Annotated in this window: 91 protein-coding genes, 1 other RNA gene and 2 pseudogenes (2 of these 94 only partly in view); 48 read left to right on the top strand and 46 right to left on the bottom strand. The window is 41.1% G+C overall.

What is annotated here, in order from left to right:
* A protein-coding gene (locus tag NIES592_RS10885) for a tetratricopeptide repeat protein (RefSeq protein WP_062248060.1) crosses the window boundary here: on the top strand, positions 1 to 419 show its 3' end. Its footprint begins 1,183 nt before the window's first position; only the last 419 of its 1,602 coding nucleotides appear in the window; the start codon falls outside the window, past its left edge; it ends in the stop codon at positions 417 to 419.
* A gap of 84 nt (positions 420 to 503) precedes the next feature.
* Positions 504 to 872 carry a hypothetical protein gene (locus NIES592_RS10880; protein WP_073555728.1) on the top strand — a complete coding sequence of 123 codons (369 nt, stop codon included), beginning with the start codon at positions 504 to 506 and terminating at the stop codon, positions 870 to 872.
* A 4-nt stretch (positions 873 to 876) separates the two neighbouring features.
* On the opposite strand, the gene pdxH is transcribed toward NIES592_RS10880, so the two are convergent.
* Positions 877 to 1,521: a pyridoxamine 5'-phosphate oxidase gene (pdxH, locus tag NIES592_RS10875; RefSeq protein WP_073555727.1), complete on the bottom strand. Its 645-nt coding sequence runs from the start codon at positions 1,519 to 1,521 to the stop codon at positions 877 to 879.
* 106 nt (positions 1,522 to 1,627) lie between these two features.
* On the opposite strand from pdxH, the gene NIES592_RS10870 reads away from it, so the two are divergent.
* The 3 genes from NIES592_RS10870 (at position 1,628) to NIES592_RS10860 (ending at position 5,145) form a co-directional block, all read left to right on the top strand.
* Positions 1,628 to 2,677: an AI-2E family transporter gene (locus NIES592_RS10870; protein ID WP_073555726.1), complete on the top strand. Its 1,050-nt coding sequence runs from the start codon at positions 1,628 to 1,630 to the stop codon at positions 2,675 to 2,677.
* Positions 2,678 to 2,817: 140 nt separating this feature from the next.
* Entirely contained in the window at positions 2,818 to 3,651 is an 834-nt protein-coding gene (locus NIES592_RS10865; RefSeq protein ID WP_073555725.1) for a segregation/condensation protein A, read from the top strand.
* A 327-nt stretch (positions 3,652 to 3,978) separates the two neighbouring features.
* Positions 3,979 to 5,145 (top strand): sugar phosphate nucleotidyltransferase, encoded by a 1,167-nt coding sequence (locus NIES592_RS10860; protein ID WP_009756871.1) that lies wholly within the window; start codon positions 3,979 to 3,981, stop codon positions 5,143 to 5,145.
* A gap of 51 nt (positions 5,146 to 5,196) precedes the next feature.
* Here NIES592_RS10860 and speA read toward each other — a convergent pair whose 3' ends face one another.
* On the bottom strand, positions 5,197 to 7,215 hold the full coding sequence (gene speA, locus NIES592_RS10855) for a biosynthetic arginine decarboxylase (protein ID WP_062248070.1): 2,019 nt from the start codon (positions 7,213 to 7,215) through the stop codon (positions 5,197 to 5,199).
* A gap of 197 nt (positions 7,216 to 7,412) precedes the next feature.
* Between speA and ndk the strand changes: the two genes are divergently transcribed.
* The gene (ndk, locus tag NIES592_RS10850; protein ID WP_062248071.1) at positions 7,413 to 7,862 is read left to right on the top strand and encodes a nucleoside-diphosphate kinase; all 450 of its coding nucleotides are present in this window, start codon (positions 7,413 to 7,415) and stop codon (positions 7,860 to 7,862) included.
* Positions 7,863 to 8,046: 184 nt separating this feature from the next.
* Here ndk and NIES592_RS10845 read toward each other — a convergent pair whose 3' ends face one another.
* Positions 8,047 to 8,787 (bottom strand): TerC family protein, encoded by a 741-nt coding sequence (locus NIES592_RS10845; protein WP_062248073.1) that lies wholly within the window; start codon positions 8,785 to 8,787, stop codon positions 8,047 to 8,049.
* A 281-nt stretch (positions 8,788 to 9,068) separates the two neighbouring features.
* Here NIES592_RS10845 and NIES592_RS10840 point away from each other — a divergent pair, with 281 nt between their 5' ends.
* A complete protein-coding gene (locus NIES592_RS10840) occupies positions 9,069 to 9,260 on the top strand; it encodes a hypothetical protein (RefSeq protein WP_143168363.1) in 192 nt (63 codons plus the stop codon).
* Positions 9,261 to 9,655: 395 nt separating this feature from the next.
* Here NIES592_RS10840 and NIES592_RS10835 read toward each other — a convergent pair whose 3' ends face one another.
* Positions 9,656 to 11,341: an NAD(P)H-quinone oxidoreductase subunit 4 gene (locus tag NIES592_RS10835; protein ID WP_073555723.1), complete on the bottom strand. Its 1,686-nt coding sequence runs from the start codon at positions 11,339 to 11,341 to the stop codon at positions 9,656 to 9,658.
* A 377-nt stretch (positions 11,342 to 11,718) separates the two neighbouring features.
* Entirely contained in the window at positions 11,719 to 13,131 is a 1,413-nt protein-coding gene (locus NIES592_RS10830) for a 1-acyl-sn-glycerol-3-phosphate acyltransferase (protein ID WP_062248079.1), read from the bottom strand.
* 651 nt (positions 13,132 to 13,782) lie between these two features.
* Here NIES592_RS10830 and NIES592_RS10825 point away from each other — a divergent pair.
* Both NIES592_RS10825 and hemN read left to right on the top strand, forming a co-directional pair.
* Positions 13,783 to 14,499 carry a biliverdin-producing heme oxygenase gene (locus tag NIES592_RS10825; RefSeq protein ID WP_062248081.1) on the top strand — a complete coding sequence of 239 codons (717 nt, stop codon included), beginning with the start codon at positions 13,783 to 13,785 and terminating at the stop codon, positions 14,497 to 14,499.
* Positions 14,500 to 14,634: 135 nt separating this feature from the next.
* Positions 14,635 to 16,017, top strand: coding sequence for an oxygen-independent coproporphyrinogen III oxidase (gene hemN, locus NIES592_RS10820; protein ID WP_062248083.1), 1,383 nt, complete (start codon positions 14,635 to 14,637; stop codon positions 16,015 to 16,017).
* Between the two features lie 169 nt (positions 16,018 to 16,186).
* Here the strand turns inward: hemN and NIES592_RS10815 are convergent, their stop codons facing one another.
* On the bottom strand, positions 16,187 to 17,938 hold the full coding sequence (locus NIES592_RS10815) for an ABC transporter ATP-binding protein (protein WP_073555741.1): 1,752 nt from the start codon (positions 17,936 to 17,938) through the stop codon (positions 16,187 to 16,189).
* Positions 17,939 to 18,238: 300 nt separating this feature from the next.
* Positions 18,239 to 18,889, bottom strand: coding sequence for a hypothetical protein (locus NIES592_RS10810; protein WP_062248085.1), 651 nt, complete (start codon positions 18,887 to 18,889; stop codon positions 18,239 to 18,241).
* 302 nt (positions 18,890 to 19,191) lie between these two features.
* On the opposite strand from NIES592_RS10810, the gene galE reads away from it, so the two are divergent.
* Complete coding sequence (galE, locus tag NIES592_RS10805) at positions 19,192 to 20,190, top strand: UDP-glucose 4-epimerase GalE (RefSeq protein ID WP_073555722.1); 999 nt, start codon at positions 19,192 to 19,194, stop codon at positions 20,188 to 20,190.
* 217 nt (positions 20,191 to 20,407) lie between these two features.
* Here galE and NIES592_RS10800 read toward each other — a convergent pair whose 3' ends face one another.
* Both NIES592_RS10800 and NIES592_RS10795 read right to left on the bottom strand, forming a co-directional pair.
* Positions 20,408 to 20,998: a hypothetical protein gene (locus tag NIES592_RS10800; RefSeq protein ID WP_073555721.1), complete on the bottom strand. Its 591-nt coding sequence runs from the start codon at positions 20,996 to 20,998 to the stop codon at positions 20,408 to 20,410.
* Positions 20,999 to 21,229: 231 nt separating this feature from the next.
* Entirely contained in the window at positions 21,230 to 22,423 is a 1,194-nt protein-coding gene (locus NIES592_RS10795) for an FtsW/RodA/SpoVE family cell cycle protein (RefSeq protein ID WP_062248090.1), read from the bottom strand.
* Here NIES592_RS10795 and NIES592_RS25575 point away from each other — a divergent pair, their 5' ends adjacent.
* Positions 22,424 to 22,633 carry a hypothetical protein gene (locus NIES592_RS25575; protein ID WP_218600597.1) on the top strand — a complete coding sequence of 70 codons (210 nt, stop codon included), beginning with the start codon at positions 22,424 to 22,426 and terminating at the stop codon, positions 22,631 to 22,633.
* 38 nt (positions 22,634 to 22,671) lie between these two features.
* On the opposite strand, the gene NIES592_RS10790 is transcribed toward NIES592_RS25575, so the two are convergent.
* The 4 genes from NIES592_RS10790 to NIES592_RS10775 all read right to left on the bottom strand — a co-directional run bounded on the left by NIES592_RS10790 (position 22,672) and on the right by NIES592_RS10775 (position 26,392).
* Complete coding sequence (locus tag NIES592_RS10790) at positions 22,672 to 24,123, bottom strand: ATP-binding protein (RefSeq protein WP_062248092.1); 1,452 nt, start codon at positions 24,121 to 24,123, stop codon at positions 22,672 to 22,674.
* Between the two features lie 11 nt (positions 24,124 to 24,134).
* Complete coding sequence (locus NIES592_RS10785) at positions 24,135 to 24,686, bottom strand: heme NO-binding domain-containing protein (RefSeq protein WP_073555720.1); 552 nt, start codon at positions 24,684 to 24,686, stop codon at positions 24,135 to 24,137.
* A gap of 192 nt (positions 24,687 to 24,878) precedes the next feature.
* A complete protein-coding gene (locus tag NIES592_RS10780; RefSeq protein WP_256678111.1) occupies positions 24,879 to 25,625 on the bottom strand; it encodes a TenA family transcriptional regulator in 747 nt (248 codons plus the stop codon).
* The gene (locus tag NIES592_RS10775; protein ID WP_062248096.1) at positions 25,622 to 26,392 is read right to left on the bottom strand and encodes a class I SAM-dependent methyltransferase; all 771 of its coding nucleotides are present in this window, start codon (positions 26,390 to 26,392) and stop codon (positions 25,622 to 25,624) included. Before NIES592_RS10775 ends, NIES592_RS10780 begins: the two co-directional genes overlap by 4 nt.
* Before the next feature lie 754 nt (positions 26,393 to 27,146).
* Here NIES592_RS10775 and NIES592_RS10770 point away from each other — a divergent pair.
* Complete coding sequence (locus NIES592_RS10770; RefSeq protein WP_062248097.1) at positions 27,147 to 28,142, top strand: hypothetical protein; 996 nt, start codon at positions 27,147 to 27,149, stop codon at positions 28,140 to 28,142.
* A gap of 194 nt (positions 28,143 to 28,336) precedes the next feature.
* On the opposite strand, the gene NIES592_RS10765 is transcribed toward NIES592_RS10770, so the two are convergent.
* The 4 genes from NIES592_RS10765 to NIES592_RS10750 form a co-directional block, all read right to left on the bottom strand.
* The gene (locus NIES592_RS10765) at positions 28,337 to 28,540 is read right to left on the bottom strand and encodes a phycobilisome linker polypeptide (protein ID WP_009457010.1); all 204 of its coding nucleotides are present in this window, start codon (positions 28,538 to 28,540) and stop codon (positions 28,337 to 28,339) included.
* 226 nt (positions 28,541 to 28,766) lie between these two features.
* The gene (gene apcB / locus NIES592_RS10760; protein ID WP_009457009.1) at positions 28,767 to 29,252 is read right to left on the bottom strand and encodes an allophycocyanin subunit beta; all 486 of its coding nucleotides are present in this window, start codon (positions 29,250 to 29,252) and stop codon (positions 28,767 to 28,769) included.
* Between the two features lie 65 nt (positions 29,253 to 29,317).
* Complete coding sequence (gene apcA / locus NIES592_RS10755) at positions 29,318 to 29,803, bottom strand: allophycocyanin subunit alpha (RefSeq protein ID WP_062248099.1); 486 nt, start codon at positions 29,801 to 29,803, stop codon at positions 29,318 to 29,320.
* Between the two features lie 483 nt (positions 29,804 to 30,286).
* A complete protein-coding gene (locus NIES592_RS10750) occupies positions 30,287 to 33,700 on the bottom strand; it encodes a phycobilisome rod-core linker polypeptide (protein ID WP_073555719.1) in 3,414 nt (1,137 codons plus the stop codon).
* Between the two features lie 832 nt (positions 33,701 to 34,532).
* Here NIES592_RS10750 and NIES592_RS10745 point away from each other — a divergent pair.
* The 10 genes from NIES592_RS10745 (at position 34,533) to ssrA (ending at position 42,693) form a co-directional block, all read left to right on the top strand.
* Positions 34,533 to 35,720, top strand: a complete 1,188-nt coding sequence (locus NIES592_RS10745; RefSeq protein WP_073555718.1) for a class I SAM-dependent methyltransferase — start codon at positions 34,533 to 34,535, stop codon at positions 35,718 to 35,720.
* A 167-nt stretch (positions 35,721 to 35,887) separates the two neighbouring features.
* Complete coding sequence (locus NIES592_RS10740) at positions 35,888 to 36,346, top strand: ATP synthase subunit I (RefSeq protein WP_026086552.1); 459 nt, start codon at positions 35,888 to 35,890, stop codon at positions 36,344 to 36,346.
* Between the two features lie 98 nt (positions 36,347 to 36,444).
* On the top strand, positions 36,445 to 37,200 hold the full coding sequence (atpB, locus tag NIES592_RS10735) for a F0F1 ATP synthase subunit A (protein WP_009457002.1): 756 nt from the start codon (positions 36,445 to 36,447) through the stop codon (positions 37,198 to 37,200).
* A gap of 116 nt (positions 37,201 to 37,316) precedes the next feature.
* A complete protein-coding gene (gene atpE / locus NIES592_RS10730; protein ID WP_009457001.1) occupies positions 37,317 to 37,562 on the top strand; it encodes an ATP synthase F0 subunit C in 246 nt (81 codons plus the stop codon).
* Between the two features lie 233 nt (positions 37,563 to 37,795).
* Complete coding sequence (locus NIES592_RS10725) at positions 37,796 to 38,227, top strand: F0F1 ATP synthase subunit B' (RefSeq protein ID WP_009457000.1); 432 nt, start codon at positions 37,796 to 37,798, stop codon at positions 38,225 to 38,227.
* Positions 38,228 to 38,383: 156 nt separating this feature from the next.
* Complete coding sequence (locus tag NIES592_RS10720; RefSeq protein WP_062248104.1) at positions 38,384 to 38,935, top strand: F0F1 ATP synthase subunit B; 552 nt, start codon at positions 38,384 to 38,386, stop codon at positions 38,933 to 38,935.
* Positions 38,932 to 39,486 (top strand): ATP synthase F1 subunit delta, encoded by a 555-nt coding sequence (gene atpH, locus NIES592_RS10715; RefSeq protein WP_016866285.1) that lies wholly within the window; start codon positions 38,932 to 38,934, stop codon positions 39,484 to 39,486. Before NIES592_RS10720 ends, atpH begins: the two co-directional genes overlap by 4 nt.
* 107 nt (positions 39,487 to 39,593) lie before the next feature.
* The gene (gene atpA / locus NIES592_RS10710) at positions 39,594 to 41,114 is read left to right on the top strand and encodes a F0F1 ATP synthase subunit alpha (RefSeq protein WP_062248106.1); all 1,521 of its coding nucleotides are present in this window, start codon (positions 39,594 to 39,596) and stop codon (positions 41,112 to 41,114) included.
* A gap of 99 nt (positions 41,115 to 41,213) precedes the next feature.
* On the top strand, positions 41,214 to 42,161 hold the full coding sequence (locus NIES592_RS10705) for a F0F1 ATP synthase subunit gamma (RefSeq protein ID WP_062250693.1): 948 nt from the start codon (positions 41,214 to 41,216) through the stop codon (positions 42,159 to 42,161).
* Between the two features lie 143 nt (positions 42,162 to 42,304).
* Positions 42,305 to 42,693, top strand: a transfer-messenger RNA (tmRNA) gene (gene ssrA, locus NIES592_RS10700).
* Between the two features lie 242 nt (positions 42,694 to 42,935).
* Here ssrA and NIES592_RS10695 read toward each other — a convergent pair.
* The 3 genes from NIES592_RS10695 to petB all read right to left on the bottom strand — a co-directional run bounded on the left by NIES592_RS10695 (position 42,936) and on the right by petB (position 45,399).
* Positions 42,936 to 43,379 carry an ATP-binding protein gene (locus NIES592_RS10695; protein ID WP_062248107.1) on the bottom strand — a complete coding sequence of 148 codons (444 nt, stop codon included), beginning with the start codon at positions 43,377 to 43,379 and terminating at the stop codon, positions 42,936 to 42,938.
* Between the two features lie 618 nt (positions 43,380 to 43,997).
* Positions 43,998 to 44,480, bottom strand: a complete 483-nt coding sequence (petD, locus tag NIES592_RS10690) for a cytochrome b6-f complex subunit IV (protein WP_016866281.1) — start codon at positions 44,478 to 44,480, stop codon at positions 43,998 to 44,000.
* Positions 44,481 to 44,751: 271 nt separating this feature from the next.
* Positions 44,752 to 45,399: a cytochrome b6 gene (gene petB, locus NIES592_RS10685; protein WP_009456992.1), complete on the bottom strand. Its 648-nt coding sequence runs from the start codon at positions 45,397 to 45,399 to the stop codon at positions 44,752 to 44,754.
* A 547-nt stretch (positions 45,400 to 45,946) separates the two neighbouring features.
* Between petB and ctpA the strand changes: the two genes are divergently transcribed.
* The 6 genes from ctpA to accD all read left to right on the top strand — a co-directional run bounded on the left by ctpA (position 45,947) and on the right by accD (position 51,498).
* The gene (gene ctpA / locus NIES592_RS10680) at positions 45,947 to 47,194 is read left to right on the top strand and encodes a carboxyl-terminal processing protease CtpA (protein ID WP_062248110.1); all 1,248 of its coding nucleotides are present in this window, start codon (positions 45,947 to 45,949) and stop codon (positions 47,192 to 47,194) included.
* Between the two features lie 50 nt (positions 47,195 to 47,244).
* A complete protein-coding gene (locus tag NIES592_RS26250) occupies positions 47,245 to 47,394 on the top strand; it encodes an RNA polymerase sigma factor (RefSeq protein WP_084552278.1) in 150 nt (49 codons plus the stop codon).
* A gap of 155 nt (positions 47,395 to 47,549) precedes the next feature.
* Complete coding sequence (leuB, locus tag NIES592_RS10670; RefSeq protein WP_009456990.1) at positions 47,550 to 48,635, top strand: 3-isopropylmalate dehydrogenase; 1,086 nt, start codon at positions 47,550 to 47,552, stop codon at positions 48,633 to 48,635.
* Positions 48,636 to 48,729: 94 nt separating this feature from the next.
* On the top strand, positions 48,730 to 48,990 hold the full coding sequence (locus NIES592_RS10665) for a hypothetical protein (RefSeq protein WP_009456989.1): 261 nt from the start codon (positions 48,730 to 48,732) through the stop codon (positions 48,988 to 48,990).
* A gap of 70 nt (positions 48,991 to 49,060) precedes the next feature.
* Positions 49,061 to 49,882 (top strand): prepilin peptidase, encoded by an 822-nt coding sequence (locus NIES592_RS10660; protein WP_062248112.1) that lies wholly within the window; start codon positions 49,061 to 49,063, stop codon positions 49,880 to 49,882.
* Positions 49,883 to 50,538: 656 nt separating this feature from the next.
* Positions 50,539 to 51,498 (top strand): acetyl-CoA carboxylase, carboxyltransferase subunit beta, encoded by a 960-nt coding sequence (accD, locus tag NIES592_RS10650; RefSeq protein WP_009456986.1) that lies wholly within the window; start codon positions 50,539 to 50,541, stop codon positions 51,496 to 51,498.
* A 124-nt stretch (positions 51,499 to 51,622) separates the two neighbouring features.
* Here the strand turns inward: accD and NIES592_RS10645 are convergent, their stop codons facing one another.
* Positions 51,623 to 53,095 (bottom strand): MFS transporter, encoded by a 1,473-nt coding sequence (locus NIES592_RS10645; protein WP_062248113.1) that lies wholly within the window; start codon positions 53,093 to 53,095, stop codon positions 51,623 to 51,625.
* Positions 53,096 to 53,407: 312 nt separating this feature from the next.
* Here NIES592_RS10645 and NIES592_RS10640 point away from each other — a divergent pair, with 312 nt between their 5' ends.
* The 3 genes from NIES592_RS10640 (at position 53,408) to NIES592_RS10630 (ending at position 56,569) form a co-directional block, all read left to right on the top strand.
* Entirely contained in the window at positions 53,408 to 54,649 is a 1,242-nt protein-coding gene (locus NIES592_RS10640) for an ABC transporter substrate-binding protein (RefSeq protein WP_062248115.1), read from the top strand.
* A 343-nt stretch (positions 54,650 to 54,992) separates the two neighbouring features.
* Entirely contained in the window at positions 54,993 to 55,181 is a 189-nt protein-coding gene (locus tag NIES592_RS10635; protein ID WP_016872169.1) for a DUF4089 domain-containing protein, read from the top strand.
* Positions 55,178 to 56,569 (top strand): AtzE family amidohydrolase, encoded by a 1,392-nt coding sequence (locus tag NIES592_RS10630; protein WP_073555717.1) that lies wholly within the window; start codon positions 55,178 to 55,180, stop codon positions 56,567 to 56,569. Before NIES592_RS10635 ends, NIES592_RS10630 begins: the two co-directional genes overlap by 4 nt.
* 207 nt (positions 56,570 to 56,776) lie before the next feature.
* Here NIES592_RS10630 and NIES592_RS10625 read toward each other — a convergent pair whose 3' ends face one another.
* Positions 56,777 to 57,916, bottom strand: coding sequence for a HEAT repeat domain-containing protein (locus NIES592_RS10625; RefSeq protein WP_073555716.1), 1,140 nt, complete (start codon positions 57,914 to 57,916; stop codon positions 56,777 to 56,779).
* Between the two features lie 704 nt (positions 57,917 to 58,620).
* A complete protein-coding gene (locus NIES592_RS10620) occupies positions 58,621 to 58,869 on the bottom strand; it encodes a hypothetical protein (protein ID WP_071846757.1) in 249 nt (82 codons plus the stop codon).
* Positions 58,870 to 59,559: 690 nt separating this feature from the next.
* Here NIES592_RS10620 and NIES592_RS10615 point away from each other — a divergent pair.
* The 8 genes and pseudogenes from NIES592_RS10615 (at position 59,560) to NIES592_RS10585 (ending at position 69,773) form a co-directional block, all read left to right on the top strand.
* Positions 59,560 to 59,823, top strand: coding sequence for a hypothetical protein (locus tag NIES592_RS10615; RefSeq protein WP_062248121.1), 264 nt, complete (start codon positions 59,560 to 59,562; stop codon positions 59,821 to 59,823).
* Positions 59,824 to 60,136: 313 nt separating this feature from the next.
* Complete coding sequence (locus NIES592_RS10610) at positions 60,137 to 60,574, top strand: DUF6918 family protein (RefSeq protein WP_073555715.1); 438 nt, start codon at positions 60,137 to 60,139, stop codon at positions 60,572 to 60,574.
* A gap of 160 nt (positions 60,575 to 60,734) precedes the next feature.
* On the top strand, positions 60,735 to 62,498 hold the full coding sequence (locus NIES592_RS10605) for a Rieske (2Fe-2S) protein (RefSeq protein WP_073555714.1): 1,764 nt from the start codon (positions 60,735 to 60,737) through the stop codon (positions 62,496 to 62,498).
* Between the two features lie 108 nt (positions 62,499 to 62,606).
* Positions 62,607 to 62,729, top strand: coding sequence for a hypothetical protein (locus NIES592_RS25850; RefSeq protein ID WP_256678110.1), 123 nt, complete (start codon positions 62,607 to 62,609; stop codon positions 62,727 to 62,729).
* 64 nt (positions 62,730 to 62,793) lie between these two features.
* Complete coding sequence (locus NIES592_RS10600) at positions 62,794 to 63,636, top strand: hypothetical protein (RefSeq protein ID WP_073555713.1); 843 nt, start codon at positions 62,794 to 62,796, stop codon at positions 63,634 to 63,636.
* Positions 63,637 to 63,860: 224 nt separating this feature from the next.
* Entirely contained in the window at positions 63,861 to 64,502 is a 642-nt protein-coding gene (locus NIES592_RS10595; protein ID WP_062248128.1) for a hypothetical protein, read from the top strand.
* A 628-nt stretch (positions 64,503 to 65,130) separates the two neighbouring features.
* Entirely contained in the window at positions 65,131 to 66,450 is a 1,320-nt protein-coding gene (locus tag NIES592_RS10590) for an efflux RND transporter periplasmic adaptor subunit (RefSeq protein ID WP_073555712.1), read from the top strand.
* A 159-nt stretch (positions 66,451 to 66,609) separates the two neighbouring features.
* Positions 66,610 to 69,773, top strand: a pseudogene (locus NIES592_RS10585) (efflux RND transporter permease subunit).
* A 125-nt stretch (positions 69,774 to 69,898) separates the two neighbouring features.
* Here NIES592_RS10585 and NIES592_RS10580 read toward each other — a convergent pair.
* From NIES592_RS10580 to tsaB, 8 genes are all read right to left on the bottom strand, one after another.
* On the bottom strand, positions 69,899 to 70,450 hold the full coding sequence (locus NIES592_RS10580) for a (2Fe-2S) ferredoxin domain-containing protein (RefSeq protein WP_062250695.1): 552 nt from the start codon (positions 70,448 to 70,450) through the stop codon (positions 69,899 to 69,901).
* Positions 70,451 to 70,567: 117 nt separating this feature from the next.
* The gene (gene nifT / locus NIES592_RS10575) at positions 70,568 to 70,771 is read right to left on the bottom strand and encodes a putative nitrogen fixation protein NifT (RefSeq protein ID WP_009456970.1); all 204 of its coding nucleotides are present in this window, start codon (positions 70,769 to 70,771) and stop codon (positions 70,568 to 70,570) included.
* 12 nt (positions 70,772 to 70,783) lie between these two features.
* The gene (locus NIES592_RS10570; protein WP_009456969.1) at positions 70,784 to 71,062 is read right to left on the bottom strand and encodes a nitrogen fixation protein NifZ; all 279 of its coding nucleotides are present in this window, start codon (positions 71,060 to 71,062) and stop codon (positions 70,784 to 70,786) included.
* Positions 71,049 to 72,182 carry a homocitrate synthase gene (gene nifV, locus NIES592_RS10565; RefSeq protein WP_062248132.1) on the bottom strand — a complete coding sequence of 378 codons (1,134 nt, stop codon included), beginning with the start codon at positions 72,180 to 72,182 and terminating at the stop codon, positions 71,049 to 71,051. The genes NIES592_RS10570 and nifV overlap by 14 nt, the downstream gene beginning before the upstream one ends.
* Positions 72,183 to 72,607: 425 nt before the next feature.
* Positions 72,608 to 72,808 (bottom strand): DUF2949 domain-containing protein, encoded by a 201-nt coding sequence (locus tag NIES592_RS10560; RefSeq protein WP_009456966.1) that lies wholly within the window; start codon positions 72,806 to 72,808, stop codon positions 72,608 to 72,610.
* Positions 72,809 to 72,854: 46 nt separating this feature from the next.
* Complete coding sequence (locus NIES592_RS10555; RefSeq protein WP_009456965.1) at positions 72,855 to 73,106, bottom strand: Asr1405/Asl0597 family protein; 252 nt, start codon at positions 73,104 to 73,106, stop codon at positions 72,855 to 72,857.
* Positions 73,107 to 73,201: 95 nt separating this feature from the next.
* Positions 73,202 to 73,921 (bottom strand): serine O-acetyltransferase, encoded by a 720-nt coding sequence (cysE, locus tag NIES592_RS10550; RefSeq protein ID WP_062248134.1) that lies wholly within the window; start codon positions 73,919 to 73,921, stop codon positions 73,202 to 73,204.
* Positions 73,922 to 74,604: 683 nt separating this feature from the next.
* A complete protein-coding gene (gene tsaB, locus NIES592_RS10545; protein ID WP_062250697.1) occupies positions 74,605 to 75,249 on the bottom strand; it encodes a tRNA (adenosine(37)-N6)-threonylcarbamoyltransferase complex dimerization subunit type 1 TsaB in 645 nt (214 codons plus the stop codon).
* Positions 75,250 to 75,398: 149 nt separating this feature from the next.
* Between tsaB and NIES592_RS10540 the strand changes: the two genes are divergently transcribed.
* On the top strand, positions 75,399 to 75,683 hold the full coding sequence (locus NIES592_RS10540) for a DUF427 domain-containing protein (RefSeq protein WP_009456962.1): 285 nt from the start codon (positions 75,399 to 75,401) through the stop codon (positions 75,681 to 75,683).
* Between the two features lie 61 nt (positions 75,684 to 75,744).
* On the opposite strand, the gene NIES592_RS10535 is transcribed toward NIES592_RS10540, so the two are convergent.
* A complete protein-coding gene (locus tag NIES592_RS10535) occupies positions 75,745 to 76,506 on the bottom strand; it encodes a PIG-L deacetylase family protein (protein ID WP_073555710.1) in 762 nt (253 codons plus the stop codon).
* A gap of 156 nt (positions 76,507 to 76,662) precedes the next feature.
* The gene (locus NIES592_RS10530) at positions 76,663 to 77,529 is read right to left on the bottom strand and encodes a glycosyltransferase family 2 protein (RefSeq protein WP_073555709.1); all 867 of its coding nucleotides are present in this window, start codon (positions 77,527 to 77,529) and stop codon (positions 76,663 to 76,665) included.
* A gap of 395 nt (positions 77,530 to 77,924) precedes the next feature.
* Between NIES592_RS10530 and NIES592_RS10525 the strand changes: the two genes are divergently transcribed.
* Positions 77,925 to 79,211, top strand: coding sequence for an APC family permease (locus NIES592_RS10525; RefSeq protein WP_073555708.1), 1,287 nt, complete (start codon positions 77,925 to 77,927; stop codon positions 79,209 to 79,211).
* Between the two features lie 166 nt (positions 79,212 to 79,377).
* Here the strand turns inward: NIES592_RS10525 and NIES592_RS10520 are convergent, their stop codons facing one another.
* On the bottom strand, positions 79,378 to 81,747 hold the full coding sequence (locus NIES592_RS10520; RefSeq protein WP_073555707.1) for a methyl-accepting chemotaxis protein: 2,370 nt from the start codon (positions 81,745 to 81,747) through the stop codon (positions 79,378 to 79,380).
* A gap of 981 nt (positions 81,748 to 82,728) precedes the next feature.
* A complete protein-coding gene (locus tag NIES592_RS10515; RefSeq protein WP_073555706.1) occupies positions 82,729 to 85,602 on the bottom strand; it encodes a GAF domain-containing protein in 2,874 nt (957 codons plus the stop codon).
* A 751-nt stretch (positions 85,603 to 86,353) separates the two neighbouring features.
* On the opposite strand from NIES592_RS10515, the gene NIES592_RS10510 reads away from it, so the two are divergent.
* Complete coding sequence (locus tag NIES592_RS10510; protein ID WP_256678109.1) at positions 86,354 to 88,864, top strand: tetratricopeptide repeat protein; 2,511 nt, start codon at positions 86,354 to 86,356, stop codon at positions 88,862 to 88,864.
* Between the two features lie 151 nt (positions 88,865 to 89,015).
* Here the strand turns inward: NIES592_RS10510 and NIES592_RS10505 are convergent, their stop codons facing one another.
* The 4 genes from NIES592_RS10505 to tmk all read right to left on the bottom strand — a co-directional run bounded on the left by NIES592_RS10505 (position 89,016) and on the right by tmk (position 92,326).
* The gene (locus tag NIES592_RS10505) at positions 89,016 to 89,999 is read right to left on the bottom strand and encodes a YegS/Rv2252/BmrU family lipid kinase (protein WP_073555705.1); all 984 of its coding nucleotides are present in this window, start codon (positions 89,997 to 89,999) and stop codon (positions 89,016 to 89,018) included.
* Between the two features lie 396 nt (positions 90,000 to 90,395).
* Positions 90,396 to 90,617, bottom strand: coding sequence for a hypothetical protein (locus NIES592_RS10500; protein ID WP_009456953.1), 222 nt, complete (start codon positions 90,615 to 90,617; stop codon positions 90,396 to 90,398).
* A gap of 128 nt (positions 90,618 to 90,745) precedes the next feature.
* Complete coding sequence (locus NIES592_RS10495; protein ID WP_073555704.1) at positions 90,746 to 91,060, bottom strand: response regulator; 315 nt, start codon at positions 91,058 to 91,060, stop codon at positions 90,746 to 90,748.
* Positions 91,061 to 91,678: 618 nt separating this feature from the next.
* A complete protein-coding gene (gene tmk, locus NIES592_RS10490) occupies positions 91,679 to 92,326 on the bottom strand; it encodes a dTMP kinase (protein ID WP_073555703.1) in 648 nt (215 codons plus the stop codon).
* A gap of 232 nt (positions 92,327 to 92,558) precedes the next feature.
* Here tmk and NIES592_RS10485 point away from each other — a divergent pair, with 232 nt between their 5' ends.
* From NIES592_RS10485 to NIES592_RS10475, 3 genes are all read left to right on the top strand, one after another.
* Positions 92,559 to 96,506: a DUF2157 domain-containing protein gene (locus NIES592_RS10485; RefSeq protein ID WP_073555702.1), complete on the top strand. Its 3,948-nt coding sequence runs from the start codon at positions 92,559 to 92,561 to the stop codon at positions 96,504 to 96,506.
* A 190-nt stretch (positions 96,507 to 96,696) separates the two neighbouring features.
* A complete protein-coding gene (locus NIES592_RS10480; protein ID WP_062248150.1) occupies positions 96,697 to 97,095 on the top strand; it encodes a tetratricopeptide repeat protein in 399 nt (132 codons plus the stop codon).
* 29 nt (positions 97,096 to 97,124) lie between these two features.
* Positions 97,125 to 100,865 (top strand): class I SAM-dependent methyltransferase, encoded by a 3,741-nt coding sequence (locus NIES592_RS10475; RefSeq protein WP_073555739.1) that lies wholly within the window; start codon positions 97,125 to 97,127, stop codon positions 100,863 to 100,865.
* Positions 100,866 to 101,458: 593 nt separating this feature from the next.
* Here NIES592_RS10475 and NIES592_RS10470 read toward each other — a convergent pair.
* Together NIES592_RS10470 and NIES592_RS10465 are read right to left on the bottom strand one after the other, a co-directional pair.
* Positions 101,459 to 103,681: an O-linked N-acetylglucosamine transferase, SPINDLY family protein gene (locus NIES592_RS10470; RefSeq protein ID WP_073555701.1), complete on the bottom strand. Its 2,223-nt coding sequence runs from the start codon at positions 103,679 to 103,681 to the stop codon at positions 101,459 to 101,461.
* Positions 103,682 to 103,832: 151 nt separating this feature from the next.
* Entirely contained in the window at positions 103,833 to 104,363 is a 531-nt protein-coding gene (locus NIES592_RS10465) for a type IV pilin-like G/H family protein (RefSeq protein ID WP_073555700.1), read from the bottom strand.
* Between the two features lie 597 nt (positions 104,364 to 104,960).
* Between NIES592_RS10465 and NIES592_RS10460 the strand changes: the two genes are divergently transcribed.
* From NIES592_RS10460 to NIES592_RS10450, 3 genes are all read left to right on the top strand, one after another.
* Positions 104,961 to 107,711: a cation-translocating P-type ATPase gene (locus tag NIES592_RS10460; RefSeq protein WP_073555699.1), complete on the top strand. Its 2,751-nt coding sequence runs from the start codon at positions 104,961 to 104,963 to the stop codon at positions 107,709 to 107,711.
* A gap of 370 nt (positions 107,712 to 108,081) precedes the next feature.
* The gene (locus tag NIES592_RS10455) at positions 108,082 to 108,999 is read left to right on the top strand and encodes an S-layer homology domain-containing protein (protein ID WP_073555698.1); all 918 of its coding nucleotides are present in this window, start codon (positions 108,082 to 108,084) and stop codon (positions 108,997 to 108,999) included.
* 16 nt (positions 109,000 to 109,015) lie between these two features.
* On the top strand, positions 109,016 to 109,891 hold the full coding sequence (locus tag NIES592_RS10450) for a DUF3267 domain-containing protein (RefSeq protein WP_073555697.1): 876 nt from the start codon (positions 109,016 to 109,018) through the stop codon (positions 109,889 to 109,891).
* A 253-nt stretch (positions 109,892 to 110,144) separates the two neighbouring features.
* On the opposite strand, the gene NIES592_RS10445 is transcribed toward NIES592_RS10450, so the two are convergent.
* The 5 genes and pseudogenes from NIES592_RS10445 to NIES592_RS10425 form a co-directional block, all read right to left on the bottom strand.
* A complete protein-coding gene (locus tag NIES592_RS10445; RefSeq protein ID WP_256678108.1) occupies positions 110,145 to 110,522 on the bottom strand; it encodes a DNA-binding protein in 378 nt (125 codons plus the stop codon).
* 168 nt (positions 110,523 to 110,690) lie between these two features.
* Positions 110,691 to 110,879: pseudogene (locus tag NIES592_RS25845) on the bottom strand (hypothetical protein); the annotation flags it as partial.
* A gap of 228 nt (positions 110,880 to 111,107) precedes the next feature.
* Positions 111,108 to 114,662 (bottom strand): DUF7933 domain-containing protein, encoded by a 3,555-nt coding sequence (locus tag NIES592_RS10435; protein WP_073555696.1) that lies wholly within the window; start codon positions 114,660 to 114,662, stop codon positions 111,108 to 111,110.
* Positions 114,646 to 114,918, bottom strand: coding sequence for a GEVED domain-containing protein (locus NIES592_RS10430; protein ID WP_062248166.1), 273 nt, complete (start codon positions 114,916 to 114,918; stop codon positions 114,646 to 114,648). The genes NIES592_RS10435 and NIES592_RS10430 overlap by 17 nt, the downstream gene beginning before the upstream one ends.
* Positions 114,919 to 115,303: 385 nt before the next feature.
* Positions 115,304 to 115,343, bottom strand: partial view of a transposase gene (locus NIES592_RS10425; RefSeq protein WP_062248168.1) — the 3' portion only. 548 nt of this gene lie beyond the right edge of the window; 40 of the gene's 588 nt are visible here — the last part of the coding sequence; its start codon lies beyond the right edge, outside the window; its stop codon occupies positions 115,304 to 115,306.

Raw genomic sequence — 115,343 nt, 5'->3', positions numbered from 1 at the left:
AACTACTCACAGGAAAAGAAGATTTGATCTTGGCAGCAAAACAGGAAATCCAAAACCTGGAGATAGCAAAAAACTGGGACGCTACTACAGTATTAAACTACCGTTTACTGTATTATCTTGCCTGCTGGTATGCACTAGCTTATCGTTTGGATGATGCCGATGAAACTCAAAAGCGAGCATATCTCTACCTAACCTATAGCCTAACAAGAGACAAAAGCAGAGACTTTTGGGAGTGGGTTGGTAAAGATCCAGACCTAGAAAGCATCCGTGGAAGACTTCCGGAACTCAAATCTGCGCTTTTGAAGAAATTGAATGAAAAGCCGGAACTGCCAACGCTAACTGGCAAAGATTTTAACGAATCTATAGAAGAAGTTCTAGGGGCAGTTAGTTGGGGATCGAGGGAGGTGGGGGGAGTGTGAGGAGGTGGGGAGTGTGAGCAGTGAATAACAACTAAACACTAAACACTAAACAAGAACCAACAATCAACAACCGACAAATTTAAAATGAGCCAAACCGATTTTGAGAGAGCCAAGCAGCGTTTAGCACAAACAAAACAAGATATCATCTGGGCTATCGATGTTTTAGAGGATCCTGCTAAGAACCTGAGCGAGTATAAGCTCACTCCTGAAGAGGTAGTTCAACTAGGCTATCAATTTCAGCGAGAATTAGAGGAGATTCGCAGAAGAATTGAGCAAAGACGAGAATTAAAAATAGATTTAGAGTCATTAACATCTAAATCTCCTTCGCCAAATATTGGTGCGTCTCGGGACATATCATTCTCAAGTCATACAGGCTCAAGAATTACAGGGGAAATACCCCCCTTTGATGATCCTGATGAAGACAATGAAATGGGCAGCAGCCGTTCTTTTTAAAATTTTAGGGTGATAGACGCTGTATTTTCCAATCACCATCATCTAAACGAGTATATAAAATGCGATCGTGCAGGCGGCTAGAACGTCCTTGCCAAAACTCTATTTCTGTAGGGATTACCCGTAAGCCTCCCCAGTGGGGTGGTCGGGGTACATCCTGGTTTTCATACTTAGCTTTTAATTCTTGCAGACGTTGCTCTAGAATTATTCGGCTTTCGATGACTTCGCTTTGATTGGATGCCCACGCACCAAGGCGACTGTTAAAGGGTCGGCTTTGAAAGTATCTATCTGAATCGTTTTCGGATACTTTTTCCACATGCCCACAAATACGGACTTGTCTTTCTAGTTCTGCCCACCAAAAAACAAGGGCTGCTTGGGGATTTTCGGCTAATTCTTGTCCTTTATGACTGTTGTAGTTGGTGAAGAAAACGAAACCCCTTTCATCAAAATCTTTCAGCAACACCATTCTTGCTGAGGGTTTACCATCGGTCGTCGCAGTAGCAACAGTCATGGCATTTGGTTCTAGCAACTGTGCTGTCAGTGCTTCGTCAAACCATTTTTGGAATTGTATAAAAGGATTTGGAGCAACATCAGTTTCATTTAAGTCCTGCAAGGTGTAGTCTTTGCGTAGATCGGCTAAATTTTTGTCCATAGGGTTTTTATCCTGGTAGTTTTGTCAAAAATAATTATGATGATAATCAGCGCTAAGTAACTTTTACCAATCCAGCCAAGGAGTTTTGTAAATAACATTGCATCAAATGCGACGTTGGGCCTCTGTTCAAAATCTATTAATCTATGGTCTAGGCGGTCCAATCATCGCGCTGAATGTTTGGCTGCTGTCTTTACTGTTTACCTATTTCCAGCATCCTATTACAATTTTTAGTATTGCCACAATCCTTGCTTTTTTGCTGAATTATCCAGTCAAGTTTTTTGAGCGCGCCCGTATTTCTCGCGCCCAAGCAGTGATAATTGTATTGCTTTTGACTTTAACTTTGTTGGTAATATTGGGTGTAACGCTCGTACCGATGGTTATTGAACAAACCAACCAATTGTTAGATAAGATTCCCGATTGGTTAATTAGTAGTCAAGATAATTTAGAGCAATTGCAAATTTGGGCAAAGAAGCGGCGCTTGCCTTTAAATTTCAGCGTGATCAATCAACAAATCAATGCCAATATCCAAATTGTGGTACAGCAAATACCTTCTGGTGCTGTAGGATTTGCGGGAACGTTGTTGTCAGGAGTCTTGAATGTTGTTTTGGTGGTAGTATTGGCATTTTACATGCTTTTGTATGGCGATCGCGTTTGGTATGCTTTAGTCAATCTTTTACCACTTCATATCCGTGTGCCTTTCACCACATCCCTCAGGCTAAATTTTCAAAACTTTTTTCTGATTCAATTTTTGTTAGGTTTGTTCATGGTGGTGAGTCTGACTCCCATTTTTTTGATTCTGAAAGTCCCTTTTGCGCTTGTGTTTGCCATCTTTATCGGTGTATCCGAACTGATTCCCTTTGTGGGAGCAACTCTAGGTATTGGTACTGTGACAATTTTACTACTACTACAAAATTGGTGGTTGGCAATTCAAGTAGCGATCGCAGCGATCGTCATGCAGCAAGTAAAAGACAATTTGTTAGGGCCAAAATTACTTGGAGATTTTATTGGCATCAATCCCATCTGGATTTTTGTGTCAATTTTAATGGGATTTGAGATTGCTGGTTTTTTAGGATCACTATTGGCAGTGCCAATTGCTGGGACAATTAAAGGTACTTTGGATGCGATGAATAGCACTAAAATTAGAAAAAATGATTAAATGATAATTCTTATATTTTTCGTTCTTTGTTGATGGTTGTTTGTTGGTTGGAATAACTATACCTTAGTACTGCTGTGCTAACCTACTCACCAACAACCAACAACTACCAACCGACAAGCAACAACCAACAACTAACATTAATGAACCCTTCTGAGTTACTAGCAACAATTGAAAATCTCATACATCAGGCTGAAAAAGGAGAAATAGACCCTTGGGATGTGCAGGTGATTGAGGTAATAGACCGCTATATAGAATTAATGGCGCCACAAACAACCCAAAAAGGCTATGAAGCCGACTTGTCTCAATCTGGACAAGCTTTTTTATCTGCATCAATGCTGGTGTTGTTCAAAGCAAATACCTTGATGCAATTGCAATCAGCTGCTGATGAACAGGCAGCTTTAGCAGATGATAACCTCTTGGAGGAGATGGAAGAAGGGGGACTTTACCAAGCTCATCGCCTGCAATTTGAGCGTCATATCCGTCGTCGTCCAGCAGCAATGCCGCCACCAAAGCGTCGTGTAACTCTGCAAGAGCTGATAGAGCAATTGCAGGTTATGGCAGAGCAATTAAAACTGGTAGAAAAAGTCAATAAGCCGTCACGTCCTCGGCGTCAGCCCAGTCTGCAAACAATGCGAGCCGCATTAGAACTGGCTCATCAGGAAAATCTTACTGAAGTGGCTGGGGAACTCGAGCAGGTTTTGTACCGTTGGTCAACAGAACTTAGTTTGGAACAAAATTGGTTGAATTTGGAACAATTAGTGGAGTTATGGACACAAACCAAACAATCACAGCAGCATGAAACAGGTCACAATTCGCCAAACGGCCATAAAGTTAGTGTTTTTTGGGCGTTACTATTACTCTCGGCTCAATCTAAAGTGGAGTTATTCCAAGAGGAGTTTTACCAAGACATAAAAATAAGATTGCTTACAGGCGAAGGAAATAATAGCAGACAATTGGAAAAGTTAATGAAATAAGCAATATTTGATTTAGAAATATCAATTATTTCTAGAATTAATGCTTCAGCTCACCCCAAAATCCGGGTAAATTGAAAGGATAAGCGATCGCTAGTTGTTTATGAAAAAAGTTTCTACTCAAGAAACGCCTCCCCCGTTCCACAAGAACAGGGCAGGCAGTTTGAACGCACTACGCGAACACATGTCATCTTGCTATGCATATGGTTATACCATGTCCGACAATTCCCGTATTCCGTGGTTTTAAGGATGACTTGGAGCAAAAACAAACCGATGATTAAGTATCACTCACTGAAAGTTAACTGGCTTGTGGTTGAGGAATAAGTATATATGAAGGCAATGATTCTGGCAGCGGGCAAGGGAACTCGGGTACGTCCGATTACGTACACTATGCCCAAACCGATGATGCCCATCCTGCAAAAGCCAGTGATGGAATTTTTACTAGAACTGTTACGTCAACATGGATTTGACCAAATTATGGTCAATGTGAGCCATTTGGCTGAAGAAATAGAAAGTTATTTCCGTGATGGTCAGCGCTTTGGCGTACAGATTGCTTATTCTTTTGAAGGGCGAATTGTTGAAGGTACGCTAGTGGGTGAGGCCCTTGGCTCTGCTGGCGGCATGAAAAAAATCCAAGATTTTTATCCATTTTTTGATGATACTTTTGTAGTCCTGTGCGGAGATGCCTTAATAGACCTCGATTTGACAGCAGCAGTCAAATGGCACAGAGCCAAGGGATCAATCGCTACCATTATTATGAAATCCGTACCACGGGAAGAAGTTTCCAGCTACGGTGTGGTTGTGACCGATGAAGATGGTCGCGTTAAAGCTTTCCAAGAAAAGCCGAAGGTAGAAGAAGCCCTCAGCACCAATATCAATACAGGTATCTATATTTTTGAACCAGAGGTACTAAATTACATACCTTCTGGTGTAGAGTATGACATCGGTAGTCAACTATTTCCCAAACTAGTAGAAATGGGTGCGCCTTTCTACGCCATTCCTATGGATTTTGAATGGGTGGATATTGGTAAAGTCCCAGATTATTGGCGAGCAATTCGCGGTGTGCTACTAGGCGAAATAAAAAATGTCCAAATTCCTGGTCAACAAGTTGCCCCTGGGATTTACACTGGCTTAAACGTAGCTGTGAATTGGGACAAAGTTGACATTACAGGCCCAGTGTACATCGGTGGCATGACTAAGATCGAAGACGGGGCGAAAATAGTCGGACCGACAATGATTGGCCCCAATTGCTGGATATGCAATGGTGCAACGGTGGAAAACAGCGTCATCTTTGAATGGTCACGTCTGGGGGCAGGAGTGCGACTAGTCGATAAGCTAGTATTTGGACGCTATTGTGTAGATAAAACTGGGGCAACAATCGATGTCCAAGCAGCTGCTTTAGATTGGCTGATTACCGACGCCCGTCAGATACCACCGTCTCACACTCCTGTCGAACATCAAGCGATCGCGGAATTGTTGGGAACGAATGCTAGTTAATTGTTGGTTGTTGTTTGGAATAACCAACAACCAACAAACAACAACTAACCACTAACTACTCAAATACGTATACCTCCGCAAACTCTGCTCATAAGTTTGTAGCAGTCGCTGTGATTCCGCTAGTGTAATGCGATTTTCTTCTAAAGCTAATTCGCAACGCTGGCGGATATTTTCTACCATGTCTTCCGAGTCGTATTGTACGTAACTCACTACCTCGCTCATTGTATCACCCTTGACTACGTGTTGAATTTGGAAGCCTTTGGGCGTCAATTGGATGTGAATGGCGTTGGTATCACCAAATAAATTATGTAAATTCCCCATAATTTCCTGGTACGCTCCATTCAAGAACATGCCCAGATAATAGGGTTCTCCAGATTTAAAGGGATGCAGTTCTAAAACTGACTTGACATCGCGCAGATCGATAAAGCGGTCAATTTTACCGTCACTGTCGCAGGTGAGGTCTGCTAAGATCCCCCGTCGTGTTGGTTCTTCATCTAGACGGTGGATCGGCATAATCGGAAATAACTGGTCGATCGCCCAACAATCAGGTGCTGATTGAAACACAGAAAGGTTTACGTAATAAATGGAAGCCATGATTTTTTCTAAGTCTTCCAATTCATCGGGTACGTATTCTTCCTTTCTGGTGATATTCAGTATTTTTTGACAGCAAGCCCAGTATAGACGTTCCGCCTTGGCGCGTTCCGTCAGACTTAAGATTCCCAGATTGAAGCGGCTAATAGCTTCTTCTTTAAATTGGGTAGCGTCGTGGTAAAATTCCTGATAATTTTCTTGATTGATGGATTGGTAAGTTTCCCAAAGATAGGTGATAATGTGGGATTCCCCTTCTTTGGGCGGTTCCGGTAATTCTGTGAGAACTTCGCTGGTGCTGAGAACATCAAAAATCAATACCGACTGATGAGAAGCGATCGCCCTACCACTTTCACTAATCAGTGTTGGTACGGGTATATTTCGCTCCGAACATGTATCTTTTAACTCTGCCACAATATCATTGGCGTAGTTCTGCATGTTGTAATTTTTGGAAGCATAGAAGTTGGTTTGGGAACCGTCGTAATCTACACCCAAGCCACCACCAACATCAAGATACTTCATGTTTGCCCCCAACGCTGCCAATTCTACATAGATACAGCTAGCTTCTTGGATGGCATCTTTTATGACATTAATGGCAGAGATCTGTGAACCTACATGAAAATGGAGCAATTGTAAAGAATCTAACAGATCAGCAGCACGTAACTTTTCCACTGCTTGGATAATTTCGGGAATTGTCAGACCAAACTTAGCGCGATCGCCACTGGAGGTTCCCCAGCGTCCCATCCCTTGGGTACTGAGTTTTGCTCTCACCCCCAAAATTGGCTGAATCCCTAACTGGCGGCTAGCTTCAATCACCACATCTACTTCTTCAATCTGTTCTAAGACGATGATTGGTGTCTGCCCTAATCGTTGGGCTAGCATTGCCGTTTCAATGTATTCTTTGTCTTTATAACCGTTGCAAATTAACAATGCTCCTGGTGTATCTAGCATCGCCAGGGCGATCATTAATTCTGGTTTAGAACCTGCTTCTAAGCCAAATTGATGGGGTTTGCCAAAGCGTACTAAATCAGCAACCAAATGCCGCTGCTGATTACATTTGACCGGAAATACGCCACGATAAATACCAGGATAGTTGTAGCGAGCGATCGCTTTGGCAAAACAAGCATTTAACCGCTCAATCCGGTCTTCTAAAATATCAGAAAACCGAATCAACATCGGCAGTCCTAAATTACGCTGCTTGAGAGCATTAACCAACTCGTATAAATCCAGCGAACCGCCGCGATCGCCTTTTGGGGAAACAGTAATATGACCTGCTGCGTTGATGGAAAAATAAGGATGGCCCCAACCTTCTATGCGGTAAAGCGCTTCGCTATCTTCTATTTTCCAAACGCGTGTTCCTTCCTGTATGCTGGCAGGTGGCAGCAGTTTTTTGTGCTTGTGATTTTTCAATTCAGATTTTTTACTATTATGGGACGGCGGCTTCACCACCTCATCAGATGCAGCAGTAGAATCAAGACGCATTTTCCTGACCTTTATGTTCACCCATGAATTTACAATTTAACGTATTGATGGTTCAACGCATATACACCAGAAGTTGATTTGTGAGATATTGTTTGATTGGTCAATTGTCAATGGTCAAAACCCTTGACTATAGACTATAGACTATGGACTCTTGACTATGGACAAAGGACAAATTTATTCAGTTTGAGGAGATAGCTTTGGAACGCACATTTATTGCCATTAAGCCTGACGGTGTACAGCGTAAACTAACTGGTGAAATTATCCGCCGCTTTGAAACCAAAGGCTTTACCCTAGTTGGGTTAAAATTCTTGAAGGTTAGCCGAGAATTAGCTGAAGCTCATTATGACGTTCACAAGGAAAGACCATTTTTTGCAGGGTTAGTTGATTTTATTACTTCCGGTCCTGTAGTCGCAATGGTTTGGGAAGGAGAAGGCGTCGTTGCTGCTGCCAGAAAAATGATTGGTGCAACTAACCCCTTAACAGCAGAACCCGGGACAATCCGGGGTGACTTTGGCGTCAATATTGGCCGCAATATCATTCATGGTTCCGATGCTATTGAAACCGCACAGCGAGAAATTGCTTTGTGGTTTAAAGATGAAGAATTAGTAAATTGGCAACCGCACTCAATGGCTTGGTTGCACGAGTAATTTCAGAGTGTGAGGAGTGTGAGGGGTGTGTAGACGAGGCAGTGCGGTGGACGGGTTTCCCGACATAAAGCACGTGGCGTCATCTGCCGTGCGCTCATAGGCTTCCCGCAGGGTGGGGTGTGAGGGGTATGAGGAGAAAAGACTTTATTATATTTTTCAGACTTCCCCCTACTCCCCCCACTCCTCACACTTCCTCAACTTCTTTAGACTGCACTACTTCTGTCTTCTCCGGTTCTGTCACTGATACAGGTTGGGTGCGTTGGGAAAATCCCCAGGTTAAAATTAGGGCGATCGCAGTAATCATCAACCATTGTGGTGGAACTAAATCTTCATTTACCACCCGGATCAAGAGGCGTAACCCCACTAATGCAACAGTGATGTAACCTGCATCCTCTAGGTTCTCAAATTCATCCAACCACCGGATAAATAAACCTGCCATAAAGCGCAAGGTAATTACACCAATAGTTGTCCCAGTTAGCACTAGCCAAGTTTCCTGAGAAACAGCGATCGCAGTGGTGACACTATCCAAAGAAAAAGCCAAATCTGTTAAAGCAATTACAGGGATGACTTGCCATAATGAGTTAAAACGTGGTCCGTGATGGTGATGTTCTTCGTCTTCTTCAGACGTGAAGTGTTGGAATACTAGCCACAGAAGGTAAGCTGCACCTAGTAACTCAAATTGCCAAAACTGTTGCACCCAAGTAGCTGTCAGTAGTAAGGTAATTCGTAGGACATAGGCAAAAACTAGACCTATGTTGAGTGCTTGGGTTTCAAGCTTTTTGTCTCCCAGTCCTTGAGCGATCGCAGCAAGAGCAATGGCGTTGTCAGCAGATAGCACCGCCTCCAAAAACATCAGGATCAGCAAGACTATAGCCGCTTCAATGCTGAGATGAAAGTTAAGGTAGTCAAAAATTTTGTCTAGCATTCCGAGTTTCTCAAGCAGTGAAAAATAAATCAGTGAATAGTAAACAGTTATCAGGCATATGGTGGGAGATCAACAAACACCATTAAAGCATTCAGACTAAATTGACGAGAAAACCATTACCCCACAAATAAAATTGATGGCTGATCACTGATAACTGTTAAAAGTTACCAGGAACAGAGGAAGTTAGTATAAAAAGCGCAATAAATTGCTACCTTAATCAAGCTTAACGTGTTGGCGAGGAATTCTGATGGGAAGATTTTGGTGAATGTGCTTGAGAAAGAATGATGGATTTCAAGTTACTTGCCCTTGTTGCCCCTACACTGTTGGCTATAAATGTATTACCTAGCTTAGCTGGAGAGACTTCTCAACAGATAGCGCAAAATGTGAACTGTAACAATCCTCAAACCAGACAACAGATGATTATTTGTAGCGATCGCGCTTATAAAGCAGCCGATCAAAAACCTAGCCAATAAAAAGTTGATTTGATTGTTGCTTGTGAAGTGAACCATCAAGAATGTAACTTTCTGAATAACGAATATCTTGACTTAGGATTTTATTTGTTGTTCCACTACTTGCAGCTAGACTAAAAACAATTAGCGCAACAATTGTATAGAAGGCAGTTTTTTTCCAAAATCGTTTCGTTTTTCATAATTTTATTGGTAGATTCCCTAACCAGAATTTCCAGTATAAAAATCTGGTACTAAAGCCCTACTAAAAACTATGGGATTTACGTTTATTTACATGGCTTTTTTCATTTGTATAATTTCCGTTTCTCAAAAAATAATGGGAGAAGCTATTAAACCCCTCCCAGATTTTGGAATATTTTCCCTGTCCTTGGCAAAGCTTGAGTATTAAGGCGATCGCAAGGTTATTTATCTATTCTGGAAACGGAAGCTATATTAGATTCTGCGATTTTGGGAAATAGGAAGTCCTTAGCAAATATTTGGGGATTGGTTTGTGAAATTTGGATGTAAGATTGGCGCACCTGAGTATTAACTGCAACAGTTTTGACGTCGTACATCTCAGTAGCCAGTTTTGGGTAGACGCCGATACCGATAGTCAACAGCAAGAAGCAAGCAGCAATAAACACTTCACGCGGCTTTGCATCGTTAAAATTGGCCTCTGTTGGGAGGACGCAGTTAGTCCCAAAGCAAACTGCTTCCTGATTGTCTTGGTTCTGTGAGCCTGCATCAGAAATAACACAGGCAGGAGCGACGTCTGAACCGTAAAATACCTGTCTGAGCATCGAGAGTAGGTATATTGGTGTGAGGATAAGTCCTACTGCTGCTAAGAAAACCATGACAGTACAGAAAGTCGAACTGTAAATGTCGCTGGTGGTGACGCCAACAAAGACTGCGAGTTCGCCCACAAAACCACTCATTCCAGGAAGGGCTAACGACGCCATTGCAGCAGCTGTAAACAAGGCAAATACTTTCGGCATTGCTCGACCAATACCACCCATATCTGACATGATCAGTGTGTGGGTGCGATCATAGGTGACGCCTGCAAGGAAGAATAGGACTGCGGCAATTAAACCGTGAGAAATCATCTGTAGCATCGCCCCACTAATTCCTAAGTCGGTGAAGGATGCAATACCCAACAGCACAAAACCCATGTGAGAAACCGATGAATACGCCAGGCGACGCTTCATGTTGGGCTGAGCGAAGGAATTCAATGCACCATAGATAATATTGACAACACCTAGACAAGCTAAAACTGGTGCAAAATAAACGTGGGCATCAGACAGAAGTTCTAAATTGAGACGAATGAGACCATATCCACCCATTTTCAAAAGTACACCCGCCAAAATCATTGATACAGGCGCAGATGCTTCACCGTGAGCATCAGGTAGCCAGGTGTGCATGGGGAAAACAGCCAACTTCACACCAAAGGCTATCAACAATCCTGCATAAAGAAGCAGTTCGAGTGCCAGTGGGTAATTCTTCATCCCCAATTCGACCATATCAAAGGTCATATTGTCACCGTAGAGGGCCATTGCTAACCCTGCTACCAGAATAAAAATCGAAGCTGCTGCTGTGTATAACAAGAATTTTGTCGCTGCGTAGCGACGCTTTTGTCCACCCCAAATAGAAACAAGTAGGTAGACAGGAACCAGTTCTAGTTCCCACATAATGAACAACAGCAGCATGTCTTGGGCAACAAACACGCCTATCTGTGCAGAATACAGCACCAACATCAAAAAATAGAATAGGCGGGGTTTGCGATCGACTTGCCATGCTGCAAAAATCGCTAGTGTTGTTACCAATCCTGCTAGCAGCACAAGTGGCACAGAAAGTCCATCAACTGAAACTGCCCAGTTCAAACCGATCTGAGGTATCCAGGTGTATTTCTCCACAAGTTGCACAGATGCGCTGTTGGCATCATAATTTTGCCAAAAGGCATAGCACATCAAAATAAAGTCCACCATACCCACCCCTAAAGCATACCAGCGCAGACGCTTGCCATTTTTATCGGGGAAAAAGGGAATGGCTAGGGAAGCCACAAGTGGCAATAGGATGATCGCAGTGAGCCAGGGAAATTGATCGCCTATCATGTTTATGAGCAAAAATACTTATGGTGGTATAAAACCATAATATTAAACTTCGTAAACATTTTTTATCAATCTTTACCACAGATCAGTATTGACAAAACTCTAGTTTATGTAAAAGACAATAAGACGTAGCAATCCTACGTCTCTACAAAATGTGGACAAACACAATTCATGACCAAATTCAGCAACGCCAATATTCTCTATGGTTAAGGTTAGAAAACTAGATCAAATTTTGTTTGTAATTATACAATTTTTTGTTTGTTCTGCGTAAAATCCCTAGTTTGCCTGATCACTGAGATCTTATCTGTGGTGGGTGATTGGGAACGTTAAATTAACAGTATGTCTCCAACTATACAAATACAACATGATAGAGTTAGGCCTTATGCCTTAATTAATTGTTCTAAAGCTTGATGCAGTTCTTTTGTTAACTCAGTCACTCCAACTCTGACTGCACGGCGATCGCTTTGAGATTTTGCCCAGCGTTCTGTAACTGATATTGGTTGACCAACTGTGATTAGTGCTTGTCGCCAACCCAAACGCGGACGCCCTGGCAGTTTTGTGTTATTTCTGGTTCGGGCGATCATATCAAATATTAGTAGCGCTGTCTCTGCAAACCTTTCTGGAGTAGGTTTTTCCTTGACATAAGTCCCTGTAACTGCAACAAAAGTTTCTACCAACCGCATATGTCGCATTCGCAGTTCTGCTTCTGCTGCTACCCAGTCTGCTAATCCTCGTTGAAAGGGTGGTAAAGCATTGATATCTGACACATCTTCTCGATAAATATAACTCCAGCCAGCTTCTTCCAAACGGCGACAACGGTCAATAAAATTTCCTTGTGGTTGTAGTTTAAAATATTGCTCGGCAACTTTTAAAGCTGTATCTTGTAAGCGATGCAGTCTCGCCATTAATATCTCATTGCCATTGCCCCTAGCCTCAAGCTCATGATCAATTGCAGCGAGATGCTGATGATAAAAGCGTTGATAAAATCCTTCCATCTCTGTTAACAGGTGTTCGGCTAGCCGCAACAGACGTGAATAGTGTATCTCTTCTGGGTTAGCGGTCTCAGATCGGCCAATAGTCTTTACTGGCAAACCACAATCAGCTTCTAATTTACTCAACAGCCAATCCAGTTTTGCCCAAGGTGGTTTCACATAACTATACTGAAGCGCGATCGGCACAATCAAAACTTCTTCCGAACGGTTGGCTTTGTGCAAGTCTTCTACACACCAAAACCCAAATTGAGCAACACCAGGTTCCAAAGGGCTAACGATACCACTATGTCCATTGGTAGCACCTTCGGGAGCTACTGCGATTGGCATTTTAGCGTTGGCAAACAAATTCCGGGCATTTTGAATACCTAGCTTGTCCAGTCGCTTACCCCGACGAATGGGAGTCCCCCCTAAATTTGAGAAAAACCAGCCTAGCCAGTCTCCCGCCCACAATAGCATTCCCCGTTCATAAATGAAGTGTGAATGAATAGGGTATTGCAAGGAAATTCCTTGCTGACGTGCAACCCGTGGCACTGCTCTGGAAAGCAGGTATAACATACACAGAGGATCGTCTACCTCTGGATGACGAAATGCCATCAAAAAGCGAACTTTGCCAGCTTGGAATTGTTGGTATAATTCGGCTAATATTTCTGCATTCTTAACTTGAATGCGCGAAATTCCAGCTGGCAACCACGGTCTTAGCCGAAACCGTAGCAAAATAGGCAGCAACCACTGGGCAAGACGGAGTACAACAGGGTTGAAGCGTTGTGGAATAAACTCCAGTCGTGATTGGGCATGTTGCATGGAATCAGGCAAGGTTGCTCTCCATTTAACAGTTATCAGTTATTAGTTTTCAGTTACCAGTTTGATCACTGTTGCTGGTACTGTTGACTAATTTAATAACGGTAGCGAATCTAGGGGCTAGAAAATAGGGTTTAGGGTGTCAGGGTGTAGGAAACTTTACAAAAGTACAGATGCACTATGCGATCGCACAGCACATCCATAAATTTAAATAAATTTATCAAATCAGTTTTACTAATAAACCGAAAATACCTGTTTTATACCAATTATTAAAAGTGTAGAGACGTGCCATGGTACGTCTCTAGGACATGTTCCTAGTAAGTACAAAGCGTGCTTACTACAAGCCAAGAACATTTGTAGTCATTTTTTTCAGAAATGATATTACAAGGGAAATTTTGCTTTCTCAATTCCTCTGCCTGTATGCAAAAACGGAGAAATATGAAAAAATGTAAATAACTATATTGTTATTTAGTGATTAAATAGTTAAATGATTTTGGTAGAAATCAACATGGCTTGGGTCTGCATCGGTGGTGTGATTAGCTGACGGTCATGATGCAGATCCTTTCCTAAGGACTGAATAACGATTCTTCAACGCTGGCGTTGACAGTGAACTGATAAGTATCAGCTTGCGTTTTGAGATGAAGGAACAAACCAATGAGTAGCAATTTAGCGATTAAGCTTCGTACCGGAACCCAAAAATCCCACACAGCAGCAGAAAACGTGGGATTCATGAAGTGTTTTCTCAAAGGGGTTGTAGATAGAGGCTGCTTTGCCAAATTTTTAGGTAACTTGTATTACATCTACAGTGAACTGGAAGCAGAAATAGAAAAACATCGAGATCACGCCATAGTCGGCGGTATTTATTTTCCAGAGCTAAATCGCCAAGCCGCTTTAGAAAAAGATATGGAATTTTACTATGGTAAAGACTGGCGATCGCACCTGCAAATATCTCCTACTGCCCAGAATTATATTGCTCGAATTCAAGAAGTATCTGCAACAGCACCTGAGTTATTGATTGGACACGCATATACTCGCTACATGGGCGATCTTTCCGGCGGTCAGATGTTGCAGAAAATTGCTCAGTCAGTCTTAAAGCTAGAAGGTTATCAAGGTACGTCTTTTTATAACTTTGACCAAATTTCTGATAAAAACGCTTTTAAAGACAAGTATCGTCAGGCATTAAATACATTAAATGTTGACGATACCACAGCAGAAAAAATTGTTGCAGAAGCGAATAACGCCTTCGATTTTAATATGAAAATGGCTCAAGAACTAGAAGGAAATTTAGTTCAAGCTATTGGGCAAGTATTATTTAATTCCCTGACTCGTGGTCATAACACTGGTAGCACGGAAGCCGCTGCTGCTAATTAGGGATGTAGGGAAATAAAGGTGTAAGGGTGTAAGAGAAATAATTTTGAATTAAATTCCCACATCTTCATATTTCACCTACACCCCCACGCCCCTACACCTATATACTCATATACCCTTATTCACTGGAAAAATTCGATGGTTTTGCAAATTCCTGGTGTGAAATTCGATATAGATATCATCAAAAAATACGATATTCCCACACCCAGATACACTAGTTATCCACCCGCTACAGAACTAAGTCAAGCATTTACAGCATCTGAATTTGAACAAGCGATCGCCTCTTCAAATCAAAGAAAAACGCCTCTGTCTTTGTACTTTCATATTCCCTTTTGTCAGAGTGCTTGCTATTTTTGTGGCTGTAATGTAGTTATTTCCAATAACAAGAATATTGCTAAACCTTATCTAGAATATCTGGGTCGAGAAATCAAACATACAGCATCTTTGATTGATACAGATAGAAAAGTAGTGCAGATACACTGGGGTGGAGGAACCCCAAACTACTTAAGTTTAGAACAGGTAGAAAACCTGTGGAACAATATTAATCGCCACTTTCACCTTGATCCACAAGCAGAAATCTCCCTCGAAATCAATCCTCGCTACGTTGATAAAGACTACATTTTCTTTCTCAAAGAGATTGGCTTTAACCGTATTAGTTTTGGTATCCAGGATTTTAACCCCCAAGTGCAAGCAGCTATCAATCGTGTCCAGCCAGAGAAAGCACTATTTGAAGTCATGGACTGGATTAGAGAAGCAGGGTTTCAAAGTGTGAATGTAGACCTAATTTATGGTCTACCGTATCAAACTTATGAGAGCTTTCACCAGACAATTAACAAGACTATAGAGTTAGACCCGGATCGCATAGCAGTATTTAACTTTGCTTATGTTCCCTGGATAAAACCAGTGCAGAAAAATATTGCCAAGGATGCTCTACCAGCACCACAGGAGAAATTAGAGATTTTGAAAATGACTATTGAAGAGTTAACTAATAGTCAATATCTCTTCATTGGCATGGATCATTTTGCCAAACCTCATGATGAATTAGCGATCGCTCAACGCAACTACACACTCAAGCGTAACTTCCAAGGTTATACTACTTGGGGACAAGCAGAACTATTTGGTTTTGGTGCCACATCGGTTAGTATGCTAGAAGATGCCTATGCTCAGAACCACAAGCGCTTGAGTGATTATTATCAAACAATTGATGCCGGAATTTTACCCATTGGTAAAGGTATTAAGTTAAGTGAGGATGATATTCTCAGACGAGATGTGATTATGCGGCTAATGTCTCATGCCAAATTGCATAAGCAAGACATTGAAGATAAGTATCAAATCTGTTTTGATGAGTATTTTGCAAAAGAATTAGCAGCATTGCAAAATTTAGAATCAGATGGATTAGTCAGCTTATCAAAAAATGAGATTGGCATCACAGGAATTGGCAGATTATTAGTGAGAAATATTGCTGTCAATTTTGATGCTCGTCGCCTCACACAAAAACAAAAGTTTTCCCAGGCGATTTAATCTTTACTGATATTTTGTATCAAGCAATGTTCCTAATTACAGATAGGGAAAATTCGCAAGGTAAGGATTTATCGACATTGTTTTGAGGCTCATGGTAAATTTTGACACCTTAACTCCGCGCCTCTGTGCGTATATCTTTGCGTCCCTCTGCGTTTAAAATCGCTACAAGTTAATGCAGCAATTCCTCGACTTGATGTTGATTCCACAAAGTTCTATAGAGACCTGGTTGTTGTAATAACTCTGCATGGATACCTGTTTGGACGATTTTGCCTTTATCCATGACAAAAATTCGGTCAGCAACTGCTGCGGCTGAAAGTTGGTGGGTGATAAAAATTACAGTTTTGCGTTTTATACCACCGGAAAGGTTGTTTAAAATCGCTGTAGCTGTTTGATTGTCAACGCTGGAGAGGGCATCATCTAATATTAAAACTGGGGCATCAACTAGCATTGCCCTTGCTAAAGCTGTACGTTGGCGTTGACCACCAGAAAGAGTAATACCACGTTCACCAACTATAGTTTCGTATTGTTGGGGAAAATTTAATATTTCTGGGTGAATTTGGGCAGTTTTGGCAGCTGATTCTACTTTTTGCTGTTCTGCTAAGGGGTCACCATAGCGGATGTTATTTTTGATGGTGGTGCTGAAGAGAAAAGTATCTTGAGGAACGTAGGCGATCGCACTGCGTAAGTCTGCTAAGGCAATTTTAGTAATATCTACTCCATCTAAAAATAACTGTCCTTCGTCAATATCCAACAGACGAGGTAAAGCATTAGCTAAAGTTGATTTCCCCGAACCAATCGCCCCGACAATTGCGACTGTTTCTCCGGCGGCGATACTAAAGTTTACCCTATCTAAAGCGCGAGTGGAAGCACCGGGGTAGATATAACAAAGGTTTTTTGCTGTCAACTGGCCTTGCACTTGCTCTATTGGCAAATGAATTGTATTTGGTTCATCTTTGATTTTGGGTGTGACAGTCAAAATCGATTCGATGCGATCAACACTCACTTCACCCCGTTGGTAGGCGGTGATGGTGAATCCTAACAAAGCAGTGGGAAAAACTAAACGCTCTACATACAATAGCAGTGCGACAAAACTACCAACATCGAGGGTTCCAGAGGCGATGCGCGTTGCTCCCAGCAAGATGATGACTAGGGAGCTAACATTAGCTAATCCACCAACTAAGGGAAACAGTGTATTGCGGCTTTTTGCTAGTTTGAGGTTAGCTCGTAATAATTGCTGATTTTTCTCGGCGAAAGCACGCCGCTCGTTTTCTTCTTGGGCGTAGATTTTGATTAAAGCAATACCACTGATATCCTCTTGAATCAAATCGCTGATGTCAGAGAGTTGATTTTGCACTGCTAACTGTTCATTACGGAGGCGATCGCTAAACAGATGCACCAAATAAAACATCAAAGGATATACTGCTAAAGCCGCCAGTGTCATGTCTACACTAATTGAGAGCATGACTGGTAATGTTAAAGCATAAGCAAATACGGTATTTGCCAAACTCAACACTACAAAACCCAATAATCGCCTGACGTTATCTACATCGCTAGTGGCGCGACTAATCAAGTCCCCAGCTGTGTTGGTAGTAAAATAGGATGGTTCTAGCTTCAGTAAGTGTTCAAAAATTCTTTGTTTGAGTTCAAATTCTACTTGACGACCTATACCAAATATCCAGATGCGCGACGCCATCCGAATAAACCACATTGCTGAAGTCAGCAGGATGATTGGTATTACGTAATTGGATAACTGATTTAAGCTAAATGTGACTGAGAGTTTGTCAACTGCTGAGCGAATCAACAAAGGAATGTAAACACCTAGTCCATTGACAGTTAATAGAGCGACAATACCTAATGTCGCTTCCCGCCAGTGGGGACGCAGGTAAGTAGCGAGTACAGCAAGGCGTCGTGTTTTTGCCATTCCAGCAATTTGCAGCGATTGTGATGGTAGAATGTGCCAGCCAAAATCTGGCAATCAGTGAGATTGACAGTTCAAATCACTGATAACTGATATCATGTCCGCTTAAAGACTTATCATATCTGTGAAGGCCGGTAATTGGTAATTGGTAATGGGTAATGGCAAAAATCAATGCCCAATGACCAACTGCATCACAATAATATCGTAAGTAATTAGCCGGACTTGATATGATACCTGAAATAAATAAGGCCAGTCAGCTACAAATGTAGCATTGTGGCCTCTTGAATTGCAGTTTTCTTTGTTTTATTGCTGACCACCACGCAAGAAAAAGTAAATCTGATTGAGATAACTTTCCCAAACTCTTGTTGTCAGCGCCAATGTGTCCGCACTGGGTACAAAATCTTCCAATTGCAACCCACGTCTGCGAACATCAGTTGGAGTTTGCAACAGATACGAGTTTAATTGTGCCTGTGAAAGAATGCTATCACCGACTACATCTGACACGTTCGCTACTGTGGAGTTTTGTTTAAATGCCACCAGTGTTCCAGATGTGGGTGTTGCTAGAGCCAGATCTGGATTAGCAAATTTGGCGATCGGTGACTGAACTAAAAAATAGGCGACTGCTGGCGTACTAGCCAGCAACAAAATCGTTAATGCCCAAGCGACATATAATCCTCCTGGCTTTGTGATTCCACCATCTTTTAAATTCTGGGCAGCAAAAATCATTAATAAAATTGATGCTCCTAAAGGTTTGAGTGGAAAGGATACTACTCTCCACAAAGAAGCAATGGCTGGTTCTGTAGGGTTAACAAACGACAGAAGTACAACAGCAGCCAAAATCACTAGAAATAATCGCCCTACAAAAGTTCCTTTCGGATAATATCTCTGGAACAAAGAGACTAAAACCGCTAAAAGAAGCAGCCAAAGAAGAACCCGGCTTAGAAGTACAAACATAAGTGAACTCTCAAATCTTCTGGTGCGGTCAGCCTAGCATTTTTGGGCATTTGAGTTATTTTACCGTCAAATTAGTAGTATTGCACTGTTAATTGACAGAAAATCCCTCAGCACGCCACTTCCCAAGGGCAGAGATATATCTCCGCACTGGGGGGTGGCTCCCCCTCACACAAAGACCACCGTCGTAGTGATTTTAGAGCAAATTTTTTCAAGTGACCGCAGTTTTTGTAATTTTCCAGATCAGTAATCAGGTTCAGGTAGATTAATTTAATTAAGTAGTTGTCTCAGAAAAAGGAAGAAGTATGTCGCCTGGAAAGCCCACCATTTTGGTTACGGGAGGGGCTGGATATATCGGCTCCCATGCCGTATCAGCCCTATTGCAGGCTGGTTATGAAGTGTTAATTCTGGATAATCTGGTGTACGGACATCGCGATTTGGTAGAAAAAGTTTTACAAGTGGAACTTGTAGTTGGTGATACAAGCGATCGCGCTTTGTTGGATCAGTTATTTCAAAGCCGTGATATTGCAGCAGTGATGCATTTTTCTGCCTATGCCTATGTAGGAGAATCGGTTACTGACCCTGCTAAATACTACCGCAATAACGTTGTCGGAACTCTCACCTTGCTAGAAGCGATGCTGGCAGCTTCTGTAAATAAATTTGTATTTTCTTCTACTTGTGCAACTTATGGAGTTCCCCAGATCATACCCATTCCCGAAAATCATCCCCAAAACCCTATCAATCCCTATGGTGCTACCAAGTTGATGGTGGAGAGGATTCTGTCTGATTTTGATACTGCCTATGGTTTAAAATCAGTTATTTTTCGCTATTTCAATGCTGCTGGTGCTGATCCTAATGGGAAGTTAGGAGAAGACCATAATCCAGAAACCCATTTAATTCCCTTGGTACTGCAAACGGCTCTAGGTAAACGCGAATCAATTTCTGTTTTTGGTACGGATTACCCCACAGCCGATGGTACTTGTATTAGAGATTACATTCACGTCAATGATTTAGCTGATGCTCATGTTTTAGGCTTGGAATATTTGTTAAGAGGTGGTGACAGCGAAGTTTTCAATTTAGGAAATGGCAATGGTTTCTCAGTCAAGGAAGTGATTGAGACTGCTAAGTCCATAACAGGCCGTGATCTTAAAGTTGTAGAATGCGATCGCCGTCCTGGTGATCCACCTGTTTTAATTGGTAGTAGCGACCAAGCCAGAAAAATCTTAAACTGGCAACCACAATATTCATCCCTCAAAGAAATCATCACCCACGCCTGGCAGTGGCATCAACAGCGACATAAGTAATGGGGGATTGGGGACAAGGAGGACAAGGGAGATGGGGGAGTGTGGGAAGTGTGGGGAGAAAACAATTCAAAATTCACGCATTCAAAATTCACGCATTAAGACTTTTTGACTTGTTTGCCCTAATGACCAATGACTTTTGACCATTGACCATTAACAATCAACAACCAACTACTAACTACTAACTACTAACTACTAACCACTAACCAATAACAGTTGACTAATCCTTATTCACCCGTTGCACAACAAATAGCAACACGCCCATGCCAAAAAAGCCTAAAGCTGCGATCGCCCAAATAGTTACTCCCTGGGTTTGTTCTTCAGTAATATTTTGGTTGACATTTTTGGCAACTTGTGGTTTTGATTTTGTTTGTGCTGTTCCAACCGCCACAGTAACCCTATACTTCAACTCAAATGGTTTAAATTTTGACCCTGCTGTTGGTTTTCCCCGCAACAGCAGTTGATAACTACCTGGTCTGGGAAAAGTAATATCAGCACCAGGTATTCCTTTGTAGCGTTCTGCCGAGATTGATTTTAAGGTTGGTTCCAGCAGCGGTGGTTCTCCAGAGGCATGAGGTTCGGCATAAATCAGCAATTGACAATCACACTGTGCTAGCGGAATCACCTTACCACCTTTATGCGTGAGAGCAAACCACGCTCTTGTTTCTTCTCCAGCACGAGGAGTATCATTTGGTTCAATGTGTAGGGTTGCACCTACATCTGCTGTTGTTTTGACTTTGTGAGCAGAGGCAGGGTGAATTCCAAAAAGGAAATTAACAAAAATAAACAGTAATAATAAATAATTAGACATGGCTCAGTGAGGTGAAAAAATAGCTTGATAGGAGTTTCATTTGTTGAACGTGAGTTCGATAAATATTATTCAGATTAATAACCAAATCACGCGTAAGTAACTGCTTCAATCAGTTATCAGTTATCAGTTGTCAATATACTGATAACTGTGAAAGTGGATTTTAGCTATTAGTCCGGAATTTATTTGAGGGCGTTATATAAGTCTAATGAAATCTATCGAACTCACGTTTAATTAAAACTTTTTTCTTTGTGTCAATCTTTCTGGTCTATTTCTCCCTCCTCCTCGTAAAGGTATCACCTCAGCTTCACTACTTTCTCTTGCTACCCTAATCAATAATCCAGCTGCTACTAAACTGGCAATCATGGAATTACCACCATAACTAAACATTGGTAACGGCAAACCAGTAGTTGGCAAGGCACCTGTAGCAACACCTATATGGAGTAATGATTGTCCTACCATCAAAATTGTCACACCGATCGCCACCAGTCGATGTATGGGATGGGTTGTCTTGAGGGCAACTATTAACCCCAAGGTTGCGAATAAACCTAACATTACTAACAGCACAACACTACCGACAAAACCAAATTCTTCCGCAAATACAGAAAAAATAAAATCTGTGTCCTGAATCGGTAAATAAAATAGTTTTTGTTGAGAAAGTCCAAAACCAGCACCCCAAGTATTACCCGAACCTATTGCTAATAAACTTTGCACCAACTGATAGCCATCCCCAGTTGCATCAGCCCAAGGATTGAGGAAAGACATTACCCGTTTACGTTGATACTCTCGGAAGCTAACACTGAGTACAGCTAACAGAACTCCAGCAAAAGCTGTTCCTCCCAGATACTTGTAAGGTAATCCAGCTGCTAAGGCAATTAGCCAAATAGTCATACCGCATAGTGAGGCAGTACTTAAGTTCGGCTGTGCCAAAATCCCTAAAATCACAAGACAAAAAATACCCAACCAAGTCAAACGCACATGCCAACTCAGCTGTTCCCATTGCCCAAAAACTCTCGCACTTTGCAGCACCAAAAAGGGTTTAATTAACTCTGAAGGCTGAATCGGGACTGGTCCTACTAGCCTACGAGCTGCACCAAGCTCATTCTTTCCCACTCCTGGAATCATAGTGACGAAAATTAACCCCAGTAACAAAAACATAAACCAATGGGACATCCCTAAAAACTTACGCAAGGGTAAGTTCACAACAATATTGAAGAGTATCAAAGCAACTAATACCCAAAGAAGTTGGCGTTTAAAGTAGTACAGCCCATCATCATGACGAACGTCAGCAACGGGATAGGAGGCTGAAAACAGCATTATTAAGCCTATAAACAGCCAAACTAATGTTAACCAGCGTAACAGGCGCGCCTCTAATGCCCACTCGGACACAGAGTTATCAAATAATGGAATTAGGCGGCGTAAATTCACGTGTTATACCGAATCAATAGCATCCGCAATATTTTGTACGTGGTAGATTTTAGCAGGCCTTTTATTTTGGCGATCGCACAGTCGTGTGAAAGCGATCGCTACCAAGGGTACACCTACAGCCCCACATTCGTAAACGGTGTTGTCATCGGCACTTTCCACTACGTGATGAAAAGAAGGGTAAGTGACTTCTTTGATGCAGATACTAAATAAAATTTAAGTATACAGAATGATACAACTTTGAAGGATATTTAGATAACACAACTCAGCGATCTAATATCATTCACTGTTTGTCTGTCCACCGATATAGGAATTTCAATGCAGAACTCGCTTCCCTGACCCGGTTCTGAGACGCATGTTAGTTTTCCTCCGTGTTTTTCAACAACAATTTGATAGCTAATCGATAAGCCTAGCCCTGTCCCCTTACCTACTGGCTTAGTTGTAAAAAATGGATCAAACAGTTTTGCCTTAACTCCTTCAGTCATCCCTGGGCCATTGTCAGCAATTCGGATCGCAATATAGCTTGTTTCTAAAACTTCTGTAGTAATTGTAATTTTATTCAAATTATCTTGAATTCCTATACTAGAATCTTTTATGTTATTGCTCTCAATAGCATCAATAGCATTACTAATAATATTCATGAAGACTTGGTTTAATTGTCCAGGATAACACTCTATTAAAGGTAAATTACCGTAGTTTTTTACTATTTCTATACCTGGTTTATCACCTTTGGCTTTGAAGCGGTTTTGTAAAATCAGCAGAGTACTCTCAATACCTTCGTGAAGATTAACCCTTTTCACCTCTGCTTCATCAAGACGAGAGAAGTTGCGAAGAGAGCACACAATGTCCCTGATCCGTTCTGCCCCTATTCTCATAGAATTTATCGTTTTGGGTAAATCTTCAAGTATATAATCTAATTCATTTTTACGAATGTAATCTTGTATTTTTGGCACGATATGAAAATTAAATGTTTTGCATAAAATTAATAACTTCAATAGGTCTTGAGTATATTGTTCAACATAATCTAAATTGGCGTAAATAAAATTTACAGGATTGTTAATTTCGTGAGCAATCCCTGCTACCAACTGACCTAGACTGGACATTTTCTCAGCTTGTATTAATTGGGCTTGAGTATGCCGTAATTCTCTGAGAGACTGTTCTAGTTTTTGGGCTTGTTCTTCAGCAACTTTAGCCAAATTTTCTTGTATTGCCAGAGCACGCTGTAATTCTGCCCGCTGCTTGGTGAGTTCTGCTGTTAATTTTTCAGCATCAGCCAGAGCAGAATTTTTTGCTTGTAATAGGAATAAAAAATCAACTATTGGATCGTGAATGGCAAAATCTTTTAATTTGATATTTAGAGGAGTGAGATGAACAGTATCAGTAATCCAGGGAGAACAAAGAAAAAATATCAATTCTTCTTCTGGTTGATACATCATCTGACCCTTAAGTTGCATTCCATTTTGGATAAACTCCAACATGAAAAGAGCACGGGACTGTTTTTGAATGGCATCAAAATTAACCGCTACATTAGGGCGATTGATTTGAAAATATTGCTCAAATTTGCTTCCTATTATTTGTTCGCCACTAATGCGCTCTAGAACAGCACCAGCTTGTAAAATTTCTCGTTGGCGGTTAAATACAAAGTGGAATGGAAAAGCTTTTGTAAATAATTCTGGCGAAAGACTCAGATGAGGAGAAACCATACATACTGACCTCACTGTGGTTTATACTTCACTAAAAATTCATCATGATCTGCGCCTTCATTCCTACTTTGGGTTTGGGTAATATCAACTTCTGTATCAAACCTTTTTCCTAATCCCTTGACTAAACCCATTACCATTGGCGTCAGTCCTTCTCGGGTTGAGCGATAATGTAAGTTCAGAGACTCTTCTTCTGTATCAGTACATTCAAAAGATGGGGGCATTAGCTTAGGAAAACTAATTCCCACACGAGCATGAAGATGGTCAAGGTTTTCCAGGAATTCAGGTAGGTTATCTCCGCTCATATCCATCAGTTCGCCGTAGCCTTCATCTGCTGTGTACTGTACCCAATATTCTCCAAAAGCTTGCATAACTTCTGCTGCTGATAAACCTAAGACAACACTTGCAGCTTTTACAAGCCTGTGGGTAATATCATCAGGATAGGCTTCCATGCTGATAAAAACATCTACTTCTAGTTCAGCTTCCTGCTTAATTTCTTGCCAAATATTTTTGCCAAAGCGACTGCATACCATCTCTTCAATCGCCTTGTTGACTAATCCATACATAAAGACTCCTGATTTTTGCACCCAATTATAATTTGTGCATTAGACTGAATAATCTTAGGCTCTACAGCAGTATTCAAATTTTTATATCTGCTGTATAAACATGTTATTTTGCCTGTGCTTAATTGCCTAAAAAAGAGAAAAAAACGCTATAAACTTCCTGCTATTTTTAGCAATTCATCCAGATTCACCCTTTTAACTTACCGATTGCCATGCATTCAAAAGCAAAAATGGATTAGCACTCAAATCAGATTCGTAAATTTGACGCTGAATCCCATTAAAGAATTGCACACGGGCGTCCATTGCTTCGACAATAGCAAGCTTTAGCTTGACTTCTTCTTCTTCTGTAATTAACTGAGGTTCAATCAGTGCTGCGAGTTTTGCCGCATGGCTATCATCCACATCAATATGGACTTCAAAAAATATCAAGGATTCCTTGGATAAAGGTGCAGTGCCAATAATGCCTTGATAAAGTTGAGTGTATAGCGTACTCACAATTCCTTCAGATGCGTAACACACTGCCCCAAGTGCAGCTAAAAAACCATACTGATGCGGTATTCGTAGGTAGGTATCAATTAGATCTCTAGTTTCAGGTATTGTGGGCAGCATTGCTAAAATCTCGTCATCAATACCAATAGCACGGGTAAAACGACGAAATAACTCGGGATGGGATTGATTTAAATCCCCCTGTCCCATTTCGTCAAACAAGTTCTCTAAGAGGACTAACTGAGCGCTTTCATCTTCGCAGCAAGATAAAATACTAGCCAAAATTCGATTAAATTCTTTGGAGAATTTGTACATCTGAACGGCTAGTAAGCGTATCTCTTGTAAAGACAACTGTCTAGCGCGACAACGGCTGAGGAAATCATGCTTCCACAGTGGATGATGAGCCGTAATTTCCCGTAAGGATTCGTGAATAGAACAAGATAGCTTTGTCATCATCGTAATACTTGTATGGCTAAATGGAGTGGTAAATCAATCAAAGAACCGAAAAAAGATTCATCTAGTGCTATGTGTTCTGGAGTAACTCGTAATTCTCGCAAAGTTGGCATCGTATTGAAGCCAGCGTTTTTAAGGGCATCAAAATAGTCTTCTAAGGTTTTGTGAACCAATTGCACATCTAGCCAAGACCCATCTCTTTTCCAAATACGACCCGGAAATTGCCGATCTCGCTTACTGAAATAGCCTTTACCCTCAACCTCAAAATAGAAGGGATAGGCAGGTTCCCGCATGTATGGAAAAGATGGATGTGGAACACTGAAAACAAATCGACCCCCTGGACGAAGTACACGTGCAACTTCGGTCATGCATTGTTGAGTTTGAGCAGTTGTCAAATAGTTAAATAGAAACACTGCTATGACTAAGTCAAATTCGCGATCGCCAAACTGTTTGAGGTCAGTAGCACACCCTAATTCATACTGAATACCCAAGGGATCTTTTAATTCCTGCAATTTTGCTGCTGCAATCATCGCTTCAGAGAGATCTACACCATATATTTGGGCAGCACCTCTTTGGCGTAATTCCCGAGAGCAATAACCTTCACCACAACCCAACTCAAGCACTCGCAACCCGGCAACAGGCTCACAAAGCTTTAGTACGAAAGGGCGTGCCGTAAAATCAGAAAGTGAAGTCGGTTCTCCTCGAATCCACTGTGATGCTGTGCCGTTATAAAGGTTTTTAGTGGAATTTTTGTTATCTGAGTTTGGCATGTTGACAGATTTATCTAGTAATCAGGTTTAAATCAATATAAGTATGAGGATTGTTGGTAGTTGATGATAATAGTTACTGCTTTTTCAAAAGCATAAGCAAAGTAAGTGCGCTTTTTTCACCGATCGTAGGAACAACAAACGACAAAAATAATTAGCAATAAATACTTGTGTTAATACCTATCTATTTATTTTTTAGAAAAGTTACATTTGATGAGATATTTCTTTTGTATCATTTGTATATTTTGTTGATAATGTTGATTGTACGGATTTTTGTCTTATTGATTTCAATCTTATTTTTTCAGGTAGCTAGCTGTTTGTATCTACCGATCTTTATAAAAGCTTGTTAATGTTGTTGATGGGCAAAATATTTATTTAATAAATTTATCGAGTCAAAATTATTTTTAACTTTAACTTTATATTGAATTTATAAAAAAATTCAGAGTAAATACTCTACTAAAACAATTTTATTTGGAGAATATTAGTAGCAAAGTGTAAATAAACATGACTATCAAGTGTGTTTAGTGTGATTGATAAGTTGTTAGTTTTACCAAATAACAAACAATCAACAACTAGTAATTATCATTAAAAATCAACCACCGAGCGCAAAGAGGTCGAAAGTCAATAATTAAAATTTGTTGACTCTACCTGACCCTACGGCATGCTTTTGACTACTGCGTGAATACAACAGCAGCTTGCCCTAGGAAATGGTATTAGCCACTACACTAACTTCTAGTAAATGATAGAAAGGATAATAATGGCAAAATTATTAGCAAAGCCAAAATTAGATAAACAATTAGAACTAGAGCAAGCGATCGCATTCTCTGAGTTAGGTGATCGCCTGTTTGATGAACTTAGCGATCGTATTTCTACTAAACGGCAGTATCGGCTGCTGTTTGAACACAAGTTAAAGCCCGAATTATTTCAGCAGATCCAAATTGCTGCTGCTGGTTACATTTCAGCCTGCCTAAACAGTCCTATCATTCTCTCGGAAGAGGAAATGCTCCAGAGATTACTCGAACAGAGAAATACTCTGTCGAACTACACTGGCACCGGACTTTTAATGCCAAAGCGAGAACATACTTTGGCTTTTAACCTCTTTCAAAGAAGTGTAGCTGAAGCTTTTTACCAATTAGGAGCTAACGATCTGATCGATGCAGTAGATTTACCAGTAAATCTCCGTATGGTTTATGGTAAAACCGATCCAGAAAAAACTCGTTTGCCTTTCGCAAGCTCAAAGCTACATAGCGATGTCTGGGCAGGTGTTCCTGCTGATGCAACAGTTGTAATTTTGCCCCTCTTTGGTGATATTGAAAACATCACTATCGAAGCTGGTGAAATGCCCCGCGAAATGGAACTCAAAGCAATGCGGATCATGTCCGACTTCGATGAAGGTAGGGATATTCCAATGGTTGTCTCCTACACAGAAGCACAATTACAGCACGGTACGATGTATTTTAACGATGCTCGTGGATTACACCAAACAGTCAGACGTCAAACAGATGGTGTGAGAATTTCAGTAGATTTTAGGTTTCGCAGAAAATTCAATGAAGCATATCGGGCAATGTTGTCACCAAGTCTTGGTGGTGTAGAGCAAGATATGAGTGTACCTTACGAAGAGTGGCTAAAGGTTGGTAAAGAAACACTTATTATATTTGATGAAACTATCGAGGAGGCAAAGTTCAAACGCAATAGCAGCAGTTCTGTTCCGCTATATATGGGTGGATATCGTCTCCTGAAAATGTTTGACTAAATCATATTTGGTCATCGATCGCATAGTTTGATAGTGCAGGCATTTCAACTGAGTAGGCAAGATGCTTGCACTATTTTTGTATTCAACCAGATATATTCACCTCTTCTGGCAACTGACAAATAACACAAAAAAGAGGTCTATCTGACCTCTTCACAACTCCCTACAATCAATAGTTTGGTCAATTAGGAATTAAATTAAGCTAAACCAGTATTTGTTCCTTGCTTGCCAGTAGCTAATTCTACTTTAACGATTTTACCACCCATTTTTTGAATACGTTGCTGCTCACGGAACCAGTTGTCATAGGGAACTAATTTAGTGAAGAAAGTATTTTGCAATTCCCGCTGAGTGCGAATTCTAGTTTGGCTAGGAACACAAGCAGTAATTTTAAACATCCTCATGGTCTTAAATCTCCAGTGGCGAAGGTGAAAACTTTTTTATTTCAAAATTCTGAGTGCAAAACTATCTTTATTCACTCCAAGTCTGGAAATCAACCATCAATACCAGATCGTTAATACTCATCATTCATTAATTTAGCTTGATAAGCAATAAAACGCCCTAGCACTCATGATCGATTTCCAGACCTTCACTTAAGTCGCACCTAAATTATTAAGCGCAAACTAGCTCCTAGCTCAAGCCAGAGCAGATATAGTCTAAGTAAACACCCATTTCTTTGCCAGCATCTGGACCAACCAAGCTAGCGGTTACTTCCTTCATAGCTTGGATAGCTTGTACGGTAGCACCAATGGGTACACCTAGGGAGTTGTAGGTTTCTTTCAAACCGTTCAATACACGCTCGTCGAGGATGGAGGGGTCGCCAGCCAACATAGCGTAGGTAGCGTAACGCAGGTAGTAATCCAAGTCACGGATACAAGCTGCATAACGGCGGGTGGTGTACATGTTACCACCGGGACGGGTAATGTCTGAGTACAACAAGGACTTCGCTACAGCTTCTTTCACGATCGCAGCAGCGTTAGCAGCGATGGTGGTAGCAGCACGTACGCGCAGTTCGCCAGTGGAGAAGTAGCTCTTAAGCTTCTCGAGAGCTGCGGTGTCGAGGTACTTACCTTGAACGTCCGAAGAGTTAATTACAGCGGTAATTGCGTCTTGCATGTTGTTATTTCCTTATTTCCAACCGTATTGCAATACTTCTGTTTCCAAAGGAGAAACAGCTTCACCTACGACATAGCACCAACGAGGTAATCGAAGTAAGCACCAGCTTCAGCAGCGTCTTCACCAGACAGCAGAGAAGCAGCAACGTTCTTCATTGCGCTTACACCACTTGCAACAGCATCGATAGGAGTGCCGAGAGATTTGTACATTTCACGAACGCCTACCACGCCGATTTCTTCGATGGGGGTAACATCACCAGAAACCACACCGTAGGTGATGAGGCGGAGGTAGTAATCCAGGTCACGCAAGCAGGTAGCGGTCATTTCTTGACCGTAAGCATTGCCACCAGGAGATACAACGTCAGGGCGTTTTTGGAACAGCTGGTCACCAGCTTGCTTAACAATCCGCTCACGGTTGTCGGTCAAAACTTGAGCAATACGCAGGCGGCGCTCACCGCTGGTAACAAAACTCTTGATCCGATCCAGTTCGCCGGGGCTGAGGTAGCGGGCTTCTGCATCTGCATTCACGATCGCTTTCGTGACGATACTCATTAATGGATTCCTCCAGTACTAACGAAACCAGAATATTTAGATTACACTGGTGCGACTTTACGGTTTGATAGTAGCTTTGTTTTCTCGTTCTCTAGATTCAACAGTCAAATAACTACTGAAGCTATTATGTTTCGAGAATGCTTGAGTAATCGCAATTACACAAGCTTTGCAACTCAGCTACCTTCCGGAATTATTTTCGGGCATTATGCTGAGCATATATGACTGCTTTTAACAGTTTGTAACATTCTTTTTCATGTTTGCTTCCATAATCACAATCTGAAAACAATGTTACGAAAGATTAAGAAGAAAAATCAGGAGAGAAATTTTTCCCCTGATTCTCCCTCTTTAAGATGCTCAGCTTTTTTAAGCGGGCAAAAGGGTAAAGTTTGATAGTTATCAGTAAAGAACACTGACCAACTGGTAGAAAGGGTTTATGGCGCTAATCCCCAAAATACTCTTGTTCATTGATAACTGTTCACTGATTTAACCTCCCTGAGTGTAACGTCCAGTTAGCACCGAGGGTGACAAGCTAGACCAAGACTGCTTGACTAAGTCAGCTGCCGCCTTAACACTACCGAGGTAGTTACCCGCAGGAAGGGATGGGAAGCGCTGATAAGGCACAACATCCTCACCAAAGTAACGGGCATACTCTGGACTGTTGACCATTGCCTCTACAGCCGTTTTTAAGCCACTATCAGCCAGTAGTTTATTGTACTGACGAATTTCGGCTTGAGTTGCTGGCGCACGCCCTAATAGGTGACGGAACAGGAATTCAATCACCTTGGTATTGGGATAGGGAGTGTAGAAGCGCTTGCGATAAATTTCGGAACTAGCCAAGTCACGTACAAATTCGCGTACAGAGATTTCTCCGTTACGCAGTTTGCTTTCTAAGTCTGTACGGCGGAAATACTCAGGTACTTGACCGCTAAATACATCCATTACCTGAACGTAGATGGCATTGATTACCTGTTGTATTTCTGCTTGGTTTGCTCCTACAGTTATCCGGTAAATCCGCGCAGGTTTACGACGAGTTGTACCCACACCCACTTCTACCGACTGTCCACGACCATCGTTGTAAGAACGACCTAGTTCAATAAACAGTGGCTTGCTCTTGTCAACAGCCCTAGCTTTCGCTGCCATATCTGCGATCGCCTTCGCCATAATTGGCATTTGAGCGGCATCCATACGCGGCTTGGTCGACTCAAAGCTGGGAACAACAATATCCTTGCTTTGCTTGGTCAGTTGGTTGTACAGCTTTTGAGTATTTGGGAAATTAGCTGCTGGCAAGGTTGTAAAGCGGTTGTAAGGAACCGTATCTTCACCAAAGGCTTGGAGATACTCTGGGGTATTTAACATTGCCCGGATGAAGGCACGAATACCCTGGGTTGCGAGAATCTGGTTATACTTCCTAATCTCCGCTTGATCTAAGGGCGCCCGTCCCAAGAAATGCTTAGTACCTAGCTCAATTACCTTAGTGTTTGGGTAGGGTGTATAAAATTCCTTCAGGTATAAACCAGAACAACCTAAACCTTCAATGAATTCTTTAACAGTGATTTCACCATTACCTAGCTTGCTTTCCAGTACTTTAAATTCCCTGGAAGAAGCAACGTAGGGTGCGATATCCCGCTCAAAAATCTGCCGATAGGCAGCACTAATGACGTTTTGAACAGCGACTTTGTCGCCAGTACCAGCCACCAACTTGAAGATTTTTCTTTGTTCGCGCTTCTTGCTGACACCTTGGTTGATGCGCGCCTGAATATCTGGTTCTGTCCGTGTAGCCGTAACAGCACCCATTTGTACAAACATGGGTGTTTCTTGCTTGTCGACTCTTGCACCGACATCTTCACGGATGCTACCGACACGCAGTTTCCGCAATGCTAGGCCACCAGGAGTCAGATAGCGTTCGTAAGGAACTGTATCTTCACCAAATGCCTGGCTGTATTCTTCGCTGTCAATAATGGCGTCAATCAGTGCATAAAAGCCTTTTTTAGAACAAATATCAAAGTATTTGTTATTTTCCTGACGCCCATAGGTCGGACGACCTAATAGACGACGGTGAATGTACTCGATCGCCTTACACACATAATAAGGTGTCCAGTAGAGCTTGCGGAATAGATCCGACTTCGCCAAAGCACGAATAAATTCGCGTACGGAAATTTCGCCGTTTTCCAGCTTAATTTCCTGAACTTTTAAGCGCTGACCTTCGTAGACATCACGACCAAATACCTGTAGGTAAGCCCCACGAATTACCGCTTGGGTAGAGCTTTCGGAGTATTTGACACTTGATCCTTTGCCAGTTCCTTTGCTCAAGGTTCTGGGAATTTGATCTAAGCGGAAGACTTTTGGCCCCAGAGTACCAGGGAACTCGCCACGAGCCGCCGGGTTACTATTTTGGTTATTAATTGCTGGTCCTTGGTGAATCAGGATGCGCTTGGTATCCTTACCAAAAGGAGCAGGACGACTGCTGGGGTTACGAGTTTCTTTCGGGAAAATCGCCCCAAATTGAATTTCCAGTGGATCGTTACCAGAACCGTAGGGATGCTGATCAGGTAGCGGCTGGTTATAGTCTGCAAAAGTTGTGATAAATTGGGGTACTTTGCGGAAAGGCGCGCTGTATTTGAACAGGTCTTGCTGTGGACCCCAGTTCCGACACTCTTGAGCTTCTTGACCCAGACCCCGAATGTAGGGTACTGTTTCCTCACCAAAGTAGTCTGAATACTCATCAGAATCTACTAGAGCATCAACTAATGCCGATAAACCACCACGGGAAACAATATCAAAGTACTTTTGTACTTCTTCCCGGCTGCTTGGCCCCCGTCCCAATATGTGACGGAAAGCAAGTTCTAGGGCACGGCTATTTATAAATGGTTCGTAAAATTGTTTCCGGTAAAGTGGAGATTTAGCAAGGCGACGGACAAACTCTTTCATTGAGATGTCGCCATTTTTAACCTGGGATTCTAGATAGGAAATCGACAAGCTGTAAGCGCGGGTAATATCACGCTCGAAGATTTGCCGATATGCTGCTTTGACTACCTCGGTTTTCTCCGCAGCAGATAAACCAGGCTTCATGACAAATTTTTGACGCCGCTCTGCCGCATTAAAGTAAATCTGAGGCAACTCTAACCCTTGTTGATCACCAGAAGGACGTTGCCGCAGCTTGTTAGAAGGGGTAGGTGCTTTGAATTCTGTAATCAAAACATCCATGTACTGAGACACAATATCAGCTGCCTCAGTGTCTTTACGGAAATAGGAAAGCGCAGCAGCTTTCAATTCCTGTAAAGCCACAATTGTTGCTTCACCAGAACAAGCGTTTTCAATGATTTCTCTCAGACCACGCGTATTGACAGCGATGATGTTGGGGTCACCAGCGACGATCGCATAAGTAGCGTAGCGCAAGAACCATGATAAGTCCCGCAAGCTCTTTGCCATGTTGGCTGGGCCATAACGGGCAATGTTAATTGGCCGGAAACCTGGTGGAATTGGCCCACTAGGTGAAGAGTTAAAAATGGAACGTAAATTTTCTAGGAACCCACCCCGAGTTTCTACGTAGGTAACAGTTCCGAGTTTCATTGCGTCTCTAACATCGGAGGTAGATGCAGCTGCTGCTACCGCCATCGCCAATTCTGGCTCTCTAGGCTTTTCCAAAAAAGCCATTGGCGAACCACCAACAAAAATCCGGTTGGCAGCTCGAGAAACAATAATTTCGGAATTGTCCGTGAGCGTCTGGGCAATTTCTAAACGTTTTGCACCAGATGCAAAATAGTTTGCCAGTTCATTTAGCTCCCCGGCTCCCAAAAAGCGGTCTTGCTGCTCCGCTTGGGAAATTGTTGATACAGCTAGGGTTTGATATAGTTGCGGACGCGCAACTGAGCTTCCACCACTTGCCTTAACACTCATCGGATTTGTAAAACTCCCATCATATGCGTTTATGTGTTAAGTCTGGGTCACTTTAGGGCTTGACACATCGGTATATTCATGCTTCCCCTGTGTCGCCTGCTAAGTTGCCAGAAAAAATTAACCCAGTCAGCTTTTAGATTAGAACGTTTTGGGATTTATCAGGGGCTTTATTAAGAAGTATGTAGAAACTGGAGCGTTGATGTATCAAATCTTGAAGGTGGGTGTTTTGGTTTTCTGAGAAAAAATCTAAGTTTTGTATCTGTAGGTAACGAACCTCCAAAACACTAAGATTTTGTTTGTAGGATTTTAAGAAGGCAGGAGGAGAATCCCTATAATTTGTTTGTAGGATTTTAAGAAGGCAGGAGGAGAATCCCTATAAATAGATTTAGGGACTTATAAAGTGTTGGCAGAGGGAAAATAAATTTCTCTGTTTTGTCCTGTGCCTCTGTCTGGTCAACTGTCAAATGATCGTGTAGTTGTTTGTAGCAATTTATCCAGAGGTAGAAAAAGACAAAACATCAACAATCATAACCACATTGCTAATAGGAGCAAGTTGAATTACCCGTGATCTTCCCATTCGCAGCGTAGGTGAGATTCTGATTGGTTAAAAATCATTTGTGCCTTGAAACAAATATAGTAGTATTTGTTAAATTTTTGAGTCCACCTGCGATTCAAATTGCAGACTAAGAGCTTATGAAATAGACTGAACTCAAGAAGAATCTACCATTTAGTCCAATTTAGTGGACTTCTGCTATCAGCCAAGAACTTTAGTTCTTGGCGCATTTGACAACCACAAGCGTTAAACTCAAAAATGCTGCCATGAAAGCTTTTTATGTCCGACTCCCAAACTGTTAGTACTGCTGTTGCGAAACTCTACGATACTTATCCCTTTCCACCAGAACCGCTGCTAGATGAACCACCCCCTGGCTACAACTGGCGCTGGAATTGGTTAGCCGCTTATAATTTCTGCACTGGGCAAAAACCCCAAAAACAAGACATCCGCATTTTAGATGCTGGTTGTGGTACAGGAGTAGGAACAGAGTATTTAGTCCACCTCAACCCTTATGCTTCTGTAGTCGGGATTGATCTGAGTGCTGGTGCTTTGGATGTCGCCAGAGAACGCTGCAAACGCTCAGGAGCGAATCGTGTTGAGTTCCATCACCTCAGTCTTTACGATGTGGCACAGCTTTCGGGTGAGTTTGATTTAATTAACTGTGTGGGGGTACTGCATCACTTAGATGACCCGATTCGCGGTATTCAAGTCTTAGCGAGTAAACTAGCCCCAGGCGGCTTAATGCATATTTTTGTGTACGGGGAACTAGGACGCTGGGAAATTCAACTCATGCAAAAAGCGATCGCCCTGATTCAAGGTGAAAAACGCGGTGACTATCGTGATGGTGTCCAAGTAGGGCGACAGATATTTGCCTCTTTACCAGAAAATAATCGAATTGTCAAGCGAGAAAGAGAGCGTTGGTCTTTGGAAAATCAGCGAGATGAATGCTTTGCTGACATGTATGTCCATCCTCAAGAAATTGATTACAATATAGACACGCTGTTTGAACTCATCGACGCTTCCGGATTAGAGTTTATCGGCTTCTCAAATCCTGGTTTCTGGCAATTGGAGCGACTTTTGGGCAAAGCACCGGAATTGATGGTCAGGGCAGGTGAATTGAGTGATCGCCAACGTTACCGTCTCATAGAATTGCTAGACCCAGAAGTCACCCACTACGAATTTTTTCTTGGTCGTCTACCCATCACCAAAGCCGACTGGTCAAATGATGATGCTTTAATGGCAGCAATTGCTGAGCGTAATCCCTGTATAGATGGGTTTCCGAGCCAGTGTGTGTTCAATTACGATTACCAAATCGTACACTTATCGGAATCCGAATTAAAATTTCTGCAAGCCTGTGAGGGGAAGAAAACAGTCGCAGAAATTTTGCGGCATGATGTTGTACAGCTAGAGTTAAAGCAAGTGCGATCGCTCATAAATCAGCAATTGGTAATGTTAACACCAAGCTGAACTATTAGGCATTGGGCATAGTTATATCCCAATTACCAATTACCCATTACTAATTACCAAAAGGCTAAGTTAATTGTTTTTTTCTAAAGTATTGTTACCTGATCATGATATGATTTAGCTGGCTGAATGTGCAGTCAACATAATTAGCTGTACTGGTTTCAAGTCCCGTGAGCTTGTCTGATCAATCAACTGATCCCACACCGACAACACGACAAGATTCAATGCCTGGTTTTGAGGACACAGAACCAGTAGACTCTATGCAAGAGTTTTATAAACTCTATCAAGAGTTTTTGCTAATCACGCTTGTCTTGACGGGGATTGTTTTTATCTCTGTGTGGATTTTTTATTCCCTAAATATTGCCCTAAATTATCTTCTTGGGGCATTTACGGGTATGCTTTACATGAGGATGTTGGCAAAAGATGTTGAGCGCTTAGGCCCACAAAAACGGCAACTGAATAAAAATCGGTTTGCCCTATTAGTAGTGATAATTCTGCTGGCATCCCGGTGGAATGAGCTGCAAATCATGCCCATATTTTTGGGATTTCTGACATATAAAGCCACGCTCATCTTTTATGTAGTTAGAGAAGCTTTTATCTCTGGCTTGCCAAATATTCCAAAACCTTAAAAAGGCTCAATGTGAGTTTGCCTTAAGTAAATCCACACCAGGCTTCTAGTTTCTGTTCTCCAGTTTAAGATTGGAGAATTAGTTGATTTGGGAAGAAAATGCTCAATTTTCTGAACTTCTTCAATTCCGTCACCCTTGCCGAGTTAGAAGTAGGACATCATTTCTACTGGCAGTTGGGTAATTTAAAACTACATGGACAAGTTTTTCTTACCTCCTGGTTTGTGATTGCCATTTTAGTAGTGGCTTCAATTGCCGCTACTCGCAACGTCCAAAGAGTTCCCAGTGGCATACAGAATTTTATGGAATATGCCCTAGAATTTATTCGGGATTTGACGAAAAACCAGCTAGGTGAGAAAGAGTATCGTCCTTGGGTGCCTTTCATCGGCACATTATTTCTGTTTATTTTCGTATCAAATTGGTCGGGCGCTTTAATTCCTTGGAAGCTCATCAAACTGCCATCTGGTGAATTGGCAGCTCCGACCAATGATATCAATACGACAGTAGCACTGGCGTTATTGACTTCTTTAGCCTACTTTTACGCTGGTTTTAGCAAACGCGGTCTGGGTTACTTTAAAAAGTATATCGAACCAACACCGGTTCTATTACCAATCGCGATTCTAGAAGATTTCACCAAACCTCTTTCCCTAAGCTTCCGTCTTTTTGGGAACATTTTGGCGGATGAATTAGTGGTGGCGGTACTAGTTCTATTAGTCCCTCTATTTGTTCCTCTGCCGGTGATGGCTCTTGGGTTGTTTACCAGCGCCATTCAAGCCCTAGTTTTTGCTACCCTTGCAGGAGCTTATATTCACGAGGCAATGGAGGGACATGGTGGTGAAGAGCATGAGGAACATTAAAGTCCTCAGTTGATGTAATGAATTAGATGTTGGAGACTGGAAATTGAATTCAGTTCTAACTCTAAGAAACAAAATCGCAAACCGTTTGTTTTTTACTTAAGGTAAGGAAAATCAACATGGATCCATTGATTTCTGCTGCTTCAGTTCTCGCTGCCGCTTTAGCAATTGGTTTAGCTGCTATCGGTCCTGGTATTGGTCAAGGTAATGCCGCAGGTCAAGCAGTAGAAGGTATCGCCCGTCAGCCAGAAGCAGAAGGAAAAATTCGCGGTACACTGCTGTTAACATTGGCGTTCATGGAATCACTGACAATCTATGGTCTGGTGATTGCGTTGGTATTACTGTTTGCTAACCCATTTGCTTAATCTCTAAAAACTTTTCCTTGATTTTTGGAGACGTGATGACTTATACCAATTTTGGATTTTAGATTTTGGACTTTGGATTAAAAGCTTTTCTAAAAAGCTATCTAATTCGTTTCAAAATGAAACTAAATAATCCCAATTTGGTATCACGTCTCTGAGTCTAGATTTACCTTTAACCAAAGGTAAATCAAAATTGCTAGCCAAAAAAACTGCTGTTACAGCCAAAAAGGAGAGAAATGTTTGATTTCGATGCTACCTTGCCCTTAATGGCATTGCAGTTCCTGCTGTTGGCAGCTGTTTTAAACGTGATTTTCTATAAGCCATTGACCAAGGTACTGGACGATCGCGATAATTACATCCGAACGAATAACCTTGAAGCTCGGGAACGCTTGGCTAAAGCCGAGCGATTGACCAAGGAATATGAGCAACAGCTAGCGGAAGCCCGTAGGCAATCTCAAAATGTCATTGCTCAAGCTCAGACTGAAGCTCAAAAAATTACTGCCGAGAAAATCGCTGAAGCACAAAAAGAAGCTCAGGCGCAACGAGAACAAGTGGCTCAAGAAATAGAACAGCAGAAGCAGGAAGCTTTAAGTTCCTTGGAGCAACAGGTAGATGCCTTCAGCAGGCAGATTTTAGAAAAACTCTTGGGACCTTCTTTAGTCAAATAAAGTGATTGTTGACATCTGACAATATTAGGTTCCAAAAAGTACATGCGCTGCGGGGCTTTTGTCCGGTGAGCGCTGAATTAAGTGTCACGCATGGACACTTTTTTCCTTTGGGAAAAGTTCTAACTTACGATTAGCAAGGGAGCAGCGCAGTTGTAGATGGGTATTGTAGGAAGTGTCTTGTTATTAGCCACAGAGGCGGCAGAAGCAGAATCGCCAGGCGGTTTTGGTCTAAACTTCAATATTCTTGAAACCAATATAATTAACCTGGCAATTCTAATTGGTGTTTTATTTTACTTTGGGCGTAAAGTTATCAGTAACACCCTCAGCGAGCGACGCTCAAATATTGAAACTGCAATTCGGGAAGCAGAGCAACGTGCCAAAGAAGCAGCAGCCCAACTTTCCGACGCACAACAAAAGTTGACTCAGGCACAAGCAGAAGCGCAACAAATTCGCAAAGCGGCCGAAGAAAACGCTCGCTCAGTGCGTGAAGCAATTTTAGCGCGGGCAGCAGAGGAAGTGGAACGAATGAAAGAAACAGCCGCCCGCGATTTAGATACAGAAAGAGAGCGAGCATTTGCCGAACTACGGCAACGGGTAGTGGCAATGGCATTGCAAAAAGCCGAGTCGGAACTCCGCAGTGGAATTGGTGACGATGCTCAACAAAGATTGATTGATAGTAGTATCGCGCTACTGGGAGGCAACACATGAAAGGCAATGCAGGATTAGGAGAAATAGCCCTGCCTTATGCAGAGGCTTTGATGTCGGTAGCCCAATCCAGGAATTTGACAGAAGAGTTCGGCGAAGATATTCGTGCTTTGCTGAACTTGTTGTCTAGCAGTGATGAGCTACAAAAGTTTCTTAACAACCCCTTTATCCAGGCTGAAGATAGAAAAGCAGTTCTCAACCGGATTCTTGGTGAAGGTGCTAACACTTATTTCCGTAATTTTTTAATGCTGTTGGTAGATAGACGGCGCATTATGTTGTTGGAAGAAATTTGCCGACAATATTTGGCACTGTTACGGCAGCTCAAACAAACAGTGTTAGCAGAAGTGGTTTCTGCTGTTCCTCTGAGTGAAGCACAAGCCTCAGCAGTAAAACAAAAGGTCATTGCCATGACCAATGCTCGCGAAGTAGAACTAGAAACCAAAATCGACCCTGACATTATTGGTGGTGTCATTATTAAAGTAGGTTCTCAGGTAATTGACGCTAGTTTGCGGGGTCAACTGCGTCGCCTGTCTTTGCGCTTAACAAGCGCCTAAAAATTATGAATTGTGTGAATTGTGAATTATGAATTATAAAAATTTTGAGTATTCATAGTTCATAAGTTCTTAACTCCTGTTGTCTCACCAAAAAGCAAGATAGACAAATGGCAATTAGCATCAGACCTGACGAAATTAGCAGCATTATTCAGCAACAAATCGAGCAATACGACCAACAAGTCAAAGTTGCTAACGTTGGTACAGTTTTACAAGTAGGTGACGGTATTGCCCGTGTTTATGGTCTAGAAAAGGCCATGGCTGGGGAATTGTTAGAGTTTGAAGATGGTACAGTCGGCATCGCCCTCAACTTAGAAGAAGACAATGTTGGTGTAGTGTTGATGGGTGAAGGTCACTCAATTCAAGAAGGTAGCACCGTCACCGCTACCGGTAAAATCGCTCAGGTTCCTGTAGGGGAAGCCTTGATTGGGCGCGTTGTCGATGCTTTGGGTCGGCCAATTGATGGTAAAGGTGAAATCAAAACCACCGAAAGCCGTTTGATTGAATCTCCAGCACCTGGTATAGTTGCCCGTCGCTCTGTACACGAACCCATGCAAACCGGAATCACCGCTATCGACGCGATGATTCCCATCGGTCGTGGTCAGCGGGAATTGATTATTGGTGATCGTCAGACTGGGAAAACAGCGATCGCGATCGACACTATCATTAACCAGAAAGAAGAAGATGTAATTTGTGTTTACGTAGCAGTCGGTCAAAAAGCTTCCACTGTAGCCAACGTCATCCAAACATTGCAAGACAAAGGCGCGCTAGACTACACCATTGTTGTTGCTGCGAACGCCAGTGACCCTGCTTCTTTACAATACCTGGCTCCTTATACTGGTGCCTCAATTGCTGAGTACTTTATGTACAAAGGCAAGGCGACCCTAGTAATTTACGATGACCTCTCCAAACAAGCCGCAGCTTACCGTCAAATGTCCTTGTTGTTGCGTCGTCCACCCGGACGGGAAGCTTATCCTGGAGATGTTTTCTACCTGCACTCCCGCTTGTTGGAACGGGCAGCTAAACTGAGTGACGAATTAGGTAAAGGCAGTATGACCGCCCTACCGATTATCGAAACTCAAGCAGGTGACGTTTCTGCTTACATTCCCACCAACGTGATTTCCATCACCGACGGTCAGATATTCTTGTCTTCTGACTTGTTCAACGCTGGTATTCGTCCCGCTATTAACCCTGGTATTTCCGTATCCCGTGTGGGTTCTGCCGCTCAAACTAAGGCAATGAAAAAAGTTGCTGGTAAGTTGAAGCTAGAGTTGGCTCAGTTTGACGAATTACAAGCTTTCGCTCAATTTGCTTCTGACCTTGATAAAGCTACCCAAGACCAGTTGGCACGAGGTCAGCGTTTACGAGAACTCCTCAAACAGCCTCAAAACTCACCACTAGCAGTGTATGAGCAAGTAGCCATTCTTTATGCTGGTATTAACGGTTATCTCGACGATATTCCAGTTGATAAAGTCACAACTTTCGCTAAGGGTCTGCGGGAATACTTAAAGACCAGCAAACCACAGTATGTCCAAGGTGTGCAAACCCAAAAAGTACTAGGTGACAGCGAAGAAGCAGCCTTGAAAGAAGCAATCAACGAATACAAAAAGACCTTCTTGGCAACAGCATAGGAAATCGGTAAAAGGTAGTGGGTAATGGGTAATGGCAAAAACTTTTACCCAATTACCAATTACCAATTACCAATTGCCAATTACCAATTCATAAAGATTATGGCTAATCTCAAAGCAATACGTGATCGCATTCAGTCGGTTAAAAATACCAAAAAAATTACGGAAGCCATGCGGCTGGTGGCTGCTGCAAGGGTGCGTCGTGCCCAAGAGCAGGTATTAGCCACCCGCCCCTTCGCTGACCGCTTGGCACAAGTACTCTACGGTTTACAAGCTCGTCTCCGGTTTGAAGACGCTAACCTACCCTTACTGAGAAAACGGGAAGTTAAATCAGTAGGAATATTAGTCATTTCAGGCGATCGTGGTCTTTGTGGTGGTTACAACACCAACGTCATCAAACGGGCGGAAACTCGCATCAAGGAACTCAAAGCAGAAGGCATAAATTACAAGTTAGTACTGGTAGGACGAAAAGCTACACAGTATTTCCAACGTCGTAATCAACCAATTGATGCAGTTTATACTGGTTTAGAGCAAATTCCTACCGCCGCTGAAGCTTCCAATATTGCTAATGAATTGCTTTCCCTGTTCCTATCAGAAAGCGTAGACCGTGTTGAATTGATTTACACTCGCTTCGTCTCTTTAGTAAGTTCACGTCCAGTAGTACAAACACTGCTTCCTCTTGACCCCCAAGGTTTAGAAACCGCAGATGACGAAATTTTCCGTCTCACCACTCGTGGTGGTCAGTTTGAAGTCGAACGACAGAAAGTCACTACTCAGACTCGTCCCTTACCCCGTGACATGATCTTCGAGCAAGATCCTACTCAAATTTTGGATTCTCTGTTGTCTCTGTATCTGACCAACCAACTATTACGAGCATTACAAGAATCATCAGCTAGCGAACTGGCCGCACGCATGACAGCCATGAGCAATGCTAGCGATAATGCTGGTGAATTGATCAGTAACCTTACCCTGTCCTACAACAAGGCACGTCAAGCTGCAATTACTCAGGAAATTCTTGAAGTTGTAGGCGGTGCTGAAGCACTTACGTAAGACAAAGATTTTAGATTTTAGATTTTAGATTTTAGATTGGAGTTACAACAAAATCTTCAATCCAAAATTGTAAATCCAAAATCTAAAATTTTGAGTGGCACATTTAAAAACGGCTGACTATAATAGGGCTATGTGAACTTCATGGGTCCGTACCGGTTTTGACAGGCTGGCGAAAGCTACTCTGTGATTCAGGTCGAGAGTGAGTCATCTCTCGTAAATCCAAGGCTCAAAAAAAAGTAAATGCGAACAACATCGTAAAGTTTGCTCGTAAGGAAGCTCTTGTAGCTGCCTAATAGCCTCTTATAGGTTCGAGCGCTTCTAGTCTGACTCCGTTAAGGGCTAGAGGCAAACCCCAACGGATGCGCTAATAAGTTCCCTCTGGTGGACTTGCTAGCAAAGACTTAACCAGAGTATCCTAGCGTTCGGGATAATGAACGTTCCCCGCCTTGAGGGTAAGAAAGGCTAAGCCTGTGAACGAGCGGGGGGTCAATACCCAGTTTGGACAGCAGTTCGACTCTGCTCGGATCCACTAAATAATTAAGCATGTCCACCTAATTTAATTAGGTGGATTTTTTTTATAAATTAAAGATTTGATTGGTGGCGATCACTTCAATATTTAATTTATTTAATTTACATAACAAATATTAAATAATATTAATGTGAACTTTTGGAAAACATTCTTTTGCTACATCTTGTTTGCAGCAATCACCAAGTTTCGAAATTTATATGTAATTTACAACTAACAATTTGGAATATTAAACTTAAACAAAAACCTTATTGCTGCTTTTGTAGACCATACTTAACGATCAGCAGGCAGTTCCTACCATCTGCACCACGTTCGTAGACGACTTGATCAACCAAGCGTCGCAGCAGGAACCATCCATACCCACCGACTTGCAGAGTACCTGGTTCTGGTTCAGCGATCGCATCAGGATTAAAAGGTTTACCATAATCCCAGATTCTAATCTCCAGTCGATCTATCCATAGGAAAACGTCTATATCAATAGTTGTTTCTGGAGGAAGAGTATGATGAGCATGGCGGACAGCATTAGTAAAACCTTCTGCTAATGCTAGGTTCAGGCGATGAAGTTGACCTTCTGACCAATCAAGTTTAGATAAATGTTGCAAACAGAATTGTTCAAACCACTGTTGCACCCGGTTTAGAAGCTTGAGTTCGCTCTTTACAGTCAGATGGTCTTGCTGCACTATGCTAAGCATTGACCTTGGCATATATGTGTATAGGTAAAAATCTTTGTAAGAAGATGAGCATAAATATGTTTTGTTGTTTGGTGTTAGAAATTACCTTACCCTTTGAACTTTGTCAAATGGACATTATTGAAACGCCCTTGTAGCTTGTTGCGAGTTGCTTTGCATCTATGGCGACTTCTGTAAAGTAAGAATCTTTCGGCAAAGGCAACTGGCGTTACCTGGCATGGAAAACTCCTGTTCTGCGTGCTGCCTCAAGTCAACTACTAACTTTCTTAATTGCTTATCATATGTATTTAAAGTAATTACCCATTACTCAATACTATAAGGTCAAGTTTAACCATGATATTACTTAGTCCCAATAACGTAAAATAACTTGAAACTAGCTGTTATCATTAGTCATGAAACTTATGTTTTACTAGATTCGAGTTATTTATATCTACTATCATTTTATAAGTTATAGATTTTGGAATAGTATTGTAATCCAAAATTTATAACCAGAAAAACTTTACAGATATAAAACACAAAACGGATGATTAAAATTGACACCTGTAGACTTCTCAATAAAAGTACATCTGCACTTGTTGAGAAAAACCACAGGCGTCAAATTAGGTTGATGACTACTAACGTTTAGAACAATCCCAAAGTCAAAGATTTATCTAATGGGAAAGTAGCACCAATACCTAAGTAGAGGGTAACTAGAGTACCGAAAAGAAAAACTGCTGTCGCTACAGGACGGCGGAAAGGGTTCTGAAACTTGTTGACGTTCTCAATAAAGGGAACAAGGATCAGCCCTAGAGGTACAGATGCCATCAACAATACTCCTAAGAGTTTGTTAGGAACTGAACGCAAAATTTGAAATACAGGATACAAGTACCACTCTGGCAAAATTTCTAGTGGTGTTGCAAAGGGATTTGCTGGTTCTCCAACCAAAGCTGGGTCTAATACAGCTAGGGCCACAATGCAAGCGAAACTGCCCATGATTACAACTGGAAAGACGTAGAGTAGGTCATTGGGCCAAGCGGGTTCGCCATAGTAGTTATGACCCATACCCTTGGCTAGTTTGGCTCTTAAGGTAGGATCGCTCAGATCTGGTTTCTTTAGTGTTGCCATTTTTTTATGTGCTCTCCTGCTGACGTCGAGTTAAAGCATTTGTTCAAGCCTCGAGCTTCAGGCACTAGCTTTCAGCTTAAGATGCAATCGTTTGTTTTTTTTGTCTTCTATGTGTCAATAGATTTGTTATTTTTTATTTCAGTTTAAAACAAACAACTCAATCTGGAAACCGAAAGTCAATACCTGATAACTTTACGGGAAAGCATTCATGCTTTCAAGCTCTGTGGCTGGTAGGCTAACTGTCACAAAGAATGCTTCTGCCGCATATAAATTACAATGGACCGGAAATCCCTTGTTTGCGAATCATCAAGAAGTGAAACAACATGAAGACGGCAATTAGCCAAGGCAACACAAAGGTGTGGGCACTGTAGTAACGAGTTAGTGTTCCTTGTCCAACGCTAGAACCGCCACGCAGCAGTTCAGAAATCAAGGTGCCAACTACCGGAATTGCTTCTGGTACACCGCTGACGATTTTCACCGCCCAATAACCAACTTGATCCCAAGGCAGAGAATAGCCAGTGACGCCAAAAGAAACGGTAATCACCGCTAGGATGACTCCACTGACCCAGGTTAACTCACGGGGCTTTTTGAAGCCGCCAGTCAGGTAAACCCGGAATACGTGCAGAATCATCATCAGCACCATCATGCTGGCAGACCACTTATGGACGGAGCGAATTAACCAACCAAAGCTCACTTCATTCATGATGTACTGCACAGACGCATAAGCTTCCGTCACAGTTGGCTTGTAGTAGAATGTCATAGCAAATCCAGTAGCAAACTGGATTAAAAAGCAAGTGAGGGTAATTCCACCCAGGCAGTAGAAGATGTTGACATGGGGAGGGACGTACTTGCTGGTGACGTCATCAGCGATCGCTTGAATCTCCAAGCGCTCCTCGAACCAGTCATAAACGTTGGCCATACAATCTCAAGTTCCTAGAAATCGATCGCGGTTAATAAATCTCCCAACTTACCGGGGATTGGTGATTGGGGAGTAGGTAGCAGGAATCAGGAATCGGGAATTATCTGGCTTAGTTCCTAAGCCTCAGTCCCTTATGCCTAATCCCCTTGAGCAAAGAGGAGAAAAGCTCGTTTGTTGATGAGCCTTAGGAGTGTTAATAATTTTAAAAAAAAAACTTAACACTCTGCAAAGATGGAATATATTGCGTTCTCTTTGCACCCAATCAAAAAAATGCTGGACACAAAGTAGATTTTATCGTTTGTAGAGGGGGATTTGCACCGAATCAGGAGATTAAACCTCTTGATTTCGCAATCCACCACTTCTATAAAAAAAGTAACATAGTCGACAGATAGATTTCATATACCGATTGCAAAAGTAAGAAAGTAAAGGTTAAAGAGTAAAGATTCTTTCCCTTTACCCCTTTGTATTTACTGACTTTTGTAAGAGGTCTCAATTCAGGTACTTGCATCGAAACTAAGCAATTTTGGGTAAAAAGTGGGATTAAAAAATGGGGTTAATGCATAAACAGGTTTTTCGGGTTGGATTGTCAGTTTTTGTAGCGTTTTGGCTAGGACTTTGCAATTTTTGTCAACCAGCAATGGCTTTGACTCAAGAACAAAAGTTGGTATCGGAAGTATGGCGAATTGTGAACCGCACTTATTTAGATGACACCTTTAATCATCAAAATTGGGCGGCTGTGAGGCAAAAAATTCTTTCTGCATCTCTCCCAGACCAAAAAGCAGCATACACAGCAATTCAAAAAATGCTCAAAAGCCTTGATGACCCCTTTACCCGTTTTTTAGATCCAGAGCAATACCGGAGTTTACAGGTAAATACTTCTGGAGAACTGACTGGGGTGGGCTTGCAAATTGCTTTGAATCAACAAACAGGCGGTTTAGAAGTAGTGGCTCCGATTGCAGGCTCACCAGCAGAAAAAGCAGGAATCCGGTCGCGCGATCGCATTATCAAAATAGAGGGTATCGCTACGCAAAATCTTACACTTGATGAAGCAGCTGCGAGAATGCGTGGTCCAATTGGTAGTTTAGTCACATTAGTTATCGAACGAGACGGAGAAGGGCAAAAAGAGTTTCGAGTTATGCGCGATCGCATTTCTTTAAACCCTGTGGTCGCAGAGTTACACAGTACTCCAGGGGGACTCCCTTTTGGGTATATTCGTCTCACTCAATTTAATGCTAATGCTGCTACGGAGTTGGCACACGCCATTAATAGCTTAGAGAAAAAAGGCGCATCTGCATACATTCTAGATTTGAGAAATAACCCTGGAGGCTTACTACAAGCAGGGATTGAAGTAGCACGTTTGTGGTTGAACTCTGGTACGATCGTGTACACTGCGAATCGCCAAGGAATTCAAGGTAGCTTTGAATCATTCGGTCCAGCACTAACTAACGATCCGCTCATTGTTTTAGTCAATGAAGGTACGGCTAGTGCTAGCGAGATTCTCGCTGGTGCATTGCAAGATAACGGTCGTGCCATACTTGTAGGGGAAACCACCTTTGGTAAAGGCTTAATCCAATCCTTGTTTGAATTGTCAGATGGTTCTGGCTTAGCAGTCACCATTGCCAAGTACGAAACCCCAAATCATAGAGACATCAATAAATTAGGTATAAAACCAGACAAAATAATTTCCTCTGCACCAATTACCCGCGAACAGATTGGTACAGAAGCTGACCAGCAATATCAAGCAGCGATGGAACTGCTGACAAAACATTCTGTATTGGCAGGTGGGGCGGGTTAACTGGGCAAAGGGGACACTCTTTTACAGGGACATGGAAAATATTTTAATATATTCTTCCTTGTCTCCTCCTAATCCCCCATATCAGCGGTTACTCGCAAAAACAAATCAGCAATTTTTTTGGTCTCCCTATCTCAACTATTAAAAATCGCTTGCATTCTGCACTTAACCGACTCAGAAAAAAGATGATTGATAGGGTTTGAGACAATCTACATTTCCAGCGTTCATCCAGAAACTGCGATGAATATCTTGAAATAACCAAATTTAAGATGCCCGACTTCTTACCAGAAGTCGGGCATCTGTGTTTTGATATGATATTTTTCTGCAAGCTTAAACACTTACCCAAGCAAAATTAACTATGGCACAGCAATACCGCATTACCTTACTTTCTGGCGATGGCATTGGCCCCGAAATCATGGCTGTGGCGGTAGACGTGCTAAAAGTCGTGGAAAAAAAATTTGATCTTCAGTTTGAATTCCAAGAAGCGCTGATTGGTGGTGCAGCAATCGATGCTACAGGCGAACCTCTACCAACAGCTACTTTAGATGTGTGCCGCAACAGTGATGCGGTATTATTAGCGGCGATTGGTGGTTACAAGTGGGATTGTCTGCCATCTCATTTACGTCCAGAAGCAGGTTTACTTGGATTACGGGCAGGATTGGAATTATTTGCTAATTTGCGCCCAGCGAAAATTATACCCCAGTTAATAGAGGCTTCTACTCTGAAACGGGAAGTTGTCGAAGGCGTTGATATTATGGTGGTGCGCGAACTGACTGGCGGGATATACTTTGGCAAACCCAGGGGGATTTTTGAAACGGAAACTGGCCAAAAGCGCGGTGTCAACACAATGGCATATACCGAGTCTGAAATTGATCGCATTGGAAGAGTAGCATTTGAAACAGCCCGCAAACGCCAAAGGAAACTCTGTTCAGTAGATAAATCTAATGTTTTAGAAGTATCACAACTGTGGCGCGATCGCATCACTAAGCTAGGTGCTGAATATCCGGATGTGGAACTCACTCATCTGTATGTAGATAATGCTGCTATGCAGTTATTGCGGGCCCCTAAACAGTTCGATACTATTGTCACAGGAAATCTGTTTGGTGATATTCTCTCAGATGCTGCTGCCATGCTCACTGGTAGCATAGGTATGTTGCCTTCTGCTAGTTTAGGAGCCTCCGGACCTGGAGTGTTTGAACCTGTTCATGGTTCTGCTCCTGATATTGCAGGACAAGATAAAGCTAATCCCCTAGCCCAAGTTTTGAGCGCAGCAATGATGCTTCGCTATGGTTTAAACCAAGGCGCAGCAGCAGATTTTCTGGAAAAAGGTGTGTTGCAAGTGTTACAAAATGGCGCTCGGACGGGAGACATCATGTCCCCGGGTATGCAACTATTGGGTTGCAGTGCTATGGGTAAGGCTTTAATTCAAGTTCTGGAAGAATAATCTTCTTCTGTAGCAAACGAAAATTTTGGCAATCATTGCTAAAACTTTCGTATAAACTAATAAGACAAAACCTAACAACAATACTCAATAAGTCGTGTACGCTTTACGACAAGAACAAACAAAGTATACTAACCCTAAGAGCCAGTCCCCTCTGATTGATCCTGCCGTCATCAGAGCGGCTGGCAAAATTTACCACACCTATTGCGAAGTACATCCTGAAATGGCTGGCCAAGCTTCTGGTGTAGCAATTAATCGCGATACGCACCGGGGCAAGGTAATTTTTACTGGTCAACCAGTTCTCTTGCCGGCAGAATGTTTTGTGCCTTTGAATCAGATTGAGTCACAGATGTATTAGTCATTAGTTATTGGTCATTAGTTATTAATGTTGTACAAATGACAAAGGACAAATGACAAAAGACTAAATTATGGATATTTTGCTGATCATCCTGGCAAATTTTATTGTGTTTGCCTTGGGTGCTTCTATTGGCAGTTTTATTAATGTTGTGGTTTATCGGCTTCCTGCTGGCTTATCCCTGCTTTTCCCTCCTTCTCGCTGTCCTCATTGTTTAACCCAACTTAAGCCCTACGATAATGTGCCAGTAGTAGGTTGGCTATGGTTAAGAGGTTGTTGTCGCTATTGCCAAGGTAAAATTTCTCTGCGTTATCCAGTGGTAGAAGCAGTCACGGGATTAGTATTTTTATTGATATTTTGGAGTTTTGATGTCTCGGTTTTAACGCTGGGTTACTGGGTATTTTGTAGTTGGTTACTAGCATTGTCGCTGATTGATTTAGATACAATGACTTTGCCAAACCAGCTTACTAAGCCAGGATTAGTGATGGGGATAGCATTTCAAGCAGTAGTTGGTTTTTTACCAGATGCTAACTGGACAGGATTAGCTAGTCACCTGATGACGGCGATCCTGGGAGCAGTACTAGGATTGTGGTTGTTTGATGCGATCGCTACAGTTGGTTCAATTATTTTTGGTAAAACTGTAATGGGTGGAGGTGATGCCAAGTTAGCAGCTATGATGGGAGCCTGGTTAGGCTGGAAGTACTTACTCTTGGCTGCTTTTGTTGCTTGTTTGTTGGGAGTATCCGTAGGTGGCAGTATGATTATCCTGTCGCAACGCAGATGGGGATATAAAATGCCTTTCGGCCCATTTCTTGCACTTGGATCAGTAATAACTCTGTTTGGTGGCGAGACAATTTTGTCTAGCTACTTACGGTTGTTTGTGAATGGAATGTAAAAGGGAACAGCTGATCGGGGATTAGGGAACAGGGTACAGGGAAGGAATACAGGGATTACCATTAGGTTGAAAAATGGCTAAATATTTATGCGTAGATACTTATATGCTTTTCATCAAGTTGTAAAGATGATCATAACAGGATACACCCGTAACTTACTCCTACTTCTGAGCCTGCAACTGTAAACTTCATTACCCTTAACGGTCTTTAACTTCTGTTAAGATTAGTCCTGTAATTGATAATTTCGAGCAACGTCCAAGCCCCTAGATAAATCTCGTGGAACTAATCTCAAATCGCGCCACGGGCTAAAACGGAGTGAACCTCCTAAGGGCGCAGTGGCTCCGACATCTAAATCCAAAATTTTTTGACACAACCCCCCAATGTACCATGTCAAATAACCCACTATATATTCCTCATACGTGACAAATTATAAACTTCTTGGCATCCAGAAAAACATACTTGAACTGGTTTACGTATTTTCGTTAAGCTGACAAGCAAAGATGCAAAACTAAATCTGAATATTGCTTAGAAGACAAATTTTGTTGTGTAGTCATTTATTCATTAGACATTAGTACAAACTCAATACAAATGTCAAAGGACAATGACTCCACAAAAAGATTAACCTGTTTTTGACATACTCTACTGGCATAAGAAACAAATGGCAAACAACGAAGAGTCACGTGGTTTAAAATCTCTGTTTGATTGGTTTGCAAACCGACGAAAATCAGGACCTATCAGTCTAGAACGCCAAGAACGTGAAATTGCAGACGGACTGTGGAATAAGTGTCCTAAGTGTGGTGTATTAAGTTATGCCAAAGACTTGAAGGCTAATTTAATGGTATGCACCGAATGCGGACATCATAATCGGGTAGATAGTGATGAGCGCATCCGTCAGTTGATAGATCCTAATACCTGGAGACCGATTGATGAGCAGTTGCGTCCTGCTGATCCTTTAGGATTTCGCGATCGCAAAGCCTATAGCGATCGCCTCCGGGAAACACAAGAAAAACTCGGCTTAGTAGATGCTGTCAAAACAGGTTTGGGTGAGATCAACGGCTTACCAATTGCCCTTGGAGTCATGGATTTTCGCTTCATGGGTGGAAGCATGGGTTCGGTTGTTGGCGAGAAACTCACCCGTTTGATTGAACAAGCTACTCAAAGGCGTTATGCTGTGGTCATCGTCTGTACATCTGGTGGAGCAAGGATGCAAGAAGGAATGCTCTCACTGATGCAGATGGCAAAAATTTCCGCAGCTTTGGAAAGACATAGAGAAGCACGTTTGCTGTATGTGCCAGTATTAACTCATCCCACTACAGGCGGTGTGACTGCTAGCTTTGCGATGTTAGGTGATATCATCCTAGCAGAACCCAAAGCAACCATTGGTTTTGCAGGTCGGCGAGTGATTGAGCAAACCCTACGGGAAAAATTGCCTGATGATTTCCAAACTGCCGAAGATTTACTCAAACATGGCTTTGTTGATGAAATTGTACCGCGTACCCAGTTGAAAAGCACTTTATCCCAGCTAATAGCATTACACCATCCCCCCGCTACAACCAGCACTCATAATGTAGTGTTGTGGGAGAAAACTATGACTTTAAGTTCGACAATTGCAGAATAGTAGGTGGTTGGTGGTTGGTGGTTAGTTAGTGGTTAGTGGTTAGTAGTTGTTTAATACTTACTCCCCACACTCCCCACGCCCCTAATCCCCACCAGGGGCCCCGAGTTCCCCACCACCCCATCTCCTAGCCTCTAGCCTTTTCTCTAAATGTGCAAAAACTTTGAATAGTTTGTACAAAAGATTGTCCCCGTGACTCTTGGACAAAAATGATCGGCAAAAGTGCAACCAGCCTAAATACTGTTGAGAAAACGAACAATCCTAGTAAGCCTCCACAAAAATTAATTTGTACTAGAAAACCACCAAGGATTGTACCAAACGCACCACATAAGCCAGCGATCGCAGCTACCATTGCAAAATATATGGACTGATTTTTGGTTGGTGCAACTTCTAGCTGCATATTATTGCCGCACAAATCAATAGCTGCACCGGTTCCTCCCAGAAAAATGTGTAACATAGGCAACCATAGCCATATGTCTAGGGAAGTGTAACCAATACCTAACCATAACAAAGGTGCAATCGCTACGAAAATTCCTATGAAAAAGAGAATTGGACGGTTGCCGATTTTGTCTGCTAGCCTTCCCCAAAGGATTAACATTAACATATTTGCCCCTGCTTGCAGGCTACCATAGAATGTCACCCAGCTGACATCTAAGTCCAGGGTATCTAGCATGTAAAGATTGAAAAAGGGATTACAGAGGTTAACTGCAAACATCCACACACTGAAGTAAAGCAAAAATATTAAAAAATTAGTATCATTGCGGAGACTCTGCCAGAGATTTGGTTGAGATGTAGAGTTGACATTTGCAATTTGCTCATCCACAGAGTCATTTAAATTATTTGCATTTACGGCGATCGCATTTTGTGCTTGGGGATTGACATCCAGCTTAAAATGCTGACATGCCAAACTTATCATTCCAAATAGGATACCTACAAACAACAGTATCCCATAGCCTTGGAGAGTACCACCATACCAATGAGATACAGCTAGTCCTGCTAATGGTACACAAATCAAATTAGTTAAGCTAGCAATACTACTGCGTATGCCAAAATATCGTCCCCGCAAACGTCGGTGGACTAAGGTCGCCATCCACGACAACCAAGATGCACTACCGAGTCCACCCCAGAGATGGCTGATGAACACAATCAAGAGTGTTAGTATGACTAACTGCTGAGAATTAATTAGTTGTTGGCTAAAAGCTGCTATACAAATTACTAAAATCAGCCAAATCAAGCGAGAGGGTGCATAAATTAAAAGAGAATATTGATAGCGACTGGAAAAACGTTCTGATATGTAAGCACCCAAAGGCTGAATGAAATTCACCAGCATGGGGATAGAAGCAAGCATTCCAAAAGCCACTGGAGCAGCGTCCAATTCTACCAAAAAATTACTTAATAAAATGCCACCAGTTGTAATTCCAAAAATGCCTGCAAATATACCATCTATAGTTGAAGCGCGCAGGCTGGTACGAATAGCATCTTTGGAAAATGTGCGATTATATATTGGTAGAAGAGAAGGAGCAATAGTTGTTTCTATAACTTCAGTTTCAGAAATTTCTGAAATCAAAGAGGAAGCAGTTTCAGACTGAGTAGGATTCATGAACTGAGTAATTGTTAATGGTTAATGGTTAATTTTTAATTGCCATTAGCTATTGCTCATTTCCATATCAAAAAAATTACTTTTTGTTTTGATTTGCGATTTTATGTATATAAAATAAAAGTAAGTCAAACTTTTTTTAAACATTCTCTTGTACTTAGTAGTAATGACAATTTTTAGCTATTTTACCGTGCATTTCTAAATAAAATTTTAATTTTTCCAAAATTCATTCTACAGCGAGAAAAGCTATAAAAAGGATAGAAGAATGTTCATTATGCGGTGATAAAAAGAAATTTTTGGCACTTTTTGGTATTAATGGTGGCGATCGCTTTTTTGGTGATTGGTTGCCAGAACTTACCCTCGCCCCATGCCACCACAACAACCACTCCAGTTATCATTAAACTCAGTGGTTGGGGTGCAGACCCGACTGAGCAAAAACTATTGAAACAAATACTTAAAGACTTTGAAGTCCAGCATCCAGCTATCAAGGTGAAGTATGAAGTCATAGCCGACCAGTACATGGATGTCATTAAAACGCGCTTGATTGGTGAAGCAGCGCCTGATGTCTTTTATCTGGATGCTTTTGAAGCTCCTTTTTTGATGAGTCAGAACGTTTTAGAGCCATTAGACGCTTATATTAACCCGGAATTTGACCTGGCTGATTTTGAGGAGACAATACTTAACAGCTTTAAGTACGAGAATCATATTTATGGTTTACCCAAAGACTTTTCTACCCTGACCCTTTTTTACAACAAACAAGCTTTTACCACCGCAGGTTTGACTAGTCCTCCTGCAACTTGGGATGAATTGCGTGCCTACTCCAAACAATTGACAGTAGATAAAAATCAAGACAGTAGGATTGACCAATACGGCTATGGTGTCATCCCAGAGTTAGCGCGTCAAGCTTACAAAATAAGAGCCTTTGGTGGACAACTTGTAGATGCAAATGGTTATGCTACTTTTGCTTCGGAAGCTGGAGTTGAAGGATTACAGTTAGTAGTAGACCAATATCAAAAAGACCGTACCGCCGCACAAAAATCTGACGTGGGGACAAACTCAGGTAGTGAAATGTTTGGTCAGGGGAAAGTAGCAATGGTCATTGAAGGTAACTGGGCAATTCCCTACTTGAAAGACACTTTTCCTCAGCTTGATTTTGCCACCGCAGAAGTACCAACAATTAACGATAAAAAAGGCACAATGTTATTTACTGTTGCCTACGTGATGAACAAACAAACACAGCACAAAGCTGAAGCTTGGGAGTTGATTTCCTACCTCACAGGTAAGGAAGGTATGGAAAAGTGGACAGCAACAGGCTTTGCTTTACCAACACGTAAATCAGTAGCCGAGAAATTGGGTTATGACAAAGATCCGTTGCGATCGCCATTTTTAGCAGGAGTGAGTTATGCTATGCCTTGGCAAGCAGGTAAATACCCTGCCGCCATTATGAACAACTTTGACAATCAATTTATCAGTGCTTTGCTGGGACAACAACCGCTACAACAGGCGCTACAAAGGGCGCAAACACAAGCAAATAAATTAATTCAGGCGATGGAGTAAGTAGCTAGCTTAAAGATAAGGCAGAAGGTTAAAATTAATCCATCACCCTTCATCCTTCAGATAGCGATCGCACCAATTGACCATTTCCCAAAGTAGATGGCCAACCCTTCACGCGAATAATAACCATGACCCTCTAGGAGAAGGGAGACACAACGGACAATTCCCCCCAGTCCTTTGAGGGCTTCATACAGTTGTAAATGAGTTATTTCCTCATATTTATGGGGCTTTGAATGTTGATGCTGTTTTTTGGTGGGTTTTGAGTGTGGGGAGGATGGTAAATTTAAATTGCCACAGGAGGTTGGAAGTTTAATTAACCGCCAAGACGCCAAGGACGCAGAGAATGATGGATAATCAAGGGTTGAATGTGGGTGAGTATGTGGATTTGATGGCTTTGTTGGTGGATTTACGGTTGAGGGATGAGTATAGGGATGGGGTGGTGGCAAATTTTGAGAGAATTAGAGTGATCGCTCAATTGGTAAATTCTTTTCCTTTACCGGATGATATTGAAGTCGCGCCAGTGTTTGAACCATGAATTTAGATGCTGCGGATGCTGTATCGATTGCTGTAGCAGTGCGTGAAGGTAAAGTTAAGGCGGTGGAAGTTACGCAAGCTGCTTTGCAAAGAATTGCAGCACGAGATCGTGAACTTAATTGTTTTACCACTGTGATTACTGATGCTGCTTTAGCTGATGCAGAAAAGATTGATCATGAGGTTAAACAGGGTAATAACCCTGGTTTACTTGCTGGTGTACCTTTTGCTGTCAAAAATCTTTTTGATGTTGCTGGGATAACGACTCTTGCAGGTGCAAAAATTAATGCTGAAAATTCACCAGCGACGCAAGATGCGACGGCGGTGGCGCGGTTGAAGCAAGCGGGTGGAATACTTGTAGGCGCGTTAAATATGGATGAGTACGCCTACGGGTTTGTGACGGAAAACTCTCATTACGGTGCTACTCATAATCCCCATGATTTAAATCGGGTTGCGGGTGGTTCTAGTGGCGGATCAGCAGCAGCTGTTGCAGCTGGTTTGGTTTCGCTAACTTTGGGTTCTGATACTAATGGTTCAATTCGTGTACCTGCTGCTTTATGTGGTGTGTTTGGTTTCAAACCAACTTATGGTAGGTTGTCACGGGCTGGTGTAGCTTTGTTTTCTAGCAGTTTTGATCATATTGGCCCGTTTGCGCGTTCGGTAAGGGATATCGCTACAGTTTTTGATGTTTTGCAAGGGGAAGATGAACGCGATCCAGTTTGCACAAAACGTCCGCCTGTAGAGACACGCCACAGCGTGTCTCTACAAAATATTGATGGTATTAGAATTGCGATCGCAGGTGATTATTTCTGCAAAGGGGCTAATCTTGAGGCTTTAGCAGCAGTGCAAAAGGTGGCTGATGCTTTGCATGTAACTGAGTATGTAAGTATACCTGAAGCGCATCGCGCCCGCGCCGCCGCGTTTGTAATTACTGCTTGCGAGGGAGCAAATTTACATTTAGAGAAATTGCGTCAACGTCCCCAGGATTTTGATCCAGCAACACGCGATCGCTTTCTTGCTGGTGCATTAATTCCTAGTCATTGGTATATGCAAGCGCAGCGCTTTAGAAGTTGGTTTCGCGAGCGAGTGCGGGAAGTTTTTGAAAAAGTTGATATCATCATTGCTCCTACTACACCAATTTCTGCACCGTTAATTGGGCAACAAACGATGATTTTAGATGGAGAGGAAATTCTCGTTCGTCCCCATTTGGGATTATTTACTCAACCATTATCATTTATTGGTTTGCCTGTTTTATCTGTACCAATTCAACGTACAAATGCTTTACCTTTGGGAGTGCAATTAATAGCTGCACCTTATCATGAAGCATTAATTTTACAAGTCGCCTCAGTGTTAGAGACCAAGGGTATAATCTCTGCATTCATCGTCCCATGAATGTAGTATTTAGGTAGATTGCTTGCAGTATGGTGTGATGCACCCCACCCTATAAACGAATTAATCTAAAATCCTAGCGATCGCATTCCCAAGATTTCGGTTTTACAAGAACATGCACATGAATTTACTCAATAAATTTAAGGTTGTTCTACTGGATATGAATGGTACTTTCATGTAATGAGAATGATGCTGCTCCCAGTTAAAATCTTATCGCTTCTTTTTTTTATTAGTTTTAGCTTTACCTTGTGAAGTTGCAAAACCACCGAAACCTTTACTTAATGGCTGCTTAACAGATGCAGTAACTGTTTGATTGTCAACTTCAGACTTTAACTGAGTTGCTTCTGTTTCGCGATTATCTATATCACTAGATTGCTTCTGTTCATCAGTTTTAGTTTCTACTTTGTGTAGTTGTTCCACATCCATTGTCACATCTTCAATTAACTGAAGATCATCTGAAGTTATAGCCAAATTTTCTAATTCGTCAGTAGTAATTTGATCAGGTTGTTTTTTCTCAAAAGATATCTCTTGTGTTTGAGAAACATCTTCTAATTGCGTCACCTCATCAGTAATGACATCCTGAAGTTGTGTTTCTTTGCTATCAGCAATTTCTTGTGTTTGCGTCATCTCATCAGTGGAAATATCCCCTAACTGGGATACTTCATCTAAGTTGATATCCGTAAATAGTGCTATTTTATCGGAATTAATGCCCAAACTGTCACATACATTATCCCAAGTACCTGTTATTTCATCAGGCACACTTTGCGCTAAAAAAGCACTTTTAATGACTGCTGCTGATTCTACTGCTTGCAACTCAATTAGTGAAGCAACAATAAAACCATTTAGTTCGTGAGGATTTTGAGCAAATGACTTTAATTGTTGAGTCAGTGCAGCAATACATTTTTGACGTGTGTTTGGATGCTGTTTGCAAATTTCTTCTAAACTATGGATAGCAGTAATGCGTGGAAAAATACCGTGGGATTCATCAGCTAAATAAGCTTGTAATCTGGGGATAGCAACTTCACCAAACATGCCATAAATTTTAGGCATTTCTTCGTTTACCCAATCACTATCTTCCAGTTTGTGGAATAGCTGCATTAGTGGTTCTATTGCTGCTTCTGCGCGTAATTGTCCTAACGCACGACAGGCGTGGATTGCTCCCCAAGCCTCTAAACTTGCAGAATCTGCACTATTCAAGTTTTGATCGATTGCCATGCTGATTAAACCGGGAATATGTTCTGTATCCAGACCTAATTCTGCAATATAGTTATACTCGTTTGTGATTTTATGGCAATCACCCAAAGTCAGTAGTTTGTCTATAGGCGTTTGATAAATGGTGTGATTCTTCATCTGCAACAGTTTTACTCAACAATCAAATTACTGACTATAGCAGAATTTTTTGCCTTTATACTAGATAAGTTTACAAAGTATTAGGTTATGGGTGGACAAATCAGCATGAGATTTTCTCAAAAGCATGGTGATAACCTCTACCATATTTGATAGCGCTTCTAGTTTAGATGAAGTACAACTTTATCGGTGTGCGTCTGTGTGATTTTGTGTTCGCTTTTTCCCTGTATCAGACCCAACAGCAAACAGCTATATTCAGATTTTATATATCTGCAAAAATTTTTAAAACCCTCAATTTTCTGATTTTATATATTGTCTAAAATTCTGCAATTCTTAGAGAGAAAAAAAGAAGCGATCGCTTTGTTGGAGAATTGTCAATTATTAATTTATCTCTAATATTTATTAAGAGTTGTGGAAGCATGACGTATCATGAATCATTATTCTGAATCATCCACTTCATTTTTAAGTATAAATTACTAGATTGTTTTTATAAAAATTAAGATTAAAATTTTATACTAGCTTGTGTAAATGTAGTTACCATACTGCAAGTTCTTTTTTATAGAACTATTGGTGAATTTGATATAGGAATCCAATTGGATTCATAAACAACTCGTGAGGACAGGGAATAGGCACTCTTGCAACAGGTAACAGAAAAAATAACTTAGGTATACTGAGTTTTTTTCAAAAATCAAATATGAGTCCTATATTTAAGTGGCGATCGCACACTTACTCTTCATCATCAAAACACACACAGGGCTTTCAACTTCCTGTATGCTTTGAAATGAATTGTAGAACAGAACCGTAGAACAATTAATTTCCGATTCGTCAGGATGAATGCACTCTATCACTCCTTCGACCTCGACATGAAAAGCACAGTCGCTACAGATAGTCTGATGTGGTGATGGTTGCCAATACTTCTGACTCAACTGATGTTGCCAGTCGCTTGTGTCCGACATCGGTCAAAATCTTTAATTAGTTAGTATATAAGCCTGACTATTCAAAACATGAGTTTCGCCCTGAACTCTCGTGGTAAGCTTCCTAAAAATAATCATCCCACCTTTATCATTTCATGGTAGATCTGGCATTAATCAAATATCGCCTTGGAATAAATTCCAAGGCTAATAGCTAAAGTCTACTGACCTATAATTGCTCAATTCCATGTTTTATTTTAACTAGATACACCGTTTCAGTTTCTTCAAAGCGATCGCATGTTACACCGGATAATTTGCCAATAGCTCAAAATTTTGTTAATCACTGAGATACAAACAGCAGCTTTACTAAACTTTACCCTTGTGAGAATTAATCAACTTCAATTCCCGGCGGAATAATACGAGAGTGGGAACTTCGACTATTACAAAAATGGACATGCTGACATGAGTGTGCTTGAAGCTGGATTGTTTACTGTACCGATTCATATGAAAACGGTGGTAATTATTAAACTCATAAACTTCTCAAGAAAAATTCGTATTCTTGAGGAATTTATTGTATCCTAGTTTGACTGATGGAAACTGTTCAACACCAGACTATGATGTAAAGCTTTTTGCTGTTTCTGCTGAAGATTCACAGAAAGCCCTTATTAGTCTGCTTTGAAGTTAATGTTCAGAGTCTAGTTCTTTTGCCAACCTAAATAAACCTGAAAAAACCAAATGGATATACAACTAATCAAAGTAATTAAAAAGCCTATTCTCAAAGAAGTAGAGAACACAGAAGAACCAGAACAACAAGATTTTTCCAGTGATCCTCTTGATATTGCCCAAGAAAATCTTGAAACCAAGGAAGTGCTGCATCTAGGATATCAAGCTCCTAGTTATATTCCAGTACGTGATTATCCTGTAGTCCGATCTGTTGGTAATTCAGGATGGCAAGCTTCTGATATTTGGCGGGATATCAGAATAGATAATTTCTGTTAATAATTGAGGGGACACCCCCGAATAAAATGATGGGGGATTGGCCCAATATTTAATAGCGGGGTTGTCCTCTGGTAATTGGTAATTGGAAAAATGAGAACAAGTTTTTACCAATTCCCAATTAAGTAATCATGCGATCGCCCGGTACACCCCCAGACCAAATTCAAGATTTTCAGTCAAAGTTTGCTTGCCCAGGCATACATAACTAAAATCTATGAAAATCCTGCATTTCAGATATCATTTTTTATACTTTCCTGCTCGCTAAGGAAATGAGTGGAATGAAAATCAAGTAGTTTGACATTAAGTGAGGAGTAACATGAAACTTAGCGACGCACTGTCGAACCCGGACAAAAAGGCTATGGTTGTGGATGATTGCTGCAACGTCATAGAAGCGCAGCTTGCTTCCAAGTCAGGTATAGGTGGTATGGCCTTGAAAACAGCCTTCGCCGCCCTGAAAGGAGTCAAGCCAGGGTACATTCCTTATGTCGTCGAAATGCTTTTGCCAGAGTGCTTTGAAGCACTTGATCCCATTTGGAGCGAAGGCATAGACAAAGGTGATCCAGTAGAACATCTGGTTGCAAGCCGCTCTCGTACAGCAGACGCACTACTGAGTGTCACTGATGCTAAAGTTCAAAACGTCAAACGTCAAATCGTCCGAGGAACTTATGAAAAGCTTCGCGGTTCAGCTAAGCAACACGTGGAGGATGCAGTACCAGATTTAGCCAAGGTAATCGATAAATACAGCAAAGCATAAACGAGCAAACAGAATAACAGCCGAAAGTAGGCTACCATGCAATCCTTTTCGGTAGCTCTACTAGGCGATCGCCCCAAAATCAAAAACCACTTCCACCTTTAGGCAAGAGAATAGCTACAGTAAAAGAAAGAACTTGCCATCTTCCTGGGAGGAGGTGCATATGACTCAAGCTTTGGAAGCAACAACGAATATTGAACATTATGTATGCGTTGCTCAGGTTGCTGATGTCAAAGCTGCTGGGTGTCTGGTAGTTTATGCCCAAGGGCAAGCGATCGCACTCTGGAATCACAGTGACAAAATTTACGCCATAGATAACCGTTGCCCCCACATGGGCTTTCCTCTACACCAAGGTACAGTCAAAGACTGTATTTTGACTTGTCACTGGCATCATGCCCGTTTTGATCTGGCTAGCGGCGGCACATTTGACGCTTGGGCTGATGATGTACGTGTTTTTCCTGTAAAGATTCGTGATGATCAGGTGTGGGTAGATTTAGCACCCCATGCAGACCCCCAGACTCACCAACGCCAGCGCCTCCAAGATGGTTTAGAACAAGGTATCTCTTTAGTAATTGCCAAATCAGTAATTGCCTTACTGGATGCAGGAATCGAACCAGCAGAACCATTTCGGATTGGACTTGACTTTGGCGTACGTTACCGTAATGCAGGTTGGGGAGCAGGTTTAACAATGCACACCTGTCTGATGAACCTGTTACCGTACCTCGACCCAGAAGACCGACCCCGCGCCCTTTATCATGGTTTATCTGCTGTGGCGCGTGACTGTGCAGGTCAACCACCCCACTTTGGAGTTCACCCCCTACCTACATCTACACCAGACATAGATACATTAAAAAGATGGTTCCGCCAGTTTATTGAAGTACGCGATGCAGAAGGTGCAGAAAGATGTTTAGTGTCGGCGGTGCGTGGAGGTGCAGACCAACAGCAAATCGCCGAGATGTTATTTACTGCTGCCACTGACCACCGCTATATTGATGTCGGTCATGTGCTTGATTTTACCAATAAAGCTTTGGAAGCTCTTGACGCCACAGATTGGCAAAATGCAGAATCAGTCCTGGCTAGCTTAGTTGCTGAGTATGCTAGTGCTGAACGTATGGAAGAGTCCAATTCCTGGCGTTACCCAGTGGATTTAGTCGCAATTTTAGATCGTGCTTTTGCAGAAATCCCAGCAGCATTGGAGTTAGGGCGGGGTAAACAGGGAACTTGGTCGAATCGTGAAGAATTGGTAACAGTACTTTTAGGTGAAAATGCCCAAGCGATCGCAGATTCTCTTGTAGAAGCCCTGCGAACAGGTTGTACTGAAGCAGAATTAGCGGGTGCTGTTGCCTATGCGGCGGCGTTGCGAATTGCCCACTTCCACACCAACAATGACTTTGGTGATTGGGATACAGCCCATCATACATTTACCTTTGCCAATGCAGTGCATCAAGGGTTGCGGCGAGTAGCTTCCCAATCTTTGCTGCGGGGTGTATTCGACGCAGCCATGAGTCTGTATCTCAACCGTTTTTTGAATGTACCACCAGCACGTCTGCCAGAACCAAAGGAAACTGTAGACAACCCAGAAAAATTGCTGGATGAACTACCAAGATTACTGGATCGGCAGCAACAAGTGAATGCAGCAGGTGCATTAGTTGCCCGTTACCTATACAGTGGTGGCAATCCTGAGCGACTGTTAGGCGTACTCGGTAAAATGTTATTGCGTGAAGACCGCAGTTTCCATGTGATTCAAGAAATAGAAGCGGCTTTTCGTCAGTATAGTTTGCTGCGCCACACCAAAGCAGGGATTCACGTCTTAATTGCAGCAACACGATATTTAGCAGCCCATGCACCAACAATGCGATCGCAAGGACAAACTTATCAGATGGCAGATAGGTTGCATAAAGGTGATCGTTTGTTTGAAGAGTCCTAGTTTGGGGAGGATGGGGAACTCACCGGCCCCTGGTGGGGATTAAATGAACCGCAATATGTTTGTGTTGTTGTAATTGAGAAAATAACAGGTAATCAAGATGAAGAAATTATGACATTGGGTGTGTCTGCTGATGATGCCAAAACTCAAGCAATGCAATTATTAGCAAATAATTATCAATGCCAGGAAGCACAAATTAACGACTTTGACCTCTACGAAGAAGCACGTAATTAGGTCAATGGTTCTGCACATCCCCACACTTCCCACACTTCCCCTTCCGTCTTTCTTCTCCTCAAAGATGACCGACATCCGCAAGCTAATTAACCAACTCGCAGCGCAAGAAAACAACTTATCTGCCACCCAGTTTATTGCCCCGTGTGTACGTGGTGGCAAGGTACGAACTAAAGTAGCAGGAATAGTTTATACATTTACCCCCAAACCCCGTAATTTTGAAGGTTGGGGCATTTTTCAGCCAGCAGATGAGAAGATCGCGGCGGTAGTCGAAGAACCTAGTTTTCCCCAAATTGCCGAATATCTGCAACTTCTCAAACCACTGCGTTTGCGACTTGCCTACCCGTTGCGATCGCAAACTTGGTTAGCATACCCAGTTAATGAAGCAAACATGCGCCAACGCTGCGGATATTGCCAGCCAATAGCTGTAAATTTAGTTACAGAGGGAGCTAAATTCGAGACAATCATTGCCCGCACCGATGGCGCTGCTTGGTGGTTTGATGAATGCGATCGCCGTGCTGATCCGTTAATTACTGAAAAACTGCGAGAACAACTCAAACAAGTTACACCACCAGAAAAACTCCACTTTCGGAGGCTCACCCCAGAAATGCGGACAGTATACGAGATTGTTGCTCAACAAGCCAAGGAATTTGCTGCTTTACAGCAACAAAGACGGGATGAAAAGCTTTTACAGCAAGCTTTGCAAATGGGCGGGGGAGAACTACACGAGTTTGTTGATCGCCAAGATCATTGGGTTGTCGAGTGGACAACTGCTGACGGTGAACGTCACACTAGCGCCATATCCAAAACGGATTTAACTGTGATGAGTGCGGGAATTTGCTTGAGTGGTGAAGACGAAAAATTTGATTTACAGTCCCTGGTTGGTATTGTTGAGCAAAGATATGAATAATCAGTAACGACGAAAGTCAGAAGCCGGGTTTTTTATCATTCAGATGCTACCGATTTGATATCAGTCTGCTTGAGCTATTAGCCTCAGAATGAATTCTGAGGCAGTTGTAGAAGTATTTACCACGGACAACCAAGCATAAACAAAATTAAATTTACGGAACTGGCATTAAAAAGCTTGAATCTATTTAAGCAATATATTTATCAATTTAAGTTGAAAGGTTCAAAATGATAGCTCAGTATCAGCGCCTGAAAAAATGGGTTTTAAATCCAGCGGCGTTGGGTTTGATAGTAACAACAACGATCGCCTGTCAACCTCAATCTCTACCAAAAGTCACCTCCTCAGAAAATCCTATTCCTGCTGCAAATCTGGTTTCCCAAAAGCAAGCTAGTTACAGGAGCGATCGCTATGGTTTTCAATTTAGCTATTCTCCCAAATATTTTGTGGTGGATGATAAAACAAATAAACCCTCCAGTAAGGATAATCTCCTAACTACAATCGATATTTGGACTCAGCAGCACGCCAAAAAAATTCGCTCTGGTGCATACGAAGGCGGAACAGAATACCCAGCTAATGTCAGCGTGAGAGTATATAAAAATCCTCAAAAATTACCATTACAGAAATGGGTACAACAAAGCAATCAGTTTGGCATAACTCGAGATTTTAAAAATACAAAAATTGCAGGTAAAAATGCGATCGCTTTCCAATCTAGCGGTTTATACGAAAATGAAAACATTATTTTTTCCATTCCAAGAAGTTCTAATATGATCGTCATTACATTTGCTAAAACTAACTACGGCAATAATGACGCTATCTACAAAAAGGCATTTGATCAAGTCGTGAATACCTTTACATTTGTTGGTAAGTGATAATTAGATATTGCATCAACTTTTCATCCCGCCAATAAATAAATTTATTGGCTAATAGCCTAAGTCAGATTTATCTGACTGTAACAACATTAGAGTCCGTTAGAACGGACTTACCCTATGAGACAGAGTAATATCAATTTTGCGATCGCATTGACAAAAACTGCTTTATATCATGATATCATGTCCGCTTGAGGACTTATATTATCCGTCGAGGTCGGTAATGGGTAATGGGTAATTGGTGATCATTAGTTATTTTTTCACCATGCCAAATGTTCAACGTCCAAGCTTCATATCATAAGCAATTAGTCGGACATGATATTATTCCTCTAAATCTTCTGATTCTTCCAAAGCCTCTGATTCCACCGTATCCTTGGCAAGGCTTTTAGTTTTAATTGCTAAGTATAATCCATTGAAATAATAGCAAGATCAGAACATTTTTCGCAAGAATAGGAAAGACAAGTAGATATTTTATTTTTAAAGTTAAGTATGATTATTTACCTTTAGGTAGATTAAATTAAAAGTATAAAAGAGTATATTATTGATGGATCGTTGCATAATTCATCGAAAAAAATCAGTAACTTCATTTCTGTTTTACACATAGTTGATTTGTTTATAGTCTCTGCTAATCATGACACCTCCGCAGCCTCATACCGAGATTGAAAATTATCCTCCACAGACAGAAAAACAGCCACCTCGCAGACAACGGCGGTGGCTTTGGTTATTGTTGACCCTGCTAGCATTGACAGGAGGAGGAATTGCTGTTTGGCGTGTGTTTACTTCACAAAATCAAATGCCTGCAAATATTAATGCTCAGCCTCCAGCAATACCAGTTAAGGTATCTACCGTCAAATCAGGCACAATAGAAGATAGTACAGAATATATTGCCACTATCGAATCGCGCCGCTCAGTAGCTTTGCAACCAAGAATTCAAGGTCAAGTTACTCAAATATTTGTCAGAGCTGGAGATCCAGTTAAAAATGGAGACCCCATTCTTCAAGTAGACGCCAGAGAGCAGCAAGCAGCAGTTAGCAGTGTCAACGCTGCTGCACAGGCGGCGCGATCGCAAGTGGAAAACGCTAAAGCTACCCTCAGATCCTTAGAAGCAGATAGGCAATCTTTTCTTGCGGATGTTCAATTGAGGCAACAGGAGTACAATCGCTATGCCAGTCTTGCGAGTGAAGGAGCAGTATCTCAACTAACCAAAGAACAGTATGCAAATCAACTTGCTGTCGCCAAAGCCGCCTTCAACGCTAACGAATCTAAAATTAAAGCGCAACAAGCCGCAGTAGCTGAAGCCGAAAAATCTTTACAGCAAGCGTTAGCTAATACTATACAACAAAAAGTCCAACTCCAGTACTACAGAGTCACAGCCCCCTTCGCTGGTACAGTCGGTAATATCCCCGTAAAAGTAGGTGATTTTGTAAATACTTCCACACAACTAGCTACTATTACTCAAAATCAACCATTAGAAATAAACATATCTGTACCAATTGAACGTGCATCTCAATTGCGTAATGGAACTCTAGTAGAACTTTTAGATGCACAAGGTCAGACTATTGGTACTAGTCGCGTATTTTTCATCTCTCCTAAAGCGAATAATGAAAATCGCATGATCCAGATAAAAGCACTATATGACAATGAAAAAAATCTACTCAGAGCCGATGAATATGTTCGAGCCAGAGTCATATTTAGCCAACGTTCAGGAGTAGTTATTCCTACCACAGCAGTAGCTCGTATAGCTGGACAAAACTTTGTTTTTGTAGAGCAAACACAAAAATCACCCGAAGGTAAAACTCAACTAGTAGCTAAACAAAAGCGTGTCGAATTAGGCAATATTAAGGGTAATAACTATCAAGTATTGGAAGGATTACAACCAGGAGAAAGAATTATTGTTTCAGGACTACTCAATCTTAGAGACGGAGTTCCTATAACACCAGAATCTCAATAAGAATTGGTTAGTGGTTATTTGTTGATTGTTGGTTGTTGGTTGTTGTAGAGACGTGCCATGGCACGTCTGTACAGTAGTTAGTGGTTAGTTGTTTGTTTTCTCCCCTGTCTCCCTTGTCCTCCGTGTCTTCCTTGTCCCCAATCCCCAATCCCCGATCCTATGTTTGTTGACTTCTTTATCAGGCGACCTGTTTTTACCAGTGTCTGCGCTATCATCATTCTGATAATAGGGGCTATTAGCATTCCTACTCTACCTACAGAGCAGTATCCAGAAATTAGTCCGACTCAAATCCAAGTTACTGCTAACTATGTTGGTGCTAGTGCGGAAGTAGTAGAAAACACCGTTACGACAATCTTAGAACGGCAGATTAACGGTGTCGAAGGCATGAGATACATGACTTCTAGTAGCAGTAACAGTGGTACTAGTACGATTACAGTCACATTTGACCCATCACGGGATGCAGATATTGCTGCCGTTGATGTACAAAATCGTGTATCGTTAGCTGAACCACAACTGCCCGAACCAGTTACGCAAACTGGAGTCACCGTTAGTAAGCAATCTAATAACATTCTGTTAGCGATCGGTTTATACAGTCAGAAAGGAGAGTACGATACTGTATTTTTAAGCAACTACGCCGACCTCTACATATCAGATGCCCTAAAAAGAATCAAGGGTGTGAGTGAGGCAAGAATTTTTGGTGAACGCCGCTACGCGATGCGTTTGTGGCTTGACCCAAATCGGCTTGCAAGCCGCAAACTCACTGCTCAAGATGTGATTGATGCCCTGAATGAACAAAACCTGCAAGTGGGTGCTGGACAAATTGGTCAGCAACCATCGCCCCAAGAGCAGATGTATCAAATTGACTTGCGGGCTATCAGTAGATTAACTGATGCATCTGAATTTGAAGATATAGTAATTAAAACCAGTCAAGATGGATCACTCATTAAGCTCAAAGATGTAGGGCGGGCAGAACTAGGAGCAGAAAATTACAGTACTTTCCTGCGATTTCGAGGGCAAGAGGGTGTGGGAATTGGGATATTTACCACTCCAGGAAGTAACGTGCTGGACGTTGCCAAAGCAGTCAAAGCCGAAATGGCAGTACTAGCCGAAAAATTTCCACCAGGCATGGAGTATCAAGTTGCATTTGATACAACTAGTTTTGTGGAAGCCTCACTCTCAGAAGTGCTGTTGACTTTATTAATGGCGATCGCTCTTGTCATCCTAGTAATCTTTGTTTTCTTGCAGGATTGGCGCACCACCTTAATTCCCATTATCACCATTCCCCTCGCATTAATTGGTACATTTGCCTTCGTTAAAGCCTTCAATTTTTCCATCAACACCTTAACCTTGTTCGGTCTGACCCTAGCAACAGGGATGGTCGTTGATGATGCGATCGTTGTCGTCGAAGATATTTCGCGTTTGATTCAGCAAGAAGGTATGACACCACGTCAAGCAGCTTCTGCGGCTATGCAGGAACTGTTTGGGGCAGTTATTGCTACCTCATTGGTGCTGATGGCTGTATTTGTCCCCGTCGCCTTTTTCCCAGGAGCGACTGGACAGATATATAAACAATTTGCTTTAACTATCGCCTTTTCGATCGCCATCTCTACTTTTCTCGCCATTACCCTCACACCTTCTCTATCTGCCTTGCTACTGCGCCGCAGACCCAGACAGCGTGGTATTTTGGGCTGGGTGTTTGGTAAGTTTAACTCCTTCCAAGACTCGATGCGAAGAGGGTACCAGTGGTCACTTAACCGCCTAGTTAGGATCAAAGCAATTGTCATCGGACTATTTATTCTCTCTTTGGGATTGACAGCTTGGTTGTATACCTCAGTGCCAACATCATTTCTTCCTGACGAAGACCAAGGTTACTTTATTACAATTGTGCAAGGGCCAGAAGGAGTTTCCCTAAACTACACCAGCAAAGTGATGCGACAAGCAGAAGAAGAAATTCTGAAATTGCCGGAAGTCACAGGTACTTTTGCTGTTGGTGGATTTAGTTTTAGTGGTAGCACTGCTAATAATGGTGTAATTTTTACAACCCTCAAACCTTGGCATGAGCGCAGTCAGTCAGCGCAGCAAATCATTGGTAGTTTAATGGGTAAACTATCAGGAATCACTGAAGCCAGAGTGTTACCTGTGAACCCTCCTACAATTCGAGGTTTAGGTAGTTTTAGCGGTTTCCAATTTCAGCTACAAGACAGAGCAGGTAACAATGACTTAGCAACCATGCTGGAAGTCATGGGTCAGTTACTAGAGCGGGCAAACCAGGAACCAGACTTGCAAAAGCCTGTGTATACTACTTTTGCTGCGAATACACCACAAATCTTAATTGAAGTAGATCGTAATCGTGCTAAAGCCCTACAGGTAGACATTGATGAAGTATTTAATACTCTCCAGAATTACCTGGGTTCGCGCTACGTCAACGACTTTAATTTTGAACGACGGACTTACCGAGTATACGTCCAAGCAGATGCTCAGTTTCGCTCCAACCCGGAGGATATCGGGAAATTATACGTCCGCTCTGCCAACGATCAAATGATTCCCTTGAGTGATCTGGTCAAACTCACTCCTACTACTGGAGCGCAAACAATCAATCATTACAACTTGTTCCGCTCAATTGAAATCAACGGTTCCGCGGCTCCAGGTAAAAGTTCCGGTCAAGCAATCCAAGCAATGGAGAATGTTGCCCAACAAGTTTTACCAACGAGTTTTGGTTACGAATGGTCGGGGATAGCCCTAGAAGAAAAAACATCCGGTGGTCAAGCACCGATAATTTTTGGTTTGGGACTCGTCTTTGTTTTCTTGGTATTAGCTGCTCAATACGAAAACTATGTTGACCCGTTGATTATTTTGCTATCGGTTCCCCTTGCAATTTTTGGGGCGCTGTCAGCACAATCACTGCGGGGTCTAGACAATGACATCTTTTGCCAAGTTGGTTTGGTGATGTTGATTGGTTTGGCAAGTAAGAACGCCATTTTGATTGTGGAGTTTGCCAACCAACTACATGAGCAAGGTATGCCAATTACCAAAGCCGCAGTCCAAGCTGCACAGGAACGTTTGCGACCGATTTTGATGACAGCACTCTCCACACTGTTGGGGATTTTCCCCTTAGCAATTGCCACAGGTGCTGGTGCTTTAGCCCGTCAATCTCTCGGTACTGCGGTGTTTGGTGGGATGCTAGTTGCTACGTTCCTGAGTTTGTTTATAGTGCCAATCTTATATATAGTGATTGGGAGTTTACGCGATCGCGCACTCTACGTCGTCGTCCACCTCATCAAGTAGAGGAAGATGGTCGAGTGACTACCGAAATCTATCGATAGAGGATAGGGAAAAGTTGCGATCGCTTGAATCACTGGCAAATGTCCTGGCGGTGCAAACTTAAAACTTGTGGTGGGTTACGGCTAAAGTCGTAAACCACCCTACTGGTTATTTGGGAATAGGACAATTAATCCAGACTTGATATTAAATGATTTTCTAACAAAGATGCGATCGCTTCTGGATGCACTTTTTTAAATTCTTTTTGACCAAGCTGCAAAACACAGTTGGGTGCGCTGTTACAACATTTTAAACAGCCTGTTTGCTCAATAGTTACTTTATCTTGCAATCCACGCTCACATAAAATCTTTTCTAATTCTGACAATAAACCTTTACCACCCCGTTTGCGACAACCAGATTTTTGACATACTAAGATTTTGGCTTTAGTTTTTTGAGGATTTTTTTGATTGGGACAAACCCCCAATGGTTTCACTCCATAAACTTTAAATTTGATTTTACCAGTGTGGGTATTTAGCTTGCTCAGACCAAATACCTGTAAAAGTTCGCCGGGTTGCAAGTTTGCACCTAGGTATGCACGCAATTGTTTCGGAAGTTTTAGTTGTACTTCCCCAGATGCGATCGCTAAACGCAAATATTTATATTCTCGTGATGAATCACCCAAAAAACCAAGGAATTGTCCTTCTAGATGAAATTCTGATATTGTTAAGTATTTGCCGCCCATTTTATCAATTTGTTGGTGGTTGATTGTTGATTGTTGGTAGATGATTGTTGATTGTTCACAAATAAAAATTACTGATTTCAAACAACAAGGAACAAACAACAAACAACTCTAATTTTTTTAAGCGAGACGTTTTGCCTCAAAAGTTTGGGGTAATACCAATGGATCTGGTAGGTTAGGAAAGGCTAATTCCCAGCCATTCGCCAAAGTAAAAATTTTACCCTCAGAGCCTTCTGTTTCTTTTACTACTTCTTCTTCGAGATCTTTTTTGGCAACGTAAACAACTAAATTACCAGCGTTATTTCTACGTAGCATGACTTTCATAGTTCTACTTTCCTATTCTAAATCTTTGGATTTTTCTACTAGTTCCAGTTCTTTTTTGCGGCAACCAACAATAAATCCAGTCTGAAGAAAATGTACTGCATAAATATAGGATCTTTGTAAAAATGAGCCTATACTCACAACGTAACCAATATCTCCTTTTTTACCGAGAATAGTCCCGATTTCTTGACCAGGAAAAGTCCCATCATTTTTGATTTGTTTACGGAGTCGGACTTTATCACCGATGTCAAAAGCAGGCGGATCGTATAGTTCGACTTCATCATCTGATTGCATGGGAAACCCTCTGTTCGTAAACTAAATGCAAAACTTCTTGAGTGGTGAGACTGCGTTTTTTCTGAATAGACTGTTGTCGGACTGCATCTAATACAGATTGGGTTTCTTCTGTATTGAGAATAATGCCGTATTGCTGTAGCACATTAGATAGTAAATGTCTACCAGAATGCTTACCCACTACTAAACGCCGTTCCCAACCGACTTCTTCGGGTGCAAATGGTTCGTAGGTGGTAGGATTTTGCAGTACGCCGTGAGCATGAATACCAGATTCATGAGCAAAGGTATTTTCACCAACAATTGCTTTCCAAGGCGGGACACTACAACCAGACGCTGCTGCTACTAGGCGGGATAGTTCTAATAAACGTGGTGTTTCAATACCGACATCAATACCATGAATGCGTTTGAGAGCCATCACAACTTCTTCTAGAGCTGCGTTTCCGGCTCTTTCGCCTAATCCATTGACTGTGGTATTTACTGATAAAGCTCCAGCTTTGATACCAGCAAGGGCATTTGCAGTCGCTAAACCGAAATCATTGTGCGTGTGGATTTCCACAGGGATCAGCAAAGCTGCAACCAGGCGATTCACTTTTGTATAGGTGCTGAAGGGGTCAAGAACTCCGACTGTATCGCAGAAACGAAATCTTGATGCACCCCATTCTTGGGCATAATGGGCAACATCAAAGAGGAAGTTTTCATCAGCACGAGAAGAATCTTCTCCTCCAACTGCAACCCAAAGACCTTGATCGACAGCAAAGCTGATACTATCTTTGAGTTGTTGCAAAGTTATGCGCCACTGACCATGAAATTTAGCGGCGATTTGAATTCCAGAGACGGGGATGGAAATGTGCATTCTTGTCAAACCACAGGCCATAGAGGCCTGAATGTCTGAAATCACAGCCCGATTCCAACCTAGCAGTTTAGCAGACAAACCCAACTCAGAAATTGCTGCGATCGCTCGCATTTCTGATTCGCCCATCGCCGGAATCCCGACTTCGATTTCGTGAACACCGATAGCATCAAGAAATTTGGCGATCGCTACTTTTTCTTGTAAATTAAAGGCAACACCTGCCGCTTGTTCGCCGTCACGCAGAGTCGTGTCATTAATGAGAACTTTATTCATTATCAAAATACCTCTAATGAAGTGTGAAGGATGAAAGGTGAAGGATGAAGTATGAACTATAAAATCTAAATTTTTGTTTTCATTCTTCATCCTTTAGCCTTTAGCTTTGAATTTTCATCCTTTGTCTTTCATTCTTTAGCCTTCATCTTCTATCATCATTCTTACCCAACTATAATTTTGCATTCTGTATGACATCAAACCAGGAATTGGTATAAATTAAGTATTCTTTTCTTCAGGATGATTAGGGATTTCAGTGAATAGCATATAACTGATATAAGTCTTTGCTATTCCTGATACAATCAATAAACTAAATCCAGCAATTAAAGTGGCAATCATGGCGTTATCCTCAGTAATGAAAATTTCAAATCTAAAAACTAAAAGAAGTATTTACTTCTTTTGAATTTGTAATAATTAATTTGATTCTCTTAAGCTTGCTCTTCCAACCAATCAAAAATCCGCTCCAACTGCTCTATATCAACTAAACCATATTGCCAAAGCAGCATTGGTAATGGTCCATTTTCTAATTCACGTTTTCGCAGAGCTACAGCAATATCTCCACTCGAAAGTTCAAGCTCATTCTGCAAGAAATCAATAAATTTTACATCACTTTGACAGTTAGCTATCATAGAAACTTTAACAAAAACGTGAAGTTTAAAATACTTGGTAAAATCATCACAACTGCCAGCATCGTTCTAGCCAATCAATTAATTCTTGACGAGAGACTAAAAATTGCTTAACGATACTGTGAACAAGAATGACTGTGAGACAATTATCTACCTGCACCCGTAAAGAACCATCAGGATGACACAAACAGGGAATCATTAACTCCTGTAAGCGGCGATAAACTTGCCAGCGATCGCTTAAAGGAATCTGCACAATATAATAGTGATTGCCTAAGGTAGAAGAAGTATAAGGTGGTAACATTTATTTGGTTAATTGTTAGTAGTTAGTAGATAGTGGTGAGTAGTTGGTAGTTGATTGTTGGTTGTAACAAACAACAAATGACAATTGACCATTGACTATTTGACCTTTGACTGTTGAGTTTTAAGAATTTGCACTTGTTGTTCAAGTTGTTCAATGCGTTCAAGTAAAGAACGAATGATGGTTGCTTCTACATCCGGGAGTTTACCGTGTTCTAGGGGAGAGAGGTGTTTACTTTGTTTATGGGAAATATTGCGTCCAGGAATACCCACTACAGTGCAATCATTAGGGACATCTCGTAACACCACTGAACCTGCGCCAATCCGGGCCCCTGCACCAATGGAAATATTGCCCAAAACCTTTGCACCTGCTCCCACAACAACGTTTTCACCCAAGGTAGGATGACGTTTACCCGTTTCTTTACCAGTTCCACCGAGAGTAACACCTTGATAAATCAAGCTGTAGTTTCCGACAATAGCAGTTTCACCAATGACAACACCCATGCCATGATCGATAAATACTCCCTTACCAATTTCTGCACCTGGGTGAATTTCAATTCCTGTCAAAAATCGCCCTAAGTGAGAAATCAAGCGAGGAAAAAAAGCTATCTTGTGACGGTGCAACCAGTGGGCGAGGCGATGCAAACAGAGTGCATGGAATCCGGGATAGCAAAACAGCACCTCTAACCAATTGCGGGCAGCTGGATCGCGCTCAAAAATAATGCGAAAATCACTCCACAAAGGTTCAAAAATGCCATTTGTACTATCTGGTGTTTTGGCAGTATTTGAATTTTGAATAGGGTTTAATGTCTGTTGCATCGGTAATGCTCTGAGTAAAAGCAGTGCGCTATTTTTCTGCTTATACCAGACGCCTGCTTAGGGGACAGTGCAACCGATGGCGATTGGATTTATTGGATTAATTAAGGTTGTACTCAAGCACGCTTATCCCCCATTTAATGGAAATTTAAAATTTTTCTGGGGGTAGGGGTGCTAGTATTTTTAGACTGGGGGTTCTAGTATTTTTGGGCTAGGGGCTAGGCATTTTGGTACTCAATCTCTAGCTCTTTGCTTGTAAGACTTTGCAAAGATTTAAGCAATATATTTTTGCATAACTTAACGTGTACTCAGCCGCCCGAAAATCTGCGATCAATAATATTAAGAGTAGAATTTCTGTATATGGAAATACTATTAAAACTTTATTATTTTGTTGGCGAAAAGACAAGATAGCAATATTTTTGGCGTTGCTGAATCAAGATATGAATTTACAATTCACGGATATGTAGAGACGTAGCAATGCTACGTCTCTACAAAAATGTATACAAACATAATTCATGACCAGATTCAGCAACGCCGGCATCGAACTACAAAAATGTATGCACACATAATTCATGACCAAATTCAGCAACGCCATATTTTTAACTACCCATTTTTTAGAAGAAGCCGACAGTTTGTGTAACAGCGTGACAATTATAAACCGGGGTCAAAATCAATCGGGTGGAGTACTACACATCAACAGGATGCTGACCATAAAAAGGAAGTGCTTCTGACCAATGGAGACGCTTTCCTGTTTGCCAGTCTAAATACGCTAGCTGCAAAATACTTGTCACTGTAGCAGCTAATTCTGATTTTGCTTCAATCAGCTGAACATCGCTATTCCAGGATTCTAACTTTTTCTGCCATGCCTCTGGTGTCAATACAGTATCTGGTACCAAGGCTTTTAACCCCAAACCATCAGGTGCAGGTTGGTAGATAGCAGCAAAAATTTGACCCCTTTGTGCTGGCATTTGCACAGCAATTACACTTGTGCTTGCTTGTGAGAAAGCTACCGCCGCCAATGTGGAGATCGCAAATACAGGAATATTTAACTGTTGTCCTAAAGTCCTAGCAGCAACTAGTCCGATACGAGTTCCAGTAAAACCACCCGGACCTCTAGCTACAGCAATAAAAGCCAAGTCTCCCCAAACTTGGGGTTGGATAAATTGTATTAAGTGTTGATGCATGAGACTGGATAGTTCACGCTCTAAATTCCAGATACCAGAACGTGCATCTCCAGCAAAGTTACTGATTGCCAAACCCAATTCAGGAGTTGTGGTATGCAGTGCTAACCCATATTTTTGGGAGTCGAGATGTTCCAATTCAGTAGACAAGGCTGATTTAAATACCAATTTTGCTAGAAATGACTGATTTATTCTAATCTGAAAATCAGGCAGAAGGCAGTCCCGACGAAACAAGTTTCCCAGCCACCGGCAACAAAAAGCATAATTATATATGTAAAGTTTATTTGCGTTCTTTAGTTATGCCAAAAGCAATTTGGAATGGTGCTGTTCTAGCTGAAAGTAATGATACTGTTGTTGTGGAAGGCAACCATTACTTTCCCCCTGACTCGATTAATAAAGAGTACTTCAAAGAGAGTGACACTCATACCACTTGTCCTTGGAAAGGTGTTGCTAGTTACTACAGCGTTGAAGTTGATGGACAAGTTAATAAAGATGCAGCTTGGTACTATCCCACTACTAAAGAGAAAGCAAAACAGATTGAGGGTTATGTTGCTTTCTGGCGGGGTGTAAAAGTCGAATCTTAGTATAATAATGACACCAGCTACTTAAGTTGGTGTCATCGAAATTTATTCTTGATTTGTAAAATTAACTTTTAAAAAATATTTCAGTAGGTTTAAAAAATCGCCCAATAAAGCTACGAGCAAAGATGTGATGTTGAGAACGATAAACTTGGAAAGCTCGTTGTTTTTTTTCTAGTACAGATTTGATAGATACCACATAAGACTGACCTAGCTTTTCTAAATTTAGCCGAAACAGCAGCAGTGGCATTCCCCAAAATAACCAAACTGTATATTGAAAAAGTTGAGCTTTGATTCCAGACTTGTTGAGTGCATCTTTCACCAAATCATAAGTAGCCTCATGGTCTGGGTGTTTATCTTTTTGATGAGGAACATAGATTTCCTCTGGTTGAAAGGACTGCAATATATGCACTAACTGATTAATAGTATGCAGTTGCTGCTCATCAGATATTTGCCGTAATTCACCATCGGGTTGGTCGATAAAGTATATGTCTGATGATGCTACACCCAATATATTTAATGCTTCTTGGGCTTCTTGCTTGCGGACTTGAACTATATCCTCGGGTTTAATGTCTAAGTATGATTTATGCCCATCGGTGATAAAAACAACTTTGACCGGAACTCCAAGTTCACGTTTAAGAGCTATTAAGCCACCACAGCCTAAAGTTTCATCATCTTGGTGGGGAGAAAACACCAATGTTGATTTTTGAGTTACTGTTAACGGTTGACTTTTTTGAGGTAAAATCCAATCAAATAATATTTCTGCTTGAATAAATTGCAATATATTTGATAGCTTTCCTTGTAGAAAAGAAATTTTTTGTAGGTACATAATACAGATAAGTAAAAGATTAGTTTTCAGGAAGATACAGTAGAGATTTAGTATACCTAAACCTCTACTCATTGAATTTGAAGTCTATTCAAAGTTTTCGCAACACAGCTAGGGACAATTAAAATTGTGTTTATAATATTGAAATTTGAGGGAGATCTAGATTGGTAAATATTGATACTTAATACAACCCCACAATTGCCCTCCCCGCCAAGCCAAACTCATTAACCATTTAGCTAAACTTTCTTTGTCCCGGATTTGCAAAAGTAGAATTTGTATGGTCAAGGTGAATGAGGTTTTTAAAAAAGTTTTCCATGACACCATTTGAGGCATACCAAGTGGTCGGTGTTTTTTATACACTAAAATTACGCCTTTACCTACAGCCCAACTGCGACGATATATACTAGCTAAGTTACCACGTAAGCGGATATAAGCGATCGCATCCGGGACGTAGTGAAGTTTAGTTCCTACATAGTAAGCTCTCCAGCAATAATCTACATCTTCGCTTTGGTATAAAGCTTCATCAAAACCACCAATTTTTTCATGAATGGCACGTTTGATACCCAAATTGCCGCTACCTGCAAACGGCAGGTAGTAGGTGTTTTCCATGATCCCAGTACCATTTTCCAGTTGATAACACTTTACTACCCAAGTATCACTGAGCTTGTTGTAATCATTATGACCAGTAACAAAGTCGTTTTTTGCAAGTGCTTCCCCCATGGCTGCTAACCATCCAGGTGCAACCTCATCATCAGCATCAATAAATAACAGTGACTCACCTTGGGCAGCTTTTGCACCAATATTACGAGCATGTGATGCTCCTTTGCGGTCAGATGCATCGACAATACGGAGATTGGGTATGCGTGTTTGATATTGTTCTACTATGGATGCTGTATTGTCAGTGCAACCATTATCAGCAATGATCACTTCCCACGGCTGTGACCATTGTTGATTTGCAAGTGCTTCCAGTTGCACACCTATAGTCTCTGCTGCATTTAAACACGGTATAATTATGCTTATCTTCATAATTAATAAATACAATGCCAAGGAAATATCAATAATTAAAAATATATAAGTAATTGCTTCTGAGAAAGCAAAAGGTAATCATGATATTAGACAAACTTTACAAACTCTATAAAAAACTAATTGAACATCAAGAACTAGTAAATAAACTATTTAGGGAAAGATTTTTCTTAAGACCAACATCGAAAATTTATATATTCAAGAAGAATCTTGTTGCTTTTTCTGCTCTTTAGTTAAGGAAGTATTAAGTTAATTTTAAGTATTCCTATTCTTCAGTAGAGATAAAAATTTGTCTCCTAAGAATGATGACAAAACGTCAAACGAAAATATCGAATAATAGAAATATCTGCTAGCGTTCCTGTAGTGGTCGGCATTGAGACAGAGAGATCAAAAAAAGCATGTCTGTAGGCAACTCACAGCCACAATTGAAACGAGAGTTAGGGGTGTTTGGTGCTACTCTCATGGGACTAGGTTCCATTATTGGTACTGGTGTATTTGTTAGTATTGGAATTGCGGCTGGAATAGCTGGCCCTGCGGTGATTTTAGCTGTGGCAATTGGGGCGATTGTCGCCATTTTTAATGGACTCAGCAGCGCCCAACTAGCAGCAAATCATCCCCTGAGTGGTGGTAGTTATGAATATGGTTATAAATATCTGACTCCTAGCTTCGGTTTTACAGCTGGCTGGATGTTTTTGGTGGCAAAGACAGCCTCTGCTGCTACTGCTGCTTTAGGTTTTGCTGCCTACTTATTAAATATTTTGGGTATAAATTCTGGCTGGGTGGTTCCGACAGCTTTTTTGGCTGTGGTGGTAATGACACTGATTGTCTTAAATGGTATCCGCCGCTCAAATTTTGCCAATATTGCGATTGTATCTGTCACTTTTTTATCTTTAGGGTTTTTGATTCTGGTTTGTCTTCCCGGTGCTATTCAAGGAGGAAGGGAGAACTTTGCACCTTTTTTTACAGGTTCGGTAGCTGATGTTCTCCATGCTAGCGCCCTGATGTTTGTTGCCTATACTGGCTATGGTCGCATTGCTACCCTGGGAGAAGAAGCGCGATCGCCAAGACAGACTATTCCTAAAGCGATGATAGTTTGTCTTGCGGTGACAATGCTGCTTTACATAGCAGTGGCGACAGTTACAATTGGGGCTGTGGGGGTAGATGTTTTAGCTGGTGCTACCCAGCAGACAAAGGCTGCGCCATTAGAGGTGGTAGCCCGGGATGTAACTGGTGTCGGCGGTGCGTTGGTGCTAGCCATTGGCGCAATGACAGCGATGTTGGGTGTACTGCTGAACTTGATTCTGGGGTTATCCCGTGTATTGCTAGCGATGGGACGTCGCCACGACGCCCCCAGATTTTTATCACGTTTGAACCAACAACAAACTACTCCCTATTGGTCTGTAATAGTAGTGGGAGTAGCGATCGCTCTTTTGGTTATAGTTGGTAATGTTAAGACAACATGGTCTTTTAGTGCTTTTAGCGTCCTGATTTACTACGCAATTACTAACTTGGCCGCTTTAAAACTGAGTTCCCAAGAACGACTATATCCTAGATGGATAGCTGTTCTGGGTCTTTTATCTTGCCTGTTCTTAGCATTTTGGGTAGAATCCTCAATCTGGCAAGTAGGTTTAGGATTGATTGTTGCTGGATTAATTTGGCACAAGGTAAGGCAAAGAGAAAGGTGAAAGGTGAAAGGGTAATGGGTTAGTAGTTAGTAGGGGCGTAGACGCGCAAATGGTGAACCAGTGCAGTGGTTGTTACTACCCCTCACACTCCCCACACTCCCAGACGCGATTCATCGCGTCTCTACATTACTCCTCACACTCCCCATCTCCCTGATCCCCAATTCCATCACTTCACTTTAAATTTCTCCACAGTTGCTTCTAATTCCCGAGAAATTCCTACGGTTTCCTGCAATGATTGAGAAATACTACGTGAGGATTCACTAGTAATTTCTGACACTTGAGAAATTTCTGTGATTAATTTAGTCACTGCTTGGGATGTTTCTACTTGAGAAACTGTCGCTTGGGAAATTGATTGGACTAACTCATCAATTTCACGAGAGACTGTCAAAATTTGATTGAGGGAGATTTTAGCATCTTCTACGATGCGAGAACCTTCGACTACCTGAGTAGTTCCCTGTTCCATTGCTTTGATCACTTCGTTGGTTTCTCGTTGAATATTTTCGACAATCTGCTTAATTTCTTGAGTGGCGTTAGAACAACGGGCTGCTAATTCACCTACTTCTGTTGCAACCACCATAAAACCCCGGCTGCTTTCACCAGCCCTAGAAGCTTCTAGCCCAGCGTTGACTGCTAGTAAGTTGGTTTGCACAGCAATTTCGTTAATTAAAGAGACAATTCGAGAAATTTGTTGGGAAGAATCGCCAAGACGTTTGACTTTTTTGGTTGTGTCGTCAATTGTGGAGCGCAAGTTAAAGATTTTTTCTACTGTCAAATCCATTGCTATCTCGCCTTTTTGAGCAGTACAAGAAGCGGTGTGAGCAATTTGCGCGGCTTTTTGAGCATTATCTGCTACATCTGCAATGGAAAGTGTCATGCGTTCGACACTATCAAGGGTACGGTTGATTTCCACTGCTTGTTTGATGGCTTCGTTAGCGAGTTGGCGAATTGCGCCTTCGTTTTCTCCAAGGGCTGTATTCACCTGAATTGCCGATGTTTTAACTTTGGTGACTATTTCTCTGAGGTTCTCAACTATACAGTTGAAGAAGTCTGCAACTGTACCAATTTCCCCGTGGGTAACTTCTGCGTACACTGTTAAATCACCTTTGGATGCGCCTTCGACTTCTCGCAGTAGTTTAATAATTTGCTGTTGCAATGCTTCTTTTTGTTGGCTTTGTTCGATTGCGAGCAATTCTGCACGCGAACGGGCTTTTTCGGAGTGTTCCAACACGTATGCTTGTTCTAATGCATAACCAATGGGAATTGCTACTTGCTTAAACAAATCGATTTCTGATTCTTGCCATTGGCGGGGAGTAGAACACTGATGAGCTATCAGTAAACCATATAGCTTATTGTTGAGCAAAATCGGTGCGACTAAATTTGCTTTGACTGCAAAGGCTTCTAGTTGAGCAATGTGACATTCGGTTAAACCTACTTCATAAATATTTTCTATTGCTTGGACGCGACCTTTTTGATATTTGTCAATGTAGTCTTTTGCAAAACAAGGATCTGCAATCTCTGCACCCAAAGCGCTTGGCCATTCATCATCAACGCACTCAGCTACAATTGTTCCCACCCAATTTTCATCAAAGCGGTAGACAACGACTCTATCTACTTTGATGACTTCTCGCATGGTTGTGACTGCTACGTTCAAAATTTGGGCAGTGTTGAGCAATCCGCGAATCCGCAAATTGATACTATTGACTTGTTTAGCAATCTTGCCTTCATTTTCTTGCTGGTAAGCTTTTTGAGCAATTGTTTCTGCCATTTGATTAAAAGCTACAGCTAATTGCCCTACTTCGTCGTTCGTGTAAATTGTAACTCTTGCAAAGCGATCGCCATTAGTAAATTTTTGGATCGCATCTTTGAGTTTTTCGATTTGTTGAACAGTAGTCCGCTTAAATATATACGTCCAAATTCCAATCACAATTAAAGCCAAAACTGCTGCTAGGGCGTAGTGCAATCGATTTTGTCTAACTAAAGTTTGCAGTTCAGTTTCTTTTGTGATCTGCACTAAAATAGCTACTGGCTCACCTGTAACTACAGGGGTATTTCCTTTAGCTGTGGTAATAGTGATGTTGGGAATTGCTTTTGCTGCGATCGCGTAAGGTTGTTGATCAATAATTATTTGACCGGTGACAATTTCACCTGAACGTACTGCTGCTTGTGCAAGTATTGATTTATCAGGTAAATCTAGATTTGGTATAGCTTTAGTTAAGTCTGTATTTGCCTGATTGTGCAAATTAAAGTTGACTTGATTTAATTTAATATTATAATTTAAATCTGCAATATTGAGTTCTGACTTTGCCTGTTTCAGTGATTGGCCTTGAACACTGCGATTCATGATTACAGTTGAGTTAATACCCAAACCTACAATCAGACTTAACTGAGAAAAAATTAAAACCGTCAAATTCTTGCTGCTGACTGGCAGACTTATAAATCGCTGCCAGAGAGATTTGTGTTCTTTTGGGGTAGCTGTTGCATGTGTTTGTCCGGATTTAAAAATATGTTGGTAATTACTGCGATCAATTTTCAACATTGCTCGTGTTTCTCAAGTAAACAATCACTACTTCATGAGGCTGGAGATAATTTCATTCATCAATTAAGTTCAGATTCCTGAGTTTCTACTTTTCAAAAGAAATAATCTACAACATGTATTAATTCTTGTAATCAATGTAAATACAAAAACAAAATATTGTATTTTTCTTTTCGGCGTTGCTTCGATAAAACTGAACAAATAGGGATGAATGCAAGACTAACTAAAATGATTTCAGCCTATTCAGCGACATATTATTCCTCACTAAGAGTATGAAGATCACACTCAAATCACAGATTTGGGCTACAAACTCTTAAACAAACTCCTCAAATCAACATCTATATGTTAAGGAATTCTTTTGCCGAGCCAAAGTAATCGAAACTATACTTGAGGGAAACACATTATTAAGTAACAAGTAGGCACACCCAATTTTTGTATTTTTTAGTGATGCTAAGCTTTTATTTTGTGCTTAAAGTTAATTATGTATCATTTTACATGAATTTTGATTGTAGAGTATTTTTGAAATTTTTTGCAAGTGTTTTATAAATTGTTTTTCTTAATAATTAAATTTCGCAGTAAAGATTGTTAAATTAACAACCAGTTAAAAATTAAATTACTGAGTTTATAAAAAGCCAATATCCAATATTAAGTTTAGATGATAGTTTCATGCTGTCGGGAAACCTGTCAACAGGAATAAACAGGTTAAAATAGGAACATTCTCGGTTTCCATACACAGAACGCAAAATTACACATAAGTTTGCTTAGCTGATATCTTGCACCAGAGCTAGGTGCAAGCTATGGTCTCAAAGTTTTGTAGTCAAGAGAAAAATGTAGCCTCTTTTCTCTCTAGCTAAATTAATTTGTCACAACAATAGCTACATTTTGATTGATGGTCTTTTCTACGCTTGATTGGTATTACGGTTGACAAGAACCCACTTTGCGTCGTAGCAGCTGGGGTCCGGCTGACCGTCGCCTGGTGCTTTTTCAAAGTTTAGAATAGTGCCGAATTGGAATCTCGATCGCAAATTCTGTACCTTGCCCTGGAGTAGATTGGCAAGAGAGTTTTCCCTTATGACCATCAGTGATGATTTGGTAACTAATAGATAAGCCTAAACCCGTACCTTTACCGATGGGTTTGGTTGTGAAGAAGGGGTTAAATAGACGCGATCGCACACCTTCACTCATGCCAATACCGTTGTCAGCAATGCAAATCCGAACCTGTTGTTCGGCAATCACACGGGTACTAATTTTGATTTGGCTGGTGTAATTGTGTTCGGGCAATCTTTGGTTGCTCTGTTCTTCTAAAGCATCAATTGCATTAGACAGAAGATTCATAAATACTTGATTCAACTGACCTGGATAACAATCAACCAAAGGCAATTGACCGTAATCTTTAATGATTTGGATTGCCTGTCGATCTGGTTGTGCTTTGAGGCGGTGGGCTAAAATCATTAGTGTGCTGTCAATACCTGCATGAATATCCACGGATTTGAACTCAGCTTCATCAAGCCGCGAGAAAGTACGCAAAGATTGGACAATTTCCTGAATTCGTTCAGTACCAATTTTCATAGATGACAGTAAATGAGGTAAATCTTCTGTAATAAAATCTAGGTCAATCTTTTTCAGGTAAGTGCGTAATTCTGTGTCTGGTTCTGGATAGCGTTGTTGATAAAGACGAATCACCTCTAGTAATTGCTGGATATACTCTGTAGCATGGATAACATTGCCATAAATAAAGCTGATGGGGTTGTTAATCTCATGGGCAACACCAGCCACCAATTGTCCGAGACTGGACATTTTTTCAGTTTGCACCAGTTGGGTTTGCGTCTGTTTTAGGTCTTCTAAAGTTTTAGTTAACTGCTGAGTTCGCGACTGAGTTTGTTCCAGCAGTTCTGCTTGTTGAATGGCAACCCCTAGTTGATCTGAGGTTTGCATCACTAAAGCAATGTCTATATCTTTCCATTGGCGAGGGCCAGAATTTTGGTAAACTGCCAGTAATCCCCATAACTTGTCTGCTTGGAAAATGGGAACAATTACGTATGCTTGGCACTGAAATTGTTGCAGCACTGCTCGATAGCAGTCTGAAAAGTTCATAGTATCAACGTCATCAACCCGTTTGACAGCACAGCCTCGGCTAAAATCTCCTCCTTGGGTTTCCTGGAGATAGGTGTCAATGTTGGGGACAGGCGCATCTAGAAAATTACTGACAATACAGCGATCGCTTTGTGATACGTAAGTTTGGATGTCTGTATTACTGGCTTGGGCTTGCTGGAGGCTAGTCCAACTCTCTCCAACAGCCTCGGCAATAAAGCCACCACTCCAGTCCGGATTGAACTGATAGATCACTACACGATCAACTTGCAACAGCCGATAAACCTCTTCAGTCGTAGTTTGAAAAATTTCACCTAGTTTGAGCGAAGCGCGAATTTTAGCAATTCCGTTGGAAAGAGCTTGTTGCTGTTCTAACAGATGTTGTAGTTCCGCCGTGCGTTCTTCTACCTGTCGTTCCAGATTCGCATTGAGCGATTGTACTTGGCTATAAAGGCGATATTGCTGTACTGCCATGACCAAATGTCCCCCGATCACCTCAGCCAGTTTCTTCTCATTTTCTGTCCAGGGTTTTGCTTGTCCACGCCTGAGTTCTCGCCAAGTCTCAAATGAGATTTGCGTTATGATTTGCCGGGTGTCGTTGTCACAACGCCCTGCCCATAACCTTTCTGTTGCAATTTCGTTGCGGAAAATAGTCAGACAGCCGATCGCTTGCTTACCGTAGCGTAAGGGGACAATCAACAAACCTCGCACTTGGGTAGACGCAAAGGAAGTGACAATCGTGCGAAAGATGGGTTCTTGGTAGATGTCGTTAATTGCCCAGCAGTTAGGATTAGGGCATTCATCCCCAGATAGGTATATTGACTGTGACCACAGTTGTTGTCTCGAATCTTGAGGCGCTGCGACTTTGTAAATCTCCTGATCGGGCGATCGCAGATATTGTTGCCAAAGTAAATGTTGTTCAATTTGTCGTCCACCACCGTTGACTAGTTCGGTGGGCTGTTCACCATACACGTAAAATTGATCAACTTGATTAGGTGTTTGAGACATGAGATATAGTCGTCCACCGGATGCTTGAAAAATTTCCACCACTGTTTCCAAAGCAGCCTGGAGTTGCACAGTTGGCAAACGATGTAACACAGTGGTAAGTTGATTGACTTTGGCTTCTCTTTCTGCTTGTTCGCGCATTTGGCTCAGCAAAGTTGATTGAGCGATCGCCACTTCAACTTGATCGCTAACAGCTTGAATAAATTGCAGTTCAACTTCGCTGACATGACGTTGCTGGGAGTGATGTGACACCAACAGACCCCAAAGGCGATCATCATGCAAAATAGGGACTACAACCGATGAGCGTACCCCCATTGCTGTTAAATATTCCACATGACAAGGATCAACCGGACGATAACGCAACTGCTGTTCTGGTTCTTGTGTGGTGGATTCATTCAGATTTTCTCTTAAGCTTGTGCCTGTTGTCGTTTGGGTAACTATATCGACAACAACACGCTGACGCGATTTGATAAAGAGTTCGCGCGCATAGGGCGGAATATCATCAGCGGGAAAATTTAAACCCAAAAGTGAAGGTAGGCGATCGCCATGAATTGATTCGGCGATCACCTCACCACTACCATCAGCATGAAATCGATAAATTTTGACGCGATCGGTTCCTAATAGCGATCGCACTTCAGCCACGGTCGTTTCTAGAATTTCCTGTAACTCTAGTGACTGGCGAATCCGTAATGTGATTCGATGCAATAAATCTTGACGATGCTGCAATTGTAGGGGGGATTGGGTCTCATCTGTACTTAGCATAGGTTTGTAGTTGGATCGATCTTACACATAAGATTCCCTATGCTGATGTTTCAATAACATCTGAGTAGATTCATATCTTGCACCAACTTTTCATCCCGCCAAGAAATAAATTTCTTGGCTCTTAGCTTAAGTCAGATTTATCTGACTAGGAAAGTCTTTGAGTCCGTTTAAAACGGAATTATGCTATTAGACTCGGAATTTATTCCGAGGCGGGATACTTCTCAAAGCTTGAGTGATACAGATGATAAGCAGTGCCAAGTTCCTAAGTCTCAAATCCCAATGCTTATGATTGATATTTAGTCAATAATTTTTTGTAGCTTTTCCTATATACTTAAGTATATTTAAGATTCATAACAAATAAATATATGGTTTTAATTAGCGAGATGATGAAAGTACCAATAATCGTGTCTCAAAATGCTTAATAATCATTAATCAAAATTGTTTGACAGATTCTATAAAACAGACGTTTAAAATCAGTCACATAACTTGACAATAGTTTCTATTGTATATACCTTATCAAAGCAAGCTCAAGGGGAGGTAGTAAGCCTTTAGGTAAATGCGGGTGTCGGTGCAACAGGAATTATTTTCTTGTTTGGCTTCACCATAAAACAGTTTAATCATAGATTTTACAAGTTATCTATTACACTATCTGTTAAAGACAAACTTATTCAATCAATCAAGTTTGCACCGGAAACAAGTTACAGGCGATAGCTTCTCAAAACAAACAGAGTTACTGAATCTGGGGTAAGCAGTGCAACAGGACAACATCAAAGAATCTAATTCTCCTCACCCATCTATTGTGAAATTGAGTTGGGTTCACCAAGATTTAGTGCATTTGCGACCTTTTATTCGCAGCACCGTCAAATTATTCAAGTTAGCAGACAAAGCTAGTTGCCCAGAAATATTAGTACAAGAGGTGCTGGGGTGGACAGGCGCTCAACCTTTCCTGACTCAAAAGGTTTGTCAATTACTGTGTGAGTATGAAAGTTTTATTGGTGCTGGTGAAGAAGCAGCCGTAGTTGAGCAATTAGTACAAAATCACTTGATTGCAAATTGGCAAACTCAGATAGCTGCTGAGCATTTACAGACAATTCAAGATGGTTTGATTGCTAATCCCAGATGTGACTCAATATGGCTTTTGAGGTTGTATCAGCAAATTTTGCAACAAGGAGAATTATTAGTACACGACAGTTCAGTCCAAACAGAGTTATTGAATTTAGGATTAGTAGCTAAACAAGAAAATAAATTAAGGATATCGAACCGCATCTACGAATCTGTTTTTAATTTGAATTGGGTTGAACATGAATTAGGGCGTTTGCGACCTATTATTTACAACACCACCAAATTATTTGAACTAGATGAAAAAGCAACTCGTTCAGATATTGTACTGGAACAAGTATTGTTGTGGACAAACGCTCAACCTTTCCTAACCCAAAAGGTTTGTCAATTACTGTGTGAGTATGAAAGTTTTATTGGTGCTGGTGAAGAAGCAGCCATAGTTGAACAGTTGGTACAAAATCACTTGATTGCAAATTGGCAAACTCAGATAGCTGCTGAACATTTGCAAGCAATTCAGGAAAGTTTAGTCAAAAATCAATTCTGCGATCCCATTCAACTGCTCAAACTTTATCAACAAATATTACAAGATCCAGAGTTCCCTATTCAAAACTATTCAGTTGAAACAGAATTATTAAATATAGGATTAGTAGTTAAACAAGAAGATAAATTAAAAGTAGCCAACCGCATTTACCAATATGTGTTTAATTTGGATTGGGTAAATCAACAACTAGAACGGTTACAACCTTTAATTCAAAATCCAATTAAAGTTTTTCAGCTACATGAAAAAGCTAGTTGCCCAGAAATATTAGTACAAGAGGTGCTGGGGTGGACAGGCGCTCAACCTTTCCTGACTCAAAAGGTTTGTCAATTACTGTGTGAGTATGAAAGTTTTATTGGTGCTGGTGAAGAAGCAGCCATAGTTGAACAGTTAGTACAAAATAACTTGATTGCAAATTGGCAAACTCAGATAGCTGCTGAACATTTACAGATAATTCACGATGGTTTGATTGCGAATCCCAGATGTGACTCAATATGGCTGTTGAGGTTGTATCAACGAATTTTGCAACAAGGAGAATTACCAGTACAGGACAGTCCAATTCAAACAGAGTTATTAAATTTAGGCTTAGTTGTTGAGCAAGAAAATAAATTAAAGACATCGAACCACATCTACGAATCTGTTTTTAATTTAAGCTGGGTTGACCAACAATTAGCAAACATGCTGGAAATTACACCTCCAAGCAGATCTAGAATGACTTCTGACAACTTATTTCCAGGATCTATACTTAAGGCCAAAAATTTAATTTTTCAACCAAGAGTTTTAATATTTCGAGGTATTTGGATTTTACTAGCAATACTTGGATTCAGCGCTCTTTGCTGGAGTTTTTATAAAAATATAGAAGTAAACATTCTTTTTCAAGAAGGGAATAAACTCTTCAATCAAGGAGAATATAAAAAGGCGATCGCTAAATTCGACAAACTTCTCAACATCGATAGCAATTACTATCAAGCTTGGACTAACCGAGGTTATGCACTCGCTGGTTTGCAAGAATATAACAAGATGTTAGAGTCCTGCTCGACAGCTACGATTATAGAACCAAAAGCTGTGTATGCTTGGAATTGTCAAGGAGAAGCGCTTTATAATCTCCAGCAATACTATGAGGCTGTCTCTGCTTTTGACACAGCGATCGCTCTTGACACCAAAGACCCGATATTTTGGATTAATAAAACCGAATCATTATTAGCACTTAAACAAATTGATACAGCACTGATCACTATTGATGAAGCAATTAACCTGTTGCAAAAAATGCAAAAAGCTAATCCGCAACAAAATATTACCAGAGAGTTAACAATTGCATATAGCCACAGAGGTAAGGTGCTATGGCAAAAAAAACAATATACAGAAGCTCTTGCAGCTTTTGATAAAGCTTTAATGAACGATCCACAATATTTTACTGCTTTGCGGGGTCGGGGTTTAGCACTTCAAGGTTTAAAGCAATATAAACAAGCGATCGCTCAATTTCAGCAGATGCTAAATGAATCTCCTTTGACAGATACTCAAAAAGCAGAAGCTTTGTATTACATAGGACAGACTCATTGTCGGTTGTCCCAATTTTCAGACGGAATTGTTGCTTTAGAAGCAGCCCTCAAACTCAAACCAGACTACCAAGCAGCAGAAGAAGCGAAAGGTAAATGTAGTAGATGATTAAAGCATAGAGAATAACCAAGCTTCTCCAAGAGTTTCTTGACACTTTTAGGTCGTTGTTTGTCAAAAACCTCTTAGTTGTCTCAGCCTTGAGTGGAAGCTGCCACATTTTCATGCATGGCGGTGAAATTTTTTCATCGGGACTACCTTCTTAAGAGTCAAAGCTTTCATTGGTTTGTTTGACCTGAATGTTTAAGTTAGGTAATCCCTCTAACTTTTCTGGAGGAGGAAGTTCCTCTTGCGCTAGGGGTACAAAAACTTTTAGACTTGCTGGTATGCACTCAATTTCTACTGGAGTTTTTCCTAGAACTTCACCATCAACAACAACTTTTTGAGGTGGCTCGGTTGTAATTTTAAATTTTTTAGCTCGTAGATATCCAATGTCATTTCTTTCTGCTGGAATAGCCACAGAAGCTGTCTGAAATAAGTGAAATGTAGCCGCGATCGCAGCTGCTCTGTTAGCCGGAGCTACTATAGTTAAATCCAGCAATCCGTCATCTACAATTAGTCCTGCTGGCCCTTGGGCTAAAACGGATGTAGCAGGTGCAGCATTTGCTACTGTTACTGCTGCTGCACAAGTTGAAATTACTTTATCTTCAGTTTCAATTTCTACATCAAATGACTGTAATTCACTTAATTGTTTAAATCCAGCTATGATATAAGCCAAGAAACCAAAACGATTTTTCGATTCCCGATCTGCTTTTTCTACGGTTTCTGCTTCAAAGCCAATACCTGTCAGCAGTACCATTGGATAACCGTTGCAAGTGGCAGTATCTACAATCCGCGTTCCACCTTGCAAAATTGTTTTGCAAGCACCTTCAATTGTGTCTGGTATGCCTAAGGCTGTGGCAAAGGCGTTTGCTGTTCCACGAGAAATGATGCCAAATGGAATATCACTACCTACTACAGCCGCTGCTGCTGCCGAGAGAGTGCCATCTCCTCCAGAAGCAATGATAGCATCTACTCCTCTTTGCACAGCATCGTGTGCTAGTTGATCGGCACAGATTTCTTGTGTTGTGAAGTGAATATCCAGGTCGATTTCTGGCTCTAAGATAGCTCGAATTTGTGCCAACTCTTGCTCTGAGTCGCCCTGACCTGCTACTGGATTAAAAATGAGGCAGGCTGAACGTTTCATATACTTAAAAATAATATAGTTCGCAAAGTTATCAAATCAATTCTTAACATATCTGTAAAATTAAAACTTCCCCCTTACGATAGGATTTTGAGTAATGAATCGAAAGATTAGAAGGAAACGTCATCTGAAACTGCCTATGCATACGACTTGATCATGGACTTGCCCAGTGGCTACAACATCTAAATCGGCTAAGGAGGGGAGGGAGTGGCCTTTCCGGGATACAATTATTGATATTTTCACAGATTTTATTGTTAGGAAAGCTGAATGTTTAAAATTTCTCCGATAAATATTTGATGTTTTAAACTCAATTAATTAATGATGGTTTCTTGATCAAGCAGCGATCGCATTTATAAATCTGCGAAGTGGTTCCAAGTTTTGAATTAGACCAAATACAACCTAAACTTGTTCTGCATCTTGATTAAGTAATTCAAATTCATCCCGGGGCAATGATACTATGATACGCTCTGAAGTACAATCTACTTGAATTAGCCAGCGTCCTGTTGGGCGACCATTTGAAAGTAATTCTTCACCACAAACTACTCCAAGCTTTCCCGCTACATATGCTGGATGCAGAACTATGACTTTTTGTGTAACCAACGGTTGTCGAGATTTTAGCATTACCCCAATTTCCATCCACACTACGATTCTCAAATTTATGCATCCCGATCATAAGAGTTCTTCAAAATAGCTGCAAAGCTTCATTGTCTTAATTTTGGTTTAAGTAAGTAGATTCATTATTGTAATAATTATTTTTTATCAGATAGACTGGCAACTACTTTTACTAATCTATCGGGATCAATAGGTTTGGTTAGGTGCGTCTGAAAACCTGCATTGAGTACGAGGATATCTTCATCATCTCTCAAGTAACCTGTTACGGCAATAGCTGGAATAAATTCACCGAGTTCTTGCTCACGGGAGCGAACCTTCTGGATTAACGAGCAGCCATTTCCATCTAGTAAATTAATGCTACTGATCAAGATACTTGGTTTCATATATTCGAGTGCTAAGAGTGCTTGACTAATTGCTGTTACTACTATTACGCCTCCTCCAGCGTCTTGCAGTACAAAAGTTCTCTACTAAAAGTATCTGTAAACCATTAAGTGTATGAAATTCATTTGATATCATTAATATGTCCAAATATTTCTGATTTTACTCTTTCTAAAATCTCGTTATTTAAATAATTTATTTTTTGTGGATAAAAGCAGAAAAATGCTTTTAATTAATCGAAGAATATTCAATATTTACGTGAAATTTAAATTTTATATTTACTAGCTAAAATCAAATAATATCGTCAAAATCAAAACTACGCATCTATCTATATGATGAGTAGAATAGTGAATATTGTTAAATCATACTGTAGCAGTAACTACAACAATCAATCATGCTGAAATCAGCATGATTGGAGACTATCCTGATATCTTTAAAAAAGCATGAGCAAATATAATTTGTCATTAGAAAACTTAAGTTTATATCAAGTCTGGCTAATCACTTACGATTAAAATTTCTCCCTTGTCCGCTGTGTCTGGTCGTCAGTGCGTTAGTCTGAATAATAAGTGTTTAAGCGGACATCGTATTACTTGTGTGGATGCACAGAAAATTGAAATTACTAAACTTGGATAAGGTTAGTAAAATTGTGTAACTAATACCGATTATCTAATTCCTCTCGTTCATGGGGGTTTTTAGAATTCATGCAATAGGTCTAATTTAAGTCTCTGAGTTAAAACGTCTTGAATTTGTTTTTCTACTATCTCTACACTGGCACTAGCATCTATACGTACAATTCTGTGTGGTTCGGTTGTAGCTAATTCTGCATATCCTTGTTGTATGCGACGATGAAAGGCAATTGCTTCTTGTTCAATGCGGTCTAGCCCCCTAGTTGTTCCACGTTTGCGGGTTAATCCAACCTCAACATCAAGATCAAGCCATAGGGTAATATCACTTTCTAAGCCATCGGTGGCAATGCTGTTGAGCTTATGGATTAAACTCATATCTAAGCCGCGACCATAACCTTGGTAAACAATGGTGGAGTCAGTATAGCGATCGCATAATATTATTTTCCCGGCTGCAAGATTTGGTCTGAGTTCTTCTTCCACGTGTTGCGATCGGTCAGCAGCGTATAATAATAATTCTGTTCTATCAGCGATCGGCTGATCTAGTGACTTTTCTAGTAACAAGTGCCTCAGATGCAAGCCTAAAGGAGTTCCTCCCGGTTCACGAGTCACTGCGACAGAGATACCCAGGCTTTGCAACCACTTACTACAAAGTTGTATCTGAGTTGTTTTGCCGCAACCTTCTACCCCTTCAAATACGATCAATTTACCATTCATTTTGCTGAACCGATTTTTACCTACGTGCTTTATTAGGGTAGCAGGTATGTTGCTCAAACCTGAAAATTGGAAATACAGCCCGTGTAGCAGTTCCCGTTGCAAAAGGGCGGGGTGTAACTCAGGTGAGTAAATAAAAATTAACGACAGTCAGCAACATAAGTGGCACAGCTAGAGCGAAAATACAGTTGGAGAAACTGATGATTTAAGTATCTTAGCTGCACTGCTACTACTTATGTCATCCCCCCTTGATCGCCCACTCAAAATTGAAATTAGGCTGCCATCCTACCATCCGCAGTTACTGCAAGGACTTGATACGTGGTTGCGCTTGGGCTTGATATCTGATGCCCAAGTTCGGCAACTGTGTCGAGAACACCTTGTTTGCAAAGTAGTATTGGAATCTCAGATTCAACCTGAACCAGAGAAAGCAACTGTCACATCTACATCTGTACAACCTGTAACTGCTAACAAAGTTCAGCCACCACCAGAACCAGTAAAACCGAATTTTGCCACAGAAATATTGCAGTCACTTCTATCAGAATTAAGTGTGCGTTGGCTGCTGTTTTTGGGTGTATTTCTGGTAGTGTTGTCTTCTGGAGTGCTTGCAGCTAGCCAGTGGGAAAGATTTCCTGCATCAGGACAGTATGGGGTTTTGTTTGCTTATACCCTGAGTTTTGCGGGAATGAGTTTGTGGACAGCCAAGCAAAGTAATTTAAGACTGACGGCACAGACATTATTAATTGTCACGCTTTTATTGGTGCCAATAAATTTTTGGGCGATGGATCGCTTTGGGTTGTGGCACAATCCTGTGAACTGGATAGTAGTGGCGATCGCCTCTATTTGTCTAAGTGCGATTACAATTTTGATCGGCAAAAGTCGCCTATTTCCAGCCAATTTAGCAAATCAAAAATTATTTTTAGTAAATATTCTCGGCTTAAGTTATCTGCACTGGGGCTGGAATCTACCAATATTTCCCTTAATTGCCCTTTATCTGGCAGTTGTAGGAACGACTCTGATTACCGCTTATCAAACTCGTTTGCGATCACGACAAACAGATAACGGTATTAGTTTATCTGCCTTGGTTGTGGTTTATGCCTTACTGGTATTGTTAGTTAGGGGAATTTTTATTCACCACCTAGATGTGACGCAGCTAGGATTAGCTGTTGGTATTTGTGGTTGGCTGCTAACTTGGTTGGCACTATCGAAAGGTGTAGAGACGCGCCATGGCGCGTCTCTACAAGCCCCATCTGTGCCTTGGCAACTAATCGGTGGTATCTTGTTATTCCTCGGTTGGTTGGTTTCGATAGTATCTCATCCTGGGCAAGCAATAGCTGTAATTGGCTTGGGTTTGTGGTTTTTCGCTCGTCGTTTGCAACTATATAACCACAAGCGTGACTTTGTAGCTATTTTTGCAATCGGTTTGCAGGCAATTTGGCTGGGCTGGCGGTTAGTACCTGATGCTTTACAACAAAGAGCGATCGCCACTGCAACCCAACTCACCAATTCTCAAAGTGAAGCTTGGGCTTTACTAAGTGTCGCTTTATTTCCCTATGTCATTTTGATGGTGGTGCTGACAGACAAGCTACACCACACCGGTAGAAGAGAAATAGCTAAGTTTGGTGAACAGCTAACATTAGGTTTTGCTTCTGGGTTAACCGTAATTGCCTTAGTTAACCCAGCATTGCGATCGCTAAATCTCCTACTTTCCACAATCACTTTAGCAGTTGTCACCCAACGCCGCCCCACTCCCCCCACTCCTCACACTCCTCATACTCCCCCCACCTCACCATACTACCCCTTATCCCCAGAGGGAACCCCCGCCTTCCCCACCTCCCCCACGCTGATATCTCTCACTCACATCACAGGAGTAGTAACGCTGTGTTCGTTCATTGATTGGGTGTTCCCAAATCTGAGTAATGAAATCTGGGCAACCATTTTGTTAGTCATCATGGTAGCCGAGTGGCTATTTAGTCTTGGTGAAGGTTGGTGGCGACGTAGTGCTTGGTTCATCGGTTTGGGACTAGCTGCAATTAGTTTTTACCTATTTTGGGTAAATGCTGAATTCGCCTGGAGAAACTATGCTGTCAATAATGCGAGTTGGGGGCTGATTTGGTTAACTACTCCCCTAACTCTCACAGGTGTCGCTAGTCGTAGTGGTGGAGAAAAGCGAGATTTTACTACTGTCTTGAGTGTCATCGGGTTGGGACTTACCCAGTTACTCACTTTACCTGTAGCTACAGCCAGATTAATGGGTTTGACAGTTGCTGCGGCTTTGATGTTTGTAAACACTAGTTTTTTAAGACACAAAGCTTATGCGGTAATTACAGTTGGTTTTGTTCTGAGTGCGATCGCCACCTTGCTGTGGGAAGGCGTACCCGGTTTCCCGAAACTATCAGTACAAGGGTGGTTTGTAGTCGGGGCAATAACTATCTTATGTTTATGGTTGACTCGCACAGCACTGCGACAAAGAAGTAATGAATTAGCAAATATTTATGCAGTTGCAACAGATAGATGGGCGATCGCCTTAACTGGTGTAGAGTTATTCAGTTTGACACTGCACTCTGTCTGGGTTTACCAGCGTGTTGCAACTCCTGGATTGTTATATGTCGCTGCTAATGTGATTATTCTGGCAGCCATCATTTATCGTAGTTGGCGACAACCAACAAATTTGGCTTTTTATGGGATTGGTTGGTGTTTAGAATTATTAATTGCCGAGTTGCTGGCTTTTAGCGATCGCTCTATGATTCAAATTGCGATCGCCAATATCGCCTTGGGTTTATTCTCTCAGTTGTTTGGAGAATGGTGGCAACGGCGACACCGTTTAGAAAAATTACCTAGCAGCTTTCATATTCTCCCGTTGATTTATGCAGGCTTCAGCTTACTGCTACGATTGAACACCTTCACGGACTGGACAGGTTTGGCTTCTTTGGGTGTAGCTGTAATTGTGATCGGAGTGGGGCGACGTCGGCAAGAATTTAAACCCCTAGTTTACCTGGGAATTTTAGGTATATCAATTTCTGCCTATGAACTTTTGTTCTATCAAATGCTGCAAGCTTCAGGGGGTGCATGGGGTGATGGTTTAATTGCCATGTCAGCTTTAGGCACAACTATTATGTATGCCTATCGTCTATTGTCGCCTTGGCTGGTCAATTATTTACGACTGACACCACAAGAATTAAAAGTGATTGCCCATCTGCATTGGGCTTGGAGCAGCTTTTTATTGATCGTAGCTATCACTGCACCCATTCAAGTTAACCGCCTCTTGGGTTTAGGAACAGGTATATTTTTGATTCGTTACGCCATCTTTCAGGGAAGACGCCCACAGCAGAGAGAAAACAGCAGTAACTTTGCGTCAGTAGCGACACCCGATGAAATTTGGGTTTACCTGGGGTTATTAGAAGTAGCTGCGATGAGGATTTTTTGGCGAGAAACAACTGTGGGACAATGGTTTGCTGGGCCATTAGTACCTTGGAATGCTGCGATCGCCTGTGTGGTTGCCTATTTCCTCTACATCTTACCTTGGGAAACCTGGGGTTGGTCAAAAAGACCTTGGCAAAGAGCCGCCTACATCATACCACTAATACTTTTATGGGAAACCAGACTACAAATTCATCCAATTGCTTTGCTGTTAACAGCCGGATTTTACGCTTTCCTTGGCAAATTTAGCAATCAATTCCGCGTTACCTATATCAGCGTGGCGTTGATTGATTGGGCTATTTTCCGCTGGTTTGCTGCATTCGGTTTGAATGATAGTTTATGGTATGTGACAGTAATCGGCTTATCTCTACTATATGTTGCCCAATTTGATCCCCAACTAAGACAACCAGACATGAAAGCCAGCCGTCACTACTGGCGACTGCTGAGTAGCGGCTTAATTTGCGGATGGGCGATTTTATTTCATCAAGATACAGCCTTAATACCAGGAATATTCAGTCTCATCGCTATCTTTGCAGGCTTAGGTTTGCGAGTGCGGGCTTTTCTGTATGTTGGCACAGCTACCTTTTTGATTACTGCTTTTTATCAATTAGTGCTTTTTAGCTTGCGCTACTCATTTTTTAAATGGATTATTGGCTTAGTAGTGGGTATCATCTTCATTTCCATCGCCGCCAACTTTGAAACTCATCGCGCCCAGTTAAATTCTTTACTTCGCAATACAAGCGATAAATTTCAAGATTGGGAGTAGATCACTCCTGTTTCTTCTCTGTATTTTCTGTTTATCTGCGGTTCAATTAAAAAACCACACAGACACAGAGGACACAGAGAAAATTGCGCGAAATATCTTTAACCCAGATGTTAGTTTTTGAAAAACACTGGGTATTCTCTTAACAGGAGGATTGCTGGTACTTAAGTATTTACCGCAGTAACTGTTGAAGATGGCTAGTTCAGGTGAAGAATACCTAGTCGCCCACCGTCAAAAAATAGAGCGACGACAAAGGATTTTGACTTGGGTGTCAATTGTATCTTTTTTTGGCTCTGGGGTATTGGCTATAGTTCCTACACTGCAACAGGCTATTCAAAACCCTAAACCAGTGACATCTTCTGCTGATACCTCGTTACAACAACAAGCCCAGGGTTTTGAGTTGGTATTACAGCGAGAACCAGAAAACCAAACTGCTTTAGAGGGATTAGTGAAAATACGGTTGCAGCTAGGTGATATCAAGGGCGCGATCGCACCCTTGGAAAAGTTGGTGAAATTGAATCCAGAACGACAAAATTACAAAGTCCTCTTAGAAGAGTTGAAAAAACAAGTAAGTAGTAAGAACAAACAATAGAATAACTAATTAAAAATATAAGTATGAATATGAATAATGAAATTACCAATTCTGAACTGAACCGTTTAATTCCTCCAGAAATTAAAAATGATGAATTTTATGCAACTCTTCAAAGAATTACTAGAGAAGAAAATATCAAAACAGTTTTAGAAATCGGTTCATCTTCAGGAGAAGGAAGTACTGAGGCATTTGTCACAGGAATAAGACACAATCCTCACAAACCCATATTATTTTGTATGGAAGTGTCAAAAACCAGATTTACTGAATTAAAAAAGAGATACAAAAATGATGATTTTGTAAAAGTATATAACTTATCTTCTGTACCTGTCGAAAGTTTTCCTAACGAAAATGAAGTCATTGATTTTTACAAAAATACAGAAAATAATCTAAAAAATTACCCGTTAGAACTCGTACTTTCTTGGTTACACCAAGATATTGAGTATGTAAATAATTCTGGATTATCGGAGCATGGAATTAAAAAAATCAAACAGGAAAACAATATTGATTATTTTGATTTAGTACTGATTGATGGTTCAGAATTTACGGGTAATGCTGAATTGGATGAAATTTATGGAGCAAAATATATTTGTTTAGATGATATCAATACATTTAAAAATTATAAAACTTTTTCCCGCTTAATGAAAGACTCTAATTACACTCTAATTAGCTGTAACAAAAATATACGTAATGGCTATGCTATTTTTAAACAAAAAAATGTTAAGCCAGTTAGTTATCAAACTATTGATGATGCTGTTAAATCTATACCAGGGTTCATGATTTCTGGGCAAGAAGAATACCTTTTTAACAAAGTACAATCTCTTCCAGAAGAAGCTGTGATAGTAGAGATTGGTTCCTTTAGAGGGCGTTCAACGATTGCTATGGGCTATGCTTGCATAGGAACAAATCGAAAAATTTATGCCATTGATACATGGAATGGTAATGATTCCGACTTTTCTGAGCGACAATTTTTTGAAATTTGGCGGCAAAATATTCAAATCAATGGACTTGAGGAATATGTTATACCATTACGTGGTTACTCCCATGATGTGTTGAGTTATTGGCATGAATTAACAGATGGTAAAAATATTGACTTTATTTTTATTGATGGTTCTCATCAGTATTTAGATGTTTTAAAAGATTTTGAATTGTCATTTCCATTGGTTAAAGATGGTGGTTGGATAGCATTTCATGATGTTATACATACATGGCCTGGGCCAGAACGTGTATGGCATAAAATAGCGAAATACATTCTCGTAAATCATGAATATTCCTCAAGTCTCGCATGTGGACAAAAAAATATAACTGCTACAAACTCATCATTAACAACAGGTTTGCCAATTCACTTTTTTACTATTGTTCTAAATGGACAACCATTTATCCGTTACCATATTGAAGTATTCAAACAACTACCTTTCAAATGGCATTGGCATATTGTTGAAGGTGTGGCAGATTTAAAACATGACACCAGTTGGAGTGTAAAACTCGGTGGGCGTATTAGTGATGAAGTTCATAAAAATGGGCGTAGTTGTGATGGGACTACGGAATATCTAGATGAACTAGTGCGCCAGTACCCAGATAACATTACAATTTATCGTCAGCCTGAAGGCGTTTTCTGGGATGGAAAGCGAGAAATGGTAAACGCTCCACTTGCCAATATCCAAGAAGAATGTTTGCTATGGCAAATAGATGTAGATGAACTATGGACATTAGAGCAGATTTGTACTGCTAGAGAAATATTTATTAGTAACCCTGAAAAAACAGCCGCTTTCTATTGGTGTTGGTATTTTGTAGGTGAACAACTAATTATTAGTACTCGTAACTGCTATGCACAGAATCCTCAACAAGAGTGGCTAAGAACTTGGAGATATAAGCCAGGATATATTTGGGCTGCACATGAACCTCCTGTACTAGTAGAAACTTTAGCAGATGGTCAATTTAAAAATGTAGCTGCCGTAAATCCTTTTTTACATCACGAAACAGAACAGCATGGTTTAGTATTTCAACATTTTGCCTATGTAACACCAGAACAATTAAAATTTAAAGAACAATACTACGGCTACAGTAGTGCTGTTACTCAATGGAATGCTTTGCAGAAAACTACCAAATTTCCAATTTTGTTGAGGGAATATTTTCCTTGGGTTCAAGATGAAACCCAAGTAGATATTGCACATACTAGGGGAATAATACCAATAGCACAAAGAGAGAGTGGCAGTAATATTTGGCGATTTTTACAACCAGATGAAGTGCAGCAAGAAATTACTCAGATTAACAAAGTATCACCAATAATTATTGTAGATGGTGTATTCTTTCAACTGTATCAAACTGGTATTGCACGTGTTTGGAAATCATTATTAGAAGAGTGGTCAACCAATGGGTTTGCTAAACATATTATTGTACTTGACCGCGCTGATACCGCTCCTAAAATTCCTGGTATTAGATACCGTACAGTACCAGCTTATGACTACGATAATACTGATGTAGACCGAGAAATACTACAGCAAGTTTGTGATGAAGAAGGTGCTGAAGTTTTTATCTCCAGTTATTACACAACCCCGATAACAACGCCTTCTGTTTTCATGGCATATGACATGATTCCAGAAGTAATGGGATGGGATATGAATAATCCTATGTGGCGAGAAAAAAAGCATGGTATTCGACATGCATCTTCCTATATAACAATTTCAGAAAATACAGCCAATGATCTTGTAAACTCTTACAAAGATATAGTCAGAGAGTCTGTTACTGTAGCTTATTGTGGAGTCAAAAACACTTTTTTCCCATCTAAACCAGAAAAAATTCAAGCCTTTAAACATAAGTATAGTATTAACAAACCGTATTTCCTATTGGTTGGTACAGGAAATGGTTACAAAAATGGTATCTTATTCTTTCAAGCTTTCTCAAAATTAGCGAGTAGCAATGGATTTGATATTGTCTGTACAGGAAGTTGTGGTCTATTAGCACCAGAATTTAGAACGTATACATCAGGTAGTGTTGTACATATGTTGCAACTGAGCGATGAGGAGTTAGCAACAGCTTATTCTGGCGCAGTTGCGTTAGTCTATCCTTCTAAATATGAAGGTTTTGGAATGCCAATAATAGAGGCAATGGCCTGTGGTTGTCCAGTTATTACTTGTCCTAATGCTTCACTTCCAGAAGTAGCAGGAGAAGCAGCTATATATATTAAAGATGATGATGTATCGGCACTAGCAGATGCACTTTGCGAAGTGCAAAAACCTAGTGTTCGTCAATCATTAATTGCTGCGGGTTTAGAACAAGCGAAAAAGTTTTCTTGGTCAAAAATGGCAGAAATTGTTAGTTCAGCTTTAATTGATGCTACACTTTTGCCTTTAAATCTAAAAGAGATAAATTTAATTACTTTTCCTGATTGGTTACAATCAGAAGAATTAATCGGTTTAGAGTTGGCACAAGTAATTAAGACACTAGCAATTCATTCTGAGAGTAGCAGTATAACTTTACTTATTGATACTAATAATATTGCTACTGAAGATGTAGAGTTGTTCTTATCCAGCGTCACCATGAATCTTCTCATGGAGGAAGATCTAGATGTCACTGATGGATTACAAATTTCTATAGTAGGAAATTTGGCTGATATTCAGTGGAAAGTTTTACTACCTCGTCTTCATGGCCGAATTGTTTTAGAACATGAAAATCAACAAGCATTAATACAAGCAAAAGCAGATACTCTTCCGGCTTATGAATTAGCAAGCTTTAGCCAAGCACGAGATAAAGAGTTTTTTTTAGTTGAGTAAAATCAAGCAAGATAGCAAGAAGCGATCGCCTCATATAAGAAATTGATTAATTGCATCAAGGTAGTGCAAATATTTACTGGAACTTGGAATAACACACGCTAAAATTAAGGCTATAACTGCTGGTAGTCCTCTACAAGAAGTTTATCTAGTACTTCGCCAGAACAACTTTGAGGTGTTAAATAACGAACCGCGAAGGCGCGAAGGGCACAAAGTAAGGGGAAAAGAAGAGAAATAAGAAAGTTGATTCACCCAGCAAAGTAGCCTTTTATTTGGTTTTACTCTAGACTTCAGATTATCTGGAGCTAAAATTTTAGTTTTCCAAATTAATTTGAGTTCGATTAATATTATCAGACTAAACAATTGAATCGCCCGCAAGTAAACTGCGGGATAAGAAACCTAAGTCTAGTCAAAGTAGACTGAATGAATAAGCTATTTAACCCACTTAAAGTGGGTTTTTGCTATTAGCCCTAAATTGATTTAAGGGTGGGATGTTGGAGTATATGAAATCTATCAAATTTACCTGAGATTAGAATATTGGATGTATTGGCAATAATAATAAGAAACAACAAAGTCCTGAATTAGTTGCTAAAGGTCTATTCTTCCTCTAGATATTTCTTCCACATCTGTTCGTAAGCCTTTTCCATTTCACGAGTAAATTGCTTACCATTCCACAGAGGTGCTGTTTTCCTAGATTTTTTCAATTTCCAAGCAATTTGTTGTCGTAAAGCCTCATCCTTTCCTAAACGCACACCCCATTCTACATATTCTTCATCAGTCCAGGCTATCCCTTCTGTGATACCAGCATTCATCATCATGGTATAGCTATTACGCGCAGCAAATTGTTCACCTACTCTTGTCACCATAGGAATACACATCCATAGGGTTTCTAGGGTAGTCGTAGCTCCGTTGTAGGGATATGTATCTAATACTATATCTGCAATTTCCAAGTTAGCTCGGTGAACTGATTCTGCAATCACGATTGGTAGAAAGCGGAATTTTGATGTATCAACACCTTCTTCTTCTGCTAGTTTTTCAAAGAATGCTTTAGTAGATTCTTCATCAGATATACCTTTAATTAAGAAGTAGCTATTGGGAACTTCTTTAAGAATTCGCAATTGAAGTCTTGTAATATCTGGATGTCTTTTAAAGCCACGTTGAGCGCAGAGATAGACGACTGCATCATGAGGAATATCTAATTGCTCACGAGTTATCGTAGGTACACTAACTTCAAAACCATCTATACCTATGTAGGTGTGAGGTAAACGCCAAATTTTTTCAGTGTAATATTCTTGGGCTGATTCTGGTAAAACGTAGGGATCAGCAATAAAATAATCTATTGATGGACTACCAGAAGCATCGAAACCCAACCAAGTGACTTGAATTGGTGCAGGTTTTAGGGATACAACTTCACAAGTAATATCTAAGGTGATGCTATCCAAATCGATTAATATATCAATTTCATCTTGGTATATTTGTTCGGCTAGCTCGAAAGTTTTACTTAATTTGTATGCTTTATCGACATTGCTAAGATACCATTCATGTAAAGGATCAAATTCGGGATTTGTGTTGATGAAATAAGCATGGATCTGAAATTTATCTCTGTCATGATATTGGAATAGCCAGCGTGCAAGCCAACCTACAGAATGGCTTCTTAGACAATGAGATAGATATCCTAAGTTAATTTTATTATTAATGTGATTTATTTTCTTTCTGCCTAAGTTACGATGAAAATATTTTTCTACTTGTTCTTTTGCATAATTCACTATATTTGCCTGGCAAAGTTGTAGTAAACGGTTTTGCAGACTTCTGTTTTTTTTAGGATTGTCTTCAAGATATGGGCTGAAAAAGAATGCATTAAATAGCCTCACTATTCTAACTTCATCTAGTTGTGTAGGATTATTTTCTATGAGTTCTGCTACTAATGACTCTTGTCTTTGATTTACAGAACAAGATTCTTGCCAATGTCCGCCTGCACTCATTAATCCCCGTAATATCTGACGATTAGCAAAAACTTTATCTGCGAGATCATCGACCAAAGAATAGTATAATTTTGCTGTTTCTATACCTTTGTCGAATTGACCAGCATTTTGATAAAAACTAGCTAATTGACCTATAACTTCTGTGTTATTAGGACTTAATTTTAAATAAAGTTCACACAATTGTGCTGCTATTGTCGGTAGTCTTTTGGAGTATGCAATTTCTATTGCAGATGGCAATAAAATAGTTAGTAAAGCTTTGGTGTTATCTTGACAATAAGGTAAGCAAACTTCTAGAAAATTTAGGGTTGATGGGTGTGCAGGAGCATAATCTAAAGTAGCTTTTAGAACCTGCATCAATAACTCGAAATTTATCTGTATATTAGGTTCAAATTGGAGAATCTCGATTACTCCCAACTCTTGTAAATCATCCCCTGTATATATTTCTAACTTGATAGATAACAAAACAAGATGCAAGAGGTTATGAATATCTTGAGGATAAATTTCCTTGATGATGCGGCGAATTTTCTCAGCAATTGAATATTCTTTCAGTGATTCCTGACGTCCAGCCTCTGTTTGTAAAATCGTTACTAATTCTGCATTCCATGCATCAACCTGTTCTGGCTCCCCATCCATCATTGCCATGAACCAAGTTGTTTGAGCTTCTACCTCTTGCCCCTGCAATAGCAACATTAATCCTAAATACCAATAGTAGGATTTAATATCAGGTTCTATATTAATAGCTTCTTCGTAGAGACTTGCCGCTTGAATATAATTACCTGTAAGAAAATATTTTTCTGCACGTTGATGGTATTGACTAGGAGTAGTTAAAGAGAGCATAGCGATTCTCAACAATTGGTGAAGGTAATAAAAGATATCGCAATTGCTTATGGAGAAATATTACTGTAAGCTAATTGCAGAAGTTGGGTAGTGTCTAAAAACACTACCCAACAAAAGAAACTTATAAGATTGATAAATACTTTAAACGAGTCTATCTAGCTAGAGAAACAAAATTGTTTTTACAATCTGTAGAAAATGTAGTAACAGTGTCTACTGATGTTGTAGGACCTGGCGACTCGCAAGCTATTGCTAGTGTTAGTGCTTCAGAGGTAGCACTATCTCCTACAGTTGTACCTACCAATCCGTAATAGGATTTCAGTGCTTTTTTAGTAGCTTCCCCTTTAAATTGAGCATCCGCAGTTCCCCCACCAAAAATTTGGTATTTATAATTTTCAGATTGGCTTTTGATTCCTACTTGCAATTCGGAGAGGTTGGTAGCAAACTTTTGGTATTCTAGGAAGTAGGCTTGTTGAGAACGGTTCACTGTACCTACGTAGTTCCGGGCTTCCGATTGCTTCGCTTTGTTCACCTGACCAAGTAGTGAAGGTAACGCGATCGCCGCTAATACACCGATAATAATTACTACCACCAATAATTCAATAAGTGTAAAACCCTCTTCATTTTTTTTCTTACGGTTGTTCAAATACTGGAGGAATTTGGCTTGCAGTTCTGGCTTAAGCATTGGTTTCTCCTTAAAGTGGGGATGTTATAGGTGATTGCCATGTTCTAAAAGTAACTTACCCACTTAAAATGACTTTCATATCACTTTGGTAAAAAGTTTTTCTCGCCAGCGCGCAAAAGGAAGATGGAGAGGTCTTTCAAGGGCAGGGATTTAAAAATCAGATAGTATTGGCTTATAGACTTTGATAATGCGTGAACTACACGTCCATGCGTCTGTTCTAATTGAATGTCGATAGCATTTGGGAAAAGTTGCTGTGTGAGTGTTTGTGCATAACTTTTGACCACTCAAGGCTTGATAATGCTGCACAAAAAAGTCTTCCTATGCCTAGTCGTCAATTTTTGTCATCTACTATAAGTGATAAATTTACTAGAAGTTGACTGATCAATTGCACTCACTTTTAAATCACATTTGTTTCTAATACTGGATGTACAGGCCAACTTTAGTAATTAGCTAGCAACTAGAACAACAATTAATAGACTAATAATCTTAATTTACCCTGTCACCGAAAGGATGAAGTGTGAAGGATGAAAAATGTTCATACTTTATCCTTCCTACTTCATTCTTTTTTAGTCAGTGTTAAATATAAGGGCAAATAAGATGACAGCAACATCACAAGAGATAATTCAGTCAAGCCAATGGCATCATCTGTCTATACAAGAAGTAACTCGGCATTTAGATACTAATTTAGAAACGGGTTTAGCCTCTGCTGTCGTGGCAAAAAAACGGGAACGTTTTGGTGCGAATGAACTCAAAAGCAAACCTGGAAAAAGTCCACTGCTAAGATTTCTCTTGCAATTTAACCAACCACTGCTGTACATCTTGTTGATTGCGGGTGCAATCAAGGCATTTTTAGGGCAGTGGGTGAATGCTGGGGTGATTTGGGGTGTAACTTTGATTAACGCCATTATTGGTTTTGTGCAAGAATCAAAGGCCGAAAGTGCGATCGCTGCCTTAGCTTCCTCAGTAAAAACTAATGCAACCATCATTCGCAATGGTCAAAAGATGCAAGTTCCTTCCACAGAGTTAGTACCGGGAGATGTGGTACTACTTGCTTCTGGAGATAAGGTTCCAGCCGATTTGCGTCTGGTGCAAGTACGGAATCTGCAAGTGAATGAGTCAGCACTCACAGGTGAATCAATTGCAATTGAAAAAAATACACAATCGTTGAATCTAGATACACCTTTAGCAGAACGCACCAATATGGCTTATGCTGGTAGCTTCGTGACCTTTGGTACTGGCAAAGGCATTGTTGTTGCCATAGGAGATGCTACAGAAACTGGACGCATTTCCCAGCTCATAGAACAGGGAACTAGTCTGAAAACGCCATTAACCCGCAAATTTGACAAATTTAGCCGCACCTTGCTGTATATCATTTTAGGGATAGCAGCATTCATGTTTGCAGTTGGGCTGGGATACGGCTACTCCTGGACAGAAATGTTTGAAGCTGCGATCGCCTTTGCTGTCAGTGCTATTCCCGAAGGATTACCAGCTGTTGTCACGGTTACACTAGCAATTGGTGTTTCCCGCATGGCGCGGCGTCATGCTATTGTTCGCAAATTGCCAGCAGTGGAAACCCTCGGTAGTGCCACAGTTATCTGTTCTGATAAAACTGGAACCCTGACAGAAAATCAGATGACTGTACAAGCAATATATGCAGGAGATCAAAATTATACTGTCACTGGTGTAGGCTATGTCCCACAAGGAAAAATTTTACTCAATGAAAAGCCAGTAAATTGGGATAATTCTTCTGCTCTTCAAGAATGTATAAAAGCCGGATTGTTATGTAATGATTCACACCTAGAAAAAAAGAACGGACAGTGGCAGGTTGTTGGTGATCCCACAGAAGGAGCATTGATAGTTGTTGCCAACAAAGTTGGAATTACCCGTAGCAGCTTAGAAGAGGAAATGCCCAGGTTAGATGTCATTCCCTTCGAGTCTGAGTTTCAATACATGGCAACTTTGCATGAAACTTCGTCATTCGCAAGTGATAAAAAACAAGGAACTATCTACGTCAAAGGTTCGGTCGAAGCAATTCTCAAACGTTGTCAACAGATGTTGGACGTAGAGGGGAACCTTATCCCTCTGGATGCAGAAACTATACATCAGAAAGTTGATGCAATGGCTCATCAGGGTTTACGGGTGTTAGCGTTTGCCAAGAAAACTGTGCCAGATATAGAGACGTTGTGCACAACGTCTCTACAACATGCAGATATCGAAAATGATTTGATTTTCTTGGGATTGCAGGGGATGATCGATCCACCTAGAAAAGAAGCAATCAAAGCGGTACAAGCCTGTCAAGAAGCTGGTATTCAAGTCAAAATGATTACAGGCGATCATGCAGTCACCGCCCAAGCAATAGCCAGAAGTATGGGCTTCAACAAAAACGGTGAAGTTCTGGCCTTTACAGGAAGTCAACTTGCTCAAATGGGTAAATCAGAACTTGCTACAGCCATAGAAGATGGAGTGGTGTTTGCTCGTGTTGCACCAGAACAGAAACTGCGTATTGTTGAAGCACTACAATCTAGAGGCGAAGTCGTCGCCATGACAGGGGATGGTGTCAACGATGCACCCGCCCTCAAACAGGCAGATATTGGTATTGCGATGGGAGGTGCAGGTACAGAGGTAGCGAAAGAAGCCTCTGACATGATTTTGACCGATGATAATTTCGCTTCCATAGAAGCAGCAGTTGAAGAAGGGCGGACTGTATATCGAAACCTGCTTAAAGCGATCGCCTTCATTCTACCCGTCAATGGTGGTGAATCGATGACGATTTTGATTAGTGTACTACTTGCCAGAGAATTGCCGATTTTATCTTTACAAGTTCTGTGGTTGAACATGGTGAATTCTATCACCATGACTGTACCCTTAGCCTTTGAGCCAAAATCTGAACGGGTGATGCAAAAACCACCACGTAATCCTCGTGAACCTTTACTATCCCCAAGTCTACTCCAACGCATCCTGGCAATTTCCATCTTTAACTGGATTTTGATTTTTGGCGTATTTGAATGGATACGACAAACCACAGGAAATATCGATTTAGCTCGGACAATGGCAATTCAAGCCTTAGTAGCTGGACGAATTTTTTATCTTTTAAGTATTAGTCAATTAGGAAGTGCTGTTATTGCCAGACTTCGAGGAATTAGACATAGAATTAACGATGCCTCAGCAATTGGAATTGGAATTGCTTGTACTGTAATTTTGCAGATAATTTTTAGTCAATGGAACTTGATGAATAGCTTATTTTCTACAGCACCACTAAACTTAAATCAATGGTTAATTTGCTTGCTTCTCGGGTTGCCAATGCTTATATTATCCGCATTAGTCAACCGATTTGACCCTCTTGACTGAGTTAGTTAATCACTCGATAAAAGGAAACAGGGAATAGGTAAAAACCAATTACCTTTTCCCCAATTACCAACTGCGGAAGTACAATATCATACGCAATTAGCTGAAATTGATGTTAGAAAAATTTGATCCTTGGCGTTCTTGGCGTCTTGGTGGTTCATTCTTAATCCCCTTTGATACAACGCGCAAAAAACCTTGCCTGTAAACATATTAGCTGAAAATCTTGAATTAGAAATAGATGCATTGTACCTATTTTTCCAATTGTCTCTGAATAAGTATCTAGGAAAATCAGATTAATACCAATAGATAGATATAGGAATGAAATCCAGAAAATACTATTAGTAAATAAGTATGATCATTAGGAGGTATCCTCATGACTAGCTTTCTTCGATTATTCTCAGTAGCTGTATCTGTACCCACTTTATGTTTAGCAGTCAATGCAGCTGTACCCTTACTAAGTCATGCTCAAACTCCAATACAGACAACCTTCCGTGATGTGCCACCTAATTATTGGGCGCAACCATTCATTCAACGCTTGGCGCAGAAGAACATTGTAGCGGGATATCCTGATGGTACATTTCGACCAGAGCAAGCAGTACAGCGTGATGAATTAGCTGCCATTATTCGTCAAGCTTTTAACCAACCGCCAGTGCGACAGATAGAAAGCGGCTCTGTATTCAAAGATGTTTCTGAACAATCCTGGGCAGAAAATCCAATTGAGTCAGCATATCAACAAGGCTTTATGTCTGCCTACCCTAATGGTAATTTTCGACCAAATCAACCTGTTACCAAAGTAGAAGCAATAACTGCTTTGAACAGAGGTTTAGATTTAACTTCTGATACGCCAGTGGCAGTTTCTCCAACTACTCAACCAACTACACAACAACGAGCAAGGAGAAAACCAGTATTTGTCCCAATCGCAATAACTTCCTTAATGCAGCCTCTAATAATTCCTAGAGCCGAGGCTGTACCTCCTGGAACAACGACACCTCAAGAAACTACACAACCCGAACGTTCTGCCTCAGCTATTGTCAATGACTATTACACAGATGCCAACAGTATCCCGCAAAATGCTATTCCTGATGTCGCCGCAGCGACCAAACAAAATATAGTGGTGAACTATCCAAATGCAAGAGAACTCAACCCTAACCAGCCTGCTAGCCGTGCAGAAATTGCGGCTTTAATCCATCAAACATTGGTTTCTCAGGGAAGAATTGAACCACTTCCTGAAGATTCGCCTGCTAATCAGTATATTGTTCGGACTTCTGGTAATAACCAAAATACTCAATAGCAGTCGTTGATAGTTTATGGTTCATCATCACGAGCCAACTTATATTTTCCGCCTAACGCACGAACTCGCGTTGCGTTGGGCAACCTTGAGTATTGTGCTTTTTTTTATAAGTGTGGCAGGTGTGAGTGGATTTTACCAAGCCATTCACGGGCAGACATGGACATTTATATCTGCAAGTAACCAAACAAATCAATGGTCAGCCCTTGTTGTATTCTTAGGATTTATTGCTGTTTTATTCGGACAGATCATTATTCACGAATTAATTCACGGGGTGGCGTTCGCTGCCTTTGGTGGGTCGCCCCGTTACGGAGTTGGTGTTAAATTTTTCTTACCTTATGCTTACGCAACTTCACCAGGAACTCGCTTTTCCCGTAACGCATATTTGGTTATTGACCTGGCTCCGTTGGTTGTAATTGATTTGCTGTGTCTGGTTTTAGTAGCGATATTTCCACAAGCAGCTTGGCTTGGTTTAGTTGTAGTATTTAATACTTCTGGAGCTAGCGGTGATTTGTGGATGGCAACGCTGCTGCTGCGCTGTCCTGCGTCAATTGAGGTGGAAGATCGTCATACAGGTATGGCGATTTACGCTCCTCCTGATGTTGATTTTCGTTCGCTACCCTTTAAAACTTCTAGTTCAAAAACTCGTTCTGCTTTATGGGTTTGGGGTAACGTTACGCTCCTAGCTTTGATGGTAGTGTTTTTGGGTAGCTTTCTGCTGATGCCAATCTTCCAGATTTTGCAGGTTCCTTCATTTGTTTTAGGTACAGATTCTTTCTGGATTATGCGCTGGCAGAATAACGAACAAGAAGTGCGTATAGGTTTGAATCTATTGTCTGTTTTAGCGATCGCTGCCTTTTTTGGACTTGTGGGTATTTTGGTGAAGAATTGGTAGGTAATTGGTAATTTACAGCGTTTTGCAAATAAATGGAGTACACCCCTCCCTAACCTTCTCCGCTAGCGGGTAAAGGGGGAATCCCCATTCTGTGGGGATAAGGGGCAGATGCGCGATAGCGCGGGTGGGGTATTCTGTAGTTCACAATGTTGAAATCTGCTGTAATTGCCTCCCGTGTGGAAATAGGCTGTCGATAGCTCGGCGTTTGATGAAATATTCTTGGCAGATTGACTGTTAGTTGGGTCGGTTGCGGTTAGGGCCACCCGCCCAAGGTGGTGGGCCTTGGGTAAGGACGAATATCAACTACAGAACCATCTTCACGAGTAATGGAAAAGGCATCTAACTCCCCACCTCTGCCCAACTCGCCCGTAACAGTAACCTGCTCACCAGGCTTAAGATTAATTTCCCGCCACCAACGCGGTCCCGCATCAACAATTAGCTGCCCTGTGCCATCATCAATGATAAAATTATTACCTACAGCTTGCGTAACTTTACCAGATACAGTTATGCCGTTGGCACGTTGTTGTAAATCACTTATTTTAGTTTGAGTTTGTGCCAAGGTAGGTAAGGTTGGAATTGTAATTGCAGAAATTGCTGTTAAGGTTAAGCCGAATAATACTTGTTTATTCATCGCTAGTTAACTTTTGACTCTGCTTTCTTTCTTTATTTTTAAAACAAAATGTGATTAAAAAGTGACGGTCAGAATATAGAAGAAATTTTCATTTTCTAGCGACGCTTATACAAGCCCAAGCCAAATAGAGGAGCAAGAATTGCCCCAAAAACAAAGCCTCGCCTCCTGTGCACTGACAGCAACACCTGCAGCACTAGTAACTAATGCCATACCAACCGAACCTGCTGCTAGCACAGCTCCAATACCAGGAAGCGCCAAGCTGCTAAGACCAACTAATACACCACCTAAAGTAGCGCTGCTAAGAGCGTCTCCAACTGCTCCAGTTGTATCTACATTTTGATCACCGATGCGATCGCTATGCGAGGAGAGTTACTAATTTAGTCCGTCTTCACATTAGACATCTGGTGAAAAAGAATGTAGAGACGCTTCAAACAGCGCGTCTCTACAAGGATTTTGAGCAACGCATAATTCAATTCGGTCGATGTCTATTAAATTGCTATTAGTTGGGATTCTGTGTCTTTTTAAAGAAAAAGGAGAGCGATCACCTTCCTTTGTTCTTGTCATGGATAATTATGGAGTAGGGAATTATTTCACCCGTCCTCGGAAGCGAATGAAACCGTAGGAATTAGTGGGTATTCCAGATCCGGTAGCATTTGGTAAATCACCTAAATTCACGACAATTGCACCATTGGTATTTTCACCACCACAGTCAACAGTAGGATAAACATCTGTTGGATCTTCTCTAGGTGGAAAATACTGGGCGACATCTCCATCTTTGATATTGGTAAGAGATTCGGTATTACCGTTATATTGCCAGATAATTCCTCGATCAGTGTTTTGTAAACCCAGGTTGTTTTTGGTAGCAAAGTTGTTAAAAGCAGTGGGGATGAAGGTGACATTATTGGGGATGCGATCGCACACTAATACATTCTTGGCTTGATTATCTCCAGCTGAGAGATAGTAAATCGTGTATTCCACCTCATCCCCAGGATAAATTTTACCACCGTTGATACCACCAATGAGAAATGTATTGGGATTAGGCCATTTATCCGTGTCCTTAGGATCGGGTGTGAGAGTATTGAGATTGTTATCATCATAGGGATTATTGGGGTCATCTTTATATTTATCTAATTCATCGCCCCCGTTAGTAGTCACGCTGTGATTGATAGCTGTAATTCTTTTGACTAAAATTACATTCGGATTATTTGCAGTAGCAGTGACGTTGTTAGTGTCTGAGGCACTATTATTATCGTTGTTTGGATCGCTGACAGTTGGTGGAGTTGTGACTGTAGCAGTATTAGTAATTGTACCACTGGCGTTAAGATCAACTTGGGCATCAACCGTTAAAGTTGCAGTACCATTTTTAAGCAAGCTAACTATGATATTCAGCTCACCCGTACCCGATGACTGATCGCAGCTAGAACCATTACTAGCATTACAAGACCAGTTAGTAAATGTTAAACCAGGAGGAACTAGATCAGCGACATGGATGCCAGCGACATTATCAGGGCCATTATTCCGCACTACAATCGTGTAGGTAGTTGTTGCTCCTGGTGCCACAGAAGAGACTCCATCATCTTTTTTGACTACTTCGATATCGGCTGTACCCAACAGAGTCAGTGTTGCTGATGGCTTATTGTTGTTAGTCACACCCTCGTTAGAAGTCACTAAGTTATTTGGTAATTCATTCGTAAGATTACCAACAAAATCTGATGTAACTTTGACTGTGAGCGTACATTGAGCCCCAACATTGATAGTGGCATTATTCAGAGAAACTTGATTGCTACCAGGATTGGCTACTATAGTGCCACCGCTACAACCAGAACCTGTAAAAGTGGCATCAGGTGAACTGGCAATTTTCATGCCCGTTGGAAATTCGTCTACTAATGCAACACCTGTCAATTTGATGGCATTGGCATTGTTATTCAGAATCAAAATATTTAGCGTCGATGTACCACCATAGTTGATGCTTGTGGGTGAGAAAGATTTGTTTAAAGTCACGAAACTATTAATCCTAGTTACTGCTGCCTTGGCATCACTTGTATTGCTTGCACCTTGGTCAGTAATTACAGAATTTTTGGGAATAATATTTTCATCAGAGCCAGTTGTATTAGGTACTTGCACATTAACACTAATACTGCAACTTCCGACTGTGGGCAATGTACCACCGCTCAAGGTGATCTGCGTGCTGTTAGTAGGGGCATTGACTGTGCCATTGCAAGAATTTGTTAGGTTGGGTGCAGAGCTAATTTTGTGTCCGGTGGGTAAATTATCAGTTAGGTTGATACCTGTGAATGCGGGTGCGCCACTATTACGGGTGACAGTGATAGTTAAACGAGTGACGCCTCCCACCGGAACAGTTACTGGAGAAAATGATTTGCTGAGGCTTAAAGCAGGCTTCACATCTAGTTCCGCAGTAGCGATCGCAGTATTGTTGCCCAAATTTGTCTGTAAACCATTAATTGCGATCGTATTTTTACGTTTATTTATAGGAGCATTGATGGCAACTTGCACAGGCACGGTAATTGTACATGAGCCTTGGGCAGGAATTGTGCCACTCTTCATAGTAATAACAGTGCTACCTGCTGTAGCATTCACCGTACCACCGCTACAGGTGGTGCTAGCCGCAGGACTAGAAGCAACAGTGAACCCCGAACCCATTGTTTTCAAGTCGTCGGTGAAAGATGTGATGGTAGCTTGGCTATTTGCCGTATTGGAGAGGGTAATTGTGAGAGTGCTTTGTCCTCCCTGTACACTCGTACTTGGTGAGAAGCTTTTGCTCAAAGAAACAGGCGTAGCCTGGCTAACTGTTAAAGTGGCATTCGTTGCAGGGTAATTGACTCCATTCAAGTTGCCAGCTGGTATGTCGTTTTTGTAGCTACCACTTGTATTCGCAGTCACATTTACCTGAATCTGACAGGAACCAGAACCACTACCTGAAGGTGCAGGAGGAACTGTACCACCTGAGAGTTGGACTTGAGTGGTAGTAAACGTTACTGTGCCACCACAGGTATTTTTTACTAATCCAGTTACTGTCAGCCCAGAAGGCATGGTATCAGTAATATTAGCTGAGGTAATTGGCGTACTGTTGAAGTTATGTAGGGTTAAAGTGAGTACAGATATCTCACCTGTTTGGACATTACTAGGAGAAAAGGCTTTATTGACTTCGGCTCCTGTTTGCACCTTCACAGAACCTTCAATCGGGCTAGTATTAGTAATTCCTTCTGTTGTAATGACATTGTTTGCAGCAATTGTATTTTTAACGTTGCCGTTTTGGAAATCATTGGGACTACTGGCTTCTAATTTAACGGTGACAGTACATGAACTACTAGCCGGGATGGTTCCACCACTCAGACTAACTGTATTCGATCCAGCAACGGCAGTCACAGTGCCACTACCACAGGTTGTGGAGGCTGAAGGAGTTGTTGCTACTTTCAAAGGAGCTGGCAAGTTATCAGTGAAGCTTGCGTTAGTTAGTGGAAAACTATTTGAATTGTTTAAGGTAATGGTCATTGTAGTGGGTGAACCATTACCGTGAACAGTACCAGGAGAGAAGGATTTAGAACCTGTGATTGGTATACCAGAGGAGACAGTGAGAGTAGCGTTAGCTGCTAGTGGGTTGGTGCCTTGAGAAGAGGTAACGGTATTTGCCGCAATTGTGTTGACGTAGGTATTGGGAGTAGATGCAGTTACCTTCAAAGTGATTTGGCAATTACCAGGAGTACCACTTGTTGCTGCTGGAATAGTACCACCGGAGAGTTGAATACTAGTACTACCAGGGTTAGCTGTCACCGTTCCGCCACAGGTATTGCTCATCATCGCTGGGTTAGCAATCACAAGTCCAGATGGCAAATTATCAGTGATGCTAGTGTTGGTTGCGGCCGAAAAGTTGGAATTAAATAGTTGTATTGTTAGGGTTGAAGTTTGATTAACAGAAATAGATATGGGGTTGAATTCTTTATTAACTGCAACCGCAGCATGAGCTTTACCTGCATTCAATCCTATGCCAACAAAGGCAAACCCAAAAGACAAGCAAGACAAAATTATTGGGTACTGTTTAAGTGTTTGAATGGGGGTTTTTTGAATAATTTTGCTTCTGGATAGATGCAATTCCCGCAGGTACTTAAATAAATATTTCATTGTTTAATTGCAACAAAATGTTTATATTGCTGATATTGGCTTTACTAACTGTAATTGCAACATTGTTTGGTATACCCAAGGTATAACCAATTAAGAATATCAGTATCCCTGGTATCAACTTGGATGCAGTACTAGGAGTAGTGATGGGTACAGAGGTCGTCGAGACGGTAGTATTGGTAATGCTGCGATCGCTAATTACCTTCTCACCTGTATCGTTAAAATCTCCATCACGATTCAAATCAATCCAGCCACTCAAGTAACCGCTACCAAAGGTAGTAATGTCTCCAACTTAGTCTGAGAAAATTTTTCATGATAAATTCTCTACATCGGACGTTTTTCATTTAGACACCCCATCAATTGACCGCACAATGACGTTGACAGCAGGTTCAGATCTCCCATACTGGAGATGAATACTGATCACACTTAAGTGTTCTACAGTTCTTAGATTACCCAAGTTGTACAAAAAATTACCAATTTCATCTATATTTACTGAGGCGATCATTCTTAGGTACATCACAAATTATTCAATAAAATAGAATTTGCAATTTTCAAGACGTTGCATTGTAGAGACGTTGCATTGTAGAGACGTTGCATTGTAGAGACGTTGCAATGCAACGTCTCTACATTCGGGGGTGTGGGTATCACATCCATAAATTTGCAGGGTTATTTTTGTCTTCTTCC

The sequence above is a fragment of the Fischerella major NIES-592 genome, from assembly GCF_001904645.1.
Classification (GTDB): Bacteria; Cyanobacteriota; Cyanobacteriia; order Cyanobacteriales; family Nostocaceae; genus Fischerella; species Fischerella thermalis.
This window is presented reverse-complemented; position numbering and strand designations above follow the sequence as displayed.

Excerpts from the sequence above, each read along its gene's own strand:
- NIES592_RS10880 (WP_073555728.1), top strand. The coding sequence starts at position 504 with ATGAGCCAAACCGATTTTGAGAGAGCCAAGCAGCGTTTAGCACAAACA.
- pdxH (WP_073555727.1), bottom strand. The coding sequence starts at position 1,521 with ATGGACAAAAATTTAGCCGATCTACGCAAAGACTACACCTTGCAGGAC.
- NIES592_RS10870 (WP_073555726.1), top strand. The coding sequence starts at position 1,628 with ATGCGACGTTGGGCCTCTGTTCAAAATCTATTAATCTATGGTCTAGGC.
- NIES592_RS10865 (WP_073555725.1), top strand. The coding sequence starts at position 2,818 with ATGAACCCTTCTGAGTTACTAGCAACAATTGAAAATCTCATACATCAG.
- NIES592_RS10860 (WP_009756871.1), top strand. The coding sequence starts at position 3,979 with ATGAAGGCAATGATTCTGGCAGCGGGCAAGGGAACTCGGGTACGTCCG.
- speA (WP_062248070.1), bottom strand. The coding sequence starts at position 7,215 with ATGCGTCTTGATTCTACTGCTGCATCTGATGAGGTGGTGAAGCCGCCG.
- NIES592_RS10845 (WP_062248073.1), bottom strand. The coding sequence starts at position 8,787 with ATGCTAGACAAAATTTTTGACTACCTTAACTTTCATCTCAGCATTGAA.
- NIES592_RS10840 (WP_143168363.1), top strand. The coding sequence starts at position 9,069 with ATGATGGATTTCAAGTTACTTGCCCTTGTTGCCCCTACACTGTTGGCT.
- NIES592_RS10835 (WP_073555723.1), bottom strand. The coding sequence starts at position 11,341 with ATGATAGGCGATCAATTTCCCTGGCTCACTGCGATCATCCTATTGCCA.
- NIES592_RS10830 (WP_062248079.1), bottom strand. The coding sequence starts at position 13,131 with ATGCAACATGCCCAATCACGACTGGAGTTTATTCCACAACGCTTCAAC.
- NIES592_RS10825 (WP_062248081.1), top strand. The coding sequence starts at position 13,783 with ATGAGTAGCAATTTAGCGATTAAGCTTCGTACCGGAACCCAAAAATCC.
- hemN (WP_062248083.1), top strand. The coding sequence starts at position 14,635 with ATGGTTTTGCAAATTCCTGGTGTGAAATTCGATATAGATATCATCAAA.
- NIES592_RS10815 (WP_073555741.1), bottom strand. The coding sequence starts at position 17,938 with ATGGCAAAAACACGACGCCTTGCTGTACTCGCTACTTACCTGCGTCCC.
- NIES592_RS10810 (WP_062248085.1), bottom strand. The coding sequence starts at position 18,889 with ATGTTTGTACTTCTAAGCCGGGTTCTTCTTTGGCTGCTTCTTTTAGCG.
- galE (WP_073555722.1), top strand. The coding sequence starts at position 19,192 with ATGTCGCCTGGAAAGCCCACCATTTTGGTTACGGGAGGGGCTGGATAT.
- NIES592_RS10800 (WP_073555721.1), bottom strand. The coding sequence starts at position 20,998 with ATGTCTAATTATTTATTATTACTGTTTATTTTTGTTAATTTCCTTTTT.
- NIES592_RS10790 (WP_062248092.1), bottom strand. The coding sequence starts at position 24,123 with ATGGTTTCTCCTCATCTGAGTCTTTCGCCAGAATTATTTACAAAAGCT.
- NIES592_RS10785 (WP_073555720.1), bottom strand. The coding sequence starts at position 24,686 with ATGTATGGATTAGTCAACAAGGCGATTGAAGAGATGGTATGCAGTCGC.
- NIES592_RS10780 (WP_256678111.1), bottom strand. The coding sequence starts at position 25,625 with ATGATGACAAAGCTATCTTGTTCTATTCACGAATCCTTACGGGAAATT.
- NIES592_RS10775 (WP_062248096.1), bottom strand. The coding sequence starts at position 26,392 with ATGCCAAACTCAGATAACAAAAATTCCACTAAAAACCTTTATAACGGC.
- NIES592_RS10770 (WP_062248097.1), top strand. The coding sequence starts at position 27,147 with ATGGCAAAATTATTAGCAAAGCCAAAATTAGATAAACAATTAGAACTA.
- NIES592_RS10765 (WP_009457010.1), bottom strand. The coding sequence starts at position 28,540 with ATGAGGATGTTTAAAATTACTGCTTGTGTTCCTAGCCAAACTAGAATT.
- apcB (WP_009457009.1), bottom strand. The coding sequence starts at position 29,252 with ATGCAAGACGCAATTACCGCTGTAATTAACTCTTCGGACGTTCAAGGT.
- apcA (WP_062248099.1), bottom strand. The coding sequence starts at position 29,803 with ATGAGTATCGTCACGAAAGCGATCGTGAATGCAGATGCAGAAGCCCGC.
- NIES592_RS10750 (WP_073555719.1), bottom strand. The coding sequence starts at position 33,700 with ATGAGTGTTAAGGCAAGTGGTGGAAGCTCAGTTGCGCGTCCGCAACTA.
- NIES592_RS10745 (WP_073555718.1), top strand. The coding sequence starts at position 34,533 with ATGTCCGACTCCCAAACTGTTAGTACTGCTGTTGCGAAACTCTACGAT.
- atpB (WP_009457002.1), top strand. The coding sequence starts at position 36,445 with ATGCTCAATTTTCTGAACTTCTTCAATTCCGTCACCCTTGCCGAGTTA.
- atpE (WP_009457001.1), top strand. The coding sequence starts at position 37,317 with ATGGATCCATTGATTTCTGCTGCTTCAGTTCTCGCTGCCGCTTTAGCA.
- NIES592_RS10725 (WP_009457000.1), top strand. The coding sequence starts at position 37,796 with ATGTTTGATTTCGATGCTACCTTGCCCTTAATGGCATTGCAGTTCCTG.
- NIES592_RS10720 (WP_062248104.1), top strand. The coding sequence starts at position 38,384 with ATGGGTATTGTAGGAAGTGTCTTGTTATTAGCCACAGAGGCGGCAGAA.
- atpH (WP_016866285.1), top strand. The coding sequence starts at position 38,932 with ATGAAAGGCAATGCAGGATTAGGAGAAATAGCCCTGCCTTATGCAGAG.
- atpA (WP_062248106.1), top strand. The coding sequence starts at position 39,594 with ATGGCAATTAGCATCAGACCTGACGAAATTAGCAGCATTATTCAGCAA.
- NIES592_RS10705 (WP_062250693.1), top strand. The coding sequence starts at position 41,214 with ATGGCTAATCTCAAAGCAATACGTGATCGCATTCAGTCGGTTAAAAAT.
- NIES592_RS10695 (WP_062248107.1), bottom strand. The coding sequence starts at position 43,379 with ATGCTTAGCATAGTGCAGCAAGACCATCTGACTGTAAAGAGCGAACTC.
- petD (WP_016866281.1), bottom strand. The coding sequence starts at position 44,480 with ATGGCAACACTAAAGAAACCAGATCTGAGCGATCCTACCTTAAGAGCC.
- petB (WP_009456992.1), bottom strand. The coding sequence starts at position 45,399 with ATGGCCAACGTTTATGACTGGTTCGAGGAGCGCTTGGAGATTCAAGCG.
- ctpA (WP_062248110.1), top strand. The coding sequence starts at position 45,947 with ATGGGGTTAATGCATAAACAGGTTTTTCGGGTTGGATTGTCAGTTTTT.
- leuB (WP_009456990.1), top strand. The coding sequence starts at position 47,550 with ATGGCACAGCAATACCGCATTACCTTACTTTCTGGCGATGGCATTGGC.
- NIES592_RS10660 (WP_062248112.1), top strand. The coding sequence starts at position 49,061 with ATGGATATTTTGCTGATCATCCTGGCAAATTTTATTGTGTTTGCCTTG.
- accD (WP_009456986.1), top strand. The coding sequence starts at position 50,539 with ATGGCAAACAACGAAGAGTCACGTGGTTTAAAATCTCTGTTTGATTGG.
- NIES592_RS10645 (WP_062248113.1), bottom strand. The coding sequence starts at position 53,095 with ATGAATCCTACTCAGTCTGAAACTGCTTCCTCTTTGATTTCAGAAATT.
- NIES592_RS10640 (WP_062248115.1), top strand. The coding sequence starts at position 53,408 with ATGGTGGCGATCGCTTTTTTGGTGATTGGTTGCCAGAACTTACCCTCG.
- NIES592_RS10635 (WP_016872169.1), top strand. The coding sequence starts at position 54,993 with ATGGATAATCAAGGGTTGAATGTGGGTGAGTATGTGGATTTGATGGCT.
- NIES592_RS10630 (WP_073555717.1), top strand. The coding sequence starts at position 55,178 with ATGAATTTAGATGCTGCGGATGCTGTATCGATTGCTGTAGCAGTGCGT.
- NIES592_RS10625 (WP_073555716.1), bottom strand. The coding sequence starts at position 57,916 with ATGAAGAATCACACCATTTATCAAACGCCTATAGACAAACTACTGACT.
- NIES592_RS10620 (WP_071846757.1), bottom strand. The coding sequence starts at position 58,869 with ATGTCGGACACAAGCGACTGGCAACATCAGTTGAGTCAGAAGTATTGG.
- NIES592_RS10615 (WP_062248121.1), top strand. The coding sequence starts at position 59,560 with ATGGATATACAACTAATCAAAGTAATTAAAAAGCCTATTCTCAAAGAA.
- NIES592_RS10610 (WP_073555715.1), top strand. The coding sequence starts at position 60,137 with ATGAAACTTAGCGACGCACTGTCGAACCCGGACAAAAAGGCTATGGTT.
- NIES592_RS10605 (WP_073555714.1), top strand. The coding sequence starts at position 60,735 with ATGACTCAAGCTTTGGAAGCAACAACGAATATTGAACATTATGTATGC.
- NIES592_RS25850 (WP_256678110.1), top strand. The coding sequence starts at position 62,607 with ATGACATTGGGTGTGTCTGCTGATGATGCCAAAACTCAAGCAATGCAA.
- NIES592_RS10600 (WP_073555713.1), top strand. The coding sequence starts at position 62,794 with ATGACCGACATCCGCAAGCTAATTAACCAACTCGCAGCGCAAGAAAAC.
- NIES592_RS10595 (WP_062248128.1), top strand. The coding sequence starts at position 63,861 with ATGATAGCTCAGTATCAGCGCCTGAAAAAATGGGTTTTAAATCCAGCG.
- NIES592_RS10590 (WP_073555712.1), top strand. The coding sequence starts at position 65,131 with ATGACACCTCCGCAGCCTCATACCGAGATTGAAAATTATCCTCCACAG.
- NIES592_RS10580 (WP_062250695.1), bottom strand. The coding sequence starts at position 70,450 with ATGGGCGGCAAATACTTAACAATATCAGAATTTCATCTAGAAGGACAA.
- nifT (WP_009456970.1), bottom strand. The coding sequence starts at position 70,771 with ATGAAAGTCATGCTACGTAGAAATAACGCTGGTAATTTAGTTGTTTAC.
- NIES592_RS10570 (WP_009456969.1), bottom strand. The coding sequence starts at position 71,062 with ATGCAATCAGATGATGAAGTCGAACTATACGATCCGCCTGCTTTTGAC.
- nifV (WP_062248132.1), bottom strand. The coding sequence starts at position 72,182 with ATGAATAAAGTTCTCATTAATGACACGACTCTGCGTGACGGCGAACAA.
- NIES592_RS10560 (WP_009456966.1), bottom strand. The coding sequence starts at position 72,808 with ATGATAGCTAACTGTCAAAGTGATGTAAAATTTATTGATTTCTTGCAG.
- NIES592_RS10555 (WP_009456965.1), bottom strand. The coding sequence starts at position 73,106 with ATGTTACCACCTTATACTTCTTCTACCTTAGGCAATCACTATTATATT.
- cysE (WP_062248134.1), bottom strand. The coding sequence starts at position 73,921 with ATGCAACAGACATTAAACCCTATTCAAAATTCAAATACTGCCAAAACA.
- NIES592_RS10540 (WP_009456962.1), top strand. The coding sequence starts at position 75,399 with ATGCCAAAAGCAATTTGGAATGGTGCTGTTCTAGCTGAAAGTAATGAT.
- NIES592_RS10535 (WP_073555710.1), bottom strand. The coding sequence starts at position 76,506 with ATGTACCTACAAAAAATTTCTTTTCTACAAGGAAAGCTATCAAATATA.
- NIES592_RS10530 (WP_073555709.1), bottom strand. The coding sequence starts at position 77,529 with ATGAAGATAAGCATAATTATACCGTGTTTAAATGCAGCAGAGACTATA.
- NIES592_RS10525 (WP_073555708.1), top strand. The coding sequence starts at position 77,925 with ATGTCTGTAGGCAACTCACAGCCACAATTGAAACGAGAGTTAGGGGTG.
- NIES592_RS10520 (WP_073555707.1), bottom strand. The coding sequence starts at position 81,747 with ATGTTGAAAATTGATCGCAGTAATTACCAACATATTTTTAAATCCGGA.
- NIES592_RS10515 (WP_073555706.1), bottom strand. The coding sequence starts at position 85,602 with ATGCTAAGTACAGATGAGACCCAATCCCCCCTACAATTGCAGCATCGT.
- NIES592_RS10505 (WP_073555705.1), bottom strand. The coding sequence starts at position 89,999 with ATGAAACGTTCAGCCTGCCTCATTTTTAATCCAGTAGCAGGTCAGGGC.
- NIES592_RS10500 (WP_009456953.1), bottom strand. The coding sequence starts at position 90,617 with ATGCTAAAATCTCGACAACCGTTGGTTACACAAAAAGTCATAGTTCTG.
- tmk (WP_073555703.1), bottom strand. The coding sequence starts at position 92,326 with ATGAATGGTAAATTGATCGTATTTGAAGGGGTAGAAGGTTGCGGCAAA.
- NIES592_RS10485 (WP_073555702.1), top strand. The coding sequence starts at position 92,559 with ATGTCATCCCCCCTTGATCGCCCACTCAAAATTGAAATTAGGCTGCCA.
- NIES592_RS10480 (WP_062248150.1), top strand. The coding sequence starts at position 96,697 with ATGGCTAGTTCAGGTGAAGAATACCTAGTCGCCCACCGTCAAAAAATA.
- NIES592_RS10475 (WP_073555739.1), top strand. The coding sequence starts at position 97,125 with ATGAATAATGAAATTACCAATTCTGAACTGAACCGTTTAATTCCTCCA.
- NIES592_RS10470 (WP_073555701.1), bottom strand. The coding sequence starts at position 103,681 with ATGCTCTCTTTAACTACTCCTAGTCAATACCATCAACGTGCAGAAAAA.
- NIES592_RS10465 (WP_073555700.1), bottom strand. The coding sequence starts at position 104,363 with ATGCTTAAGCCAGAACTGCAAGCCAAATTCCTCCAGTATTTGAACAAC.
- NIES592_RS10460 (WP_073555699.1), top strand. The coding sequence starts at position 104,961 with ATGACAGCAACATCACAAGAGATAATTCAGTCAAGCCAATGGCATCAT.
- NIES592_RS10455 (WP_073555698.1), top strand. The coding sequence starts at position 108,082 with ATGACTAGCTTTCTTCGATTATTCTCAGTAGCTGTATCTGTACCCACT.
- NIES592_RS10450 (WP_073555697.1), top strand. The coding sequence starts at position 109,016 with ATGGTTCATCATCACGAGCCAACTTATATTTTCCGCCTAACGCACGAA.
- NIES592_RS10445 (WP_256678108.1), bottom strand. The coding sequence starts at position 110,522 with ATGAATAAACAAGTATTATTCGGCTTAACCTTAACAGCAATTTCTGCA.
- NIES592_RS10435 (WP_073555696.1), bottom strand. The coding sequence starts at position 114,662 with ATGAAATATTTATTTAAGTACCTGCGGGAATTGCATCTATCCAGAAGC.